This window comes from Streptomyces sp. SDT5-1 (genome assembly GCF_052245995.1).
In the GTDB taxonomy this organism is placed as follows: Bacteria; Actinomycetota; Actinomycetes; order Streptomycetales; family Streptomycetaceae; genus Streptomyces.
Genome location: NZ_CM125963.1, coordinates 6,696,787 through 6,812,129 on the forward strand (window position 1 = coordinate 6,696,787; position 115,343 = coordinate 6,812,129).

Below are 115,343 nucleotides of genomic sequence, written 5' to 3' on the forward strand. Positions count from 1 at the left end.
AACGAGCACAACGCGGCCGTGAACACCTTCAAGACCCGTGCGAGGGCGCTGGACGCGAAGGAAGCCCGAGGGTCCGCGTATCCGGATGAGCCTGTGGGACTCGACGGCAGCAAGCTGGTCTCTGGGCCCTACGAGCTGTCGTTGCTCGACAGCCACAAGCTCGCTGCCTACGCGGTGCTAAACGCCAGCACGGAGATCCGCACGGTGGACGCTTCAGGATTCCTCTGGAAGCTGAGCGGGCCTTACAAGGACGTCAACACCCTGGCGGCCACAGTCAGCGGGACGTGCAACCGGGACGTGCCGAATGCCGAGCAGTTCTACTACCGCACTGCCGAGGGGCACAGCGTCGCGTACAACGAGGAGCCGGGCCTGGTCGAGGTCGAGCGCCTGGGGCTGAAGAAGATCCCACATGACGACGTGTGGGACTGGGGTCGGAGGGTGAAGCGATGAGCGACGTCTACACCGACGATCTCGGCGACGACGAGACCGGCTACAAGGCCCCCGCCATCCCCGACGAGATCACGCAGGAGTGGCTACAGAACGCCTCTCCAACCGAGGTGATGCTCGCCGTACAGGCCGGGAAGGTCACGGGCGGCGGAATGTACGCCCGCCCTGTGGAGCCCACAGAGAAGCCGCTCAGGCCGTTCGCTCCCGCCGACGGCCCGACGATCACGCGAGACGACCTCAAGCGAATGAGTCCCGAGGACGTAGCCCGCGCGTACACGGAAGGTCTTCTGGACGACCTTCTGTGAGAGAACCAGCCTCCGTCTACTTTCCACCCTTTCTTGGGCGGAGGCTCAACTTCATTTAGCAACTCCCGCTGATTCGCGCCTCACACGCAGCTCTGGCCAGCTTCCGCGATCAGCACGCAGGGCGACCGGCATGTGTCGGTCGCCCTTCTTTTTGCTCGAAATCAACTTGCTTGCCACACCTAACAACCCGATGAAATGAAAGGAGTTGAGGTGTATGTCCGAAGTCGCAAGACTCTCGATAACGGTAAATGCCAATACGCGTCGAGCCGTCTCCGAACTCTCTGCGCTCGATTCTGTGGTCCGACGTGCCGGTAACTCCATGGCCCGCCACTCGGCGATCATGGACCGCCAGCGCGACACCATCAACCGGCTCTCGCAGAGCCATGACCGGTTCAACCAGTCAACTCGCCGCACGCAGGGCGAGGTTCGGCGACTGGACCGGAACATCAACAACAGCTCGGGGAGCATGAGCCACTTCACGAAGGTGGTCCTAGCTGCCTCGGTTGCTGCCACAGCGCTGTTCCCCGTGATGCAAGGCGGCCTGGCCGTTGTGGGCGGACTGACGTCGGCCCTCACACTCGCCGGCTCTGCTGCTGGCGTGTTCGGCCTCGCCCTGTGGGGTGCAGCCAGGAGTGCCACAGGCGGATTCCAAGAGGCGGCGTCCGCAGTCAAACAGGCGAAGAACGCCCTCAAGCAAACCAAGAAGGGGACGCTTGAGAACAAGGTCGCGGCCGACCAACTCGCGATAGCTCAGGCGAACTTGAATCAGGCCGCTCGCGAGTACACGCCGACGGCGCGCGGGTTCGTCCGGATTCTCACAGGGATGAAGGACGAGTACAGCAAGTTTGTTGTTGCTACTCAGAAGGACACCCTTGGACCGGCCGGTGTCGCGGTCAAGGCACTGGGCAAGTCATTCGACCATCTGGTGCCGGTAGTTCGTGCCGTGTCGCCTCTGGCGATGCAGGCTGCCAAGGCTTTCGACAGGTTTGTGTCCGGGGGTCGACTGGACGCTTGGGTGGGCATTCTCGTCAAGCGCGGCGTGCCGATCCTTGGCCACTTTGTCTCGATGTTCCGGAGTCTCGGAAGCGTCTTCGGCGACCTTGTGGTTCAGTTCGCCCCGTTCGGTCAGCAGATCGTTGGGACGCTGGACCGTGGCGCGGCGTCTCTAGCCAAGTGGTCGAGTGCGGGCGGGTTTTCCGCGTTCCTTGCGAGGGTCAAGGAAAACGGCCCGATGGTCTCCACGTTCTTCAGGAACCTTGGAGACGCGCTAGGCAACATCGCTCAGACGATGAACATCCTGGGCCCGCTCGGGCTCGGCCTTACGTCGATACTCCTGAAGCTGATCGCGATACTTCCGCCGCCCGTCCTTGCTGCTGTCGCTGTGGGAATGACGGCAATCGCTATCGCCACAAAGCTCTGGAAGATTCAGCAGCAAGGGCTGAACCTGACGATGTACGCATCGCCGTTCTTCTGGGTCGTTGCTGCGATTGCCGCTCTAGTAGCGGCGATTGTGTGGATCGCTACCAAGACCACGTGGTTCCAGACCGCTTGGAAGTACACCTGGAATGCGGTCAAGGCTGTTGCTGGCGCCGTGTGGAACTGGCTGAAGTCGAAGGCTGCGGCCGTCTGGGGCTGGCTGCGAAGCGCGTTCAACGGAACGGTCAACGCCATCCGGAACGCCATGCGTTGGGTTGCCACCACGATCTCAGGCATTTGGCGTGCTACTTGGAACTGGATCAAGGCCAAGGCTTGGGCAGTCTGGAACTGGCTGCGTAACGCCTTCAATGGCACGGTCAACGCGCTGCGGAACGCGGCCCGTTGGGTGAGCAGCACCATTGGCGGTATCTGGCGAGCCCTTTGGAACTGGGTCAGCAACAAGGCCAAGGCGGTCTGGAACTGGCTGAAGGGGGCCTGGTCTCGGACGGTCAACGCCATCCGAAACTCCGGCCGTTGGATCAAGGACACGATCACTGGGCTCTGGCGCAAGCTGTGGGACTGGGTTAAGGACAAGGCATCCGGCGTCTGGAACTGGCTGAAGGACAAGGCGAGGAACTTTGGCGACAAGCTGAAGGGAATCTTCGAGGACGTCAAGGAAAAGATCAAGGGAATCTGGGACAAGCTGAAGGGCATCTTCAAGGCGCCTGTCAAGTTCCTGATTAAGACTGTGATCAACGACGGTCTGGTCAAGGGTGCCAACTGGCTGATTGACAAGCTCGGCGGCGGTAAGGACACCATTAAGCCGATTAAGCTCGGCAAGGGTTGGGCCACTGGTGGTTACACCGGTAACGGCAGCAAGTACACGCCTGCCGGTGTCGTCCACAAGGGTGAGTACGTTCTCCGCAAGGAAGCGACTTCTCGCATCGGTCTGGGCGCCCTGCACGCGATGAACCGGTCTGGTCAGATTCCGGGTCACGCTGACGGTGGTTTCGCCGGATTCGGCGGACCGAAGCATCCCAAGATTTCTTCGCTGAAGGATGCGGTCTCCAATCGGAAGAAGTCGACTGCTGAGAAGTGGTTGGACTTCGGCGCGAGCGTCATGGGTTTCGGCGCGGCTGTTGATATCAAGGACATTCTTGCGGGGGGTTCCGGCTGGATTAGCGGAATCAAGGACAGCCTTGGTGGCATGGGCAAGATGTTCAGCCCGATGTTCCGGGGGATTGTGAGCAAGCTCTGGGATCTCCTGAAGAACATCATCAAGTCGGTCTTCGAATCCAACCAGGGTTCCGGTAATGGCTATGTGGCCGGTCCGGACTGGAAGGGCGGAGACGGCCAGCGCACCACATTCCGTGGCGTGACTGTGGACGTTTACACCGCTCGACTGCTGAAGCACGCCGAGTCTCTGTACGGAGCCATGTTCCGTATGTCTCAGGGTTCGTTCAGTCGTGGTGTGTCGGCTTCTGCCGGAACTCACGACGGCGGTGGTGTGGTCGATATTGCGCAGCACTCGAATAAGGTCGTCGGAGCGCTTCGCGCTTCTGGCTTTGCTGCGTGGGCTCGTACGCAGGCCGAGGGATTCTCTCCCCACACGCACGCTGTGGCGGTAAAGGACAAGTTGCTTTCCCCGCAGGCGCGGAATCAGGTCTCTGCGTTCTTCAAGGGTCGCAACGGTCTGGCGGACAATGGCCCGGACACTTACAGCGCCCCTGGTGGCGGTAAAGGCTCGTCGGCGGGATCGTATGCCTCTGTGGCGGCTCGTGTTCTGCGCGAGCTTGGGGTGTACTCGTCGAGGAACCTGAGCAATGTCATGAAGGCTATTCAGAAGGAGTCCGGGGGTAAGGCGAACGCCATTAACACCTGGGACAGCAACGCCCGACGGGGTACGCCTTCAAAGGGTCTCCTTCAGGTTATTGACCCGACCTTCCGCGCGTACGCTGGCCCGTATCGCAACCGGTCGATCTATGACCCCTACGCCAACATCTACGCGGCAGTCAACTACGCCCGTCACCGTTACGGGTCCGGTTGGTCGGCGCGTATGGCTAGGCCCGGTGGTTACGCGAACGGAATCAAGAATGCCCCGCGTGGTCTGGCTTGGGTCGGAGAGAACGGCCCGGAGCTTATGAACTTCCGGGGTGGCGAGAGTGTGACGCCTAACCGGCAGAGCCTGCTTGCGGCTGCGTCTGGCGGTGGCATCACCGTCAACGTCACGATTGCCGGTGCCAACCTGTCGAACTCGCGTGAGATCGAAGAGGCCGTGGTTGTTGGCATCGAAAGGGCCCGCCGAAAGGGTCGGAGGGTCTAAATAGCGCGAAAACCCGCCTCTCCCTGTGGAGCAATCCACAGTGGGGGCGGGTTTTGCCGTTTCTAGGGCCCTGGGTGGCCGTCTAAGCGCCTTTGGGGCCCTCCTGCGTGTCAGTGGTCGCGCCGGGACGGGAACGGCGCTCAGGCGAGCCCACAGGAAGTGTCTCCGTCTCCCTGTGGGCTCGCTGCTGAGTCCCGGACGCCCGAGGGTCTTCGCCGTCCTGTCTCCTCGGGCGTCCGGAGTCTGTGGGCCGTGGCGGGCAAGGTAGTGGCATCCGGGGATGGATCGGGCCGAGCATCACGCCTCCCTGGGAGGGCATTCGCCGTAATGGCGGTACGGACCTGCGGCCGGGGGACCGCTGGGCCGGTCCACGGCCAGCCGCCACACGCGCTCCAGAGACCCGATCTCCTGCCGACAGGCGGCGCACCTCTCGCCGGGCGGCGCAAAGGTCACGTACTCCACACCGCGTACGTCCGTCTCTGCTGCTGTGGTCGCTGCTGCCATCCCCTGGGCTCCCTCGCGTGCGTTCCGAGCGTCCAGACTGGGGCGGGTACCTGGGACGGGGGTACCTCGTACGTTTCCCACTTGGGGACGTCCCGAGGGTGCTAGAACGTCCCTATGGCTGCGACCGCGAACGCGAACGAGAGACTGCGCGCCACCATGGCGGCCGGGGGATGGACTCATGCCACGCTCGCCGAACGGGTGGGGATCGATCCCAAGAGCGTCGAGCGGTGGGTGAACCTCGGGCGGGTCCCTCGGCGGGCCACGGCCCACAAGGCCGCTGAGACGCTGGGAGAGGACGTTCACGCCCTGTGGCCGTCCCTGAGACAGGCCCGTACTGCTCGGGCCGTCTCGCCCGAGCTGGTGGCCCTGTACGAGCGCCGGGCCGATCTGCCGGTGTCGGCGTTCATCGACCTCATCGCGGCGGCCCGTACCGGGGTGGACATCCTCGTCTACGCCGGGGTGTTCCTGCACGAGGCGTATCCCGGCCTGAACGATCTTCTGCGGCAGGTCGCCGGCTCGGGCGGCCAGGTGCGTATCGCGGTCGGTGACGCCGACTCAGAGAACGTCCGGGCACGGGGACTTGAAGAGAAGTTCGGGCACGGCATCGAGTCCCGTTGCCAACTGGCCCTCATGCACTACATGCCGCTCATCGGGGTACCGGGTATCTCGCTGCGGACGCACTCGACCACCCTCTACAACAGCCTGTACCGGGTCGACGATCAGATGTTGGTCAACGCCCACGTGTGGGGCGTCAACGCCTACGGCGCGCCGGTCTGGCACCTGCGGCGCGCGGAGGGCGGGACGATGTTCGACACGTATGCAGAGTCGTTCGATGCGGTCTGGGCGACCGGAACCCCTGTGGAGGTCAGCTAGCCAATGGCACGCACCGAGTATTACGACGACCCGTCGGCCCCGAAGCCCAACAGCATGGTTGTGGCGGCCTCTGCGGTCGTCACCGATGAGTCGGGCCGGGTGCTGCTCCAAAGGCGCTCAGACAGCGGCCTGTGGGCCCTGCCGGGCGGAGGGATGGAACTGGGGGAGTCCCTGCCGGGGTGCGCCGTCCGGGAGGTCAAGGAAGAGACCGGCCTGGACGTCGAGGTCACGGGGCTTGTCGGCACGTACACCGACCCGCGCCACATCATCGAGTACACCGACGGAGAGGTACGGCGCCAGTTCAACGTGTGCTTCACGGCCCGCGTGGTGGGAGGGTCCCTGGCGATCTCGGACGAGTCCACCGAGCTGCGGTTCATCGATCCAGCCGAGATTCCCTCGCTCGATATGCATCACACGCAGCGTCTACGCCTTGGCCATTACTTCAGCGGGGGAGGCTCGCCCTACTTGGGTTAAGAGAGCGAACCGGGGTAACAGGCGCCCTGTGGGTCCGTGGACCCGTCGGAGTGGCGGGCACCTAGTCGCGTAGTTCAACGGCCCCGGACCATGGTCGCCTTGGTGAACAAGCGGCGGACCCGTCGGGGCACCCTGTGGGCGCTTTCCAGGGCGAATGCCTCGGGGTGCCCCACCCTGTCCGAGGAATAGAAATACCCCGACTTTCCACAGGGAGAGCCCGGCCGAAGGGGACTCCGGGCTGTGGAAAGCCGGGGTATTCGCGAGAAGCGGCGAGGTTCGTCCGCTTCCGCGAGACAGGAACTTTTGTCGCGTCTTAGTGAAGGAGGCAACCTAACCATTCGCGACTAATGAACCTTTGGTTCAATTTTAGCACGGGGAATTCCGCCTTCGAGAGTGTGACGCAGATCACATTCAGGTTTTGTGCTCTGGGTTTAACGCACTACCTCCCGCCGTGAGGTACCTGGGGCCCCATTTAGGACTCATTTATTATTGACATAGGGGTCCCTAACTCCACACGAGCGATTCCGTGACGAACTTGCGACGAATGATCGCGACCTGTTGAACCGCGCGTGACCAGGAATCCTTGTGAGATCAATGGTCTCTTGCGTGACCTTTGGTCTCTGACCTTGTGGTGCGTGTGACTGCTACTCGACTGTGCGACGAGTCGAATCGACGAACTTTGATCTTGTGATTCGTGAATCGTTGAGCAAGTAATGTTCTGTGCTTGCCTTGCGACTGGACGACGCGAACTCATTGATGATGTGAACGAATGAATCAACAACGAAACAATATCAACGAACGAATCAACAACATGAATGATGAACAACGAATGATGAATGAATCGAATGAACTAATCATCGAATCAAACATCGAACGAATCAACAATCAATGAATGAACAAGATCAACAATCAACAACTGAACAACAATGAATCTTTAGAATATCTTGAACAACTAACTGAATGAATAACGAATAACAACAATGAGTAACAACAACTGAGAACAGAACACAGACAACAACAATGCGTGACTGAGTACACACACAGAACCACGTGCCCTGTTGTGTGAGCCTACGCAACATGACGGTCACAAAAGGTCAGGTGCCGTTACACGGGTATGTCCGGGTAATGTGGGGGTTGAAAGCAACCTGCCCGGTGAGCCAGGCCCTGACCGGCACGACGATCACCCTCACCGCGAAGCTCGGCGGCTGAGCGTTCGCACCCTTGACGTAGGCCCGCTCACGCCTTGTGCTGGATCCGGACGTGAGCGGGCCTTCGCTGCAAAGGGGACGCGTCATGGGGCGTGCGGTCGGGATCGATCTCGGTACGACGAACTCGGTGGTGGCCGTCCTGGAGGGCGGCGAACCCACCGTGATCGCCAACGCGGAGGGCGCGCGCACCACCCCCTCCATCGTCGCCTTCGCCAGGACGCCCGCCGCCGAGGTGCTCGTCGGCGAGGTCGCCAAGCGGCAGGCCGTCACGAACGTCGAGCGCACCGCACGGTCCGTCAAACGCCATATGGGAGACGGTAGTTGGCGGTTCCCGGAGAGCGGTGACATCGACGGTCACCGGTACAGCGCGCAGGAGCTGTCGGCCCGCGTGCTCCAGAAACTCAAGCGGGACGCGGAGTCGTACCTCGGCGAGGACGTCACCGACGCCGTCGTCACCGTGCCCGCCTACTTCGACGACGCGCAGCGCCAGGCCACCAAGGAGGCCGGTGAGATCGCGGGCCTGAAGGTGCTGCGCATCGTCAACGAGCCGACCGCCGCCGCGCTCGCGTACGGCCTCGACAAGGGCGACGAACAGACCGTGCTCGTCTTCGACCTGGGCGGCGGCACCTTCGACGTGTCGCTCCTGGAGATGGGCGAGGGCGTCATCGAGGTCAAGGCCACCAACGGCGACACCCAGCTGGGCGGCGACGACTGGGACCAGCGGATCGTCGACCACCTCGTACGGCAGTTCAAGAACGCGCACGGCGTCGATCTCGCCGGCGACAAGATGGCCGTGCAGCGACTGCGCGAGGGCGCCGAGAAGGCCAAGATCGAACTGTCCTCGTCCACCGAGACGAACGTGAACCTGCCGTACATCACCGCCTCCGCCGCCGGACCCCTGCACATGGACGAGAAGCTGACGCGCGCCCGGTTCCAGGAGCTCACCGGCGATCTGCTCGACCGCTGCAAGAAGCCGTTCCACCAGGCCGTCAAGGACGCGGGCGTCGAGCTGAAGGACATCGACCACGTGATCCTGGTCGGCGGCTCCACCCGGATGCCCGCCGTCACCGACCTCGTCAGGGAGCTGACCGGCAAGGACCCGCACAAGGGCGTCAACCCCGACGAGGTGGTGGCCGTCGGCGCCACGTACCAGGCGGGCGTGATCCGCGGCGACGTGAAGGACGTGCTGCTGCTCGACGTCACCCCGCTGTCCCTCGGCATCGAGACCAAGGGCGGCGTGATGACGAAGCTCATCGAGCGCAACACGACGATCCCCACCCGCCGTTCGGAGATCTTCACGACCGCCGCCGACAACCAGCCGTCCGTCGGCATCCAGGTCTTCCAGGGCGAGCGGGACATCGCCGCGTACAACAAGAAGCTCGGCGTGTTCGATCTGACGGGGCTGCCGCCCGCGCCGCGCGGTGTGCCGCAGATCGAGGTCACCTTCGACATCGACGCCAACGGGATCATGCACGTCGGCGCCAAGGACCTCGCCACGGGCCGCGAGCAGAAGATGACGGTGACCGGGGGCTCCGCGCTGCCCAAGGACGAGATCGACCGGATGATGCGGGAGGCCGAGGCGCACGCCGAGGAGGACCGCGAGCGGCGCGAGGCGGCCGAGGCCCGCAACGAGGCGGAGCAACTCGTCTATCAGACCGAGCGCTTCCTGCGGGACAACGAGGAGCGGGTGCCCGCCGACACGAGGTCCGAAGTCGAGGACGCCGTCCGCGAGTTGAGGACCACCCTGGAGTCGAAGGAGGCCGACACGCGGACGCTGCGCGAGGGTGCCCGCAGGCTCGGCGAGGTCAGCCAGCGGATGGGGCAGGCGATGTACCAGGCGGCCGCCGCGTCCGGTCAGCAGGACCAGCCGCCGCCGGCGGACGGCGAGCGGCCGGGGAAGGACGGGGGCGAGGACGTGGTCGACGCCGAGATCGTCGACGACGACACCAAGGAGTAGCGGCTCAGCCGAGCGCGTCGCGCGCCTCGCGCAGGATCTCCATCGTGCGGTTGGCCCCCGCCGCCTGCGCCACCAGGTGGTCGAGCACCTCCAGGTGCACGCCGACCTCGTCGCGCGCGTCCAGGTACAGGGCCCCCGTCACGTACTCGCTGTAGACCATGTCGGGCAGCTCCCTGACCGGGAAGCGGAAGAGCGAGAACGGGCCGAACGTGCCGGGGTGCGGCCCGGTGTCGAACTCGGCTATCTGGAGCGTCACGTTGGGGCGCGCCGCCTCCTCCAGGAGCCGGTCGAGCTGGCCGCGCAGCACGTCCGCGCCGCCGGGCGGGCGCCGCAGCACCGTCTCGTCCATGACGACCCACAGGTGCGGCGGTTCCTCGCGGTCGAGCAGCGACTGGCGGGCCATCCGCAGGTCGATGTGCCGGTCGACGTCGTCGGGCCGCGAGCGGCCCACCGTCCCCGCGTCGAACACGGCCCGCGCGTACTCCTCGGTCTGCAACAGGCCCGGCACGAAGTGCGGCTCGTACGCGCGGATCATCGACGCCGCGCCCTCCAGGCTGACGTACAGGCTGAACCAGTCGGGCAGCACGTCGTGGAAGCGCTGCCACCAGCCCGGCAGGTTCGCCTCCTCGGCGAGCGCCACGAACGCCTCGATCTCCCGCTCGGGCACCTCGTACAGCTCGAGCAGCATCTGCACGTACGGGATCTTGAGCGCGACCTCTGCGGTCTCCATGCGGCGGATCGTCGCGCCCGCCACGTGCAGCGAGCGGGCCGCCTCCTCGCGCTTCAGGCCGCGCGCCTCACGAAGGTCTCGCAGCCTGCGACCGAGGACCACCTGGCCCACGGTGGGGGCGGGCCGACGTTCACTCACCTTCGTACTTCTCCCCGGGAGTTAGGAGCCGGTGCGCTCCCACCCCCGACGCTCCGGGCGTGCGCCGAGGCGCCGCGGGTCGCGGCTGCGGTAGACGACGTACGGGCGGAACAGGTACTGCACCGGCGCGCTGAACATATGCACGAGCCGGGTGAACGGTACCAGCGCAATCAGTAGCATGCCCACTACTGCGTGAATCTGATACAGAGTGGGCACACCGTCCATCAGCGCCACGTCGGGGCTCAGCGTGAACAGGCTGCGCGACCACGGGGCGATGGTCTGCCGGTAGTCGTAGCCGTCGCCGCCGGAGTGCGTGAGCTTGGCGACCATGCCGAGGATGATGGCCCCGAGCAGGAACACGTACATCGCCTTGTCGTTGCGGGTGGTGGCGAGCAGCACCGGCGCCTTGGTGCGCCGCCGGTAGATCAGCATCAGGATGCCCGCCACCGCGAGCACGCCCGCGAGCGTGCCGCCGATCAGCGAGAACATGTGGTACGTGTGCTCGCTGACGCCCACCTTCTCCGTCCACGACTCCGGGATGAACAGGCCGACGAGGTGGCCGACGAGGACGAACAGGATGCCGTAGTGGAACACCGGTGACGCGATGTTGAGCAGCTTCGACTCGTAGACCTGCGAGGAGCGGGTCGTCCAGCCGAACTTGTCGTAGCGGTAGCGCCAGAGGGTGCCCGCGATCAGCAGGACGAACGCCACGTAGGGCAGGACGCCGAAGAGCGCTGTGTTCACCGCGCGTGCTCCTTCTCGAGAAGGGGGAGGGTCCCGAAGGGTTCGAGGCCGACGTCCTCGCGGGGCGGCCCCGACCTGGCGAGCGCCTGCGCCTCCGCCCTGTCCTTGGGGGAGGGGCCCGGCAGCGCGGCGCACACCGCATTGAGGACCGTGGCGTACGGGGTGCCGTGGTCGGTGAGGGCGAACCGCAGCAGTTCGAGCCCGGCGCGGTTCTCCTCCAGGAGGAACGGGCCGACCTGCGCGGAGAACTCCAGGACCGCGGGCAGGAAGTCGGGCAGCTCCTCGCCGGTGAACTCCATGCCGTGCTCCCGGTACGCCTCCTTCATCCGCACCAGGGACATCCCGCGCCGCCGTGTGTCGCCGTCGCGCCACCACGTCAGATACAGGCTGTGCCGGTTCTTGAAGTCGAAGACCTGCACGTAGTGCGCGGCGAGGTCCCGCAGGGGCGTGGCCTCGGCGTGCTCGACGAACGGGGCGAGCTGCGGCGCGGCCGCCCTGATCAGCGGCAGCCGCTGGTACAGCTCCTCGTCCGGGTACGTGAGGCAGAGCGCGGACGCCTGGAGGAGCAGGGAGGTCCGGTCGGTCATCAGCTCTCCTCCTTGTCGGCGGTCTGCCGTTCCTTGCTGAGTTCGAAGTTCTCGACGGAGACGACGGGCAGCAGCTTGCGGCCGTCGGCGACCGTCGCCCCCGAGTCGCCGCCGAAGGGGCCCTCGCCGCCCATGCCGGGCCCGCCGTCGACGTCGAGGGAGCAGGTGTCCGCCGGGAGAGCGGCCTCCTCCAGGCGCTGCGCGTCACCGACCGCCGCGGTCGGGATCACGTACCGGTCCTCGTACTTGGCGATGGCGAGCAGCCGGTACATCTCCTCGATCTCGTGCGGCTCCATGCCGATGGACTCGGCGATCGAGCTGTCCGGCAGCTCGCCGAGGTTGATGGCCCGCATGTGCGAGCGCATCGCCGCCAGCTTCTCCAGGGAGGCGCGCACCGGCTTGGTGTCACCGGCCGTGAAGATCTCCGCCAGGTATTCGAGCGGGATGCGGAGAGTGTCGATGGCGCCGAACAGGTTCCCGTGGTCCTCGCCGTCGTGCCCGGTCTCGGTGAGCGCGTCGACGACGGGGGAGAGCGGCGGGATGTACCAGACCATGGGCATCGTCCGGTACTCCGGGTGCAGCGGGAGCGCCACCTTGTACTTGCTGATGAGCGCGTGCACCGGCGAGCGGCGCGCCGCCTCCATCCAGTCGTACGGGATGCCGGCCTCCTCGGCGGCCCGCTGCACCGCCGGGTCCTCCGGGTCGAGGAAGACGCCCAACTGCTCCTCGTACAGGTCGTGTTCGTTCTTCGAGGAGGCGGCCTGCGTGACCTTGTCGGCGTCGTACAGCATCACGCCGAGGTAGCGCAGGCGGCCCACGCAGGTCTCGGAGCAGACCGTCGGCAGGCCCACCTCGACGCGCGGATAGCAGAGCGTGCACTTCTCGGCCTTGCCGGTGCGGTGGTTGAAGTACACCTTCTTGTACGGGCAGCCGGTCACGCACATCCGCCAGCCGCGGCACGAGTCCTGGTCGACGAGGACGATGCCGTCCTCCACCCGCTTGTACATGGCGCCGGACGGGCACGAGGACACGCACGACGGGTTGAGGCAGTGCTCGCAGATCCGCGGCAGGTAGAACATGAAGGTCTGCTCGAACTGGAACCTGACCTTCTCCGCGGCCTGTTCGCGGGTCTTCTGGACCATCGGGTCGAGGTCGCCGTACTCGGTCGCGCCGCCGAGGTTGTCGTCCCAGTTCGACGACCACTCGATCTTCATGGGCTTGCCGCTGATGAGGGAGCGCGGCTCGGCCACCGGGTAGTCGTCGCCGAGCGGCGCGTTGGTGAGGTTCTTGTAGTCGTAGGTCCAGGGCTCGTAGTAGTCCTTGATCTCCGGCAGCTTCGGGTTGGAGAAGATGCCGAGGAGCTTCTTGAACCGGCCGCCGCCCTTCAGCTTGAGGGCGCCCTTCTTGTTCAGCTCCCAGCCGCCGCGCCACTTCTCCTGGTCCTCGTAGCGGCGCGGATAGCCCTGCCCCGGGCGGGTCTCGACGTTGTTGAACCAGACGTACTCCATGCCGTTGCGGTTGGTCCACGCCTGCTTGCAGGTGACCGAGCAGGTGTGGCAGCCGATGCACTTGTCGAGGTTCATGACCATCGCGATCTGAGCCATGATGCGCATGCGTCAGTACTCCACCTTCTGCGAGCGGCGGCGGATCACCGTCACCTCGTCGCGCTGGTTGCCCGTCGGGCCGAGGTAGTTGAACGCCCAGCTCAACTGGGCGTAGCCGCCGATGAGATGGGACGGCTTGAGGAGCAGCCGGGTCAGCGAGTTGTGGATGCCGCCGCGCCTGCCGCTGGTCTCCGCCTTCGGGACGTTGACGGTGCGCTCCTGCGCGTGGTGCATGTAGACCGTGCCGGCCGGCATCCGGTGCGAGACGATCGCGCGGGCCACGACGACGCCGTTGCGGTTCACGGCCTCGATCCAGTCGTTGTCCCGCACGCCGATCGACTCGGCGTCCTGCGGGGCCATCCAGATGGACTGGCCGCCGCGGGAGAGCGCCAGCATGAACAGGTTGTCCTGGTACTCGGAGTGGATGGACCACTTGTTGTGCGGGGTGAGGTAGCGGACCGTCACCTCCTTCTCCCCGTCGGGCCCGAGCCGTGGCTCGCCGAACAGCCGGTTCATGTCGAGCGGCGGCCGGTAGGTGGGCATCGCCTCGCCCAGCTCGTGCATCCAGTCGTGGTCGATGAAGAAGTGCTGGCGGCCCGTCAGGGTGTGCCAGGGCTTGAGGTGTTCGGTGTTGAGGGTGAACGCCGTGTAGCGCCGCCCGCCGGACTCGCTGCCCGACCACTCCGGAGACGTGATCACCGGGACGGGCGCGGCCTGCGTGTCCGCGTACGTGATCCGCTTGCCCTCGTGCTCGGCGGACAGGTGCGCCATCCCCTGCCCCGTACGGGCCTCCAGGGTGTGGAAGCCCTGGGTGGCGAGGCGGCCGTTGGTGGTGCCGGACAGGGCGAGGATGGTGTTCGCCGCCTTGACCGCCGTGTCCAGGGAGGGACGGCCGTCGGCGGGTCCGCCGCGCACGGTGCCGTTGCGCTCGCGCAGCTCCGTGACCTCCTGGTCGGGCTTGAGGGCGATGCCCTTCGCGGGCAGGCCCAGCTCCTCGACGAGGGGGCCGAGCGCGGTGAACTTGGCGCCGATCGCCGTGTAGTCCCGCTCGACGACCACGAGGTTCGGGAGCGTCTTTCCGGGCACCGGCTCGCACTCGCCCTTGCGCCAGTCGAGGACGACACCGCCGGGCTGCGCGATCTCGCCCGGAGTGTCGTGCTGTAGCGGCACCGCCACCAAGTCCTTGCGCACGCCCAGGTGTTGGGCGGACAGCTCGCTCAGCTTGTGGGCGAGCGCCTTGAACGTGTCGAAGTCGCTGCGGGCCTGCCACGGCGGGTCGACGGCCGGGGTGAAGGAGTGCACGTAGGGGTGCATGTCCGTGGAGGCGATGTCGTGCTTCTCGTACCAGGTGGCCGCGGGCAGCACCACGTCCGAGAGCAGGGTCGACGACGTCTGCCGGAAGTCCAGCGAGGTCAGCAGGTCGAGCTTGCCCTCGGGCGCCTCGTCGTGCCATGTCACCGTCGTGGGGCGCTCGTCGGGGGTGGCCTCCTCGGCGCGCAGCGAGGTGTGCGTGCCCAGCAGGTGCTTGGTGAAGTACTCGGCGCCCTTCGCGGAGGAGCCGAGCAGGTTGGCGCGCCACAGCGTCATCACGCGCGGCCAGTTCTCCGGCGCGTCCGGGTCCTCGCAGGCGAACTTCAGCGTGCCCGCCTTGAGTTCGGCGACGGTGTCCTCGACGGACTGCTCGCCGAGGGCGAGCGAACTGCGGTCGAACGTCGGATACGAGGGCATCCAGCCGGACCGCGCCGACAGGGCCAGGACGTCCGCGCCCGTCATGCCCTCGAAGGCGCCCTTGCCGAGCGGTGACGCGAGCACGTCGGCGCTGAACCGGTCGTAGCGCCACTGGTCGGTGTTGAGGAAGAAGAACCCGGTGCCGATCATCTGCCGCGGCGGCCTCGACCAGTCGTTCGCCGAGGCCAGCGAGGCCCAGCCGGTGACCGGGCGGCACTTCTCCTGGCCCACGTAGTGCGCCCAGCCGCCGCCGTTCCTGCCCTGGCAGCCGGTGAGCTGGAGCAGCGAGAGGAAGCCCCGGTAGGTGGTCTCGGAGTGGAACCAGTGGTTCGTCCCCGCGCCCATCAGGATCATGCAGCGCCCGCGCGACTTCTCCGCGGTGGCCGCGAACTCCCGGGCGATCTTCACGCACTTCGCGGCCGGCACGGAGGTGTGCATCTCCTGCCAGGCCGGGGTACCGGGCGTCTCCGCGTCGTCGTACGAGGCGGGCCACTGCCCCGGCAGGCCCTCGCGGCCGACGCCGTACTGGGCGAGCAGTAGGTCGAACACCGTCGTGACCAGCGGTCCTTGCTGGCCGCCGAGTCGCGTCGCGGGCACCCCGCGCCGCACGACCTCGCCGCGGCCCTGCCCGTGCGTGCCGCCGTCGGTGTCGAAGCGGGGGAGCAGCACCTCGACGGGGGCCGCCACGTCGGAGCCGTGCAGGGACAGCGTCGGCTGGATGTTGCCCAGTTCGAGGTTCCACTTGCCCTTGCCGGACTCGGTCCAGCGAAAGCCCAGCGAGCCGTTCGGGACGACCGGCTGACCGGTGGCCTCGTCGAGCACCGCGGTCTTCCACTCGGCGCCCTCGCCGCCCTGCCCGAGGTCGGCGGCGCGCAGGAACTTCGACGGCACGTACGCGCCGTCCTTCTCCTCCAGCGTCACCAGGAACGGCAGGTCGGTGAACTTCTTGACGTAGTCCGTGAAAAACGGTGTCTGCCGCTCGACGAAGAACTCCCGCAGCACCACGTGCCCCATGGCGAGCGCGAGCGCGCCGTCGGTGCCCGGGTGCGGGTGCAGCCACTCGTCGGCGAACTTCGCGTTGTCCGCGTAGTCGGGCGCGACGACCACGACCTTCTGGCCCCGGTAGCGCGCCTCCGCCATCCAGTGCGCGTCCGGTGTCCTGGTCACCGGCACATTGGAGCCCCACATCATCAGGTACGCGGCGTCCCACCAGTCACCCGACTCCGGTACGTCGGTCTGGTCGCCGAACACCTGCGGCGAGGCCACCGGCAGGTCCGCGTACCAGTCGTAGAACGACAGCATCGGCGCGCCGATCAGCGAGTGGAAGCGGGCGCCCGCCGCGTGCGACACCATCGACATCGCGGGGATGGGGGAGAAGCCGGCGATCCGGTCGGGGCCGTACGTCTTGATGGTGTGCACATGCGCCGCGGCGACGATCTCCACGGCCTCGTCCCACGTGGCCCGCACCAGACCGCCCTTGCCGCGGGCCTGCTGGTACCTGCGGCGCCGCTCGGGGTCGGCCTGGATGTCGGCCCACGCGAGCACCGGATCGTGCAGACGCGCCTTCGCCTCCCGGTACATCTCCACGAGCACGCCGCGGATGTACGGGTAGCGGACGCGGGTCGGCGAGTACGTGTACCAGGAGAACGCGGCGCCGCGCGGGCAGCCCCGCGGCTCGTACTCCGGCCGGTCGGCGCCGACGCTCGGGTAGTCCGTCTGCTGGGTCTCCCAGGTGATGATGCCGTCCTTGACGTACACCTTCCACCGGCAGGATCCGGTGCAGTTCACGCCGTGCGTGGAGTTCACGACCTTGTCGTGGCTCCAGCGGTCCCGATAGAAGACGTCACCGTCCCGACCGCCCTTGATCTGCACGCTGTGCAGGTCGGGTGCCGTCTTCCCTTTCCGGAAGAACCGCCCCGCGCGCAGCAGCGCGGCATCAGGCTCGGTCGGGGTGCGCGTCGTGTCCGTCACCGTCAGCTCCCTCTATGTCCCGTTCTCGGCACGCTAATGGCGTTGTGTCCGATGCACACCTCGGCCGGGACCGTCCGAGTCGGGCCGCGCCCAGGGGAGGACCGGAGCCGGATCGGGTGGCACGCTGGAGGCATGGCTACGGAACCGCTCTCCCAGAAGGACATCGAGGACCGGCTCGCGGAGCTGCCCGGCTGGTCCGTGGAGGACGACGCGCTCACCCGCACGTACCGGCTCGACTCGCACTTCGCGGCGGCGGCGCTGGTCCTGCACATCGCGCGGACCCAGGAGGACCTGAACCACCACTCGAACCTGACCCTCGGCTACAACACGGTCACCCTCGCGGTGAACACCCACGACGCGGGCGGCGCACTCACGGCGAAGGACTTCGCGCTGGCCGAGCGGGTGGAGAAGCTGGCACCGGCGCACGGCGCCGGCTGACCCCTCGGCTTCCGCCCCCGGCTGGGCTAAGGTCCCGGCGTGCTCGACTACGACCAGGAAGCCCGGCGCTACGACGCCACCCGCGGCGGCGAACCCCGTGCCGAGGCGGCCGCCGCGGCCGTCCTCGGCCTCGTCCCGCCGACCGCCCGCACCCTCCTCGACCTCGCCTGCGGCACCGGCCTCGTCACCCGCCGGCTGACCCGCGAAGGGCTGCGCCCCATCGGCGTCGACCGCGCGGCGGGCATGCTGCGCGCCGCCGCGCCCCGCCTCTCCGGCGCCGCGTTCCGGGCGGACGTGCACCGGCTCCCCTTCGCGGACGCCACGTTCGACGCGGTCACGGCGGTGTGGCTGCTGCACCTGCTGCCGGACGCCGCCCCGGTCGTCGCGGAGGCGGCCCGCGTGCTGCGCCCCGGCGGCGTCCTCGTCACCACGGTCGACAAGGCGGCGGCCCACCTCGTCGGCAGCGACCTCTGCGCCCTCGTCGCGCCGTACACGGGACGCCGCCCGGCCACCGACGCCGCCGACACCGTCACCGCGCTCGCGGCACGGCACGGCCTGCGCCCGCACGGCTCCGCGACCTTCGTCGGCCACGGACAGGGCCGCACACCGGCGCTCCTGGCACGGGACGTACGGGCCGGGCGCACGTACGCGAAGGGCGGCGAGGAACTGGCGGCCCGCCTGGAGGCACTTCCGGACCCGCAGAGGCCGCGCTCCGACCCGACGTACCAGGTCCGGGCGTACGTGATGGCGTAGAAGCGGGCGGCAACCCGCGGGCGGGCGGCGGCAACTGAGGGGTCGAAAGGATCTGTCGACCCGCACCCCAGGGAGTACCCATGCCCCGCCCCCACCGCCACCGCAGACGCCGCAGGCTGCTCCTCGCCGCCACCACGGCCGCCGCGCTCGCCGGAGCCGGACTGACGTTCCTGCCGGACGACGACGCGTCCGCCGCCACCGCCCGGCAGGCGGAGAAGCTGGACCGCGGCCTGGTCAGCGTGCACACCGACGCCGGAAACCTGGTCAGCTGGCGGTGGCTCGGCACCGACCCGGACGACGTCGCGTTCAACGTCTACCGCGCCGGTACGAAGGTCAACTCCAGCCCGATCACCGGCTCCACGAACTACTTCCACGAGGGCGCGCCGAACTCGGCCGACTACACGGTCCGCGCGGTCGTCAACGGCACGGAGCAGGCCGACTCGCCGCACGCCATCCAGCTCCGCAACGGCTACAAGGACGTCCCCATCACCCCGCCCGCGGGCGGCACCACGCCCGACGGCGTCGCCTACACGTACGAGGCCAACGACGCGTCCGTCGGCGACCTCGACGGCGACGGCGTCCTGGAGTTCGTCCTCAAGTGGCAGCCCACCAACGCCAAGGACAACTCGCAGTCCGGCTACACCGGCAACACGATCGTCGACGCCGTGAAGCTCGACGGCACCCGCCTGTGGCGCGTCGACCTGGGCAGGAACATCCGCTCGGGCGCCCACTACACCCAGTTCCAGGTGTACGACTACGACGGCGACGGCAGGGCCGAGGTCGCCATGAAGACGTCCGACGGCACGAAGGACGGCAAGGGCACGGTCATCGGCAGCGCGTCGGCCGACCACCGCAACTCCAGCGGCTACGTCCTGTCGGGCCCGGAGTACCTCACGATGTTCAACGGCCAGACGGGCGCGGCGATGGGCTCCGTCGACTACGTCCCCGGACGCGGCACGGTGTCCTCGTGGGGCGACTCGTACGGCAACCGCGTGGACCGCTTCCTGGCCGGTACCGCCTACCTGGACGGCGCACGGCCCTCGCTGATCATGGCGCGCGGCTACTACACGCGCAGCGTCATCGCCGCGTGGGACTGGCGGGACGGGAAGTTCACCCGCCGCTGGACCTTCGACACCAACTCCTCCACCAACTCCGGCAAGGGGTACGACGGCCAGGGCAACCACCAGCTGTCCGTCGCGGACGTCGACGGCGACGGCAAGGACGAGATCGTCTACGGCGCGATGGCCGTCGACGACAACGGCGCCGGCCTGTGGACGACGGGGAACGGGCACGGCGACGCCATGCACGTCGGCGACCTCGACCCCTCGCGGCCGGGCCTGGAGGAGTTCAAGGTCGACGAGGACAGCTCCAAGCCCTCGTCCTGGATGGCCGACGCGAAGACCGGCGGTGTCATCTGGAAGACCGGCGCCAATGGTGACAACGGCCGTGGTGTGTCCGGTGACATCTGGTCCGGCAGCCCGGGCGCCGAGTCCTGGTCGTCGGCGGAGTCCGGCGTCCGGGACACCAAGGGCACGGTGGTGAACTCGCACAAGCCGTCCTCCACCAACTTCCTGGCCTGGTGGGACGGTGACACCACCCGCGAGCTCCTCGACGGCACGCACATCGACAAGTACGGCACGTCCTCCGACACCCGCCTGCTGACCGCGTCCGGCGTCCACTCCAACAATGGCACCAAGTCCACGCCCGCCCTCTCCGGTGACATCCTCGGCGACTGGCGCGAGGAGGTCGTCTGGCCGACCACCAACAACACGGCGCTGCGCATCTACTCGACGCCGGTGGAGACCTCGACCCGCATCACGACGCTCCTCCACGACACCCAGTACCGCACGGCGCTGGCCTGGCAGAACACCGCCTACAACCAGCCGCCGCACCCCAGCTTCTTCATCGGCGACAAGATGCCGAAGGCCCCGCGCCCGACGATCACGACACCGTGAACCACGCCCTCGTGCACCACGGCCGCACGCGGTGACGGGCCGGGCGGCCCCCGGAGAGGTGGGGGTCGCCCGGCCCGTCCGGGACGGAGCCGCCTTCAGCGGGGCGTTACTCGAGCAGCTCCGCGTACGAGCCCATGGCGAGGGCGATGTCCGCCTGGGCCCAGAACCGGTGGTACGTGAAGGTGGGCGCGGCGCCGCCCGCCAGGTAGGCCTCCACCTTCGACCAGTTGGGGTCGTCCTTGTAGAAGGACCGCAGCGAACCGAACGTCGACGACGCGTCGATCCTGTCGCCGTTCGGCATCGTGCCGGTCCAGCCGGACGGCACGTACACCGCGTCGTCGAAGCGGCTGTAGTCGGCGCGGGTCTCGGGCACCGCGATGCCCAGCGCGTCCTGGTCGTTCTTCCACATGCCGTCGAGCAGCGCCTTCGCCGTCGACTTCGCCTCGGTGTCACCGGACTTGTCGGCGTAGTACGTCAGTGTCTTGGCGTACGCCGCCGCCACGCCGACGTCGTTCGTGTAGTCGGCGACCGTGACATGAAGTCCCGAGTTGGCGCCCGGACTTGCTGCGTTCCAGGTGTCCGGCTTGCCCGACCACTGGAGCGTCGAGGGGATCCGGAACGTGCCGTCGGGGTTGACCGTCGTCTTGGACAGGGCCCAGTCGACCCACTTGTCCAGGACGGCCTTGGCGTCGGTGTCACCCGTCTGCTGGTAGTACTCGGCGACGCGCTCCATCGACCACGCCTGGAAGCCGAACCACTGGTTGGACGGCGGGTCGTGGTAGACGGGTGCCTCGTCGTAGTACATGCCGTAGAAGGTGGGTGTGCCGGACGGCGGGGTGCCGTAGCTGCCGCCCCAGCTGTTGGTGGCACCGCCCGCGATGGCGCCCTCGTCGGACTGGAGCCAGCGGTAGAACTCCAGCTGCCGGTCCAGCGACTTTGCCCAGTCCTCCTGGCCCGTCGCCGACTTGGGCTTCAGGTCCGCGTACGAGGAGAGCGCGTACGCGGCGAGGGGGTTCTGGTAGCCGCCGTGCGTGTGGCTCGATCCGATGCGCCAGGACCAGCCGGCCGATGTGTCGGTGGCGCCGCCCCACGCGTAGTACCAGGACATCAGGTAGTGCGAGGAGTCCTTGCCCGATCCGGCCGGACACCCGGTCGACGTGCAGTTGCCGATTTTCTTGAAGTACTTGTCGTACATCGCGTACCGCAGATAGTCGCCCATCTTCGCGGCCTTGCCGACCGTCGCCGACACCTGGGAGCCGTTGCCCTGCTCCTTGGCCCACACGTCGGCCCAGTACGCGGCCTGCACGGCCCGCGCGTCGGCGTCGGGCGCGTTGGTGAACTTCCACTGCTTCGCATAGGACGAGTCACCCGTGAACAGGTCCAAGTACCCGTTCCTGCCGCCGTACTTGAAGGCGTCGCAGGTCGGCTGCGGCACCGTCTCCCACACCGACTCCTGCGCGCCGCGCTGGAAGGTGTTGATGTAGGAGGGGCCGGTCGCCGTCGGTCCGGCCTCGCACTTGCCGGGCTCGTTGCCGTACCCGTAGACGTTGTCGACGTCCTGGAGCCAGTGCATGCCGTAGATGTCGTCCGTGCCGTACGCGGACTTCAGCTCGCCCGCGATCGGGTCCGAGCCGACGGACACCGACGGGTCCAGCTTCGCCGGGTACTGGGACGGCAGATCGTGCTCGGGCGCGTACGTGGCGGGCTTCGACGCGTTGTACGAGGAGTTCGTGGACTGGTCCGCGTGCGTCGGGATCATGTACTTCTCCATGATGTCCCAGGCGCCGTTGAACTTGGACCAGTCGCCGCTCACCTTGCCGTACATGGCCTGGAGCCACAGCAGGTACGAGTATGCCTCCGATGTCGTCTCGTGGCCGTGGTCGGGCGCCTCGACGATGAGTGTCTCGACCGAGTGGTACGGGATGCCCTCCGGCGAGAAGTAGCCGTTCGCCGGGTCGGTGATCCTGCCGTACAGGTCGAGGAAGCGGGCGTCGTGCTCCTTCGACGCGGCCAGCTGGGTCACCGTGACCTCGGCCTTGCTGTGTCCGGCCGCGGTCGCCGTGAACGTGGCGGCGCCGGTGCCGGAGGAGTCGGCGGCCACCGTCACCTTCTGCGCCGTGTTCCAGTTCGACGGGGTGAAGGTGAGGCTGCCGCCGGACGTCACGGACAGGCCGGTGTTGCCGCTCGTGCGGGCCACGGAGACCGTGACGTTCGCGGCCGGCTGCGTCGAAAGGTTCACGTCGAAGGTCCCGTATTTCCCCTGCTGGACGCCGAGTTGGGACGGGCTCGCGACCACGGCGGCGCCCGCGGCGACCGTGATGCCGACCGGCGTCGACTCGCCGGTGGCGCCCTTGCTGTCGGTCGCCACGGCGTACAGCGAGTGCGATCCGGCCTTGAGGTCGTCCGTGTTCAGGGCGTACGGGGCGGTGGTGTCGGTGCCGATCAGTGTCGTGTCGTCGTAGAACTCGACCTTCTCGACGCTCGCCCCGTCGGCCGCGGCCGCGGTTGCCGCGAGCGGGACCTCGTCCCCGGCCGTGTAGACGGCGCCGGCCTCGGGGCTGGTGAGCACCGTGATCGGCGGTTGATGGGCGCCGACACACGCGGTGCCGTTGATCGTGAAATTCGTGGGAGCTGAATTCGAGCCACTGTAGGAGAATTGCGCTCCCGTCGAAGTCGCGGCGCCCGGCGCAATTCTTCCGTTGTATCCGGCGTCCTTCACCGTGATGTTCCGGCCGGACTGCGACCAGACGCCGTTCCAGCCGTTCGACAGTTTCTGGTCACCGCCGTACGCGTAGCCCAGGGTCCAGCCGTCGAGGGCGGCGGAGCCCCGGTTGGTGATCGTCAGCTCGGCCGTGAAGCCCGAGCCCCAGTCGTTGGTCCTGTAGTCGACGCTGCACTCAACTGCCGCTGCCTGTGCGGAAGTTGGAAGCGCCGCGAGAGTGGCGAGCGGTAGTGCCAGGGCGGCCGCAGCAGCGGTCCACAACCGCCGGGCCGGTCTCTTGGGCATGGGGGGTCCTCCTTGAGGCTCGAACAACCTGTGAACCAGTGGGAGCGCTCCCAAGATGAGGCTGGGGGGAGAGGGGGTCAAGAGGGTTGGAGAGTCGAATTCATTCGACAGGGGAAATTCGAAACCGCTCTGTTGCCTGATGCGACTTCTTTGTCTACAGTCCAGCGGCAACCAGTGGGAGCGATTCCGTCAGTCGACGCGCCGGCCCCGAAAACCGGCCCGTCCGAGCTGCAAGGAGTCGCTCATGCGACACCCCCCGCCCCTTTTATCCCTCTGGGTGTGCGCCGCGCTCGCCGCGGCCGCGCTCGTCCCCCTGACCGGCACCGCATCGGCTGCCGCCCCCGCCTGCACGGTCGAGTACTCCGTCACCGGGCAGTGGAGCGGCGGCTTCCAGGGCGCCGTGAAGGTCACCAACAACGGTGCGGCGAAGGACGGTTGGAGCCTGTCCTTCGACTTCGCCGACGGCCAGAAGGTCACCCAGGGCTGGAGCGCCAAGTGGTCCCAGTCCGGCACCACGGTGACCGCGGCCAACGAGGCGTGGAACGGCGCGCTCGCCGCGGGCGCCTCCGTCTCCGCCGGCTTCGTCGGCTCCTGGTCGGGCGCCAACACCGTGCCCACCTCCTTCGAGCTGAACGGCGTCACCTGCAACACCGACACCACGGACCCGACGGACCCGCCCGACCCCGACCCCGGTGGCGGCGCCGCTCCCGTCCTGAAGGTCTCCGGCAACAAGCTCGTCGACGCCTCCGGAGCCACCCGCCGCATCCTCGGCGTGAACCGCTCGGGTGCCGAGTTCATGTGCGTACAGGGCTACGGGATCTTCGACGGCCCGGTCGACGACGCGGCGATCCGGGCGATCGCCGACTGGAAGGCGAACGCCGTCCGCATCCCGCTCAACGAGGAGTGCTGGCTCGGCCTCGACAACATCAAACCCGAGTACGGAGGCGCCAACTACCAAGAGGCCATCAAGAAGTTGGTCGACCGCGTCACCGCCCACGGCATGACACCGATCCTCGAGATGCACTGGTCCCACGGCCAGTACACCGGGAACTCGGCGGGCTGCTCCGACGTGCACGCCACCTGCCAGAAGCCGATGCCCGACGCGCGGTACGCGCCCAGCTTCTGGTCGTCGGTCGCGAGCACCTTCAAGGCGCGGCCCGAGGTCGTCCTCGACCTGTTCAACGAGCCGTACCCGGACCGCGCCACCTCCAGCCTCTCCGAGGCATGGGCCTGCTGGAAGGACGGCGGGACGTGCCCCGGTATCGGCTACGAGGTCGCCGGCATGCAGGACATGGTCGACGCCGTCCGCGCGGCGGGCGCCACGAACCTGATCCTGGCGGGCGGCCTCGCGTACTCCAACGACCTGCGGCAGTGGCTCGCCCACAAGCCGTCCGACCCGGCCGGAAATCTCGCCGCGGCCTGGCACGTCTACAACTTCAACACCTGTTCCAGTGAGGCCTGTTGGGACGATCAGCTCGCGCCCGTCGCCCGGCAGGTGCCGCTGGTGGCGGGGGAGATCGGCGAGAACACCTGCTCCCACGCCTTCATCGACCGGGTCATGAAGTGGTTCGACGACCACGGGCAGTCGTACCTCGGCTGGACCTGGAACACCTGGGACTGCTCCTCCGGTCCCTCGCTCATCAGCGACTACGACGGCACGCCGACCAGCTTCGGGGTCGGCCTGCGCGACCACCTGAAGACACTCACCGGCTGAAAGGGACCCCGTACCCCATGTCTCGTATCCGATCGAGATCACGGGCCGGCACCGCCGCGCTCGCCGCCCTCGCCCTCACCGGCGCCGGCTGCCTCGCGGGCGCCGCCGTCGCCCTCCCCGCCCACGCCGCCGCCCCCGCGTGCAGCGTCGACTACAAGGTGCAGAACGACTGGGGCAGCGGCTTCACCACCGCCGTCACCGTCACCAACAACGGCGCGGCCGTGAACGGCTGGAACCTCACCTGGTCCTACGCGGGCAACCAGAAGGTGAGCTCCGGCTGGAACGCCGACATCTCCCAGTCGGGCGCCGCCGTCACCGCCAAGAACGTCTCGTACAACGGCTCCCTCGCCACCGGCGCCTCCGCCTCCTTCGGCTTCAACGCCACGTACAGCGGCAGCAACGCCCTGCCGACCACCTTCAAGCTCAACGGCGTCACCTGCGGCGAGGACACCACGGGCCCGACCGACCCGCCGGACCCCACGGACCCGCCGGAACCCGGCGACCGCGTCGACAACCCGTACGCGGGCGCCAAGGTGTACGTGAACCCGGAGTGGTCCGCGAAGGCCAAGGCGGAGCCCGGCGGCGACCGCATCGCCAACCAGCCCACCGGTGTGTGGCTCGACCGGATCGCCGCCATCGAGGGCGTCGGCGACGGCATGGGCCTGCGCGACCACCTCGACGCCGCGCTCGCCCAGAAGGGCAGCGGCGAGGAGGTCGTCCAGCTGGTCGTCTACGACCTGCCGGGCCGCGACTGCGCCGCCCTCGCCTCCAACGGCGAACTCGGCCCGACGGAGATCGACAAGTACAGGTCGGACTTCATCGACCCGATCGCGAAGATCCTCTCCGACTCCAAGTACGCGGGCCTGCGCATCGTCACCACCATCGAGATCGACTCGCTGCCCAACCTCGTCACCAACGTCTCGGGCCGCCCGACCGCCACGCCCAACTGCGACACCATGAAGGCCAACGGCAACTACCAGAAGGGCGTCGGCTACGCCCTCGACAAGCTCGGCGCCATCCCGAACGTCTACAACTACATCGACGCGGGCCACCACGGCTGGCTCGGCTGGGACGACAACTTCGGCGCATCGGCCGAACTGTTCAAGACCACCGCGACCAGCAACGGCGCACAGCTCTCCGACGTCCACGGCTTCATCGTGAACACCGCCAACTACAGCGCCCTGAAGGAGGACAACTTCGCCATCGGCGACAGCGTCAACGGCAAGTCCGTGCGCGAGTCGAAGTGGGTCGACTGGAACCGGTACACCGACGAGCTGTCCTACGCGCAGGCCATGCGCGACAAGCTGGTCTCGCTCGGCTTCGACCAGAACCTCGGCATGCTGATCGACACCTCCCGCAACGGCTGGGGCGGCGCGGCGCGGCCCACGGGCCCCGGTGCCAAGACCGACGTCGACACGTACGTGGACGGCGGGCGCTACGACCGCCGCATCCACCTCGGCAACTGGTGCAACCAGGCGGGCGCGGGGCTCGGCGAGCGCCCGCAGGCCAACCCCGCGACCGGGATCGACGCCTACGTGTGGATGAAGCCGCCGGGCGAGTCGGACGGGTCGAGCACCGCCATCGACAACGACGAGGGCAAGGGCTTCGACCGCATGTGCGACCCGACGTACACCGGCAACCCGCGGAACAACAACCACATGTCCGGAGCGCTGCCGAACGCCCCGGTGTCCGGGCACTGGTTCTCCGCCCAGTTCCAGGAGCTCATGAAGAACGCCCACCCGGCGCTGTAGGCCACCCAGTGCCGAAATGTTGCCGAGTCGGCAACGTGGCTTGCCTGCCCGTATGGCGTCCGCGCACCCTGAGGGCGACGGACGACATACGGGCACGAAGGGCGGCGACACCGGACATGGCACACGGCCACCACCAGCACGAACAGCACGGCGGACACGGGAAGGGCCACGGTCACGGCACGCACGGCGGCCACGACCACACGGACATCGACTGGGCCGACATGATCCCGATGCTGGAGCGCAACGCCTCCGTGTACGAGCCGCTCTACACGCAGGCCCTCTCCTGGCTCCGCGACGCACGCCCGGCCGGCACCGGCCTGATCGTCGACGCGGGCGCGGGACCCGGCGCCGTCTCCCTGCACCTCGCCACGGCCTTCCCCGAGGCCCGCGTCATCGCCGCCGACCCCGAGGAGAAGCTGCTCGCCCGCGCCACGGAGCGGTTCGCGCAGCACGGCATCGCCGAGCGGACCGGCACGCTGCGCGTCGAACTCCCGGACAGCATCGACGAGTTGCCGCACGCGGATCTCATCTGGGCGGCCCGCTCCCTGCACCACGTGGGCGACCAGCGGGCCGCTGTCGCCGCGCTCGCCGGACGGCTCGCGCCCGGCGGCACCCTCGCGCTCGTCGAGGGCGGACTGCCGCAGCGCTGCCTGCCCCGCGACTTCGGCATCGGGAAGCCGGGGCTCCAGGCGCGGGCCGACGCCATCGAGGAGGAGTGGTTCGGCGACATGCGCGCCAACCTGCCGGGCGCCAAGGAGGACACCGAGAACTGGGCGGAGCTGCTCACCGACGCGGGTCTCACGGGTGCCACGAGCCGCACCTTCCTGCTCGATCTGCCCGCCCCGCTCTCCGGCGAGGCCCGCGAGACCGTCATCGACCTGTGGAAGCGCCGCCTGGAGGTGTTCGAGGAGGCCCTCTCGCCCGAGGACATGGCCACCATCGGGCGGCTCATGGACGAGGACGACCCGCAGAGCCTGTACCGCCGCGACGACGTCTTCCTGCTGACCGCGCACACCGTGCACACGGCGGTCAAGGCGGCCTGAGCCGCGTACGCGACAGGGCCCCGGAGCGCACTCCGGGGCCCTGTTCCGCCTTCTCGGGCGTCAGGCGTCAGAGGTCAGGCGACGTCGAACGTCGCCGGGTCCGGGCCGAGCCGCCGGTCCTCGTTGAGCGCGGAGATCGCGCCGAGGTCCTCGTTGTCCAGCTCGAAGCCGAACACGTCGATGTTCTCCTTGATCCGCGACGGCGTCACGGACTTCGGGATCACGACGTTGCCCAGCTGGACGTGCCAGCGCAGCACGACCTGCGCGGGCGTACGGCCGTGCTTCTGCGCGATCGCGACGATCGCAGGGACCTCCAGGAGGCCCTTGCCCTGGCCCAGCGGCGACCAGGCCTCGGTCGCGATGCCCAGCTCCGCGTGCTTCTCGCGGGAGACGCGCTGCTGGAGGTGCGGGTGCAGCTCGATCTGGTTGACGGCCGGGATCACGGAGGTCTCGGCGGTCAGCCGGTCGAGGTGCTCCGGCAGGAAGTTGGACACGCCGATGGACTTGGCGCGGCCGTCCGCCTGGATCTTCTCGAAGGCCTTGTACGTGTCCACGGCGAGGCCCTTGGACGGCAGCGGCCAGTGGATCAGGTACAGGTCGACGTAGTCGAGACCCAGCTTCTCCAGCGAGGCGTCGAAGGCGCGGAGCGTGGAGTCGTAGCCCTGGTCGCCGTTCCACAGCTTCGTCGTGACGAACAGCTCCTCGCGGGGCAGGCCGGACGCGGCGATGGCCTTGCCTGTGCCCTCCTCGTTGCCGTAGATCGCGGCGGTGTCGATGCTGCGGTACCCGGCCTCCAGCGCCGTCGCGACCGCCTTCTCGGCCTCGTCGTCCGGCACCTGCCACACGCCGAAGCCGAGCTGCGGCATCTCGACGCCGTTGTTCAGGATGATCGGGGGAACCTTGCTCACGAGGTGTCGATCCTTTGTCGTCCGGTGATGGTGGCTGTGCACACTTCGGTACTCCCATGGTCAACGATCACGGGCGTACGCGCATTCCTGTGGGTGGCACCAGGATGACAGTCACCTTTGTGAACTTTGCGCCGGGGTCTGTGACCCCAGGTACGCCTCGCGTACCCGTGCGTCGGCCCGGATCACCTCCGCGGTCCCCTCCGCGAGCACCGAACCCAGGTCGAGGACGACGACCCGCGAGCACAGCTCCATCACGAACGCCACGTTGTGCTCGACGAGCAGCACCGCGCAGCCGTCGTCCGCCAGGCGCCGCACCGCCGCCGCGAGCAGCTCGCGCTCCCGCGCCGTCATGCCCGACGCGGGCTCGTCGAGCAGCAGCACGCGCGGCCGGTCGGCCGCGGCCCGCGCCAGCTCCAGCATGCGGGCCCGGCCGACCGGGAGCGTGCCCGCGTACGTGTCCGAGAGCTCGGCGAGCCCGCAGGCGCGCAGCAGTTCGTCCGAGCGGGCGGGGTCGGCGCCGCCGCGCCGCCACTCCTGCGCGACCAGCAGGTTGTCCGCGACCGTGAGCTGGCCGAACGGCTGCTGGCGCTGGAACGTGCGACGCATCCCGTGCCGGGCACGCCAGACGGGGGAGCGCCGGGTGACGTCCGCGCCGTCGAGCAGCACCCGGCCCGCGTCGGGCCTGCGAATACCGGACACGACGTCGAAGAAGGTGGTCTTGCCCGCGCCGTTCGGCCCGATGAGCCCGCACACCTCGCCGGGCGCGAGCCGCAGGCCCACCCCGTCGAGGGCCCGCACGCCGCCGAAGCGCACGCCGATGTCCTCGGCTTCGAGTGCGTTCCTCATGAGTGTTCGGCCTCCTTGGTCGCCGCGATCCCGAGGTACGCCTCCGTGAGCCGCTCGGCCTCCACCTTCTCGCGCGGACCGCACCAGGTGACTCGGCCCTGCGCGAGGTACGCCACGGTGTCCGCGACGCCGAGGATCTCCGAGGCCTTCTCCTCGACGAGCAGCAGGCCGGTGCCGGCGTCGCGCAGCTCGGCGAGCAGCCGGTACACCTCGTCGGCGACGCGCGGGGCGAGGCCGAGCGAGGGCTCGTCGGCGACGAGGACGCGCGGCGGGCGGTGCAGCAGCGGGGCGAGCGCGAGGAGCTGCTGCTCGCCGCCGGAGAGCGAGCCCGCGGTGACGCCGCGCCGCGCGGCGAGGCCGGCGAACCGCTCGTAGACCGCCGACCGGTCGCTCTGGTCGGGGAGTTGGAGCGCGAGGTTCTCGTCGACCGTGAGGGCGGGGAAGATGCCGCGGCCCTCCGGGGCGAGCACGACCCCGGCGCGTGCCCGCCGGACCGCTCCCTCGGTGCCGGCCGGGGACCCGGCGACGTACACCTCGCCCTGACGTGGTGTCATGAGCCCCGCCGCGACCTTGCACGTCGTCGACTTGCCCGCGCCGTTGGGGCCGAGGAGCGCCACGATCTCGCCGGGGTGGACGGTGAGGTCGACGCCCTGGAGGACGCGGGCGCCGTCGTATCCGGCCTGGACGCCCGCGAGTTGGAGCGCCGCGCCGGGCTCGGGGGCAGGCACCGGAACGTCCTCGACAGTGTCGGCCGTCGCGGTCCTGCGGCGGTGGCGGCGGGCCGGGATCGCCGCGCAGTAGCCGTCCGGGTCGTTGGCGAGCGCGAGGCCCGCGAGGCCGAAGAGGATCACCGGGAGCTGCACGGACTCGGTCAGGTAGTCGCTGATGAGGTGCGGCACGACGGCGAAGGTGAGGCCCGCGACCACCGCGAACTGCGGCCTGCGCACCCCTGCCGCGACCACCACGGCGAGCCAGATGAGCCCGGTCATCGCCGTGAAGTCGGTCGCGGTGATACGGGTGTTGTACGAGGCGTACATCACGCCGCCGAACCCGGCGAGCCCCGCCGAGACCGTGAACAGCAGCAGCTTCGTGCGGATCACGGAGACACCGGAGGCCATCGCGGCTGCGGGCGCCGAGCGGACGGCGAGCATCGCCCGGCCCGCCCGCGAAGTGCGCAGCGCGCTCAGGCCCGCCACCGCCGCCGTGCACAGGACGACCATGGCCACGCCCATCGCCCGGTCGTCGCCGAGGTCGATCGGTCCGGCGACGGCGCGCGGGATCTCCCAGCCGGTGTCGCCGTTCCTCAACCAGCCCAGCTGGAAAAGGACTTGATCCGCCAGGAAGGCGAGCGCGAGCGTGGCGAGCGCCAGGGAGCGCCCGCCGAGCCGCAGCGCCGGCAGCGCCACGAGCGCGCCGAGCAGCGCGGCGGCGCACGTCCCGGCGAGCGTCGCCCAGAGGAACGGCACGCCGTGACTCATCAGGAGCCCCGCCACGAGCGCCGCGCCCGTCACGAACGCGGCCTGCGCGAGCGACACCATCGCCCCGAGCCCGGTCACGACGGTGAACGACAGGAACACGAGGGAGATCGCGAGGCCCTGGGCGAGGATGCCGCTCCAGAACGGCGTCGTCACCGTGTAGAAGGCCACCGCCATGAGCACCGCTGCCGCCGCCCACGGCCCCCAGCGCCGCGGCCAGGACCGGCCCGCCAGATAGTCCGCGGGCGGCGCGTCGGCCACCGCAGTGCCCGCCGTGCGCTGCCGCCGCGTGAGCAGCAGCAGACCGGCGAACAGGATCAGGAACGGCACCGCCGTGCGGAAGCCGGTGATCTTCTCCGCGAACGTGGCGTACCCCGCGACGAGGTTCTGGAGCACGCCGAGCGCGAGCCCGCCCGCGAAGGCCAGCGGGATCGACAGGAAGCGGCCGAGCACCGCGGCGGTCGCCGACACGAACAGGAACAGCGTGAAGTCGTGCGAGGAGAGCCCCAGCAGGGGAGTGGCGAGCACCCCCGCCAGGCCCGCGAGCACCGACGACAGCATCCATGCCACCGACGAGAGCCGGTCGGCGCTGATCCCGCGCAGCTCGACGAGCGTACGGTTGTCGACGGCCGCCCGCAGCCTGAGCCCAAGTGCCGTGTGGCGCAGCAGAATCCACAGCGCGAGCGCGACGACGGCGGTCGTCACCCATGTGATCAGCTGGTCGGAGTCGATGCCGACGCCGTCCATCAGCTGCCAGTTCCTCGCCGGACTCGGCCCGACGCCGGGGAGCCCGAACTGGTTCTCCGCGGGCTTGACCGGCGCCCCCGCGTCCTCGAGCAGCTCGACGATCCACAGGCCGAGCGCGGGCAGCGCGACGAGCAGCCCGATCGTCGCCACGATCTGCGCGGTCTCGCCGACCCGCGCCAGCTTTCTGAACATCAGCCGGTCGAGCCCCCAGCCGAGCAGGGGAGCCGCGACGAGGACGAGCAGCAGCGCCGTCGGCACGGCCGGCCAGCCGAAGCCGGAGTGCAACTCGTAGAAGGCGAGCGCGCACAGATAGGCGGTCGCGCCGTGCGCGAAGTTGAAGAGCCCGGAGGCCGAGTAGGAGAGTACGAGGCCGGTGGCGAGCAGCGCGTACAGCGCCCCCGACACGAGCCCGCTCAGCACGAAGGCAAGCAGATCCGACACGTCAACACCACGTCCCTCAGGCCTACTTGAAGGGGATCGGCGGATAGCACTTGAACGCGGACGACACCCGGTACGCCCCGTCCTTCAGCTGGGCGAGCGCCCCGCAGCCGAACGACTCGGTGCGCCCGCGCGGCAGCGCCCGGTCGCCGACGAGCGTCCCGGTGTCGGAGAAGCCGTTCGCGGCCTTCTGGAACGACGCGACGGTCAGGTTCTTGCCGGCCTTCTGCGCGATGGCGAGGAACAGGTCGGCGCTCATGTACCCCGTCATCATGTGCATGTTGAGGGGGACGTCCTTGCCGCCCGACGCCTTCTCGATGTCGGCCTTGAACTGCTTCATGCCCGGCGTGTCCGCCTCGAACGGCTCGAAGGACAGCAGCACGTGCACCCCGTCGAGCGCCTGCTTGGTGGCCTTCTTGGCGAGCAGGCCGGGGTCGTAGTCCGTCGGATCGGTGAGCACGCCCTTGTACCCGGTGCGCTTGACCGCCGTGAACAGGTCGATGTTGTACGGCGTCTGCATCACGGAGACGACCACGTCCGGCGCCTTGCCGCCGTCGCTGCGCAGCAGCTCCTTCGTGTACGCCGACCAGTCGCTCGGCACCGCGGTCGCGGGGACGGTCGCCTTGGCGTAACTGACCTTGTACCCGGCCGACTTGAAGGACTGCTTGTACGTGCGGACGGCGAAGGTGCCCGCGTCGTTGTCGTTGGCGAGGATCGCGACCGACTTGCCCTCGGCGCCGCCCGTGACCTTCTTCAGGCCCTCGGGCCAGGTCTGCGAGATGGTGCCGCCGGGCATCGGCACCATGCAGCCGCCGAAGCCGTAGATGTACGTGGGTCCGCAGAACGAGGGGAGCGTGCCCCAGCCGAACGTCGGCACCTTCTGCTTCTGGAGGAAGTCCGCGCCGGAGAACGTCACCGAGCTCATCGGCGAGATCGCGAACACCTTGTCCTGCTGGACGAGTTTGCGGGCCGCCGCGAGGTTCTTCGCCGGGTCCTGGCCGTCGTCCTCCGCGCCCAGGTAGTCGATCGTCCGGCCGTTGACCCCGCCCTCCGCGTTGGCACGGTCGAAGCGGGCCTTCGCGCCGAGGTCGGTGTCCTTCTTGCTGTAGCCGCTCGACGTCGTCATGGAGACGATGCCGCCCACCTTGATGCTGTCGTCGGTCACACCGCGGACCGAGCCCCCGGGCCCGCCGGCGGTGTTGTTCCCGCTGTTGGCGGTGGAGTTGCAGGCGGTGGCGAGCAGGAGTGCCGCCACGGTGGCGGTGATGGCGCGGATCGGTCGCGACACGGTCGGTCCCCCTCCGTCGGAGTGAGGGTGATTCTGTGTGCGACCTGATGAACCGTCAATAACTGACGCATCGACAATTGATGACTCGTCAGTTACCCACGGTTTACCCCGAGTGGGGTCACGTGGTGCCGTACAGGGCGTCGACCTCCGCCGCGTACGCCTGCTCGATGGCCTTGCGCTTGAGCTTGAGGGACGGTGTGAGCAGGCCGTGCTCCTCGGTGAACTGGTGGGCGAGGATCCGGAACGTACGGATCGACTCGGCCTGCGAGACCAGGGTGTTGGCGGCGACGACCGCGCGCCGCACCTCCGTCTCCAGGTCGGAGTCGCGCACCAGTTCAGCCGGGGACATCGACTGCTTGCCGCGCATCCCGAGCCAGTGCTCGACCGCCTCGGTGTCCAGGGTGACCAGGGCCGCGATGTACGGCCTGTCGTTGCCGACGACGAGGCACTGCGCGATCAGCGGATGGTCGCGGACCCGCTCCTCCAGCTGCTGCGGCGAGACGCTCTTGCCGCCGGAGGTCACGAGGATCTCCTTCTTGCGGCCCGTGATCGTGAGGTAGCCGTCCTCGTCGAGCGAGCCCAGGTCGCCGGTGGCGAGCCAGCCGTCGTACAGGGAGGTGTCGGTGGCCTTCGGGTCGTTGAGGTAGCCCTGGAAGATGTTGCCGCCGTAGACCCACACCTCGCCGTCGTCCGCGATGTGCACGGACGAGCCGGGGATGGCCTGGCCGACGGTGCCGAAGCGGGTCTGCTCCGGCGGGTTCGCGGTCGCGGCCGCCGTCGACTCGGTCAGCCCGTAGCCCTCGAAGATCCGCACGCCCGCGCCGTCGAAGAACAGCCCGAGCCGCCGGTCCATGCCCGAGCCGCCGGAGAACGCGTGCCGCACCCGGCCGCCCATGGCCGCGCGCACCTTGGAGTAGACGAGCTTGTCGAAGACGGAGTGCTGCATGCGCAGCGACGCGGACGGTCCAGGGCCCGTGCCGAATGCTTTCGCCTCCTGGGCGTCCGCGTACTTCACGGCGCACTCGATGGCCTTCTCGAACGGCCCCGACTTGCCCTCGCTCTCCGCCTTCCTGCGCGCGGCGCTGAACACCTTCTCGAAGATGTACGGCACGGCGAGGATGAACGTCGGCTTGAACGACTGGAGGTCGGGCAGCAGCGCGGAGGCCCGCAGCTCCGGCTGGTGGGCCAGCTTCACGCCGCCGCGGATCGCCGCGACCTCCACCATCCGCCCGAAGACGTGCGCGAGCGGCAGGAAGAGCAGGGTCGCGGGGGTGCGGTCGCGCTTGGAGGAGAACACCGGCTCCCAGTACGCGACAACGGTGTCGGCCTCGTACATGAAGTTGCCGTGCGAGATCACACAGCCCTTGGGGCGGCCCGTGGTGCCGGACGTGTAGATGATCGTGGCCGTCGACTCGGGGGTGATCGCGCGGCGGTGCCGGTGCACCGTCTCGTCGTCGATGTGGGTGCCCGACGCGGTGATCTCGTCGACGGCGCCGCCGTCGAGCTGCCACAGCCGGTGCAGATGCGGCAGCCGGCCGATGACCGTGGCGACCGTCATCGCGTGGTCCTCGTGCTCCACGATCGCCGCGGAGACCTCGGCGTCGTACAGCATCCAGAAGACCTGCTCGGCGGAGGACGTCGGGTAGATCGGGACGACCTGCGCGCCGATGGTCCACAGCGCGAAGTCGAACAGCGTCCACTCGTACCGGGTGCGCGACATGATCGCGACCCGGTCGCCGAACCGGATGCCCTGGGCGAGCAGGCCCTTGGCGAGACCGAGCACCTCGTCGCGGAACCGCTCGGAGGTGACGTCCCGCCACGCGCCCTGCGCGTCCTTGCGGGCCAGGGCTATATGGCCCGGTGTGTCCAGGGCATGATCGAACACGGCGTCGGCCAGGCCGCCGACCAGCGGCGCCGACGCCACAGGGGGGTTGGTGAACTCACGCAAAGTTGCTCCTTGTGGCGCTCCGCACAGCGTCGGTGACGGTACCCGACCGCAAGCGCCTGTGGGAGTGCCTGCGCGGAGCGGAAGGTGCGCGGAATTTGCACAGGTCAGACGTTTATAACGGGCCACAACGGATGGAGCGGGGCAGAATACTTACGCCCGAGTAAGTTTCGGGAGCGTAATCTCCCGGCCCTCTTCACGGGTCTCCATTGGATCTGTGCAAAGAGGTCACCGCCGCCCGTCGGGAGAGTTTTTAGACGGAGTGGTCGGTTCCGGGGGACGGTACCACTGTCCTCAGCGCGCCCCGCGGTGCAGTCGGTCGCCGCCCGCCAGAATCGCCTGCGCGAGCGCCCGCGCGGGCTCGCTCTCGCCCCGCGTCGCGCTGCGCACCACGAAGTCCACCTCGCCCAGCTCCGGCAGCCCCGCCCGCTCCGGAACCCGTACGAGCCCCGGTGGGATCAGGCCGTGCGAGTGCGCCATCACGCCGAGCCCGGCCCGCGCCGCCGCCACCAGACCGTTCAGCGAACCGCTCGTGCAGGCGATCCGCCACGGCCGCCCGTGCCGCTCCAGCGCCTCCAGGGCCAGGGCGCGGGAGATGCCGGGCGGCGGATAGACGATCAGCGGCACCGGCCGGTCCTGGTCGACGCGGAGCCGCTCCGAGCCGATCCACACCAGCCGGTCGTGCCACACCGACTCGCCGCGCGGATCCTCCGGGCGCCGCTTCGCCAGCACCAGGTCCAGCTTTCCGGCGTCCAGCTGCGCGTGCAGCGTCCCGGACAGCTCGACCGTCAACTCCAGGTCCACCTCCGGGTGCTCGGCCCGGAACGACTCCAGGATCTCCGGCAGCCGGGTCACCACGAAGTCCTCCGACGCCCCGAACCGCAGCCGGCCGCGCAACCGCGTCCCCGTGAAGAACGCCGCCGCCTGCTCGTGCACCTCCAGGATCCGGCGCGCGAACCCGAGCATCGCCTCGCCGTCCTCCGTCAGCTCCACGGAGTGCGTGTCCCGCGTGAACAGCGTGCGCCCCGTCGCGTCCTCCAGGCGCCGCACATGCTGGCTCACCGTCGACTGGCGCAGGCCGAGGCGGCGCGCCGCCTGCGTGAAGCTCAGCGTCTGAGCCACGGCGAGAAGGGTCCTGAGCTGCCCGGGGTCGTACATGGACCGCAGCCTACGCCCGCTCATCACGCAACGCGATCACAGTAAGAACGGTATGCAGGATTCCCGATCACGACATCGAGGAGGACGATGGAGAGGGCACGACACGTACCGAGAGCAAGGAACCAATGAAACGCCTGACCTGGCCGAGCTGGATGCCGATCGACCCGTACATCCTGGCGTTGATCGGAACAGTGGGCCTCGCCGCACTGCTCCCGGCCCGCGGGACCGCCGCCGACGTCGCGTCCGGCGCCTCCACCGCCGCCGTCGCCTTCCTCTTCTTCCTCTACGGGGCGCGCCTGTCGACCCGTGAGGCGATGGACGGACTGCGCCACTGGCGACTCCACGTCACCGTCCTCGTCTGCACGTTCGTCGTCTTCCCGCTGCTCGGCCTCGCGGCCCGCGGCCTTGTGCCGGTCCTGCTGCCGCAGAACCTCTTCGAGGGCCTCCTCTTCCTCACCCTCGTCCCGTCGACGATCCAGTCCTCGATCGCCTTCACCTCGATCGCCCGCGGCAACGTCCCCGCGGCGATCTGCGCGGGCTCCTTCTCCTCGCTCGCCGGCATCGTGCTCACGCCGCTGCTCGCGGCGGCGCTGCTCGGCAACAGCGGCGGCGGCTTCTCCGCCGACTCGCTCGTCAAGATCGTGCTCCAGCTCCTCGTGCCGTTCCTCGCGGGCCAGTTGCTGCGCCGCTGGGTCGGCGGATTCATCACCCGGCACAAGAAGATCCTCGGCTACGTCGACCGCGGCTCGATCCTGCTCGTCGTCTACACCGCGTTCAGCGAGGGCATGGTGCAGGGCATCTGGCACCAGGTCAGCGCGGTCCGGCTCGCCGGGCTGCTCGTCGTGGAGGCGGTGCTGCTCGCGGTCATGCTCCTCCTGACCTGGTACGGCGCCAAGGCGCTCGGCTTCGACCGGGCCGACCGGGTCGCCATCCAGTTCGCCGGCTCGAAGAAGTCCCTCGCGTCCGGACTCCCCATGGCCAGCGTGCTGTTCGGCGCGCACGCCTCGCTCGCCGTGCTGCCGCTGATGCTCTTCCACCAGATGCAGCTGATGGTGTGCGCGGTCATCGCCAAGCGCCGCTCCCGGGACCCCGAGGAGCCGGAGTTCAGCGAGTCGCTGGAGTCCCCAGCCGAAGAGACACGAACCGCGGTCGGTACAGCGACACGTTCCGGCTGAGCTGAGCCTGCGCGGTGGCGGGCGCGGCGTCCAGCCAGTTGACGTCGTAGCTGAGGACCAGCCGCCCGCCGCCGGACAGCGCGGGGTGCGCCTGCGGGTTGTACGCGGCGGCCCCCGAGGGCGTCGCCGCGTCGTGCGGCAGCGGGGGCGTGAACGCCTTCGCGGGCCCGTGCCAGGGGCCGGTCGGCGCGCACGACCAGTACGAGGTCACCTCGGTCAGGCCCTTCGCGCCCGCCGCGGTCGTGAACAGCACATACGTGCCGCCGTCCTTGACGACCGAGAAGGCAGTGCCGACGCCGCGCCGCTCGCCGTCGCCGAGGACCGGCGCGGCGCGCGAGCCCCACCGCTCGCCGTCCCAGTACCGCCACGCCCGCACGTCGCCGAGGCGCCCGACGGGGGCCCGGGCCACGTACGCGCGGTGGGTCGCCCGCTGCCCGTCGTCAGCGCCGAAGACGTATGTCCACCCGCCTGCGTCGACCGCGGTCGTCCCGTACAACACGCGCCGCGCCGGATCCGGCACCTGCCGCTGGTCGAGGACCTGCGTGATGCCCTGGAGGCGCAGGTCGGGCAGCGACAGGGTGGCCACCTCCGTCGCGTTCGGCACCCCGAACACGTACGGGTCCGCGCCCTTGGCCCGCGTCCACAGCAGCACCCGTACGACCTTGCGTCCGTCGCTCTCCTCGACGCGGGCGGCGACGGGCCAGCGCCATTCGCCCGCGGCGGTGTCCGGGAACAGGGGTGCGGCGAGCGTCCGCTCCGGACGTCCGCTCCGGTCGGTCACGACAGCCGAGTTCCGTACGAAGGGTGCCTCGGCGGTGCGCCAGGGATGCGGCTGGCCCGCCGGGTTCGGGGGCGGGTGCACGGCGCCGAGGTAGCTGTCGGAGAACAACCACAACACCCGCCCGTCCGGCAGCCGCACGGAATGCGTCCCGTCGCCGCCGGTCCAGTCGTCGGTGCGCGTGGTGTCGTCCCCGTACCGCGCGAACGCGCCCGTGAGCCGCTCGTCCGCGGTCCAGGAGGCGACGGCGCGCGGCGCGCAACGCCCGTCGCCCTCCCGCTCGGGGAGGGCGACGAACACCACCACCATCAGCGCGCCCACACCCACGAGCGCGCCCCACCACTTCCACCGCGTCCGCACGCCGGCGACGCTAGCGCGCGCGGTTCCCACGGTCCACGTGTCTGCGGCCTCCCAAATCAAGCCCCTGCGGCGATTGAGCAGCGGGGTCCGGGGCAGAGCCCCGAGGCGTGGGGACGGACCGGGCAGGAGCGGGCGTGAGGCCCAGACGGGAATGGTGCCGCCCATACCGGAGGTACAGCACGGCCGCCCCACCGACCCACACCCCGAACAACGCCCACGTCGACCAGTGCAACCCGTACAACAGATACGCACACGCCCCGAGACTCAGCACCGGCGTCACCGGATACCCCGGCACCCGGAACCCCCGCTCGAGCCCCGGCTGCGTGCGCCGCAGCACCATCACCCCCACCGACACCACGGCGAACGCCACCAGCGTCCCCATGCTGGTCAGATCGGCGAGCACATCGAGCGGCACGAACGCCGCAAGCACCGTGATGCCCACGCACACCACGACCGTGTTCCGCACCGGCGTCCGCGTCCGCGCCGACACCTTCGCGAACAGCGGCGGCAGCAACCCGTCACGCCCCATCGCGTAGAGGATGCGCGTCTGCCCGTAGATCGACACGAGCGTCACACTGAAGATGGAGACGACCGCGCCGCCCGCGAACACGAGCGCAGGCCAGTGCGCCCCGGTGACCCGCTCCAGGATCTGCGCGAGCCCGGCCTCCTGCCCGCTGAACGCCCGCCACGGCTGCGCCCCGAGCGCGGTCAGCGCCACCGCCAGGTACAGCGCGGTGACCACGCCGAGCGACAGCAGCAGGGCCAGCGGCACCGTGCGCCGCGGATTGCGCACCTCCTCGCCCGCCGTGGAGATCGCGTCGAGCCCGATGAACGAGAAGAAGATCCCGGACGCCGCCGTGCCGACCCCGGCGATCCCCAGCGGCAGGAACGGTTCGAGCCGCCCCGCCTCGAACCCGGTCGCCGCCACCCCGACGAACAGCAGCAGCACGAGCACCTTCACGGCCACCATCACCGCGTTCACGGCCGCCGACTCGCGCGCCCCGCGCACCAGGAGCAGACAGCACAGGCCGACGAGCACCACGGCCGGCAGATTGACCAGGCCGCCGCTGCCGGGCGCAGCCGACAGCGCGTGCGGCAGCCGCACCCCGAACAGCAGATCGGTGAAGAGGTTCAGATACTCGCCCCAGCTGACGGCCGTCGCCGACGCCGCCACCCCGTACTCCAGGAGCAGACACGCCCCGACGGCGAAGGCGACGCCCTCGCCGAGCGTCGCGTACGCGTAGGAGTACGAGGACCCGGAGACGGGGATCGCGGAGGCCAACTCGCAGTAGCACAGGGCGGTGAGCCCCGCGGCGATCGCGACGACCACGAACGACAGCAGCACGGCGGGTCCCGCCTGCGGCACCGATGTGGTCAGCACGAAGAAGATGCCGGTGCCGACGGTGCAGCTGATGCCGATCGCGGCCAACTGCCAAAGACCGATGGAGCGATCGAGGGTGGCGCCACCGGCGCCGCCCCCCGAGCCTCCTGGACTTCCGGCGCTCTCGGCGCCGCTCTCGGCGAGCAGTTCCGCCACCGGCTTCTTGCGCAGGGCGACGGAGAGCAGGGGTGGTCGAGCTGGGGCCACGGGCACATCCTTGGGCTCGGTGGTACGGGGAGAAAGGGGTGAAGCGGTCGGTCGCGGTCGGTTCCGGTCGGCTCAGTCCGTGACGCGCAAGGCCGTCACGGCGGGGTCGGGCGCCCCGCGCACATGTCCGCCCGGTGCCCGCGCGGTCTCCTGGAAGAAGGCGACGTGCTCGGCGGTGATCACCTCACCGGGCAGCACGTTCGGGATGCCCGGCGGGTACGCGGCCAGGGTGTCGGCGGAGACCCGCCCCACGGCCTCGGCGGCGGGCACGAGGCGGCTCGGCCCGAGGAACGCCTCGCGCACGGTGGCGCGGACGGGACCGGGCGCCGGGAGTCGTAGGGCAGTCAACTCGCGTGCGGGGCCGTCGAGTTGCGGGAGCGCGTGCAGCGCGTCCACGAAGCGGTCCGCGTCCGGTGCGCTGCCCGCGCCGACGACCGCGACGATCGCGGACGCGGTGGCGACCTCGACGTGCACACGGTGCTCGCGCAGCAGCCGGCGGCGCGCCTCGTGCCCGGGGACGCCGCCCGCGCGGGTGCCGATGGCGACGCGCAGCGGGTCGACGCCGACGACGTCGGGGAAGGCCCCGGCGAACGCGTCGCCGACGACGGGGAAGCGGCCCTCCGCCCGGATCCGGTCACGGATCTTGTCGGCGCACTCCACGGACTCCAGGACCCGCCCCGGTTCGGCCGCGAGGGACTGCCGGGCCAGGTCGAGCGAGGCGAGCAGCAGCGCGGACGCGCTGGTGGACTGCGTCAGGTGGAACACCCGCTGCACCAGCGGTTCGAGCACGGCCCGGAACGGCCCGTCGGCGAGGTGCAGCATCGCCGCCTGCGTGAGGCTGCCCGCCAGCTTGTGCGTGCTGGACACCACGAGGTCGGCGCCGAGCGCCAGCGCGTTCGCCGGTACGGCGGGGTGGAAGCCGAAGTGGCTGCCCCACGCCTCGTCGACGATCAGCGGCACCCCGGCGGCGTGTGCCACGTCGGCGAGCGCCCTGACGTCGGCGACGGCGCCGAAGTAGCTGGGCGTCACCACGTACGCGGCGGCCGCTCCCGGTGCGTCGGCGAGCGCCCGCTCCAGGTCGGCGGCCGTGACGCCGTGCGCGATGCCGAGGCCGTGGTCGACCGACGGCTGCACGAAGCGCGCCCGCATCCCGGACAGGACGAGGGAGTCGACGACGCTGGAGTGGACGCTGCGCTGCACCACGAGCGTGTCGCCGAGGGAGCGGGCCACGAGCCCCGCGATCCGGTTGCCCTGCGAGGCCCCGTTGGTGAGGAACCAGGTGCGGGCGGCGCCCCAGGCGTCGGCGGCGAGGGCGAGCGCCTCGTCCATCGGCGTGGGCGCCGCGCCGAGGTCGAGCCCTTCGAGCAGCGGCGGGAAGTCCATCCGCAGCACGTCGGCGCCGAAGGTCTCCGCGAGGTGCGGGAAGCGCTCGGGCTGCGCGGCGTGGCCCGGCACGTTCAGGCGCAGCCAGTCGTCGGCCGCGCTCGCGCGGACGGCTTCGGCGTAGGGCGCCCTGCCGTGGTCGTCGGGGTCGTAGGCGAGTTCTCGTGTCACGCCGCCGACCCTGGCAGCCGGGAACGATCAAGAGAACAGAAGAATTTCTTGTAAGGGTCCAGATTTCATCAATAACCTGTCGTCGTGTTGGATCTTCGTCACCTTTATGTCCTGCGTGCGATCGCCCGGGAAGGATCGCTCGCGGGCGCCGCGCGCTCGCTGTACTGCAGCCAGCCCACCGTCACCCACCATCTCGCCACGCTCGAGGGGCACTTCGGGGCCCGGCTCGTCGAGCGCGGGCCGCGCGGTGCCACGCTCACCGACGCGGGGCGCACCCTGCTGCCGCACGCGGACGCGGTCGTGCGCAGACTCGGCCGCGCGGAGGACGAGATACGCATGCTGCTCGGCGGGGCGGGGTCGGTGCTGCGGGTCGGCGCGTTCCCCACGGCGAGCGCGCTGCTGCTGCCGCGCGCGGTGCGGCAGGTCGCCGAGCAGGGCGTGACCTTCGACCTCACGGAGGGCGAACTCCCGGCGCTCCTCGACCTGCTGCGCCGCGACGAACTTCACGTCGCCCTCGTCTTCACCCAGCCCGACGACCCGCTCACCCTCGACGACGGCATCACCCTGCACCCCGTGCTCGACGACCCGCTCGACCTCGTGCTGCCGCCCGACCACCCGTGCGCGGACCTCGACCGGGTGCCGCTGAAGGCGCTGCGCGAGGAGTCGTGGATCGTCGGCACCACCGCCTGGGACCCCTGCGACCGCCAGCTCGACCGCGCCTGCGAGGAGGCCGGCTACCGGCCGCTGACCGCGCTGCGCTCCGACGACTACGGCGTCATCCAGGGCCACGTCGCGGCGGGCGCGGGTGTCGCGCTCGTCCCCCGGCTCGCGCTCAGCTCGCCGCGCCCCGACATCGTCGTACGCCCCGTCGATGGCGCCCGCCTCGCCCGCCGCATCTCCGCCGCCACGGTCGGCCCGCCCCGCGGCCGCGGCGCACGCGACCTCGTGGCCGCGGTCCGCACCCAGGCCGACCGCATCGCGGCGGACTGGCGCAGGGCGGCGTGAGTCCGGCCGTCAGGGGACCAGTACGACCTTCCCGGTGTTGGCGCGCTCCTCGATCACGGTGTGCGCCTCCGCGGCCCGGTCGAGCGAGAACTCGCGGTGGACGACCGGCTTCAGGCGCCCCGTCAGGTAAAACTCCCACACCTCCGCGCGCCACCGCTCGTACGTCTCGGGCCGTTCGCGCGCGACGAGGCCCATCTGGAAGCCGATCACCGACTTCGCTCCCACCAGCAGGTCGTACGCCTCGACCGTGCCGCCGCCCGAGCTGTACGCCACGAGCCTGCCGTGCGGCGCGAGCGCGGCCACGGCGGGCTTCAGGAGCGCGCCGCCGACCGCGTCGAGCACGTAGTCGACGGGCTCGCCCCACGACCCGGCGTCGTACGTCACGACCTCGTCGGCCCCGAGTTCCCGCACGAATTCCGCCTTCCGCGCGCCGGATACGGCGGCCACGACCCGCCGGGCCCCCTTCAACCGGGCCAGTTGCAGGGCGAGATGACCCACGCCGCTCGCCGCGGCGGTCACCAGTGCGGCCTCGTCCGGCTCGGGGCGTGCCGCCTGGAGCGCCCCGTACGCCACGAGCCCGCTGCGGACGAGTGCCACCGCGGCGACGGCGCTCGCGCCCGCCGGCACGGGGGACGCCATCGCGGCGTGCAGCAGGACGAAGTCGGCGTAGCCGTGGCCGAAGACGAGCCCGGTGACCCGGTCGCCGACCGCGTATCCCGTCACGCCGGCGCCGAGGGCCACCACCTCGCCGGCGACCTCCCCGCCGAGCGGGATCGGCTCGGCCGCCTCGCGGATCTTGCGGACCACGGGCAGGGTGACGCCGATCGCCTCGGCGCGCACGAGGAGTTCGCCGGGTCCGGGCTCGGGGGCGGGCACCTCCTCCAGGAACAGCGCCTCGGGCCCGCCGCTGTGTTCGTACCGGACACGACGCATGGACGTGACCACCTCCGCCTGCCGTCGATTTCATTGGGAACTCCAACGGAATCGACGATAGGGCATTTCATTGGGAAGCCCAATGTGTTTTCGGTACGGTGACGCCATGAGTGCACCGAATCCGCCGCCCACCGCCCCCGCGAGCATCCGCGATCTGCCCAGCTGGCTGCTCGGGCGGGCCGCCGCGCGCGGCCGGGAACTGGTCGCCGACGCACTCGCCGGGCACGGCCTGAAGATGTGGCACCACGTGGTGCTCAGCGCGGTGGCCGATGAAGGCCCCGTGGCGCAGGCGGATCTGGTGCGGGCCGTCCGGCTCGACCCCAAGGACATGGTCGGTGTCCTCAACGACCTCCAGGCCGCGGGCCTCGTCGAGCGCGCGCCCGACCCCAGAGACGGCCGCAAGAATTCCGTCACGATCACGCCGGAGGGCACCCGGCTCGTCGCCATGTGCGCGGCGGCGGCGCGCGAGGCCAACCTCGAACTCCTCGCGCCCCTGTCGGCGGTCGAGCAGGAGCGGTTCCTGGAGATGCTGCGACGCGTCGCGGGCGTCCCGCCCGCCACGGACTGAAGGACGCCGCGCGGGCCGGGCCTTCAGCTCCGGGCCGGCGTCGGCTCCAGGGCGATGCGGTCCTCGCCCGCGTAGATGTTCATGGAGCTGCCGCGCAGGAAGCCGACCAGGGTCAGGCCCGTCTCCGCCGCGAGGTCCACCGCGAGCGACGAGGGCGCCGACACCGCCGCGAGCACCGGGATGCCCGCCATCACGGCCTTCTGCGCCAGCTCGAACGAGGCGCGGCCCGACACCATCAGGATCGAGCGGGACAGCGGCAGGTCGCCGTTCTGCAGGGCGCGGCCGACGAGCTTGTCCACCGCGTTGTGCCGCCCGACGTCCTCCCGGATGTCGACGAGCGTGCCCTCCTCGTCGAAGAGCGCCGCCGCGTGCAGGCCCCCGGTCCGGTCGAAGACGCGCTGGGCCTCACGCAGCCGGTCGGGAAGCGAGGCGAGCAGCTCGGGTGCGAGCCGGACCGGGGGAGTGTCGGCGATCGGGAACCGGGCCGTGGTGCGCACCGCGTCGAGGCTCGCCTTGCCGCACAGGCCGCACGACGAGGTCGTGTAGACGTTGCGCTCCAGGGTGATGTCCGGCATCTCGACGCCCGGCGCGGTCCGCACGTCCACCACGTTGTACGTGTTGCTGCCGTCCTCCGTGGCGCCCGCGCAGTACACGATGTTCTGCAGCTCGGCGGCGGAGCCGAGGACGCCCTCGCTGACCAGGAAGCCGGCCGCGAGCGGGAAGTCGTCCCCGGGGGTGCGCATGGTGATGGCGAGCGGCTTGCCGTTCAGCCGGATCTCCAGCGGTTCCTCTGCGACCAGTGTGTCCGGCCGCGTGGAGACGTGGCCGTCCCGTATCCGGATCACCTTGCGTCGTTCCGTGACTCGTCCCATGTCCCGATACGTCCTCATCGCCGGTCGTGGCCGCTGCTCTGCGTCGCTCCCCATTCTCCTGCACCGCGGGCGAAGCCCGTGCGCGGCGTCCGACGGTATACTGACTACAGTATGGAAGTGCGGGTGGTGGTCGACAAGAGGCCGCGCCCAGGGGGTTTTCAACTCCCCTGCGACTGCTTACGGTTCGGGATCATGAGGCCCCCCGTCGCACCGGCCGGCTGGAGCCGCTGGCTCGTGCCCCCCGCCGCGCTCTCCGTACATCTCTCCATCGGCCAGGCCTACGCCTGGAGCGTTTTCAAACCTCCCCTGGAGTCGGCCCTCGGCCTGAACGGCACGCAGAGCGCCCTGCCCTTCCAGCTCGGCATCGTCATGCTCGGCCTGTCCGCCGCGTTCGGCGGCACGCTCGTCGAGCGCAACGGGCCGCGCTGGGCGATGACCGTCGCGCTCGTCTGCTTCTCCTCGGGCTTCCTGCTCTCCTCGCTGGGCGCGGCCACCGAGCAGTACTGGCTGATCGTGTTCGGCTACGGCTTCATCGGCGGCATCGGCCTCGGCATCGGCTACATCTCGCCCGTCTCCACACTGATCAAGTGGTTCCCCGACCGGCCCGGCATGGCCACCGGCATCGCCATCATGGGCTTCGGCGGCGGCGCGCTCATCGCATCGCCGTGGAGCGCCCAGATGCTGGAGTCCTTCGGCTCCGACAGCGGCGGCATCGCCCTCGCGTTCCTGGTGCACGGGCTCGCGTACGCGGTGTTCATGACGCTCGGCGTGCTGCTCGTGCGCGTACCGAGGCCCACGGCGGAGGAGGCCGGAGGCGCCGCGCGGGCGGCCGTCACCGGTCCGCAGGTCTCCGCGAAGCAGGCGATCCGCACGCCCCAGTTCTGGTGCCTGTGGATCGTCCTGACCATGAACGTCACCGCGGGCATCGGCATCCTGGAGAAGGCCGCGCCGATGATCACGGACTTCTTCGCCGACAGCAGCACCCCGGTCTCCGCCTCCGCCGCCGCGGGCTTCGTCGCGCTGCTCTCCGCCGCGAACATGGCGGGCCGCATCGGCTGGTCCTCCACGTCCGACCTCATCGGCCGCAAGAACGTCTACCGCCTGTACCTCGGCGTCGGCGCCCTCATGTACCTGCTCATCGCGCTGTGGGGCGACGCCTCGAAGCCGCTCTTCGTGCTCTGCGCCCTCGTGATCCTCTCCTTCTACGGAGGCGGCTTCGCGACCATCCCCGCGTACCTGAAGGACCTCTTCGGGACGTACGAGGTCGGCGCCATCCACGGCCGGCTGCTCACCGCCTGGTCCACCGCGGGCGTCCTCGGCCCGCTCATCGTCAACTGGGTCGCCGACAGCCAGGAGAGCGCGGGCAAGCACGGCGCGAACCTGTACGGCGTCTCCTTCATCATCATGATCGGCCTGCTGGTCGTCGGCTTCGTCGCCAACGAGCTGGTACGCCCCGTCCACGCCCGCCACCACGTAGTCCCCGCCCCCAGGGAGCCCGCAGATGACATCGACGCCGCAGCAGCAGACCGGACGGAACGCGCCTGACCGGCGCGGCCTGATCGCCCTGGCCTGGGTGTGGGTGGGACTGCCGCTCGCGTACGGGCTGTACGAACTGGTGCAAAAGGCCACACAACTGTTCACCGGGTGAACGGGCGTGACCGGCCCGGCCGCTCCGGCGGAAGTCTCCAAGCGAAGCGGGTTTTTCCTGTCGCTGGTCGCCACCCGTTACTCATGAGTCGCTGACCAGACTGGAGGATCCGCAGCTCACGAGGGGGCCTCCATGGTCGGTTCGCGCATTGTCGGCATCGGGCACCACCAGCCCGCCAGAATCCTCACCAACGAGGACCTGGCGGGCATGGTCGACACCAACGACGAGTGGATCCGCAGCCGCGTCGGCATCCGTACGCGGCACATCGCGGGCCCCGACGAGCCCGTCGACGAGCTCGCCGCGCACGCCGCGGCCAAGGCGCTGGCCGCCGCCGGTCTGACCGCAGACGCCGTCGACCTGGTCGTCGTCGCGACCTCCACGGCCGTGGACCGCTCCCCGAACATGGCGGCCCGCGTCGCCCACCGGCTCGGCGTCCCGTCCCCGGCCGCGCTCGACCTGAACGTCGTGTGCGCCGGCTTCACGCACGCCCTCGCCACCGCCGACCACACGCTGCGCGCCGGGGCGGCGACCCGCGCCCTGGTGATCGGCGCCGACAAGATGTCCGCCGTCACCGACTGGACCGACCGCTCCACGTGCGTGCTGGTCGGCGACGGGGCGGGCGCCGTCGTCGTCGAGCCGTGCGCCGAGGGCGAGGAGCCGGGGATCGGCCCCGTCCTGTGGGGCTCGGTGCCCGAGATGGGCGACGCCGTACGCATCGAGGGCGAGCCCGCCCGCTTCGCGCAGGAGGGCCAGTCCGTCTACCGCTGGGCCACCCGCTCGCTGCCGCCGCTCGCCCGGCAGGCCTGCGAGAAGGCGGGCCTCGACCCGGCCGACCTCGCCGCGGTGGTCCTGCACCAGGCCAACCTGCGCATCATCGAACCGCTCGCCGAGAAGATCGGCGCGGTGAACGCCGTGATCGCGCGGGACGTCGTCGACTCCGGCAACACGTCCGCCGCGAGCGTCCCGATCGCCCTGTCGAAGCTGGTGGAGCGCGGCGAACTTGTCAGCGGCGCCCCGGCGCTACTCTTCGGCTTCGGCGGCAACCTCTCGTACGCGGGCCAGGTGGTGCGCTGCCCCTGAACGGCCTCGTCCTCGCACCGGCATACGGAATGTGACGAGTTCGACTCGCTCTAGCCGTGGCGATTGCGCTCGGTAAACTGTATTCCAAAGCCAATCCGGCAATCCGCCGGAGCCGGCCTGCCGGATGCTCGAAGCCCAGGAGGGGGACCGCGATGTTGTCCACAGGACTGCCGCAGGGGGCGGTGCCCAAGCTGGAGCGCCCCGGACCGCTGCGCGAGCGGGTCTACGAGGCGCTGCTCGAACTCATCACGACGCGCGCCCTCCAGCCCGGCCAGCACTTGGTCGAGAGCGAACTCGCCGGCCACCTCGGCGTCTCCCGGCAGCCCGTGCGCGAGGCCCTCCAGCGGCTCAACACCGAGGGCTGGGTGGACCTGCGCCCGGCCCAGGGCGCGTTCGTGCACGAGCCGACCGAGGAGGAGGCCGACCAACTCCTCAGCGTCCGTACGCTGTTGGAGGCCGAGGCCGCCCGGCTCGCGGCGGCCAACGCGGGCAAGGCCGGCATCGCCGAGCTGGAGGCGCTGTGCGCCAAGGGCGAGCAGGCCGTCGCCGACGGGGACGTGGACCTGGTCGTCGCCACGAACGCCGAGTTCCACGCCAAGGTCATGGAACTCGCCGGCAATGTCGTCCTCGGCGAGCTCGCGGGCCAGGTCGACCGCCGCGTGCGCTGGTACTACCAGCCCGTCGCCCGGCAGCGCGGAAAGCAGTCGTGGATCGAGCACCGGCAGCTCATCGCGGCGATCTCCGCGCGCGACGAGGCCGAGGCCACGGCCGTGATGCGGACCCACACCGAGCACACCCGCGAGACCTACCACCACCGCGAGCGCGACTGACCTGCCCCTTTCCGGAGCGCATCAACTCGGCGTAGGCGGGCGGCAGTTCGTCCGACGGTCACAGCAGCAGCCAACGGCGCACGACCAGGGTTCAGTGTCGCCATCAGGCGGTCGAGGTCCGGCACCGCCCCCGCCTTCATGGGCTCGATTTCCCTCGGGGTGTCGTGCCCCGATTGTGCGGACCGCGCCCAACGGGTGCGCCCCGCCCAGCCGTTCGAGCCACACGTTACGGTCGCCCGGCGGCCGCGGCCCCTTCGGGCCGTGCCGGACGACCGCGCCGGAGGGCAGCCGGGCGCCACGAGCGCGTCGAACGACGCGACGATCCGCAGCACCGACGCGGCTCCCGCTCCGAGCCCGTCCGCAGGCGGCTCCTGCTGCTCCGTCCCCGCAGCGCAATCTCCCAGCTCTTGATCCGCGCCGGCCCTTGATCCTCCCCGGCCCTTGGCCCCCGCCGGCCTTTGCCTCCTCCTGTCTTTGTCCTGCGGCGGGAGAAAGTCGTGAGCAATTTCTGCGCAACTTCTTCCCGCGCCGGGTGGGCGCTGCTACGTTCCCTGGCGAAAGCAGCACCACAAGGCGACACGGCACCACCACCCGAAGAGGCCCGAAGCGGCGGGGAGGGGCACGTGAGACGCATGACGGCTCGACCGGCCAACGCGCACCAGGCGCGGCTGCTGCGGCTGCTGCGCGACGAAGGGCCCAACTCCCGTGCCCAGCTGGGCGATCAGGTGGAACTGTCCAGGTCGCGACTGGCCGTCGAGGTGGACCGGCTCCTGGAGACGGGACTCGTCGTCGCCGACGGACTCGCCGCCTCGCGCGGCGGACGCCGCTCCCACAACGTGCGGCTCGCCCCCTCGCTCCGCTTCCTCGGCGTGGACATCGGCGCGACCTCCGTCGACGTCGCCGTCACCAACGCCGAGCTGGAGATCCTCGGCCACATCGCCCAGCCCATGGACGTACGCGAAGGGCCCGTCGCGGTCTTCGAGCAGGTCCTCACGATGGCCGCCAAGCTGAAGGACTCCGGGCTCGCCGAGGGCTTCGACGGCGCGGGCATCGGCGTGCCGGGCCCCGTCCGCTTCCCCGAGGGCGTGCCCGTCGCCCCGCCGATCATGCCCGGCTGGGACGGCTTCCCGGTCCGCGAGGCGCTCAGCCAGGAACTGGGCTGCCCCGTCATGGTCGACAACGATGTGAACCTGATGGCGATGGGGGAGCAGCACGCCGGGGTCGCCCGGCAGGCCGCCGACTTCCTCTGCGTCAAGATCGGCACCGGCATCGGCTGCGGCATCGTCGCCGGCGGCGAGGTGCACCGCGGTACCACCGGCTCCGCGGGCGACATCGGACACATCCGCGTCGAGCGGGACGGCCGGCCGTGCGCCTGCGGCAACAAGGGCTGCCTCGAAGCCCACTTCAGCGGCGCCGCGCTCGCCCGCGACGCCGAGGCCGCCGCCCGCGAGGGCCGCTCGGCGGAGCTCGCCACGCGCCTGGAGGCCGCCGGCCGGCTCACCGCCGCCGACGTCGCGGCGGCCGCCGCCGCGGGAGACACCACCTGCCTCGACCTGATCCGTGAGGGCGGCAACCGCACCGGGCAGGTCATCGCGTCCCTCGTCAGCTTCTTCAACCCGGGGCTCGTCGTCATCGGCGGCGGCGTCACCGGCCTCGGCCACACCCTGCTCGCCGCCGTCCGCACCCAGGTCTACCGCCAGTCGCTGCCCCTGGCGACCGGCAACCTCCCCATCGTGCTCGGGGAGTTGGGGCCCACCGCCGGAGTCATCGGCGGCGCCCGACTGATCAGCGATCACCTGTTCTCACCCGCGTAACGCCCCACCGCACCACGCGCACCCCCCACGCTGTACGGCGCTCAGCTCAGCCCTGCCCTGACACCGGCCGCACCCGCCCGAGGGGAACCGCCATGGGACCCGATACCGCACCCGCACCACCCCTGCTCACCATGTCCGGCATCACCAAGTCGTTCCCCGGCGTGCGCGCCCTGGACGGCGTCGACCTGGAGGTCCAGGCCGGGGAGGTGCACTGCCTGCTCGGCCAGAACGGCGCGGGCAAGTCCACCCTGATCAAGGTCCTCGCCGGGGCGCACCAGCCCGACGACGGCGTCATCACCTGGCGCGGCGAACAGGTCGCGCTGCGCTCGCCGATCGCCGCGATGCGCCTCGGAATCGCCACCATCTACCAGGAACTCGACCTGGTGGAGGCCCTGTCCGTCGCCGAGAACGTGTTCCTCGGCCACGAGCCGACCTCCGGGGGTTTCGTCGTGCGTGGCCGGGCCGCCCGCGCCGAGACCGCGCGCCTGCTGCGCAGGCTCGGCCACCCGGAGATCGACCCCGAGCGGCTCGTCGGCGACCTGTCCGCCGCCCACCAGCAGATCGTCTCGATGGCCCGCGCGCTCTCCCACGACGTACGGCTCATGGTGATGGACGAGCCGTCCGCCGCGCTCGACCCCGACGAGGTGGAGAACCTCTTCCGCATCGTCGGCGACCTCACCGCGGAGGGCGTCGCCGTCGTCTACATCTCGCACCGCCTGGAGGAGATCCGCCGCATCGGCGACCGCGTCACCGTCCTCAAGGACGGCCGAGCGGTGGCGGTCGGACTGCCCGCCGAACGGACCCCGACCCGCGACATCGTCTCCCTGATGACCGGGCGCACCGTCGAGTACGCGTTCCCCGACCGGCCCAACGCCGGGCCCCGCACCGAGCCCGTCCTCACCGTCCAAGGGCTCACCCGCACCGGCGAGTTCGCGCCGCTCGACCTGGAGCTGCGGCCCGGCGAGATCGTCGGCCTCGCCGGGCTCGTCGGCTCGGGCCGCTCCGAGATCCTGGAGACGATCTACGGCGCCCGCAGGCCGACCGCGGGGCGCGTCCTGATCGACGGGCGGCCGCTGCGCCCCGGCAGCGTGCGCGCCGCCGTCCGCGCGGGCCTCGGTCTCGCCCCCGAGGAACGCAAGGCGCAGGCCCTGCTGATGCTCGAATCGGTCACCCGCAACGTCTCCGTCTCCTCCATGTCCCGCTTCTCGTACGGCGGTTGGCTGGACCGCGGCCGGGAGCGCGAGGCAGCGCGCGGCGCCACCCGCGAGCTGTCGCTGCGCCCCGACGACCCCGCCGTACCGGTGCGCACCCTCTCCGGCGGCAACCAGCAGAAGGCCGTGCTCGCCCGCTGGCTGCTGCGCGGCTGCCGGGTGCTGCTGCTCGACGAGCCGACCCGCGGCGTCGACGTCGGCGCCCGCGCCGAGCTGTACGCCGTGATCCGCCGGCTCGCCGACGAGGGCCTCGCCGTCCTCCTGGTCTCCAGTGAGGTCCCCGAGGTCCTCGGCCTCGCCGACCGCGTCCTCGTACTGCGCGAGGGCCAGGTGATCCACGAGGCGCCCGCCACCGACCTCGACGAACACGCCGTCCTCGACCTGGTCCTCGAGGGCGCGCGATGACCGGGCCGCACGGTGCGGGGGACCGCACCGCACCGCCCCCGGCGGCCACGCCGTGCCGCACCACTCCACCCGCCCCCGGAAGGGACCTGGCGCCATGACCCAGCCCGCCCCCGCCGCGAGCCCGGCGGCCCCCGAGAAGTCCAGGGCCGCACACCGGCCCCGCCTCGTCCGGCTCGACCTGCGCACGCTGTCGCTGCTCGGCGTCCTCGTCGCCCTCACCGTGATCGGCGGCATCACCCAGCCCGACTCCTTCCTGGACACGGACAACCTGCAACTCGTCCTCACCCAGGCCTCCGTCATCGGCGTCGTCACCGTCGGCATGACCTTCGTGATCATCTCGGGCGGCATCGACCTGTCGGTCGGCGCGATCGTCGCCCTCGCCAGCGTGTGGGCCACCACCGTCGCCACCCAGGAGTACGGCTTCGTCGGCGTCCTGTTCACCGCGATCGCCGTCGGCGTCGGCTGCGGCCTCGTCAACGGCGTGCTCATCGCGTACGGCGGCATGGTCCCCTTCATCGCCACCCTCGCGATGCTCGCCTCCGGGCGCGGCCTCGCCCTCCAGATCACCGACGGCAAGACGCAGATGGTCACCGTCGACAGCGTGCTCAAGCTCGGCGAGCGCGACTCCTACGTCCTCGGCATCCCGCCGCTCGTCCTCGTCTTCGCCGTCGTCACCGTGATCGGCTGGCTGGTCCTCAACCGCACCACCTTCGGCCGCCGCACCGTCGCCGTCGGCGGCAACGCGGAGGCGGCCCGCCTCGCCGGCATCGACGTACGCCGCCAGCGGCTCTACCTCTATCTGCTCTCCGGACTGTGCTGCGGCATCGCGGCCTTCCTCCTGATCGTGCTCTCCGGCTCCGGCCAGAACACCAACGGCAACCTGTACGAACTCGACGCCATCGCCGCCGCCATCATCGGCGGCACCCTGCTCACGGGCGGCCGCGGCACCATCGTCGGCTCCGTCCTCGGCGTCCTGATCTTCATCACGATCCAGAACCTCTTCGCGCTGAACAACCTGCAGAGCGACGTTCAGCAGATCGCCAAGGGCGCCATCATCGTGGTGGCGGTCCTGGTGCAGCGGCGCACGGCACACACCACCACCTGACGCCCGGGAAAGGGACACGTCATGCCAGAGACAACGAGCCGCCGGGGACTGCTCTTCGGCGCGGCCGCGGCCGTCACCGCGGGCGGCCTCCTGACCGCCTGCACCAGCAACGAGCCGAGCGACAAGAGCGAGGGCGAGAAGGCCGCGGACCAGCCCGTCGCCGACGACAAGCCCGGCAAGAAGGTCACCATCGGCTTCGCGGGGCCCCAGGCCGACCACGGCTGGCTCAACGCCATCAACGACAACGCCAAGGAACGCGCCAAGAAGTACTCGGACGTCACCCTGGTGTCGACCGAGGGCGCCAACGACACGGCCGCGCAGATCGGTCAGGTCGAGACGCTCATCAACAAGAAGGTCGACGTCCTGGTCGTGCTGCCCGCCGACGGCAAGGCGCTCACCCAGGTCGGCCTCAAGGCGATGCGCGCCGGCATCCCCGTCGTGAACCTCGACCGCATCTTCAACACGCCGCAGGCCTACCGCTGCTGGATCGGCGGCGACAACTACGGCATGGGCCTCAACGCAGGGAACTACATCGGCGAGAAGCTCAAGGACAAGAAGAACGCGAAGGTCGTCGAGCTCGCCGGACTCGACAACCTCGAACTCACCAAGGAGCGCACCCAGGGCTTCGACGACGCCCTGAAGAACTACCCGAACATCAAGAAGGTGGCCCGGCAGGCCGCCGAGTTCACCGTCGAGTCCGGAAACTCCAAGATGGCCCAACTGCTGCAGGCGCAGAAGGACTTCGACGCGCTGTGGAACCACGACGACGACCAGGGCGTCGGCGCCCTGCGCGCCATCGAGCAGGCGGGCCGCGACGACTTCCTGATGGTCGGCGGCGCGGGCGCGCTCTCCGCGTTCGAGGAGATCAAGCAGGACCGCGGCGTCCTCAAGGCCACCGTCCTCTACCCGCCGACCATGGCCGCCTCCGCCATCGACCTGGCCCGCGCGCTCGGCCAGGGCAAGGGCATCGGCGGCATGGCCGAGTTCGAGATCCCCGCCCACGTCACCCTGTACTCCGCCGTCGTCGACAAGGACAACATCGACCAGTACATGTCGACCGGCTTCAAGTGATCCCCGCCCGTACGACCGGGTCAGCGAACACCCCGCGCACGAGGAGGACTTCTGCATGGCAAGCACGGGCAGCACGGACGCGAACGGGGGGCCCGGGAGCGACGCCGGGGGAGCCGCCCGGGGGAGCGGCAGGCCGGTCCTGGGCGTCGGCATGGTCGGATACGCGTTCATGGGCGCCGCCCACTCACAGGGCTGGCGCACGGTGGACCGCGTCTTCGACCTGCCGCTCGCGCCCCGGCTCGCCGCGATCTGCGGCCGGGACCCGGCGGGCGTGCGGGCGGCGGCCGAGCGGCTCGGCTGGGCCGCCGCCGAGACCGACTGGCGGGCCCTGATCGAGCGGGACGACGTCGGCCTCGTCGACATCTGCACGCCTGGCGACAGCCACGCCGAGATCGCCGTCGCCGCGCTGGAGGCCGGCAAGCACGTGCTGTGCGAGAAGCCGCTCGCCAACTCGGTGGAGGAGGCGGAGGCGATGGCCGACGCCGCCGCGCGCGCGGCGGCGAACGGCCAGGTGGCGATGGTCGGCTTCAATTACCGCCGCGTCCCCGCCCTCGCGCTCGCCCGCCGGATGGTCGCGGAGGGCCGCATCGGCACCCTGCGGCACGTGCGCGCCCGCTACCTCCAGGACTGGCTCGTCGACCCGCACTTCCCGCTCACCTGGCGGCTCCAGCGCGCGCACGCCGGGTCCGGTGCCCTCGGCGACCTCGGCGCGCACGCGGTGGACCTCGCCCAGTACCTCGCGGGCGAACCGGTCGCCGGTGTCTCCGCGCTCACCGAGACGTTCGTCCGCGAACGCCCGCTGCTCGACGGGGCGTCCGCCGGGCTCTCGGCGGCCGGCGGCGGCTCCGCGGGCAGCGGCCCCGTCACCGTCGACGACGCCGCCGTGTTCACCGGCCGGTTCGCCTCCGGCGCGCTCGCCTCCTTCGAGGCGACCCGCTTCGCGACCGGCCGCAAGAACGCGCTGACCGTCGAACTCAACGGCTCCGACGGATCGCTGAGCTTCGACCTCGAACGCCTCAACGAGCTGTCCTTCCACGACCACACCGACCCCGCCGAACGCGCGGGATTCCGCCGGATCCTCGCCACCGAGCCCGGCCACCCCTACCTGTCGGCCTGGTGGCCGCCGGGGCACGGACTCGGCTACGAGCACACCTTCACGCACCAGGCCCGCGACCTGGTGACCGCCATCGCCGAGGGAACGCAGCCCCTCCCGTCGTTCGCCGACGGGCTCCAGGTGCAGCGCGTCCTCGCAGCGGTCGAGGAGAGCGCCGCCAAGAACTCCGTCTACACGCCCGTCCAGGCCTGACCCGAGAGGAGCACTTCCATGCCCCGCCCGTTCACCCTCTTCACCGGTCAGTGGGCCGACCTGCCGCTGGAGGAGGTCTGCCGCATCGCCAGTGACGCGGGCTACGACGGCCTCGAACTCGCCTGCTGGGGCGACCACTTCGAGGTCGACAAGGCCCTCGCCGACCCCGACTACGTCAAGGGCCGCCACGCCCTCCTCGACCGCCACGGCCTCAAGTGCTGGGCCATCTCCAACCACCTCGTCGGGCAGGCCGTCTGCGACGCCATCATCGACGAACGCCACGAGGCGATCCTGCCGCCCCGCCTGTGGGGCGACGGCGACCCCGAGGGCGTACGGCAGCGGGCCGCGGCCGAGATCAAGGACACCGCCCGCGCGGCAGCCGCCTTCGGCGTCGACACCGTCATCGGCTTCACCGGCTCGGCGATCTGGCACCTCGTCGCCATGTTCCCGCCCGCGCCCGAGTCCATGATCGAGCGTGGCTACCAGGACTTCGCCGAGCGCTGGAACCCGATCCTCGACGTCTTCGACGCCGAGGGCGTCCGCTTCGCCCACGAGGTCCACCCCAGCGAGATCGCCTACGACTACTGGACCACGCACAAGGCGCTCGCCGCCGTCGACCACCGGGCGGCCTTCGGCCTCAACTTCGACCCCTCGCACTTCGTGTGGCAGGACCTCGACCCCGTCGGCTTCCTCTACGACTTCCGCGAGCGCATCTACCACGTCGACTGCAAGGAGGCCCGCAAGCGCCTCGACGGCCGCAACGGCCGCCTCGGCTCCCACCTGCCCTGGGGCGACCCGCGGCGCGGCTGGGACTTCGTCTCCGCCGGACACGGCGACGTCCCCTGGGAGGACGTCTTCCGCATGCTCCGCTCCATCGACTACGCGGGCCCGATCTCCGTGGAGTGGGAGGACGCGGGCATGGACCGTCTCCAGGGCGCCCCCGAGGCCCTGACCCGCCTGAAGACCTTCGACTACGAGCCGCCCACCGCGTCCTTCGACGCGGCGTTCAACAGCTGAACCGCACGCCGCAGCCGCGCGACCCGGACGGCCGGTCGCGCGGCCGCCCCGCCGTGCCCGCACACGGCTTTGTCCTGCGGTGGGAGAAAGCCCAACTACCTTGCGCACAAGGTCTGTTCGGCCGGGACAAACGGAGCTAGCGTCGTCCCCCGAACCACCGCACAGCACCCACATGGCACTCACGGCACAGATCCTTCCGGGATGACGGCGCATCCCGGCGCTCCGCACGACTCGCCCCTCTGTCCGGAGGAACCCGTGCACAGGAAACGCCTGAGAACCCGCAACGCGCTCGCCCTGCTCACCGGCACCCTGCTCGCCGCCGCCTCGCTGACCTTCTCGGCCGCGGCGGCGCCCGCCCCCGACTCGGCCACGGCCGCGGCGGCCGAGGACTTCCAGCAGGTCACCCTGGCCAAGGGGGCCGAGGAGGTCGGCGAGCCGATGTCGCTCGCCGTGCTGCCGGACCGCAAGGTCCTGCACACCTCGCGCGACGGCGTGCTCCGCCTCACCGACGAGAACGGCACCACCAAGGTGGCCGGCAAGCTCGACGTCTACACGCACGACGAGGAAGGCCTCCAGGGCGTCGGCGTCGACCCGAACTTCAGCGAGAACCGCGCCATCTACCTGTACTACGCGCCCCCGCTGAACACCCCGGCGGGTGACGCCCCCAACGAGGGCAGCGCCGCGGACTTCGCGCCCTTCGACGGCTACAACCAGCTGTCCCGCTTCACGCTGAACGAGGACGGCACCCTCGACAAGGCGTCCGAGAAGAAGGTCCTGGAGGTCCCCACCTCGCGCGGCATCTGCTGCCACGTCGGCGGTGACATCGACTTCGACAAGGACGGCAACCTGTACCTGTCGACCGGCGACGACTCCAACCCCTTCGCCTCGGACGGCTACACGCCCATCGACGAGCGCGCCGACCGCAACCCGGCCTACGACGCCCAGCGCTCCTCCGGCAACACCAACGACCTGCGCGGCAAGGTCCTGCGCATCAAGGTCGCCGCCGACGGCACGTACACCGTCCCCGACGGCAATCTCTTCGCGCCGGGCACCGACAAGACCCGCCCCGAGATCTACGCGATGGGCTTCCGCAACCCGTTCCGGATGAGCGTCGACAAGCCCACCGGCATCGTCTACGTCGGCGACTACGGCCCCGACGCCGGCACCGCGAGCCCGAGCCGCGGTCCCGCGGGACAGGTCGAGTTCGCCCGCGTCACCAAGGCAGGGAACTTCGGCTGGCCGTACTGCACCGGCGACAACGACGCCTACGTCGACTACGACTTCGCGACCGGCGCCTCCGGCTCCGCCTTTGACTGCGCGGCGCCCAAGAACACCTCGCCGCACAACACGGGCCTCACCGACCTGCCGCCCGCGCAGGCCGCCTGGATCCCCTACGACGGCGGCTCCCTGCCCGAGTTCGGCTCCGGCTCCGAGTCCCCGATGGCGGGACCGGTCTACCGCTACGACGCCGCCAACACCTCCCCGGTGAAGTTCCCCGAGGCGTACGACGGCGACTTCTTCGCCGGAGAGTTCGGCCGACAGTGGATCAAGCGGATCGAGCAGGACGCCGACGGCAAGGTCGCCTCGATCAACCCGTTCCCGTGGACCGGCACCCAGGTGATGGACATGGCGTTCGGCCCCGACGGCGCGCTGTACGTCCTCGACTACGGCCTCTCCTGGTTCGGCGGCGACGAGAACTCCGCCCTGTACCGCATCGAGAACGCCACCGACGGACACTCGCCGACCGTCGACGCCAAGGCAGACAAGACCTCCGGCCAGGCGCCCCTGAAGGTGAAGTTCACCTCCACGGCCTCCGACGCCGACGGTGACGCGCTCACGTACTCCTGGAAGTTCGGCGACGGCACCACAGGAACCGGCGCCGCGCCCAGCCACACGTACAAGAAGAACGGCACCTACACCGCGACCGTGACCGTCAAGGACGCCACCGGACGTACCGGCAGCGCCGACGTGCACCTCGTCGTCGGCAACACCGCGCCCAAGGTCACCCTGGAACTGCCCGCCGACGGCCAGCTGTTCACCTTCGGCGACAAGGTCCCCTTCAAGGTGAAGGTCACCGACCCCGAGGACGGGGCCATCGACTGCTCCAAGGTCAAGGTCACCCACATCCTCGGCCACGACAGCCACGGCCACCCGATCACCTCGGCCACCGGCTGCTCCGGCACCATCCAGACCAGCGCCGACAGCGAGCACGACCCGAACGCCAACGTCTTCGGAGTCTTCGACGCCGAGTACACCGACAAGGGCGCCAATGGCCAGCCCGCGCTGACCACGCACGACCAGCACGTCACCCAGCAGAAGCACCGCCAGGCCGAGCACTACGGCGACTCCAAGGGCGTCTCGGTCGTCAGCCACGACGCGGCCAACGGCGGCAAGGCCGTCGGCAGCATCGAGAACGGCGACTGGATCTCCTTCAAGCCGTACGCCATCGGCAACGCGAAGTCCCTGAAGGCGCGCGTCGCCTCCGCGGGCGCCGGCGGCACCCTGGAGATCCGCACCGGCTCCGCCACCGGCAGGCTCGTCGGCAGCGCCAAGGTCGCGCCCACCGGCGCGGCGGACACCTACACCGACGTCACCACCGCCATCAGCAAGGCGCCCACCCAGAGCACCACGCTCTACCTCGTCTTCAAGGGCGGCAGCGGCAGCAACCTGTTCGAGATCGACGACTTCACCTTCACCACGGACTGAGAGGAGCAGGACAGCATGCGCACCTCCGTACGCATCGGCCTCGCCACGGCCGCCGCCGCCCTGCTCGCCGGCGGGCTCACGGCCCCGGCCACCTCGGCGCCCCAGGGCGCCGGGGCCCGGGACCGGGTCCTGGTGTTCTCCAAGACCGCCGGGTTCCGGCACGACTCCATCCCCGAAGGCATCGCGGCCCTGAAGGAACTCGGCGCCGCGAACCGCCTCACCGTCGACACCACCGAGGACGCGACCGTCTTCACCCCGGCCAACCTCGCCCGGTACAAGGCCGTCGTCTTCCTCTCCACCACCGGCGACGTCCTCGACGACACCCAGCAGAAGGCCTTCGAGGCCTACGTCGCCAAGGGCGGCGGCTACCTGGGCGTGCACGCCGCCGCCGACACCGAGTACGACTGGAACTACTACGGCGGCCTCGTCGGCGCCTGGTTCCAGGGCCACCCGGCGATCCAGCCGGCCACCGTCCGCGTCGAGGAGCACCGGCACCCCGCCACGCGCGGGCTGCCGGACGCCTGGCAGCGCACCGACGAGTGGTACAACTACCGCTCCAACCCGCGCGAGAACGTGCACGTCCTCGCCTCGCTCGACGAGACGACGTACACCGGCGGCACCATGAAGGGCGACCATCCGATCGCCTGGTGCCAGGACTACGGCGGCGGCCGCTCCTTCTACACCGGGGGCGGGCACACCAAGGAGTCCTACGCCGACCCCGCGTTCCGCGGCCATCTGCTCGGCGGCCTGAAGTACGTCACCGGGCAGGAGGCGGCCAACTGCCGCCCGAACACCGGCTACCGGGACCTCTTCAACGGCGAGACCCTCGACGGCTGGAAACAGGCGGGACCGGGCGGCTTCACCGTGAACGCCTCGGACGGGACGCTCACCTCCCGGGGCGGCATGGGCCTGCTCTGGTACCAGGCCAAGGAACTGGGCTCGTACTCCCTCAAGCTCGACTGGAAGATGGCGAGCGAGGACGGCGACGACAACTCCGGTGTCTTCGTGGGCTTCCCGGCCTCCGACGACCCCTGGTCGGCCGTCGACAAGGGCTACGAGATCCAGATCGACGCCACCGACGCACCCGACCGCACCACCGGCGCCGTCTACTCCTTCCAGTCCGCCGACCTCGAGGCCCGCGACAAGGCCCTGAAGCCGCCGGGGGAGTGGAACGCGTACGAGATCAGGGTGCGCGGTGAGCGCCTCCAGGTGTTCCTCAACGGAGTCGAGATCAACGACTTCACCAACAAGGACCCCGAGCGGAGTCTGACCGACGGCTACATCGGTCTGCAGAACCACGGCGACTCCGACCAGGTGTCCTTCCGCAAGATCCGGCTCAAGGAACTGTCCACCGCACCCGCCGCGGGCGCGCTGCCCGGCGCGGGCGACTGAACCGGCGGCGGGCGGGCGACGCCGGACTCCCGCCCGCCGCCTCGCCCCGCCGCACCCGGCGGGGCGCCCCTCACGCACGACCGCGCACATGGCTTCACGACCGGCTCCCCGCTCGCCTAGGAGGCTGCCCATGTCCGCCGGACCTTCCCGCCGCTTCGGCGTGTGGCTCATCGGGGCCCGCGGCTCCGTCGCCACCACGGCGATCGCGGGCTGCGCCGCCGTCGCCGCCGGGCTCCACCCGCCCTCCGGCATGGTCACCGAGACCGAACCCTTCGCCACGGCAGGGCTACCGCCCCTGACCTCCCTCGTCTTCGGCGGCCACGACACCCTCGACTGCCCGCTGCCCAAACGCGCCGAACACCTCGCCGCGGGCGGCGTACTGCCGCACGGGCTCCCCGGCGCCGTGCGGGGCGAACTCGCCGCCGCCGACCGGGAGATCCGCCCCGGCGGACCGCAGCCCGGCGACGGGCGCGCCCAGGACGAGCTGATCGCCGCCTTCACCGCCGACATCCAGGACTTCGTCCGCCGCCACGTCCTCGCGGGAGCCGTCGTCGTCAACGTCGCCTCCACCGAGGCCGCGCCCCGCGACGACCGCCTCCCCGCCAGCTCCCTGTACGCGGCCGCGGCCCTGCGCGCCGGCTGCCCGTACATCAACTTCACCCCCTCCACCGGACTCCACCACCCCTCTCTCCAGCACGCGGCCCACACCGCGGGCGTGCCCTTCGCGGGCCGCGACGGCAAGACCGGGCAGACCCTGCTCCGGTCCGTGCTCGGCCCGATGTTCCGCAGACGCGCCCTCGACGTGCGCGCCTGGTCCGGCACCAACCTGCTCGGCGGCGGCGACGGCGCCGCCCTCGCCGACCCGGCCGCTGCCGCCGCCAAGAACGCCGGCAAGGAGCGCGTCCTCGCCGACACGCTCGGCGCCGTGCCCGAGGGCGAGGTCCACATCGACGACGTCCCGGCGCTCGGCGACTGGAAGACGGCGTGGGACCACATCGCCTTCGACGGCTTCCTCGGCGCCCGGATGACCCTCCAGACCACGTGGCAGGGGTGCGACTCGGCGCTCGCCGCGCCCCTCGTCCTCGACCTCTCCCGGCTCCTGCTGCGGGCCGCGCAGGCCGGACTGACCGGGCCGCGTCCCGAGCTCGCGTTCTACTTCAAGGACCCCGACCCCGGCGCCTGCGCCGACCTCGACCGCCAGTACGAGGCCCTGCTCGGCTTCGCGGACCGGCTCCGGGACGGTGCGGCATGACGGCGCCGACCACGGGCGGCCGGGGGAGCAGCGGGAGGGCGTGGGTCGAACTCCTGCGCCTGCCCGCCCTGTTCACCGTCCCCGGCGACGCCCTCGCGGGAGCCGCAGCCGTCGCCGCACGACCGAACCGCGGCACCCTCCTGGCCACCGGCGCCTCCCTCAGCCTGTACGCGGCGGGCATGGCCCTCAACGACTGGGCCGACCGCGCGGAGGACGCCCGCGACCGCCCGCACCGCCCCCTGCCCTCGGGCCGCGTCCGCCCGGCCCACGCCCTCGCCGCGGCGGGCGCCCTCACGGCGGCGGGCCTCGCCCTCGCCCACCGCGCCAACCGCACCACCGGCGCCTTGGCCACCGCTCTCGCCGCGACCGTCTGGGCGTACGACCTCCGCCTCAAGGCCACCCCGGCGGGCGCCGCCACGATGGGTGCGGCCCGCGGCCTGGACCTCCTGATGGGCGCGACGGCCACGCGCCCGACCGGCCTGAGACCGGCGCTGACCGCTGCCACCACCCTCGCGACCCACACCACCGCCGTCACGACGGTGTCCCGCACCGAGACCCGGGGCGGCTCCACGACCGCACCCCTGACGGCGCTCGCGACGGGGGCCGCCATCACGGCGAGGCTTCTCGCGACGCCGCGAGAGGCCCGCCGGCGGGCCGACGGCCCCGACCCGGCCGCGCCCCCGCTTCGGGCCGACCACCCCGCGGGGGCCACGGCCGCCGCGGGCTCGGCCCCGCGCACGGTGCGCAGGGGCCCGGCACTCGCCGTCGCCCTTCCCACCGCCGCGTACGCCGCCACCGCCCTCCGCCCCCTCCTGCACGCCGCCCTCAACCCCTCGCCGCCGCTCACCCAGCGCGCCGTGGGCGCCGGGATCCGGGCGATGGTGCCGCTGCAGGCCGCCCTCGCCGGCCGGGCGGGTGCGCCCGTGACCGCGCTCGTCACGCTCGGCCTCGGGCCGCTCGCCCGGCGCTTCGCGAAGCGGGTGAGCATCACATGAGGGAAGCGGCTGAGCAGCACATGAACGGGACACCGACCGCCCGACCCCGCTGGGGCTACGGCACCAACGGGCTCACCGACCTGCGCCTGCCCGACGCCCTCGCCCTCCTCGCCGACCTCGGCTACGACGGCGTCGGGCTCACGCTCGACCACATGCACCTCGACCCCCTCGCCCCGGACCTCGCGGCCCGCACCCGCGAGGTGGGCAGGGCCCTCGACCGGCACCGGCTCTCCGTCACCGTCGAGACCGGCGCCCGGTACGTCCTCGATCCACGCCGCAAACACGGCCCCTCCCTCCTCGACCCGGACCCCGAGGCCCGCGCCGCCCGTACCGACCTGCTCGTCCGTTCCGTGCGCGTCGCCTCCGACCTCGGCGCCCACGCCCTGCACTGCTTCAGCGGCGCCGCCCCCGACGACACCGACCCCGACACCGCGTGGAAGCGGCTCGCCGAGTCCCTCACCCCCGTCCTGGAAGCGGCCGACGCCGCCCGCGTACCGCTCGCCGTCGAGCCGGAGCCCGGCCATCTCCTGGGCACGCTCGCCGACTTCCACCGGCTGCGCCGCACCCTGGGCGACCCCGAAGGGCTCGGCCTGACCCTCGACATCGGGCACTGCCAGTGCCTGGAGCCGCTGCCGCCCGCCGACTGCGTCCGCGCGGCGGCGCCCTGGCTGCGCCACGTGCAGATCGAGGACATGCGGCGCGGCGTCCACGAACACCTGCCGTTCGGCGCCGGGGAGATCGACTTCCCTCCGGTGCTCGCCGCCCTCGCCGCCACCGGCTACCAGGGCCTGACCGTCGTCGAACTGCCCCGGCACTCCCACGCGGGACCCCGCCTGGCCGCCGAGTCCCTCGACTTCCTGCGGACAGCGGCCGACCGCGCCGCCACGTGCGGAGGTACCCCATGACGTACGACACCGTCCGTGACCGGCTCGGCGCCGCCCTGGACCCGGACGCCCGCGCCTGGCTGCACGACGCGCTCGCCGACGCCGCCGACCATCCCGTCGCCCCGAACCCCGAACACGGCTTCACCACCTGGGAGTTGCGGTTCGCCGAGGCCGGCCGCCGCGCGGGCGACGAGCACGCAGACGCCGTCCGCGTCCTGCTGCTGCGCGCCGTCCGCGCCGACCCCGCCACCCTCACCACGCTGTACGACCACGGCACCGCCGCCGAACGCCGCGCCGTCCTGCTCGCCCTGCCCCACCTCGTCACAGGACCCGAGGCCCGCCCCCTCGTCGAGGACGCCCTGCGCGCCAACGACACCCGCCTGCTGGCCGCCGCCGTCGGCCCGTACGCCGCCGCGCACCTGCCCGCCCCCGCCTGGCGGCACGCCGTCCTCAAGTGCCTGTTCACCGGCGTGCCCGTGAAAGCCGTCGCCGGACTCGCGGAGCGCGCCAGGGGCGACGGCGAACTTGCCCGGATGCTGGCCGACTTCGCCGCCGAGCGCACCGCCGCGGGCCGCCCCGTGCCCGACGACCTGCACCGCGTGCTGGCCCTCACGAAGGAGTCCTGATGCGCCTCTTCGACCCCCACATCCACATGACCTCGCGCACCACCGACGACTACAGGGCGATGCGCGCCGCCGGTGTCCTGGCCGTCGTCGAGCCCGCCTTCTGGCTCGGCCAGCCCCGCACCTCGCCCGCCTCCTTCTACGACTACTTCGACGCCCTGCTGGGCTGGGAACCCTTCCGCGCCGCCCAGTACGGCATCACCCACCACTGCACCATCGCGCTCAACCCCAAGGAGGCGAACGACCCGCGCTGCGTCCCCGTCCTCGACGCGCTGCCCCGGTACCTCGTGAAGGACAACGTCGTCGCCGTCGGTGAGATCGGCTACGACTCGATGACACCCGCCGAGGACGCCGCGCTCGCAGCCCAGCTGCAACTGGCCGCCGACCACGCGCTGCCCGCCCTCGTGCACACCCCGCACCGCGACAAGCTCGCGGGCCTGCGCCGCACCCTCGACGTCGTGCGCGAGTCCGCGCTGCCCGTGGAGCGCGTCCTGCTCGACCACCTCAACGAGACCACCGTCAAGGAGGCCAAGGACTCCGGGGCCTGGCTGGGCTTCTCCGTCTACCCCGACACCAAGATGGACGAGGCGCGGATGGTGGACGTGCTGCGCACCCACGGCCCCGACAAGGTCCTCGTCAACTCGGCGGCCGACTGGGGCAACAGCGACCCCCTCAAGACCCGCAAGGTCGCCGACGCCATGCTCGCCTCCGGCTTCACCGAGGACGACGTCGACCTGGTGCTGTGGCGCAACCCCGTCGCGTTCTACGGACTCAGCGGCCGGCTGCGCCTCGACACACCACCGCCGAGCGCCGCCACCCACGGGGGCAACTCGATCCTGCGCGGAGGTGAGTGACCCATGCGCTTCCGGCACCCCGACGGCTCCACCGTCCATCTCGCGTACTGCACGAACGTGCACCCCGCCGAGACCCTCGACGGCGTCATCGCCCAGCTGCGCGACCACTGCGAACCCGTCCGCAGGCGCCTCGGCCGCGACCGCCTCGGCATCGGCCTGTGGCTGGCCAAGGACGCCGCCCGCGCCCTGGTCGCCGACCCCGCGGCCCTGCGCGGACTGCGCACCGAACTCGACCGGCGCGGCCTCGAGGTCGTCACCCTGAACGGCTTCCCCTACGAAGGGTTCGGCGCCGCGGAGGTCAAGTACCGCGTCTACAAGCCCGACTGGGCCGACGAGGAACGCCTCACCCACACCGTCGACCTCGCCCGGCTGCTCGGCGCGCTGCTGCCCGCCGACGCCACCGAGGGCACCGTCTCCACCCTGCCGCTCGCCTGGCGCACCGCCCAGCAGCCGGACCGCGCCGAGCGGGCCCGCCGGCACCTGCGCACCCTCGCCGAACGCCTCGACACCCTCGAGACCGTCACCGGCCGCTCCATCCGTGTCGGCCTGGAACCCGAACCCGGCTGCGTCGTCGAGACCACCGGCGACGCCGTCGGACCGCTCACCGACATCGCCCGCACCGACCGCGTCGGCCTGTGCCTTGACACCTGCCACCTCGCCACCTCCTTCGAACAACCCGACGCCGCGCTCGACGCCCTCGCCGCCGCCGACGTCCCCGTGGTGAAGGCGCAGCTCTCCGCCGCCCTCCACGCCGAACACCCCGGCCTCCCCGAAGTCCGCGCGGCGCTCGGCGCGTTCGACGAACCCCGCTTCCTGCACCAGACCCGCGCCCGCGCCGACGGCACCCTGCACGCCGTCGACGACCTGGGCGCCGCCCTCGCCGCGGACGGACACGCCCTGCCGCGGGACGTGCCCTGGCGCGCCCACTTCCACGTACCGCTGCACGCGGCCCCCGCCGCGCCCCTCACCTCCACCCTCGACGTCCTCAAGGACACGCTGACCCGTCTCGTCGGCGGCGCCTGCCCGCTCACCCGCCACCTCGAGGTCGAGACGTATACCTGGCAGGCCCTGCCGCCCGAGCTGCGCCCGCGGGGCAGCCGGCAGCTCGCCGAGGGCATCGCCGCCGAACTCGCCCTGGCCCGCGACCTGCTGACCGACCTCGGACTCAAGGAGCTGCCATGACCAGCGCGCCCAGCGACGGGCCCACCCCGCTCCTCGTCCTCGACGTCGTCGGCCTCACCCCCCGTCTGCTCGACCACATGCCGCACCTCAAACGCCTCGGCGCCACCGGCTCCCGCGCCCCGCTCGGCACCGTGCTGCCCGCCGTCACCTGCGCCGCCCAGTCCACGTTCCTGACCGGCACGCTCCCCGCCGAGCACGGCATCGTCGGCAACGGCTGGTACTTCCGCGAACTCGGCGACGTCCTGCTGTGGCGCCAGCACAACGGACTCGTCGGCGGCGACAAGCTGTGGGACGCCGCCCGCCGTGCCCACCCCGGCTACACGGTCGCCAACATCTGCTGGTGGTACGCCATGGGCGCCGACACCGACCTCACCGTCACCCCCCGTCCCGTCTACTACGCCGACGGCCGCAAGGAACCCGACTGCTACACCCGGCCTCCCGCACTGCACGACGAACTCACCGACAAGCTCGGCACGTTCCCCCTCTTCCACTTCTGGGGCCCCGGCGCCGACCTGGTGTCCAGCCGATGGATCATCGACGCCACCCGGCACGTCCTGGCCACCCGCCATCCCGACCTGATCCTCAGCTACCTCCCGCATCTGGACTACGACCTGCAGCGCTACGGCCCCGACGACCCGCGCTCCCGCCAAGCGGCCGCCGACCTCGACGCCGCCCTCGCCCCGCTCCTGGACGACGCGCGCGCCGAGGGCCGCACCGTCGTCGCCCTCTCCGAGTACGGCATCACCCGCGCCGACCGCCCCGTCCACATCAACCGGGCGCTGCGCCGCGCCGGACTCCTCGACGTGCACACCCAGGACGGCATGGAGTACCTCGACCCGATGGCCTCCCGCGCCTTCGCCGTCGCCGACCACCAGATCGCGCACGTCTACGTACGCCGCCCCGAGGACCTCGACGCCACCCGCGCCGCGCTCGCCGACGTGCCCGGCATCGAGCGGCTCCTCGACGACGAGGGCAAGAAGGCGCACGGCCTCGACCACCCGCGCTCCGGCGAACTCGTCGCCGTCGCCGAACCCGACGCCTGGTTCACGTACTACTACTGGCTCGACGACGACCGCGCGCCCGACTTCGCGCCGCTCGTCGAGATCCACCGCAAACCCGGCTACGACCCGGTCGAGCTCTTCATGGACCCCCTCGACCCCTACGTGAAGGTCAAGGCGGCCACCGCCCTCGCCCGCAAGAAGCTCGGCATGCGCTACCGCATGGCCGTCGTCCCGCTGGACGCCTCACCTGTTCGGGGAAGCCACGGCCGGCTCCCGGCGAGCGACGACGAAGGTCCGCTCATCCTGTGCTCCACCCCCCACGTCCTTTCCGGCCGCGTCGCGGCCACCGAAGTGAAATCCCTGCTGCTCCACCTGGCAGGAGCGGCAGTTACAGAGAGTGAAGCACACGCCACTGACAACGGCCCGACCGAGAGAAGGCACCCGTGACCGAACTCCACCGCACCACCGCCGCTGCCGCGGCATCAGCCGCCGCCGACGCGGAGCCCGCCGTCGACGACGCGCTCAGATCCCGCCTCGGCATCAGCCGCCGCCGCTTCCTCAGCACCTGCACCGCGGCCACGGGCGCCGCCATCGCCGCGCCCGTGTTCGGCGCGGGCCCCGCCCTCGCCCAGCCGGCCGCCGCGTCGAACGGCGGCGGGTCCGGCACCCGGCTGATCCCCGCCGACAAGCGCGGCATCATCCTCTACACCGTGCGCGACGCCATCGGCCGCGACCCGCTGAGCAGCACCCTGCCCTCCGGTTTCCGCGAGGTGTTCAAGGAGCTGGCCCGGTTCGGGTACAAGCAGGTCGAGTTCGCCGGGTACGGCCAGCACGCCAACGCGCCCGGAGGCGCCAGCCTGGAGTCCGTCGAGGGCGCCAAGCTGCTGCGCTCGTGGCTCGACGAGTACGGGCTGCGCGCCCAGGGCAACCACGGGTTCATCCCGTCGTCCTGGCCGCTCACCCAGGCCGACACCGACCAGTTCAAGAAGCACCTGGAGATCGCGAACATCCTCGGCATGGACCACATGGGCACCGGAGGCGACCCCACCGGCAGCTCGTACAAGGCGGACTGGGACGTGGCCGCCGACAAGTGGAACGCGCTGGGCCGGATCGCGCACCGCGCGGGCCTCAAGCTCTACACGCACAACCACGACGCGGCGTACGGCTTCCTGCTCGACGGCGGCCCGCTCGACGACCAGGGCCGACCCACCCGCAGCTCCGGCATTCGCAAGCTGGAGTACTTCCTGCGGATCAGCGACCCGAAGACGGTGTGGCTGGAGATGGACATCTTCTGGGCGCACGTGGCCCAGTACAAGTTCCACACGTACACCGCGCACGACGGCTCCACGCGCGAGAAGGTCTTCGACCCGGCCGCCCTCGTCGTCGCCAACAACGCGCGGTACCCGCTCTTCCACGCCAAGGACGGCACCCGCAACGACACGAACGGCATGGGCTACGACATGGTGCCCTTCGGCGAAGGTGTCATCGACTACCGGACGTTCTTCAAGCGGGTCGGCGCCCGCAACTACCACAACCCCATGGTCGAGCAGGACAACGCGCCCAGCTCCACCGACCCCGCCCAGTCCCTGACCCACGCGCGGATCGGCTACGACAACCTGGCGGCCCTGCGGAAGTAGCCGCCTTCCGGCACATGAGTGGGGCCCGGCCGTCCAAGGCCGGGCCCCACTCAACTCGTGCGTCGCGCTTTACGTGATCATGTCAACGACACCGCCTTCTCGTTCCGCCCCGGCTGCCGCAGCAGCAGCGCGACCAGCGCGGCCAGCATGGAGATCCCGCCGGCCAGGGCGTACGCCCCGTTGTAGCCCCAGGCGCCGACCACCATGGAGCCGAGGCCGCCGCCGAAGAGGCCGCTGATGAGCTTGCCGCTGTACACCAGGCCGTAGTTGGTGGCGTTGTAGTTCTCGCCGAAGTAGTCCGGGGTGAGCGCCGCGAACATCGGGTAGAACGCTCCGCCGCCGAAGCCGGACAGGAACGCGAAGACCAGGAACAGGGCCTCGCTGTGGATGTCGCCCGCCCAGATGATGCCGAACTGGGCGAGGCCCAGGACGACGATCACGAGGATCAGGCTGGCCTTGCGGCCCCACACGTCCGACATCCAGCCGACCACCGCGCGGCCGACGCCGTTGATGACCGCCATGACACCCATCGAGGACGCGGCGACCAGCGGACCGAAACCGACCTCCTTCGCGAAGTCGACCTGGAACGAGATGCCGAAGATCGACACACCGGCCGTCAGGACCAGGCTCAGCCACATCAGCGGCAGCTGCCCCGTCTTGATGGCCTCCATCGGCGTGAACTGCCGTACGGCGGGCGGGTTCTTGGCGAGCGCCGCCGCGCTCTTGCCCTTGCCGGATGTCGCGATCGGGTCGACCTCCGCGGGCCACCAGTTCTTCGGCGGGTCCCGGAAGAAGAACGCGCACACCAGCACCACGACCAGCACATACACACCGATCATGTCGAGCACCCGGTGGTAGTTCGAGGTGTCGAAGGCGTAGTTGAAGATGAAGATGAACGGAAGCGAGCCGTAGGCGAAGCCTCCGTTGACGAAACCTGTCCTGCCGCCTTTGCGTTCGGGGTACCACTTGCCGACCATGTTGATGCAGGTCGCGTACACGAACCCGGAGCCGAGTCCGCCGATCACACCGAATCCGATGATGGCCAGCCACACGTTGTGCAGATGCGACAGGGCCAGGAATCCGATCAGGCACATGAAGGCGCCGACGTACATGGCGCGGCGGGCCGGCATGATGCCCTTCTCCCGCAGCCACCCCGCCGGAAACGCCACGCCTGCCTGGAAGAACACCCAGACACTGAGGATCCAGAACGTGTTGGACTGCGTCCAGCCGTGCGCGTGGGACAGCGTGTCCTCGGCCGACCCGTAGGCGTACTCGAAGACGCTGATGGCCATCATGGCCACCCACGGCAGGTACACCATGAACTTTCGGGAGTGGCCGAGGATGTCGCGGTCGGACTCGCCCACGCGATAGATCCGGCCGTGCTCGTCGGTGATCTCTCGGTACCGGCTCCCCGTGGCCGGTGCCGTGTTGCCAGCGGAGACAGGTTCCGCCGTCATATCAAGCCATCTCCTCACCCAGGGGTTGTGGGTTGGGGTGGATCCCACGCTTCTTGGGCCTACCGGGAGGGGACAGGAACAGCGCCACGAAGCCGGCGAAGAACGAGATGCAGCCGGCCAGGATGAAGGCACCGGAGTGTCCCCAGGCACCGACGACGACGGACCCCATGCCCGCGCCGAGCCCCGAGACGAGCTTGGAGCTGTAGACCATGCCGTAGTTGGTGGCGTTGTTGTTCTCACCGAAGTAGTCGGCGGTCAGGGCGGCGAACATCGGGAAGATGGCGCCACCGCCGAACCCGGAGATCGCGGAGAAGATCAGGAACATCGGGAGGATCTTCTCCGAGGCCGACCAGATGATGCCGAACTGGGCGAGGCCCAGGATCACGCAGACCGCGAGCAGACACTGCTTGCGGCCGTACCGGTCGGACAGCCAGCCGATGACACCGCGCCCGGTGCCGTTGACAACTGCCTTGAGGGACATGGCGGTTGCCACGATGCCGCCCGCGAAGCCGGCCTCCTTGCCGATGTCGACCTGGAAGGCGATGCCGAAGATGTTCACACCCGACGTACACGCCAGGCAGAACCACATCAGCGCCACCCGGCCCGTCTTCCATGCCTCCATGGGGGTGTACTGCTTGACGGCCGGTGGGTTCTTCTCGAGGGACCTGCGGGCACGCGGGTCCTCGGGCGGGTTCAGCGGGTCGATGTGCGCGGGCCACCAGTTCTTCGGGGGGTCCTTGAAGAAGAAGCCCGCGACGGCCACCATCGCCGCGAGCAGCAGACCCACCGAGACCAGCACCCAGCGGAAGTTGGTCAGGTCCATGAACCCGGTGAACAGGAACACGAACGGCACGGATCCGTAGGCGAAGCCGCCGTTGACGAACCCGGTCTTGCCGCCCCTGCGCTCCGGGTACCACTTGCCGACCATGTTGACGCAGGTCGCGTACACCATGCCGGCGCCCATGCCGCTGAAGACACTGAAGCCGATGTAGGCGAACACGACGTGCGGCGCGTAGGCCAGCGACAGATAGCCGAGGAGGGTGCCGAGCGCGCCGAGCATCATGGCCCAGCGGGCCGGCAGCCTGCCGCTCTCCCTGAGCCGGCCCGCGGGCATCGCCACGGCGGCCTGGAAGAACACCCAGACGGTCATCATCCAGAAGATGTGTCCGCTGTTCCAATGATGTGCGGTGTGCAGGGTGTCCTCGGCGGACGCGAACGCGTACTCCGCCGACGAGATGCCCATCATGCCCACCCAGGGCAGGATGACCATCCACTTGCGGCCCCGGCCCATGATGTCGATGTCACTCTCGCCAACGCGGTACACCCGGCCGTTGGCGTCCGTCACCTCCCTGTAGGGGACGGAACTTGGCAGATCGGTTGTGGTCATGTCGATTTCCCTTGCGTCGAAAGATCTGGGCAGCGCCCCCTGTCCACATGTCTTTCGTGTGCGCACGGGTCCTGGGCCCGGCCGGCGCACACCGCCGACCGGACCCGTCCTCGGTCACCTCATCGACCGCCCCCCCAACTTCCCCGCCGCGCGGGCCCACTTGTACTTCGCGCCGAGCACCGCGACGGGCTTCTCGGTCGTGTACGGGTACGCGACCACGCCCCGGTCGAAGAGGTACTGGCACGCCTCCTCGACCTCGACGTCACCGGCCAGCGATGCCACCACCGGCTTCTCGATGCCGCGCTCCCTGAACTCCTGGACGACGCGCGCCGTCACCTCCGCGAACACCATGGGCGGGGTGACGATGGTGTGCCAGTAGCCGAGCACGAGGGAGTGGATCCGCGGGTCCTCGAGCCCGAGCCTGATCGTCGCCTCGTACGTCGACGGGGGCTCGCCGCCCGTGATGTCGACGGGGTTGCCGGCGGCGCCGAACGGCGGGATGAACTTCCGGAAGGCCGCGTCCAGGTCGGCCGGGATCTCCATCAGCTCCAGGCCGTTGTCCATGACCGCGTCGGACAGCAGCACACCCGAGCCACCGGCCCCCGTGATGATCACGACGTTGTCGCCCTGGGGTGTCGGAAGCACCGGCAGCGCCCGCGCGTACTCCAGCATGTCGTTCAGGCCCGGCGCCCTGATGACACCGGCCTGCTTGAGGATGTCGTCGTACACGGCGTCGTCGCCCGCGAGCGCGCCCGTGTGCGAACCGGCCGCCTTGGCGCCGGCCGCCGTACGGCCCGCCTTGAGGACCACGACCGGCTTCTTCGGCACGGTCGCGCGCGCGGCCTCCACGAAGGCCCGCCCGTCCTTGAGGTCCTCCAGGTGCATCGCGATGCACTCGGTGTTGGGGTCCTCACCGAACCATGTGAGCAGGTCGTCCTCGTCGAGGTCCGACTTGTTGCCGAGGCCGACGATGGCCGAGACACCCGTCTTGGTGGTGCGGGCGAAGCCCAGGATGGCCATGCCGATGCCACCGGACTGCGAGGTGAGCGCGACGCCGCCCTTCACGTCGTACGGCGTGCAGAACGTGGCGCACAGGTCCTGCCACGTCGAGTAGTAGCCGTAGATGTTCGGGCCGAGCAGCCGGGTGCCGTGGCGCTCGGCGATCGCGACGATCTCCTCCTGGAGCTCGTGCTCGCCGGTCTCGGCGAAGCCGGAGGGGATGAGGACCGCGTTCGGGATGCCCTTGCGGCCCACCTCCTCCAGGGCCGACGCCACGAACTTGGCGGGGATCGCGAAGACGGCCACGTCCACGTCGCCGGGCACGTCGGTGACGCTCTTGTACGCCTTGCGGCCCAGGATGTCGTCGGCCTTCGGGTTCACCGGGTGGATCTCGCCGGAGAAGCCGCCGTCGATGAGGTTGCGCATCACCGAGTTGCCGATCTTGCCCTGCTCGTTCGAGGCGCCGATCACGGTGATGGACTGCGGCTGCATCAGGCGCCGCATCGAGGTGAGGATCTCGTCACGGGTGTACGTGCGCCGCTGCTTCGGCTCGCCGTCGGCGAGGATGATCCGGATGTCGGCGGCGAGCGCGCCCCGCGGGGTGGCGATCACCGGGTTGAGGTCGACCTCGGCTATCTCGGGGAACTCCGTGACCAGTTGGGAGACCCGGCGGATCTGCTCCGCGAGCGCGTCCCGGTCGACGCCCTGGGCGCCGCGCACACCGCGCAGCACCTCGGCGGCCTTGATGGAGTCGAGCATGTCGAGGGACTCGGCCTCCGTCACCGGCGCGAGCCGGAAGGTGACGTCCTTCAGCACCTCGACGAGCACGCCGCCGAGCCCGAAGGCGACGACCTTGCCGAAGGTCGGGTCGGTGACGGACCCGACGATGACCTCCTGCGCGTCGGGCCCCGAGGGCAGCAGTTCCTGGACCTGGATGCCGGTGATGCGGGCATCGGCGTCGTAGGCGCGCGCGTTGTCGACGATGCGCTGGTACGCGTCCCGTACGGCGGCCTCGCCCTCGACGCCCACGACGACGCCGCCGGCGTCGGTCTTGTGCAGGATGTCGGGCGAGACGATCTTGAGCACCACGGGGCCGCCGAAGCGGGCCGCGGCGGCCACCGCCTGGTCGGCATCGGTCGCGAGCTCCTCGCCGGGGACGGCGATGCCGTACGCGTCGGCGATCACCTTTCCCTCGGGCGCGGTGAGCGCCGTACGTCCCTCGGCCCGTACGGCATCGAGCAGCGCTCGTACCTTGAGCTCACGTTCCTCGGCCATCAATCAGATCACTCCGTTCGACTTGAGCAGGCTCAACTCCTCGCCCCCGAGGCCGAGTTCACCGATGAAGACCTCTTCGTTGTGCTCGCCGAGCAGCGGAGAGGCGGTGACGTCGACGGGGGAGTCGGAGAGCTTGAGAGGGGAACCGACGGTCTTGAAGGAGCCGCGGCCCGGGTGCGGCACCTCGACGACCATGTCGTTGGCGGCGAGCGACTCGTCCTCGATGATCTCCTTGGTGGAGAGGATCGGCCCGCACGGGATGTTGTGGGCGTTCAGCTTGTCGAGGACCTCCCACTTGGGGAGCGTCGAGGACCACTCCTCGATGAGCTGGAACATCTTGTTGAGCTTCGGCAGCCGGGCCTCGGGCGTGGCCCAGTCGGCGTCCTCGGCGAGTTCGGGCCGCCCGATCAGCTCGGTGATGGGCTTCCAGCCGACGGGCTGCACGATGACGTAGACGTAGTCGTTGGGTCCGCCGGGCGCGCACTTGACGGCCCAGCCGGGCTGTCCGCCGCCGGAGGCGTTGCCGGAGCGGGGCACCTCGTCGCCGAAGTCCTCGTTCGGGTACTCGGCCAACGGGCCGTGCGCCAGGCGCTGTTGGTCGCGGAGCTTGACGCGGCAGAGGTTGAGGACGGCGTGCTGCATGGCCACGTTCACGCGCTGGCCGCGTCCGGTGTTCTCGCGCTGGAACAGGGCGGCGAGGATGCCGGCGACGGTGTGGATGCCGGTGCCGGAGTCGCCGATCTGCGCGCCGGTCGCGAGGGGCGGACCGTCCTCGAAGCCGGTGGTCGACATCGAGCCGCCCATGGCCTGGGCCACTACCTCGTAGGCCTTGAAGTTGGTGTAGGGGCCCTCGCCGAAGCCCTTGATGGAGGCGTAGATGATGCGGGGGTTGATCTCCTGGATGCGGTCCCAGGTGAAGCCCATCCGGTCGACGGCCCCGGGGCCGAAGTTCTCCACCAGTACGTCGCTGCGGCGGATCAGCTCGGTGAGCAGTTCCTTGCCGCGCTCCGTCTTGGTGTTCAGGGTGATGCTCCGCTTGTTGCAGTTGAGCATCGTGAAGTAGAGGGAGTCGACGTCCGGGATGTCACGCAGCTGCTTGCGCGTGATGTCTCCGGTCGGCGCCTCCAGTTTGACGACGTCCGCACCCAGCCACGCAAGGAGCTGCGTGGCGGATGGGCCTGACTGGACATGGGTCATGTCCAGGACGCGCACACCCTCGAGTGCCTTGGTCACGAACGACTCACCTCGCTACTGGTCCACGGTCGGTCCACCGTCGGCTCGTACATTGCATACAGTCGCCGAATACTGTATGAAAACTGGTATCCCGCATTGCGTGGATCGTGTCCAGGGGGCGTGCAGCACTTTCTTCCGCATCCGAGCCACATCGGCAGCTCAGGCAGGAGCCGCAAATGGACCTGTACGAACACCAAGCGAGGGACCTGTTCGCCGAGCACGGGATCCCCGTCCCGCGCGCCGAGGTCACCGAATCCGCCAAGGAGGCCAGGGAGTTCGCGCGCCGCCTCGGCGGCCGCGTCGTCGTCAAGGCGCAGGTGAAGACCGGTGGCCGCGGCAAGGCGGGCGGGGTGAAGCTCGCCGCCGACCCGGCCGCCGCCGAACTGACGGCACGCCAGATCCTCGGCATGGACATCAAGGGCCACACCGTCCGCAAGGTGATGCTGGCCCAACCCGTCGACATCGACCGCGAGTTCTACGTCTCCTACGTCCTCGACCGCGCGGCCGGCACCTTCCTCGCCATCGCCTCCGCCGAGGGCGGCATGGAGATCGAGGAGGTCGCCGCCACCCGGCCCGAGGCCGTCGCCCGCGTCCCCGTCGACCCGGCCGTCGGTGTCACCTCCGCCGTCGCGGCCCCCATCGCCGACGCGGCCGGCCTTCCGCCGCAGACCGTCGACGTCCTCGTCCGGCTGTGGGACGTCCTCACCCGCGAGGACGCGCTGCTCGTCGAGGTGAACCCGCTCGTGCGCACCGCGCAGGGCCAGATCCTCGCGCTCGACGGCAAGGTGACCCTCGACGACAACTCCCGCTTCCGCAACGCGCGTTGGGGAGAGCAGGAGGCAGCCCACGACGAACCGCTGGAGGCGCGGGCCGCCGCCAAGGGCCTCAACTACGTGAAGCTCGACGGCGAGGTCGGCATCATCGGCAACGGTGCCGGGCTCGTCATGTCCACCCTCGACGTCGTCGCCGGCTGCGGTGCGAAGCCCGCCAACTTCCTCGACATCGGCGGCGGCGCCTCCGCCCAGATCATGGCGGACGGCCTCGACGTCATCCTCTCCGACCCCGCCGTGAAGTCCGTCTTCGTCAACGTCTTCGGCGGCATCACCGCCTGCGACGCGGTCGCCGACGGCATCGTGCAGGCCCTCGACCACGTCCGGCTCACCAAGCCGCTCGTCGTCCGCCTCGACGGCAACAACGCCGCGCGCGGTCGCGCCATCCTCGACGAACGCGCGCACCCGCTGGTCGAACAGGCCACCACCATGGACGGCGCCGCCCTCAAGGCCGCCGAACTCGCCCTCGTCGGAAACCCCCTTTAAGGAGCCGGGACATGGCCATCTACCTGACCCAGGAGAGCAAGGTCCTCGTCCAGGGCATGACCGGCGCCGAGGGCATGAAGCACACCCGCCGCATGCTCCAGGCCGGCACGAACGTCGTCGGCGGCGTCAACCCCCGCAAGGCCGGCAGCACCGTCGACCTCGAAGGGCGCGACGTCCCCGTCTTCGGCTCCGTCGCCGAGGGTATGGCCGCCACCGGGGCCGATGTCACCGTCGTGTTCGTGCCGCCCGCCTTCGCCAAGGGCGCCGTCGTCGAGGCGGCCGACGCGGGCATCCCGCTCGCCGTCGTCATCACGGAGGGCATCCCCGTGCACGACGCCGTCGCCTTCCAGGCACACGCCAAGCGGCAGGGCACCCGGGTCATCGGCCCCAACTGCCCAGGACTCATCTCGCCCGGCGCCTCCAACGCGGGCATCATCCCCGCCGACATCACCAAGCCGGGCCGCGTCGGACTCGTCTCCAAGTCCGGCACCCTCACGTACCAACTCATGTACGAGCTGCGCGACATCGGCTTCTCGACGTGTGTCGGCATCGGCGGCGACCCCGTCATCGGCACCACCCACATCGACTGCCTCGACGCCTTCGAGGCCGACCCCGAGACCGAGCTGATCGTGCTCATCGGGGAGATCGGCGGCGACGCCGAGGAACGCGCCGCGGCCCACATCCGCGAGCACATCACCAAGCCCGTCGTCGGCTACATCGCCGGATTCACCGCGCCAGAGGGCAAAACGATGGGCCACGCGGGCGCCATCGTCTCCGGTTCATCGGGCACCGCGGCGGCCAAGAAGGAGGCCCTGGAAGCGGTCGGCGTCCGCGTCGGCGCCACACCCACCGAGACCGCCCGGCTCGTCCTGGACCGTCTCGCCGACGGGCAGTGACCCTTCTCTTAGGCGTCAACACGCCATCACTGTACGGACGTTGGCATACGTGAGGTGCCCGCGGGGCACCTCACGTCCACAGCACCACCAGCCATGAGCAGTACCCGCCCCGACTGTGCACCGTGAGCGGAGACCAAGAAATGGCAACCACCCTCAACACCTCCACCCTCGTCACACCCACCCTCAAGGCCGGCACCTCCTGGGCCGACGCCTGGCAGCGCTGCCTCGCCGTCGCCCCGGAGGCCTTCCGCGACGACCGCGTCCTGAACCTGTGGGGCGCCGCCTGGCAGGCGGACGGCCGCGCCCTGCCCGCCACCAGCCCCGTCGACGGCAGCCCCATCGCGGGCCCGCCGCGCCTCGACGCCGACACCGCGCACCGGGCCGTGCGCGCATCCCTCGACCAGCACCGCGCCTGGCGCCACGTCCCGCTGCCCGAGCGGCGCGCCCGCGTCGCCGCCACCCTCGACGCCCTCACCCAGCACCGCGAACTCCTCGCCCTGCTGCTCGTCTGGGAGATCGGCAAGCCGTGGCGGCTCGCGCAGGCCGACGTCGACCGCGCCATCGACGGCGTGCGGTGGTACGTCGACGGCATCGACGACATGCTCGGCGAGCGCACCCCGCTGGCGGGGCCGGTCTCGAACATCGCGAGCTGGAACTACCCGATGAGCGTGCTCGTCCACGCGATGCTCGTGCAGGCCCTCGCCGGCAACGCCGTCATCGCCAAGACACCCACCGACGGCGGTGTCTCCTGCCTCACCCTCGCCTGCGCGCTCGCCGCCCGCGAGGGCATCCCCGTCACCCTCGTCAGCGGCAGCGGCGGCCAGCTCTCCGAGGCGCTGGTGCGGGCGCCCGAGATCGGCTGCGTGTCCTTCGTCGGCGGCCGGGACACCGGCGCCGCCGTCGCCACCGACGTCGCCGACCTCGGCAAGCGGCACATCCTGGAGCAGGAGGGCCTCAATACCTGGGGCATCTGGAACTTCACCGACTGGGACACGCTGACCGCCGCGATTCCCAAGCTCTTCGACTACGGCAAGCAGCGCTGCACCGCCTACCCCCGCTTCGTCGTGCAGCGCGAGGCCTTCGACGACTTCCTCGCCGCCTACCTGCCCGCCGTGCGCACCCTGCGCGTCGGCCACCCGCTGGCCGTCGCGCACCCCGACGACCCGTACCCGGCCCTCGACTTCGGGCCGCTCATCAACGCGGCGAAGGCCAAGGAGCTGCACGACCAGGTCGCCGAGGCCATCGACCGCGGGGCCGTCCCGCTGCACCGCTCCACGCCCGACCCGGCGCTGTTCCTGCCGGGGCAGGACACCAGCGCGTACGTGCACCCGGTGACTCTGCTCGGGCCGCCTCCGTCCTCGCCGCTGCACCACGCCGAACCCTTCGGCCCGGTCGACACCATCGTGCTCGTCGACACCGAGGCGGAGCTGCTCGCCGCGATGAACGCCTCCAACGGCGCCCTCGTCGCGACGCTCTCCACCGACGACGAGGCGACGTACGAGCGGCTCGCCCCGCAGATCCGGGCGTTCAAGGTCGGCCGGGGCAAGCCGCGTTCGCGCGGCGACCGCGACGAGCTGTTCGGCGGCTTCGGGGCGTCGTGGCGCGGCGCCTTCGTGGGCGGCGAACTCCTGGTCCGCGCGGTCACCGAGGGGCCCGCGGGCGAGCGGCTGCCCGGGAACTTCCCCGAGTATCAGCTGATGCCCTGACGCAGCTGCGGCGGGGCCCCGCACGACGCAGGGGGCGCTCCCCGCCGTACGTGGACCCCGCCGCCGTGCCGCGGGGCGAGTTCTCGCCCGCCCCGCGCACACGATGTGTCGACGGGATATTGTGTACAGGCTGGGAAAGCCCTCGGCAAGAACTACGACAATCCCCATGCGGGAAGCGTGGGTTGGGACGCCGTGGACGCTGGACGGAAGGGGCCTCGATGTTGCCGACCGCAGGACTGCCGCGAGGTGCGGTGCCCAAGCTGGACCGGCCGGGACCGCTGCGCGAGCGGGTCTACGGCGCGCTCCTCGAACTCATCATCACCCGCGTCCTGCCGCCGGGCGCCCACCTCGTGGAGACCGAACTCGCGGCGCAGCTCGGGGTGTCGCGCCAGCCCGTGCGGGAGGCGCTCCAGCGGCTCAGCACGGAGGGGTGGGTGGATCTGCGGCCGGCGCAGGGTGCGTTCGTGCACGAGCCGACGGAGCACGAGGCGGACCAGCTCCTGACGGTGCGCCAGCTCCTGGAGACCGAGGCGGTCCGGCTGGCGGCGGGGAACGCGGACGCCGCCGCCGTCGCCGCGCTGGAGGAGCTGTGCGCGGCGGGGGAGCGGGCGGTGGCGGCGGACGACGTGGAGGCGGCGGTCGCCCTCAACGCGCAACTGCACGGCTCCATCATGGAGTTGGCGGCGAACACGGTCCTGGCCGAACTGGCCGCCCAGGTCGACCGCAGGGTCCGCTGGTACTACACGCCGGTGGCCCGGCAGCGCGGCCACCAGTCCTGGGCCGAGCACCGCGAGCTGATCGCCGCGCTCGCCGACCGCGACGCGGCACGGGCGGCCGACGTGATGCGCGCCCACACCGAGCACACCCGCAGGTCGTACCACCAGCGGGCGAGGCAGTGACCCGCTCCGGGCCACCGCCTCGCCGGGCGAGGGTGTCTCAGGTCGCGGCCTGCGGCTGCGGCACCGCGGCCTTGCTGCCCCTGCGCGGCCTGCCCGGCTGGTGCAGCGTCATCGCGATCAGGGCGGCGATCAGCGAGGTGCCGCCGGCCAGCGCGTAGGCGCCGTTGTAGCCCCACGCGGAGACCACCATGGAGCCCATGCCGCCGCCGAACAGGCCGCTGATCAGCTTTCCGCTGTAGACCAGGCCGTAGTTGGACGCGTTGTAGTTCTCACCGAAGTAGTCCGGGGTGAGCGCGGCGAACAGCGGATAGAACGCGCCGCCGCCGAATCCCGACAGGAACGCGAAGACCAGGAACAGCGCCTCGCTGTGCAGATTGCCGGCCCAGATGACACCGAACTGGGCGAGCCCGAGCACCAGGATCACCATCACCAGCGTCGACTTGCGGCCCCACTGGTCGGACGCCCAGCCGACGACGCCGCGCCCGATGCCGTTGATGACCGCCATGACCCCCATCGAGGACGCGGCGACGAGCGGTCCGAAGCCGACCTCCTTGGCGTAGTCGACCTGGAAGGAGATGCCGAAGATGGAGACACCCGCGCTGATGACGAGGGCGACCCACATCAGCGGCAGCATGCCCGTCCTGATGGCCTCCATCGGCGTGAACTGCCGGACGGCGGGTGGATTCTTGGCGAGGCTCGCCGCGCTCTTGCCGGTGCCGCCCTGGGCGAGCGGGTCGATGTGCGCGGGCCACCAGTTCTTCGGCGGGTCCTTGAAGAAGAAGGCGCACGCGAAGACGACGACCATGACGTAGAGGCCGACGAGGTCGAGCACGGTCTGGTAGTTCCCGGTGTCGAAGGCGTAGTTGAAGATGAAGATGAACGGCAGTGAGCCGTACGCGAATCCGCCGTTGACGAACCCGGTCTTGCCGCCCTTGCGCTCGGGGAACCACTTGCCGACCATGTTGACGCAGGTCGAGTAGATGAGGCCAGAGCCGATGCCGCCGACGACCCCGAAGCCCAGGATCGCGACGAGCACGTCGTGGATGTGGGACAGGGCGAGGAAGCCGATCAGGCAGAGCCCCGAGCCGACGAACATGGCTCGACGGGCCGTCAGAATGCCCTTCTCGCGCAGCCATCCGGCGGGGAAGGAGACCCCGGCCTGGAAGAAGATCCAGACGCTGAGAATCCAGAAGGTGTTGGACTGCGTCCAGTGGTGGGCGTGCGACAGGGTGTCCTCGGCTGAGCCGTAGGCGTACTCGAAGACACTGATCGCCATCATGGCGATCCACGGCAGGTACACCATCAACTGCCGTGAGTGGCCGAGGATGTCGCGGTCCGACTCCCCGATGCGGTAGACGCGGCCCCGGGCATCGGTGACCTCGCGATACCCGTGCGGCTCGGTCGTGTCGTGATTCAAGGTCATGTCAGGCGTTCCCTCACAGAGCGTCGTTGCTGCGTGTGCGGTGGTCCGTGCCTGTGCGCCGACGGCGGGCGCTGACGAATGCCGTCGCCGGTTATTGCATACAGTCGACGAATACTGTATGAAGAGGGTTATCCCTCACTGGGTGGCTGAGTGTCCAGGGTCGTGCGGATCTCTGTACCGACCTTTTAACTCCGAACGGACTAGCGAGAGGTGAGGTGTCGATCATGACCAGGGCTCTGGAGGGCGTGCGCGTCCTCGACATGACGCACGTTCAGTCGGGTCCGTCCGCGACGCAGCTCCTTGCGTGGCTGGGTGCGGACGTCGTCAAACTGGAGGCGCCGAGCGGTGACATCACGCGCAAGCAGCTGCGTGACATCCCGGACGTCGACTCCCTCTACTTCACGATGCTCAACTGCAACAAGCGGAGCATCACCCTCAACACGAAGAGCGAGCGCGGCAAGGAGATCCTCACCGAGCTGATCCGCCGCTCGGACGTCATGGTGGAGAACTTCGGTCCGGGAGCCGTGGACCGGATGGGCTTCACCTGGGACCGCATCCAGGAGATCAACCCCCGCATCATCTACGCCTCCATCAAGGGCTTCGGCGAGGGTCCCTACACGAACTTCAAGGCGTACGAGGTGGTGGCCCAGGCCATGGGTGGCTCGATGTCGACCACCGGCTTCGAGGACGGCCCGCCGACGGCCACGGGCGCGCAGATCGGCGACTCGGGCACGGGCATCCACACCGTCGCCGGCATCCTGGCCGCCCTGTTCCAGCGCGAGCACACCGGACGCGGCCAGCGGGTCAACGTCGCGATGCAGCACTCGGTGCTGAACCTGTGCCGTGTGAAGCTGCGCGACCAACAGCGCCTGGCGCACGGCCCGTTGGCCGAGTACCCGAACGAGGACTTCGGCGACGAGGTGCCCCGCTCCGGCAACGCCTCCGGCGGCGGACAGCCCGGCTGGGCCGTCAAGTGCGCGCCCGGCGGACCCAACGACTACGTCTACGTCATCGTGCAGCCCGTCGGCTGGAAGCCGATAGCGGAGCTGATAGGCAGGCCGGAGATGGCGGACGACCCGGAGTGGTCGACCCCGGAGGCCCGGCTGCCGAAGCTGAACAAGATGTTCCAGCTGATCGAGGAGTGGTCCTCGACGCTCCCCAAGTGGGAGGTCCTCGACAAGCTGAACGCCCACAACATCCCGTGCGGGCCGATCCTCTCCACCAAGGAGATCATCGAGGACGAGTCGCTCGCCGCCAACGACATGGTCGTCGAGGTGTCCCACCCGGGCCGCGGCTCGTACGTCACGGTGGGCAACCCGCTCAAGCTCTCCGACTCGCCCACCACGATCTCCGGCTCCCCGCTGCTCGGCGAGCACAACAAGGACATCTACTCCACCGAACTCGGGCTCGACGAAGCCGAATTGGCTCAGCTCGCCGAACAGGGCGTCATCTGAATGGGTACCGTCGTCGACCGCCTCGTCGAGGCCAACGAACGGTACGCCGCGGCCTTCACCGACCCCGGCATGGACGCGCGCCCGGTCATGGAGGTGGCCGTCGTCGCCTGCATGGACGCCCGGCTCGACCTGCACGCCGCGCTCGGCCTGCAGCTCGGCGACTGCCACACGGTCCGCAACGCGGGCGGGGTCGTCACCGATGACACCATCCGCTCCCTCGCGATCAGCCAGCGGGCCCTCGGTACCCGGAGCGTGGTGCTGATCCACCACACCGACTGCGGCCTCGAGTCACTGACCGAGGAGTTCCGGCAGGAGCTGGAGCGCGAGGTCGGGCAGCGGCCGACGTGGGCGGTGGAGGGGTTCACCGATGTCGACCAGGACGTGCGCCAGTCGCTGCGGAAGGTGCGTACGTCGCCGTTCCTGCCGCACACCGACGACGTCCGCGGATTCGTCTTCGACGTACGGACGGGGCTGCTGCGGGAAGTCACCGCCTAGCAGCCCCGCCCGGTCGTCGTCCCGGTCCGCCGCGACCGGTCCGGAGCCTCAGTCGCCCGGACCGGCCGCGGCCTCGATCTGGGCGCAGTAGAAGTCGGTCGTGTTCTGGGTGTGCCGGCGCATCAGCGCCTCCGCGTGGTCCGGGTCGCCCGCGGCGATCGCCTTGATGATCAGCGCGTGCTCGTTCCAGGCGTCGTTGCCGCGGGGCTTGGCGATGGGCGTGTAGTACCAGCGCACCCGCTGGTCGACCTGGGGGATCAGCTCGGCGAGCACCGCGTTGCGGGACAGCGTGGTGATGTGGGAGTGCAGTGTGGCGTTCGCCTCGACGATGGCGCGCGCGTCCTGCGCCGCGAGCGCGTCGAGCCCCACTCGCTGGAGCTCCCACAGGCGTGCCACATCGTCCGGCGTCGCGTGCTCGGCCGCGCCGCGCGCCGAGTACGTCTCCAACACGGCCCGGACGCCGAGCAGTTGGGCGCACTCCTCGACGGTGGGGGAGTGCACGAACGCCCCCTGGGCTGGGCGCAGATCGACCCAGCCGGCCGTCTGGAGTCGTTGCAGCGCCTCGCGGACCGGCTGCCTGCTGACGCCCAGGTGCTCGGCGAGCTCGGCCTCGACGAGGTGCTGCCCGGGACGCAGCGTGCCGTTGATGATCATCTCGATGAGGGCGTCGTGGACGGCCTGGCGCAGCGGTACGGGTCGGGTGATCGGACCGCGGACGGCCACGGCTGGAATCTCGGGCATGGCGGAGCCCTCCCTTGTTCGTCCGCTGACGCGACGTCAGAGGCGCTGGGATACTGACTTTAGTATGCAATAGACAGTTTGTAACTGCGCTTGTTCGCAAGGGAGTTGAAACTCGGCCGTCCGCAACCCTGGCGTCATCCCGTCGATCCGCATACTGTATGCAATTACTGAGTCGTTCTGCTGACGAGGGGGTCGCCCCGTGTCGTACCGCACCGCACTCGCTCACGTCCTCACCGGTGCCGTCGCAACTGGCGGCGAACCGGCCCGCATGCAAGGCAAGTTCCCCCGCTCCGGAGTCACCGCGCTCGGCCGCGCCGGACTCCTCGGCCTCACCGTCGCCCGTGAACTCGGCGGCGGCGGGCGCGGGTTGGCGGAGGCCGCCGACGTCGTGGACCGCGTCGCGCGCGTCTGCCCGGCCGCCGCGACCGTGCTCCGCTCGCACTACGCGGCGGTCGCCGTCCTGGAGGCGCACGGCGGGCCCTGGGTGCGCGCCGAGATCGCCGCGGGACGTCATCTGTGCTCGCTCGCCCTCGACGATGCGGGGCCCGGATCGACGGCCCACCGCGCCGGAGACGTCGTCACCCTGCGCGGCCGCAAGCGGCAGGTGGTCGCCGCCGGCGAGGCCGACAGCTATCTCTGGTCGAGCGGTCCGAGCGCGCCGGGCGTCGGTGGGCGCAGCCTGTGGCTGGTCCCCGCCCATGCCCCCGACCTGTACGTGCCGGCCCGCGCGACGGGCCCCGGCCCGAGCGGCAGCGCGACCTCCACGGTCTGCGCCGACCCCGTGCTCGTACCGTCGTCGGCGCTGCTCGGCGAGGACGGCGGCGGCGAGCGGCTCGTGCGGGACGTCGTGGGGCCGTGGCTGGCCGCGCTGCGGGTGGCGGCGGACCAGGAGCCCGTGCTCGTGGCCTTGTGAACACCGGCCCGGTGTACGGAAGTCGGGAGATCGACCGGGTTCGATTCCGTCCCGCTTCTTTACACCGGGCTTCTGTATACAGAAGTCTGTATGGGGTAGTGCCGGGGTCTCCTGCACCCGCGCGGAGGCCCGCATGACGGAAGGCGGAGCGATCATGACGACCAGCGGGACGGACGTGTCGGTCGAGGGCGTGGTCAGGAGGGCGGCCGCGGCACACCGCGGCGAACGCGGCGCGCTGCTGCCCGTACTCCACGCCGTGCAGGCCGAGTTGGGGTGCGTACCGCAGGAGGCGATCCCCGTCCTCGCCGACGAGTTCAACCTCTCGCGGGCCGATGTGCACGGCGTCGTGACCTTCTACCACGACTTCCGCCGCGAACCCGCGGGCCGCTCCACCGTTCGCGTCTGCCGCGCCGAGGCCTGCCAGGCACTCGGCGCCGACCGACTCGTCGACCACGTGCGGGCCTCGGGCCTGACGCTCGGCGAGACCAGCGCCGACGGTCGCGTCACCGTCGAGCAGGTCTTCTGCCTCGGCAACTGCGCGCTCGGCCCCTCGGTGGAGGTGGACGGCCGGCTGCACGGGCGCGTGACCCCGGCCCGGCTCGGCGCGATGCTCGACGGGACGGTGTGAGAGGTGGCTTCCGACGACATGACGACCGTGTACGTACCGCGCGACGCGGCGGCCCGCTCCGTGGGCGCCGACGAAGTCGCGCAGCAGCTCCAGCTCGCCGCGATCGAGGGTGGGTTCGGCCTCGACGTCGTCCGCAACGGTTCGCGCGGACTGCTCTGGCTCGAGCCCCTCGTCGAGGTCGTCACCCCCGAGGGCCGCATCGGCTACGGGCCCGTCACCCCCGACGACGTACCCGGCCTGCTCGCCTCCGGAATGCTGGACGGCGCGGACCACCCGCTGCGGCTCGGCCCCGTCGACGAACTCCCGTGGCTCGCACGGCAGCAGCGCGTCACCTTCGCCCGCGTCGGCGTCACCGACCCGCTCTCGCCCGAGGACTACGAGGCCCACGGCGGCCTGCGCGGACTGCGCACGGCCCTGGGGATGACCCCCGCCGACGTCGTCACCGAGGTCACGGACTCCGGACTGCGGGGCCGCGGCGGCGCCGGATTCCCCGCGGGCATCAAATGGAAGACGGTCCTGGAATGCGCCGATGACACCAAGTTCATCTGCTGCAACGCCGACGAGGGCGACAGCGGCACGTTCGCCGACCGCATGGTCATGGAGGGCGACCCGTTCCTGCTCATCGAGGGCATGACGATCGCCGCCCACGCCGTCGGCGCGCGCGAGGGCTACCTCTACATCCGCTCCGAGTACCCCGATGCCATCGCCACCATGGGCGCCGCCATCGACATCGCCCGCGAACGCGGCTGGCTCGGCACCGGCGTCCTCGGCTCGGCGCTCGACTTCGACCTGCACATCCGCGTCGGCGCCGGCGCGTACATCTGCGGCGAGGAGACCTCCATGCTGGAGAGCCTGGAGGGCAAGCGCGGCATGGTCCGCGCCAAACCCCCTATCCCCGCGATCGAGGGCCTCTTCGGCAGGCCGACCGTCGTCAACAACGTCCTCACGCTGACCACCGTGCCCGTCGTCCTCGCCGACGGCGCCAAGGCCTACCAGGACCTCGGCGTCGGCCGCTCCCGCGGCACCCAGGTCTTCCAGCTCGGCGGCAACATCAAGCGCGGCGGCATCGTCGAGACCGCCTTCGGCATCACCCTGCGCGAGCTGATCGAGGAGTACGGCGGCGGCACCCTCAGCGGCCGCCCCGCACGCGCCGTGCAGGTCGGCGGGCCGCTCGGCGCGTATCTGCCCGAGGCACAGTTCGACCTGCCGATGGACTACGAGGCGCTCGCCGAGGCCGGGGCGATGCTCGGCCACGGCGGCGTCGTCGTCTTCGACGACACCGTCGACATGGCGGCGCAGGCCCGCTTCGCGATGGAGTTCTGCGCCGAGGAGTCCTGCGGCAAGTGCACGCCCTGCCGCGTCGGTTCGGTGCGCGGCGTCGAGGTCATCGACCGGATCGTCGCCGGTGAGCACCGCGACGAGAATCTCGCGCTGCTCGAGGACCTGTGCGAGCTGATGACCGATGGTTCACTGTGTGCCATGGGCGGGCTCACGCCGATGCCCGTACGCAGCGCGCTCGCGCACTTCGCCGACGACTTCGTCGACCGCGGCGACCGTCGGCTCCTGAAGATCCATTCCGTACAGCCGGGAAGCACTCGGACGGAGGGCCAGGCATGACACTCATGAAGGAACCCGACTTCGGCACTCCACAGCGCCCCGGAGCCGCCACGGTCTCGGTGGAGATCGACGGCCAGCGGGTGACGGTCCCCGAGGGCACGTCCGTCATGCGGGCCGCCGCCGAGGCCGGCATCGACGTACCGAAGCTGTGCGCCACCGACAGCCTGGAGGCCTTCGGCTCCTGCCGGCTGTGCGTCGTCGAGATCGACGGCCGCCGCGGCACTCCCGCCTCCTGTACGACACCGTGCTCGGACGGCATGTCGGTGCGGACGCAGACACCGAAGGTCGAGAAGCTCCGCCAAGGTGTCATGGAGCTGTACATCTCCGACCATCCGCTCGACTGCCTCACCTGCCCCGCCAACGGCGACTGCGAACTCCAGGACATGGCAGGCGTGGTGGGCCTGCGCCAGGTGCGCTACGGGTACGAGGGCGCGAACCACCTCGACGCCGAGAAGGACACCTCCAACCCGTACTTCGACTTCGACCCCTCCAAGTGCATCGCCTGCTCGCGCTGCGTGCGCGCCTGCGACGAGGTGCAGGGCACCTTCGCCCTCACCATCGAGGGGCGCGGCTTCGAGTCCAAGGTGTCGGCGGGCGCGGGGGAGTCGTTCCTGGACTCCGAGTGCGTGTCCTGCGGCGCCTGCGTCCAGGCCTGCCCCACCTCGACCCTGCAAGAGAAGTCGGTCGTCGACCTCGGCATGCCGACCCGCTCCGTCCTCACCACCTGCGCCTACTGCGGCGTCGGCTGCTCTTTCAAGGCCGAGCTGCGCGGCGACGAACTCGTCCGCATGGTCCCGTACAAGGACGGCGGCGCCAACGAAGGCCACTCCTGCGTGAAGGGCCGCTTCGCCTTCGGGTACGCCACCCACCCCGACCGCCAACTCAAGCCCATGGTGCGTGAGTCCATCACCGACCCGTGGCGCGAGGTCGAGTGGGACGAGGCGATCGGCACGGTCGCCCGCCGCTTCCGCGAGATCCAGGACCGGCACGGCGCGGGCGCGATCGGCGCCATCTCCTCGTCCCGGTGCACCAACGAAGAGGTGTACGTCGTCCAGAAGATGGTCCGCGCCGCCTTCGGCAACAACAACGTCGACACCTGCGCCCGCGTCTGCCACTCGCCGACCGGCTACGGGCTCAAGCAGACCTTCGGCGAATCGGCCGGCACCCAGGACTTCCGCTCCGTCGCCGAGGCCGACGTCATCATGGTCATCGGCGCCAACCCCACCGACGCCCACCCGGTGTTCGGGTCCCGCATGAAGCAGCGCCTGCGCGAGGGCGCCAAGCTCATCGTCGTCGACCCCCGCCGCATCGACCTCGTGCGCTCCCCGCACATCGAGGCCCAGCATCACCTCAGCCTGCGGCCCAGCACGAACGTCGCCGTCGTCAACGCCATGGCGCACGTCGTCGTCACCGAGGACCTCGTCGACAAGGACTTCGTCGACCGGCGCTGCGAGGGCTTCGACGAATGGGCCGAGTTCGTGGCCCGTCCCGAGAACAGCCCCGAGGCCACCGAGGAGATCACGGGCGTACCGGCCTCCGAACTGCGCGCGGCGGCCCGCCTGTACGCCACCGCCGGCAACGGCGCGATCTACTACGGCCTCGGCGTCACCGAGCACAGCCAGGGCTCGACGATGGTGATGGGCATGGCCAACCTCGCGATGGCCTGCGGAAACATAGGCCGCGACGGCGTAGGTGTGAACCCGCTGCGCGGGCAGAACAACGTACAGGGCTCCTGCGACATGGGCTCCTTCCCGCACGAGCTGCCGGGCTACCGGCACATCTCGGACGACGCCGTGCGGGGCGTCTTCGAGAACCTGTGGGGCGGCACCCTGCTCGCCGAACCGGGACTGCGCATCCCCAACATGTTCGACGCCGCGATCGAAGGAGACTTCCGCGGCCTGTTCGTGCACGGCGAGGACATCGCCCAGTCCGACCCGAACCTCCAGCACGTCACCGCGGCCCTCGAGGCCATGGACCTGGTCGTGGTCCAGGACCTGTTCCTCAACGAGACCGCCAAGTTCGCCCATGTCTTCCTGCCGGGCGCCTCCTTCCTGGAGAAGGACGGCACGTTCACCAACGCCGAGCGGCGCGTCAACCGGGTGCGGTCGGTGATGCCCCCGAAGTCCGGCAAGCACGAGTGGCAGATCGTGTGCGAGATCGCCACCGCCATGGGCTACGCCATGGAGTACGAGCACCCCTCGCAGATCATGGACGAGATCGCCTCGGTCACCCCGACGTTCTCCGGTGTCTCCTTCGACCTCATCGACAAGCTCGGCTCCATCCAGTGGCCGTGCAACGAGGAGGCCCCCGAGGGCACCCCCACCATGCACGTCGACGAGTTCGTGCGCGGCAAGGGCCGCTTCGTCGTCACCTCGTACGTGCCCACCAACGAACGCAGCACCCGCCGCTTCCCGCTGGTCCTCACCACGGGCCGGATCCTCAGCCAGTACAACGTCGGCGCGCAGACCCGGCGCACCGGCAACGTCGCCTGGCACGCCGAGGACATCCTCGAGGTCCACCCGCACGACGCCGAGGAGCGCGGCATCACCGACGGCGACCTCGTCACGCTCTCCAGCCGCGTCGGTGCGACGACGCTGCACGCGCAGATCTCCGACCGGATGCCACCGGGTGTCGTCTACACCACGTTCCACCACCCGGTGACGGGCGCGAACGTGGTCACCACGGAGAACTCCGACTGGGCGACCAACTGCCCGGAGTACAAGGTCACGGCCGTCCAGGTCGGACTCGCGCCCAAGGCGACCGCCGAGCGCGAGAACGCCGAGGAACTCGTCACGGTGGTGGACTGACATGGCGCACACGGTCCCGGCCGAGTGCCGGATGGCGAACGACATCGCGGCGAACCAGGCCCATCTGCCGGCCGCCGAGGCCGCACAGGCGATCGCGGGACACGTCACCAGGTTCTGGGACCCGAGGATGCGCAAGCGGCTCCACGCCCTCGTGGACGACGGAGCCGAAGGGCTCGACCCGCTCGTCGTCGAGGCCGTGAAACTCCTGCGCTGACACCGGCCCACCCCGGCCACCTTCCCAGCGGCCGCCGCGCGACAGGGCACGCGCGGCGGCCGCACCTCCTTACCGTCTTCCGTTCCGCGCGCTGTGCGGCGCGCGGGGGACGACGGCTGCGTACCTCCACACCCTCGAATCCAGGAGGCACCACGATGAAGATCGCAGTTCTCGGCGCCGGAGCCATCGGCGCGTACGTCGGCGCGGCCCTGCACCGCGGCGGCGCCGACGTGCACCTCGTCGCCCGCAGGGACCACCTGCGCGCCATCCAGGCCGACGGCGTCCGCGTCCTCAGCCCGCGCGGCGACTTCACCGCCCACCCGCACGCCACCGACGACCCGAACGAGATCGGGCCCGTCGACTACGTGTTCCTCGGCCTCAAGGCCCACTCGTACCCCTCGTGCGGATCGCTCGTCGCCCCGCTGATCGGCGAGCACACCGCGCTCGTCGCCGGGCAGAACGGCATCCCCTGGTGGTACTTCCACCAGCTCAAGGGACCGTACGAGGGTCGCCGCATCGAGGCCGTCGACCCCGGCGGCGCCACCAGCAAGGTGCTGCCGCCCGAGCGCGCCATCGGCTGCGTCGTCTACCCGGCCACCGTCATCGAGTCCCCCGGCGTCATCCGCCACATCGAAGGCACCCGCTTCTCCATCGGCGAACCCGACGGCAGTGTCTCGCGACGCTGCACCGACCTCAGCGAGGCCATGGTCGCGGGCGGCCTCAAGTGCCCCGTCGAGCAGAACCTGCGCGACGACATCTGGATCAAGCTGATGGGCAACGCGGCCTTCAACCCGATCAGCGCCCTCACCCGGGCCACCATGGTCGACATGTGCCGGCACCCCCTGACCCGCTCGATGGTGGCCCGCGTCATGGAGGAGATCCTCGACATCGCGGCCCGCGTCGGCTCCACCCCCGAGATCAGCATCGAGAAGCGGCTGCGCGGCGCCGAGGGCGTCGGAGCGCACAAGACCTCGATGCTCCAGGACTTGGAGGCCGGCAAACAACTGGAACTGGACGCCATCGTCACCGCCGTCGTCGAGATGGCCGACATCACCGGCGCCGAAGCACCCACGCTGCGCGCCATTCACGCGGCGACCGACCTATTGGCACGCACCGTGCAGCCGTAGCACGCTACGGATGAAGATCACGTGGCAGAGGAGTCGTTCATGCTGTTCCGGCAGTTGGAGTACTTTGTGGCGGTGGCGCGCGAGCGGCACTTCGCGCGGGCGGCCGAGTCCTGCTACGTCTCCCAGCCCGCGCTCTCGGCGGCCATCGCCAAGCTGGAGCGCGAGCTGAACGTCACGCTGATCAACCGCGGCCACAACTACCAGGGCCTCACCCCCGAGGGCGAGCGCCTGGTGGTGTGGGCGAAACGGATCCTCGCCGAGCAGGACGCGTTCAAGGCCGAGGTCGCCGCCGTGCAGTCCGGCATCACCGGCACGCTGCGCCTCGGCACCGACCCCACGGCGTCCACCACGATGGCGCTCCCGGTCGGCGCGTTCTGCTCCGCGCACCCGCTGGCGAAGGTCCAGGTCCGCTCCCGCCTCTCCACGAAGGAGCTCCACCGCCAGCTCCGTGACTTCGAACTCGACGTCGCCATCGCCCACTTCGACCCGGACGACCAGGAGGGCCTGCAAGTGGTCCCCCTCTACCAGGAGCGCTACATGCTCCTGGTCTCCGACGACCGCTTCACCTCCCGCACCGGCAGCCTCACCTGGTCGGACGCGGCGCAGCTCCCGCTGGCCCTGCTCACCCCCGACATGCGCATCCGCCAGATCATCGACAAGGTCTTCGCCAACAAGGGCCTGGAGGTCACCCCCCAGGTCGAGACCGACTCCATCGCCTCCCTGTACGCGCATGTGGGCGGCGGCGAATGGGCGAGCATCGTCCCCCACACCTGGCTCCGCGCGATGCCGGTGGTCGGCCGCACACGCGCGCTGCCGCTGATCGACCCTGAGGCCGGCGCCCAGATCTCGGTGGCGATCCACGCGGGCACCCCCGGCTCGGTGGCGGCCCGCGCCTTCGTGAGCGCGGCGACAGCCCTGAACCTGGACGAGGCGTTCGCGCAACGGGTGCCGACACCATCGGCACATGCCTGAGCACATCAGTCCTCCGCGACGCCTGACGTCGGGAGCACGCATCCCAAACTCTCTGCGACGCCCTGCGTGCGGGCCACGCCTCTCGAGCCGGTCCGGCGTCTGCGTGCGGGGCATGCCTTTCGAGCCGGTCCGGTGTCTGCGTGCGGGGCGTGCCTTTCGAGCCGGTCCGGTGTCTGCGGGCTGGGTGCGGGTTTCAAGTGGGGTTCGGCGTCTGCTGGTGGGGGGCGTTTCGAGCCGGTCCGGCGTCTGCCTGCGGGGCACGCCTGTCAAGCCGGTCCGGTGTCTGAGGGCTGGATGCACCTCCAAGCCGGTCCGGCGTCTGCGCGTGGGGGTACGCATTTCACGCGCTGCGGCGCGTGCGGGCGGGGGTACGTATTTTGAGCCCCTGCGGCGATTGAGCAGCGGGGTCCGGGGCGGAGCCCCGATCTTTTGACGCGCTCGGAGCGGATGCCGACCATTCGAGCCCCGCCGGCGATTGAGGCGCGGGGTCCGGGGCAGCGCCCCGAGGCCGTAACGACGGTGCGGCACCACGGGGCCCGGGGCGGAGCCCCGTGACTCACCCGTACCGCTCCCGCACCGCCAACCGATCCAAGCCCCCCTGCGCCGTCCGCGGCAACGCGGGCACGAACACGACCCGGTCCGGCACCGCCACCGCGGCCAACCGCTCCCGGCAGTACCGCAGAATCTCCGAAGGCTCCCCGCACTCCTCACCCCGCACCGCCACCACCGCCGCCCCGATCCGCTCCCCGCCCACGGCGAACACCGCCGCCTCCGCGACGGCCGGACACCCGGCGAGCACGTCCTCCACGTACTCCGGCGAGATCGAAAGCCCCCGCCGCACGATGAGGCTCTCGATCCGCCCGGCGAGCGACAGATACCCGTCCTCGTCCAGCGACCCCAGGTCCCCCGTCCGCAACCACCCCTCACCCGCCACCGTCGGCCCCGCCACCCACACCTCGCCCCGCACCCCGGCCGCACACTCCCGCCCGTCCCGGCCGACGACCCGCAGCCGCACCCCCGTCGCCCGCCCCACCGTCCCGTGCTTGAGCGGCCCGTCCTGCGGCAACGGCTCGCTGGCGATCTGGTGCGCCGCCTCCGTCATCCCGTACGCGGACAGCAACGGCGCCCCGAACATCCGCTCAAGAGCCCGCTGCGTCGCGGCATTGAGCGGCGCGCCACAGCTCCGTACGAACCGCAGCGGCGGCGGCACCGGCATGTCCGCGTCCGCCGACCGCTCGAGCAACTCCTCGTGGATCGTCGGCACCGCCGTGAACCAACTCGCCCCCGCCGCCCGCAGATCCGCCCAGAACGTCCCCGCCGAGAACCGGCCCCCCGCCGGCAGCAGCACCCGCCCCCCGCTCGCGAGCGTGGACAGCAGCGAGGCGAACAGACCGTGCCCGTGGAAGAACGGCATGACCGCCACGGTCGCGTCCTCGGGCCCCAACGCGTAGGTGGCACAGACGTTGTGGACGGCCGCCGCCACGTTCGCGTGCGTGAGCGACACCGTCCGGGCCCGCCCCGTGGCCCCCGCGGTGAACAGCACGAGCGCGTCGCCCCGCCGCCCACCCCCTTCGGCCTCCACGAACCCGTCACCGCTGAACACGGCCCGCGCCCCCGACGCCTTGACCCGCGCCCGCAGTTCGACGTCGCTCAGCGCCGGGTCGAGCGGCGCGACGACCACCCCCGCGCGCGCCGCACCGAGCAACACCCCTACGAATTCGACCGAGTTCCCCGCGACGAGCCCGAGCACATCACCGGCTCGCAGCCCCGCCGCCACACACCTCTCCGCCGCCCGCTCCGCGAGCGCGTCCACCTCCCCGTACGACAGGGGCACCCGCTCGTCGCCGACGAGCAGCGCGGGGGCATGGGGCCGCGCACGCACCTGCCGATCCAGGAGATCGACGAGGCCCGTGACGGTCGGCGCCGACGTGGCCATGCCTTCCACCTCCCCTCCCCAGCGAGCGTGCGGTGAGCCGCCGCGCACGTCCAATACGCACTCCCGAACAGCCGATAGCAGCCGCTTATGAAGCCCGAAACCCCAGTACACGCACGGGATTTGAGACGCGCTTGACTCTCGATAGACGCCGTTTATCGCCTGGAAGCCGATGGGTCTTGGACGGGGCGCCGGCGCCCTGTCGAAGGTGAGAACAGGAGCCGCACCGGCAGGACCGTCCAAGGAGGAACTCGGATCATGACCGCTGACTCGACCGCTGACCACACCGCCGAGGCCGCGGCAGGAGCCGACGCGCCGGCCGAGCTCACCGACGGCTACCACCTGGTCGTCGACGCCCTGAAGAAGAACGACGTCGACACGATCTACGGCCTCGTGGGCATCCCGGTGACGGACCTCGCCCGCCTCGCACAGGCCGAGGGCATCAAGTACATCGGCTTCCGCCACGAGTCGAACGCGGGCCACGCCGCCGCCATCGCCGGCTACCTCACCAAGAAGCCCGGCATCTGTCTGACGGTCTCGGCCCCCGGCTTCCTCAACGGCCTGGTCGCCCTCGCCAACGCCACCACCAACTGCTTCCCGATGGTGCAGATATCCGGCTCCAGCGAGCGCCACCTCGTCGACCTCAAGCAGGGCGACTACGAGGAGATGGACCAGCTCGCCGCCGCCCAGCCCTTCGTGAAGGCCGCCTACCGCGTCAGCCGCGTCGAGGACATCGGCCGCGGCATCGCCCGCGCCCTGCGCACCGCGATCTCAGGACGCCCCGGCGGCGTCTACCTCGACATCCCGGCGGCCGTGCTCGGCGCGGTCATGGACAAGGAGGAGGGCGACCGCACCCTCTCCCGCCTCGTCGACCCGGCCCCGCGCCAGCTCCCCGCGCCCGAGGCGGTGGACCGCGCGATCGACCTCCTGGAGAACGCCGAGCGCCCGCTGATCGTCCTCGGCAAGGGCGCCGCGTACGCGCAGGCCGACGAGAAGATCCGCGACCTCATCGAGTCGACGGGCATCCCGTACGTACCGATGTCGATGGCGAAGGGCCTGCTCCGCGACGACCACCCGCAGTCCGCGGCCACCGCCCGCTCCCTCGCCCTCAAGAAGGCCGACGTCGTGATGCTCGTCGGCGCCCGCCTGAACTGGCTGCTCAACCACGGCGAGCGCGGCTGGAATCCGGACGCCAAGTTCATCCAGGTCGATATCGAGGCCAAGGAGATGGACTCCAACCAGCCGATCGCGGCCCCGCTCGTCGGCGACATCGAGTCCGTCCTCGACCAGCTCGCCGACCGTACGAAGCCCGGCCGGATCGCCGCGCCCACCGCCTGGCGCGACGAGCTGGCGGCCCGCTCGGAGCAGAACGTCGCCAAGATGGCCAAGCGCCTGGAGGCGAACCCGCACCCCATGCAGTTCATGGGCGCGCTGAAGGCTGTCCGTGACGTCGTCCACCAGCACCCGGAGACGTACATCGTGAACGAGGGCGCCAACACCCTCGACATCGCCCGCAACGTCATCGACATGCACCACCCGCGCCGCCGCCTGGACTCCGGCACGTGGGGCGTCATGGGCATCGGCATGGGGTACGCGATCGCGGCGGCGGTCGAGAGCGGGGGAGCGCCCGTCGTCGCCATCGAGGGCGACAGCGCCTTCGGCTTCAGCGGCATGGAGCTGGAGACGATCTGCCGCTACAACCTGCCGGTGGTCACCGTCGTCATGAACAACGGCGGCGTCTACCGAGGCGACGAGACCATCGACGGCGCCCCCGCCCCCACGACGCTGATGAGCGCGGCCCGCCACGACCGGATGATCGAGTCCTTCGGCGGCAAGGGGTACCGCGCGACGACCCCCGCCGAGGTCACGGCGGCCCTGACCGAGGCCATCGCCGCCGGCGTCCCGGCCTTGATCGACTGCGTGATCGACCCGTCTGCCGGCACGGAGAGCGGCCACATCGCCCACCTGAACCCGAAGGGCATCGGCATCAAGAAGTAGTCACCCTCCGTGTCCGGGAGTGCACCGATACGCAGGTGAAAGCCACTCCGAAACCTTGGTATTGTTGAGGTGTCGCCGCGGGGAACGTCCCGCGCCAAGCGATGCTCACCTTGTCCGGGTGGCGGAATGGCAGACGCGCTAGCTTGAGGTGCTAGTGCCCTTTATCGGGCGTGGGGGTTCAAGTCCCCCCTCGGACACTTCACGGAGTGCCGGTCGAGATCTTTCTCGACCGGCACTTTTCGTTGTTCGCCCCCGTTTGCGCCGGTCAGGGCGGGGCAGACGCGATCTTGGGCCATAGCTATGGCTTTCAACCTTTCATAGGTCAAAAGAATAGAGGTCGTGTGTCCCCGAGACTGGTGGCCGAACACCTGTTCAAGGTGTTCGGCGGGAAGCAACAGGAGGCTGTGGAGAAGCTCCGCGGCGGAGCGGACCGTGAGGAGCTGCGCGCCGAGGGAACCACCGCCGCTGTGATCGACGCGTCGTTCACGGTGGAGTCCGGCCAGATCTTCGTCGTCATGGGTCTGTCTGGTTCGGGGAAGTCCACTCTGTTGCGCATGCTGAACGGACTCCTGGAGCCGACCGCGGGGCGCGTCCGTTTCGACGGGCAGGATCTGACGGAGCTGGCTCCCAAGGAGCTGCGTGCGGTGCGTTCGCACAAGATCAGCATGGTGTTCCAGCACTTCGCGTTGTTCCCGCACCGTTCGGTGATGGAGAACGCCGCGTACGGGCTCGAGGTGCAGGGTGTGGCCCGTGCCGAGCGTGAGAAGCGGGCGGTCGAGGCGCTGGAGCTGGCGGGGCTGAAGGGCTGGGAGAAGTCCTTCCCCGACGAGCTGTCCGGCGGTATGCAGCAGCGTGTGGGCCTGGCCCGGGCGCTGGCCACGGACGCGGATCTGCTGCTGATGGACGAGTCCTTCAGCGCGCTGGACCCGTTGATCCGCCGCGACATGCAGGATCAGCTGCTTGAGCTGCAGAAGACGCTGAAGAAGACGATCGTCTTCATTACGCACGACCTCAATGAGGCGATGCGGTTGGGCGACAACATCGCGGTGATGCGCGACGGTCGGATCGTGCAGATCGGTTCGGCCGAGGACATCCTGGTCACGCCGGCCAACGACTATGTGGCCTCCTTCACGCAGGACGTGGACCGTTCCCGGGTGCTGAGTGCTCGGGCGATCATGGCGGAGCCGGAGGCGGGTTACACGCTCGCCAAGGCTCCGGCGAAGGTGCATCAGGATGCGCCGATCATCGATCTGTTCACGCCGTGCTCGACGAGTGAGATACCCGTGGCCGTGGTGGACGACGAGGGCGAGCTGCAGGGCGTCGTGCCCCGCGAGCGCCTCCTCGCCGTGCTCGGCGAGCAGCAGGAGAAGGTGACCGCCGATGCCTAGGATCCCCTTCGGCGGCTGGGTCAACGACGCGGTCCAGTGGATGCTCACGCACATGGCGTGGCTGTTCGACTTCTTCCAGTCGATCTTCAACGGCGTCTACGACGCGCTGAGCGACGTGCTCCAGGCCCCTGAGCCCCTCCTCATGGCGGGCATCTTCGCCGTGATCGCGTTCTGGCTGCGCGGCACGCTCGGCGGTGTATTGACGTTCGTCGGGTTCTGGTTCATCCAGAACCTGGAGCTGTGGGACGACGCGATGCTGACGCTGTCGCTCGTCCTCGTGTCGACGCTGATCGCGTTGATCATCGGTGTGCCGCTGGGTATCTGGGCGGCGCGTTCGAACCGGATCAGCAATCTGTTCCGTCCGGTCCTGGACCTGATGCAGACGCTGCCGGCGATGGTCTACCTGATCCCGGCGATCCTGTTCTTCGGTTCGGGTGCGCCCGCGGGCATCGTGGCGACGTTGATCTTCGCGGTGCCGCCGGGTGTGCGCATGACCGAGCTGGGCATCCGGCAGGTCGACAAGGAGCTGGTGGAGGCGGCCGACGCGTTCGGTACCAAGCCCAGCAACACGTTGTGGCGGGTGCAGCTGCCGCTGGCGCTGCCGACGATCATGGCGGGTGTCAACCAGGTCATCATGCTGGGTCTGTCGATGGCCGCGATCGCGGGCATGGTCGGTACCGGTGGTCTGGGCGGCGCGGTCAACGAGGCCATCGGCCAGCTGAATGTCGGTCTGGGTGCCGAGGCCGGTATCTCGATCGTGATCCTGGCGGTCTACCTGGACCGTATGACGAGCTCGCTGGGTCAGCAGGTGTCCCCGCTGGGGCGTCGTGCGCTGGCGAAGCTGCGGGCCACGCACGGCCTGAAGATCTGGTCGTACCGTCCCCGTCCGGCGGTGGCCGTGATCGGTGTCGTCGTCCTCGCGCTCGTCGCGGGCGGCATGGGCATGTTCGGCCAGGACAAGACGTCGACGTCGCAGGCCGGCGCGTCCACGAACGTCGGCCAGGGCAAGAAGGTCACCCTCGGCTACGTCCCGTGGGACGACGCGGTCGCGTCCGGGTTCCTCTGGAAGGAGATCCTCGAACGACGCGGCTTCAAGGTGGAGATGAAGCAGCTCGACGCGGGCCCGCTGTACACCTCGCTCGCGGAGGGCTCGGTCGACTTCCAGACGGACTCCTGGCTCCCGGTGACGCACGCCGACTACTGGAAGAAGTACGGCAAGAAGCTGGAGGACCTGGGTTCCTGGTACGGCCCGACGTCGCTTGAGCTGGCGGTGCCTTCGTACATGAAGGACATCAAGTCCATGAAGGACTTGAAGGGCCAAGCAGCGAAGTTCGACGGCAAGATCACCGGCATCGAGGCGAGCGCCGGCGAGATGCAGCTCCTCAAGAGCAAGGTGCTCAAGGAGTACGGCCTCGACAAGGAGTACAAGGTCGTCGACAGCTCGACGCCGGCGATGCTGGCGCAGCTGAAGCGCGCGTATGCCGCCAAGAAGCCCATCGTCACGACCCTCTGGTCGCCGCACTGGGCGTACAACGACTACAAGCTGACCAAGCTCAAGGACCCGAAGGGTGCCTGGGGCAAGGGCGACGGCATCCACTCCATCGGCCGCGAGGGCTTCAGCGGGGACTTCCCCGAGATCGCCGCGTGGCTCAAGGACTTCAAGCTGAACGAGAAGCAGCTGACGAGCCTCGAGGCCGAGATCAACAAGACGGGCAAGGGCAAGCAGCAGAGTGCCGTACGCACCTGGCTGAAGCAGCAGTCCCCGGGCCTCGTCGACGAACTCGCCCCCGTCGAGAAGCAGTCGACCCCCGCGGAGGCCAAGCGCCCGGTCAACGTCGCCTGGTTCCCGTGGGACGAGGACATCGCGGTCACGTTCCTCTGGAAGCACGTCCTGGAGAAGCGCGGCTACAAGCTCAACCTGAAGCAGATGGACGTCGGCCCGGTCTACACCGGGCTGTCCACGGGCGACCTGGACGTGAACTTCGACGCCTGGCTGCCGTACACGCAGAAGAGCTACTGGGACAAGTACAAGAACAAGGTCAGAACCCTCGGCTCCTGGTACGGCCCGACGTCCCTCGAGATCGCCGTCCCGTCCTACGTGAAGGGCATCAAGTCGCTCGACGACCTCAAGGGCAGAGCCGACGAGTTCGACGGCCGCATCGTCGGCATCGAGGGCGGCACCGGCACGATGGACATCCTCCGCGACGACGTCGTGCCCGGGTACGGCCTCGACAAGGAGTACAAGGTCGTCAACGGCTCCACGCCCGCGATGCTGGCCGAACTGAAGCGCGCGTACACCAAGAAGAAGCCGATCGCGGTGCTCCTGTGGACCCCGCACTGGGCCTACAGCAAGTACGACCTGACCAAGCTGAAGGATCCCAAGGGCCTCTTCGGCAAGGGCGACACGATCCGCACGGTCACCAGCGAGGCGTTCACCGAGCAGTACCCGCGGCTCACGAAGTGGTTCAAGCGGTTCCGGATGACCGAGGACGAACTCGGCACCCTGGAGATCGAGATCAACAAGCACGGCCAGGGCCACCAGGAGGAGGCCGTCGCAGCGTGGGTGAAGCGGCACCCGGAGGTGGAGCGCAGGATGACGGCGCCGTAGCCCGAGGGCACGGCATAGCCGCTGGTGAAAGCCACTCCAAACCCTTGATAAGGTTCTGTCCGTCGCCACGGGGCCCCGCCCCCGCGGACGGCGCACACCTTGTCCGGGTGGCGGAATGGCAGACGCGCTAGCTTGAGGTGCTAGTGCCCTTTATCGGGCGTGGGGGTTCAAGTCCCCCCTCGGACACGTCACGAAGTGCCGGTCGAGATCCTTCTCGACCGGCACTTCGCTGTTCCGGGCCGGTCGGCCCGGCGCCGAAGCCCACCCCATCGGAAGGACCCACCGTGCCGAGCACCCCCAGCACACGCCCCGCCACCGGCGCCCTCATCGGTTCCGCGATCGGGGACGCGCTGGGGCAGCCCACCGAGTTTCTCTCGTCCGTCACGCGGATCGAGGCCGAGTTCGGGGAGTGGCGGGGGATGCGGTTGCCCGTGCGGTACGACGGGGTCGCGGTCGTCACGGATGACACCGAGATGACGTTGGCGGTGGCGCGGGCGTTGCGGCAGGTGCAGGAGGCCGGTGGGCTGGGGCGGTCCGAGGTGGTGACGGGGGCGCTCGTCGAGAGGTTCGGGGTCTGGCTCGACCATCCGGGGATCGCTCCGGGCAACACCTGTATGCAGGCGTGCCGGGCCCTGCGCAAGGGCACCCCGTGGGCGCAGGCGACGCTCCCGAACTCCAAGGGGTGCGGCGCGAACATGCGGGTCGCGCCCGTCGCGCTGGTGCCCGGCTTGGCGCCCCACCAGCGCGCCCTCATCGCCCAGCTCCAGAGTGCCTTGACGCACGGTCACCCCACCGCCCTCGCCGCCAGTGACCTGACCGCGTACGCGATCCGGCTCCTCGCCCACGGCACCGCGCCCGCGCTCCTGCCCGAGCTGCTGATCAGCTACGCCCGCGCCTCCGTGCTCTCGCCGCCGCCCGGCTGGGGGCAGTGGCTCGGGGAGCTCGCGCCGCAGGGGCCCGGGTATCTCGACGGCGGCTGGCAGGAGTGCATCGCCGTCCTCGAGCGTCTGGCCGCGGCCGCAGCGCCCGGCGGTGTCGATCCGGAGGCCGACCCGTGCCTGGCCACGGGGGAGGGGTGGATCGCCGAAGAGGCCCTGGCCACCGGCCTGCTGTGCTTCCTGCTCTTCCCCGACGACCCGGTCACGGCCGTCCGCCGCGCCGCGTGCACGTCCGGCGACTCCGACTCGATCGCCGCCCTCGCCGGCGCCTTCGCGGGCGCCCACCATGGCATCGCCGGCTGGCACCCGGAGTGGATCGCCCAGGTGGAACACAGCGCGGAACTGCTCACGCTGGGCGGGGCGTGGGACGAGGTGGCCTGAGGCCGGGCCCTACGCCCCCGCGTCCAGATCCACGTCCACCGTCAGGGACTCCGCCTCGTCCCAGAATTCCGGGTCGGCCTTACGGAGGCGGATCGCGGCCTGTTTCATGTGGCGGCGGGCCGCCGTGCGGGCGGCCTTGGGGTCGGCGGATTCGATGGCGGTCAGGATCGCCTGGTGTTCCTGGCGGACCGCCTCGAAGAAGTCGTCGCGGCGGGCCTCGTTGGCGCGGGTGACGCGGATGCCGCCGCGGGAGACCTCGCCGAGGTAGTGGACGGTGGAGACGAGGACCGGGTTGCCCGTGGACTCGGCGATCGAGCGGTGGAAGGCGAGGTCCTCGTCGGTGCCGTCGCCGCCCGCAGCGACGGCCGTGTCGATCGCGGCGAGCGCGGCCCGCATCCGTACGATGTCCGCCGGCTTGGCGCGGTCGGCCGCCAGGTGCGCCGCCTCGGCCTCCATCGCGCGGCGCACCTCGACGATCTGGAGGACCTTCGCCAGCGTGCCGGGCGACTCGGCGTCGCCCTCCAGGTCCAGGGGACGGGTGCGGCGGGGCAGCACGAAGACGCCGCGGCCCTGGCGGGGCTCCACCAGCCCGGCGTTGCGCAGCCGTGAGACCGCCTCGCGGATCACCGTGCGGCTGACGCCGAGCTGCTTGACGAGTTCGACCTCGGTCGGCAGCTTGTCGCCCGCCGTGAGGCGCCCCGACTCGATCTCCTCGGTGAGCATCGCGGCGACCCGATCGGCGAGCCGCACGGGCCCGTCCACCTTGTTGAACATGGTGTCAGTCTATCGAGGGGGCAGCGGGGACCTCGGCGGTCACCGCGTCCGGGTGATCGGCGACGTACTGGCGGATCACCGAGGCGAAGTCCGGGTCGGCGGAGAGTCCGAGCGCCGCCGCGCGGGTGTTGTCGAAGGCCGCGGGCCACGAGCCGACGATCGCCTCCACGGACGCGTCAGGGGCCACCGTCACGAGGTCGGCCACCGCGTCCCCTGCCAGCGCCCGCAGCGTCGACAGCATCTCGGCGACCGTGACCGTGAGGGCGGGAAGGTTCACCGGGATGTTGCCGCTCAACCGGCCCTCGCCCGTGCCGCGTTCGGCCTGGGCGACGCGCAGGATGCCCTCGACCGTGCGGCGCGGGGACGCCAGCGCCACCCGCGTGTCCGGGCTCACCGGGCAGGTCGAGGGCAGACCCGCGAGCGGCTCGCGGACCACGCCGGAGAGGAAGCCGGACGCCGCCGCGTTCGGCTTGCCGGGGCGGACCGAGACCGTCATCAGGCGGGTCACGCGGCCGTCGACATACCCGCGCCGCGTGTACTCCGCCACCAGCTGCTCGCAGATGCGCTTCTGCACGCCGTAGCTGGACTGCGGCGTGGGCAGCGTCGCCTCGTCGACCACGGGCGGCAGCGGCAGCGCCGCGTCCGAGCCGTACACGGCGACGCTGCTCGCCAGGAGCAGACGCACGGAGGGGCCACCCGCCTCCGCCTGGGAGCGTGCCGCCTCCAGGAGGGCGCGGGTGGTGTCCAGGTTCGCGGTCATGCCGAGGTCGAAGTCCGCCTCGCACTCCGCCGACACCGCCGCCGCGAGGTGGATCACCACGTCGACCGGCCGCGCGAAAAGGTCGCCGAGGCGTTCCGTGAGGTCGCCCTGGACGACGTCGACCAGCGGATCCTCCGCCAGCGGCGACGCCTCGGGCACGAACCGGTCGGCGAGCACGAGCCGGTCGACGGGCCGACCGTCGAACGTGCGCCGCTCCAGCAGCTCCTCCGCGACCTGGCGGCCCAGGAAGCCGAAGCCACCCGTGATGACGATCCTCATGCGTGCAGTTCTCCTTGCAGGTTCTTCAGCCAGCCGAGACCCTCGCTCGTGCCGGCCTTGGGGTGGTACTCGCAGCCGACCCAGCCGTCGAAGCCCAACTCGTCCACCACGGACATCAGATGACGGAGGTTCAGCTCGCCCGCGTCGGGCTCGTGACGGTCGGGGACACCCGCGATCTGGAGGTGCCCCACGCGACCCGTCGGCAGGTCACGGCGGAGCGTGGCGGTCAGGTCGCCCTCGACGATCTGGCAGTGGTACAGGTCGAGCTGGACCTTCAGATTCCCCGCGCCCACCTCTCGTGCGATCGCGTGCGCGTCCGCCTGGTGGTTGAGGAAGTAGCCCGGCATGTCACGGGTGTTGATCGGCTCGATGAGGATGTCGACACCGGCGGACTCCGCCTGCCGCGCCGCGTACGACACGTTCGACAGGTACGTGTCCCTGCACGCCGCGCGCGAGACACCTTCGGGCACCAGGCCCGCCATCATGTGCACCCGCGGGCTGCCCAGCGCCGCCGCGTACTCGAGCGCCCGGTCGACGCCCTCGCGGACCTCCGACTCGCGGCCGGGCAGCGCCGCGATGCCGCGCTCGCCGCCGTCCCAGTCGCCGGGCGGGGCGTTGAACAGGACCTGGCGCAGGCCGTGTTCGTCGAGGCGGGCGCGGAGCTCCCCGGCCCCGTACGCGTACGGGAAGAGGTACTCGACGGCCTCGAAGCCGTCCGCCGAGGCCGCGGCGAAGCGGTCCAGGAAGTCGTGCTCGGGATACAGCATGGAAAGGTTCGCCGCGAACCTCGGCATGGTGACTCCAATCGAAAGTGGTCGGGACAGGTGGTGCGTCAGCGGTTCACGACGTCTTTCTTCGTCGTCAGGACCGCCGCCGCGCCGATGACGAGCGCCAGCGCCAGAACGTACATGGGAATCGCCGTCGAGCCGGTGGCGTCCTTCAGCGCGCCGATCATGTACGGGCTGACGAAACCGGCGAGGTTGCCGACCGAGTTGATGGCGGCGAGTCCTGCCGCAGCCGCGGTGCCACCGAGGAACGCGGTGGGCAGCGACCAGAACAGCGGGGCGCAGGTCAGCACGCCCGCCGCCGCGATGGACAGGGCGACGAGGGCGAGCGCGGTCGAGCCGGTGAAGCTCGCCGCCATCGAGAAGCCGACGGCGCCCATCAGGGACGGGATCACGAGGTGCCAGCGGCGCTCGCGGCGCTTGTCGGCGGAGAACCCGAAGAGGTTCATGGCGACGAGCGCGGCGAGGTACGGCACGGCGCTCAGGGCGCCGATCGCGAGGCCGCCCTTCACGCCGGTCGACTCGACGAAGGTCGGCATCCAGAACGTCAGCGCGTACTGGCCCATCACGAAGCAGAAGTAGATGAGGCACATCAGCCACACCTTGCCGTTGCGGAACGCGTCGAGGGCGCGGCCGTGCACGGTCCGGTGCGCGGAGTCCGCCTCCAGGGCCCGCTCCACGACGGTCTTCTCCTCGTCGGTCAGCCACTTGGCGTCGCGCACGCCGTTGTCGAGCCAGAACAGGCAGATGACACCGATCGCGACGGCGGGGATCGCCTCGACGACGAACAGCCACTGCCAGCCGTTCCAGCCCGCGGTGTTGTCGAAGACGTCCATGATCCAGCCGGACAGCGGGTTGCCGAAGATGCCGGCGACGGGGATCGCCGACATGAACATCGCGATGACACGGGCGCGGCGCTGGGAGGGGAACCAGTACGTGCAGTAGAGGATCACGCCCGGGTAGAACCCGGCCTCCGCGGCGCCGAGCAGGAAGCGGAGCGCGTAGAACGTGGCCTCGTTGGTGACGAAGGCGAACGCGGCGGACACCAGACCCCAGCTGATCATGATGCGGGCGATCCAGGTGCGGGCGCCCACCTTCTGCATCAGGAGGTTGGAGGGGACCTCGAAGAAGAAGTAGCCGATGAAGAACAGGCCGGCGCCGAGGCCGTACGCCGCCTCGCTGAAGCCGAGGTCGGAGGACATCTGGAGCTTGGCGAAGCCGACGTTCACGCGGTCCAGGTACGAGACCACGTAGCAGAGGATCAGGAAGGGGACGATGCGGCGGATCACCTTGCGGAACACCGCGTTCTCACGCGCGAGTTCGGGAGTGTCGGCCGTGGGGACGGTCGTGGACATGAGGGGCACTTCCTTGTGCGGCTCAGTGGCTCGGTGGTGCCGGAGCGGAGGGGACGGGGGAGGGTGTCACCACGCCGCGCCGAACGTGTCTCTCAGTTCGGCGATGGCGTCTTCGGGCAGGGGGGTGGGTTTGCGGTCGGTCGCCAGCCACAGCCGGGCCGTCTCCTCGAGTTCTTCGAGGACGGCGAGCGCCGAGGCGGCGTCCGGGCCCCAGACGACGGGGCCGAGGCGGTCGAGCAGAACCGCCCTGATCGGAGTCCCTTGAGCGGTACGGGAGTTGATCCGATCGGTCACCAGATCGGCGACACGCGGGTCGCCGGGCCGGTGGTACGGGATGTGCGGGACGTGCCCCACCTTCATCACGTAGTACGGCGTGATGGGAGGCAGCACGTCGTCCTGGTGCCACACACCCGCGAGGGTGAGCGCCACGAGGTGGGTGGAGTGGGTGTGGATGACGAAGCGGGCCGTGGGGTCGGCCGCGTAGATCCGGCGGTGCAGGGTGAGGGTCTTGCTGGCGCGGTCGCCCGCCACCTGCTCGCCGTCGGCGTCGACGAGGGCGAGGCGGTCGGCGGAGAGGAAGCCGAGGGCCGCGTCGGTCGGGGTGATGAGGTGACCGAGGCCGTCGTCGAGCCGGGCGCTGATGTTTCCGGCGCTGGCGTGCACGTAGCCGCGGTCGAAGAGGCTGGTGCCGACGCGCACGATCTCCGAACGGGCCGACTGCGCCGCCGCGCTGATGTCGAGGGTCATCGGGCGTCCTCCTTTGCGGAGCCGACCTCGTCGAGCTTGTCCAGCTTGTCGAAGGATGCGGTGAAGAAGTCAGGGCCGCCGAAGTTCCCCGACTTGAGGGTGATGTGCAGGGTGTCTCCGCCGGGCAGCGGCGCCGCGCACCACGGCACACCGGGGTCGATCTGCGGGCCGATGCGCAGACCGGTCAGGCCGAGCGCCTGCACGACGGCGCCCGATGTCTCGCCGCCCGCGACGACGAGCCGTCGCACACCACGCGCGACGAGCCCCTGGGCGACACGCGCGAGGGTGCGCTCCACCAGCTCGCCGGCCTCCGCGGCGCCGAGCTTCCCCTGCACGTCGCGGACGGCGTCCGGGGACTCGGTCGAGTAGACGAGGACCGGTCCCTCGGACGAGAGGTGGGCCTCGGCGAAGGCGAGTGCCTCGGCGGCCACGTCCTCGCCTGCCGCGATCCGCATCGGGTCGACGCTGAAGGCGGGCCGCCCGGCGTCGAGGAAGGCACGCACCTGGCCGTTCGTGGCGGTGGACACCGACCCGGCGACGACCGCGGAGAGCCCGGAGGCGGCGGGGAGTTCGGCGGCCTCGGGAGACGGCTCGATGCCCCAGTTCGCGGGAAGCCCGATGGCGAGGCCCGAACCGGCGGTGACCAGCGGGAGGCCCGCGACCGCCGCGCCGAGGCGCTCGAGGTCGTCGTTGGAGACGGCGTCGACGATCGCGGCGCCGACCCCTTCCGCGCGCAGCTCGTCGATCCGCGCCCGGATGGCCTCGGGGCCCGCGGCGACGGCCTTGTGGTCGATGAGGCCGACCGGCCGCGCGGTCTGCGCGCCGAGCACCGACACCAGGTTCGAGTCGGTCATCGGGGTCAGCGGGTGGTGCCGCATGCCGCTCTCGCCGAGCAGTACGTCACCGACGAAGAGGTGTCCCTTGAACACCGTGCGCCCGTTGTCGGGGAACGCGGGCGTGGCGACCGTGAAGTCGGTGCCGAGCGCGTCCATCAGGGCCTCGGTGACCGGGCCGATGTTGCCCTCGGGCGTCGAGTCGAAGGTCGAGCAGTACTTGAAGTAGATCTGCTCGGCGCCCGCCGCGCGCAGCCACTCCAGGGCGCGCAGCGAGGCGTCGACGGCCTCGTGCGCGGGCACGGTCCGCGACTTGAGCGCGACGACGACGGCGTCGGCGTCCGACGGTGTCTCGGTGTCGGGTGACGGTACGTCGATGAGCTGGACGACGCGCATGCCCGCGCGCACCAGGTTGTTGGCGAGGTCGGTGGCGCCGGTGAAGTCGTCGGCGATGCAGCCGAGGCGGATGGGCATGTCAGGCCTCCTGGTCCTGGGCGTGGCCCGGGGTGTCGCCCTGGGCGTGGGGCAGCTCGATGCCCGGGAAGATCTTGATGACCGCGCTGTCGTCCTCGCCGCCGAGCCCGGAGGCGGAAGCCTGGAGGAACATCTGGTGGGCGGTGGCGGACAGCGGCAGCGGGAACTTCTCGGGCCGCGCCGAGTCCAGGACGAGACCGAGGTCCTTGACGAAGATGTCGACGGCGGACAGTGGTGTGTAGTCCCCGGCCAGGACGTGTGCCATGCGGTTCTCGAACATCCACGAGTTGCCCGCGCTGTGCGTGATGACCTCGTACAGGGACTCGGCGGGGACGCCCGCCTTGATGCCGAGGGCCATGGCCTCCGCGGCGGCGGCGATGTGCACGCCCGCGAGCAGCTGGTTCACGATCTTGACCTTGGAGCCGAGCCCGGCGGTGTCACCGAGCCGGTAGACCGTGGCGCTCATGGCGTCGAGGACCGGTTCGGCGAGGGCGTACGCGGCGGGGGAGCCCGAAGTCATCATCGTCAGCTCGCCGGTGGCGGCGCGGGCGGCGCCGCCGGAGATCGGGGCGTCGAGGAAGAGGACGCCGGACTCCGCGAGCCTGCCCTCGAGCCCGGCGGAGAAGGCCGGGTCGACCGTGGAGCACATGACGTAGACGGATCCGGGGCGCAGCCGCCCGGCCGCGCCGCCCTCGCCGAAGAGGACCGACTCGACCTGCGCGGAGTTGACCACGACGCCGACGAGGACGTCGACGTCGGCCGCCAGGTCACCGGCCGACGCGTACGCGGTGCCGCCCTCGCGGGCGAAGTCGGCGGCCACGTCGGCGCGCAGGTCGTGCACCGCGACATGGAACCCGGCGGCGCGCAGGCTGCGCGCCATGCCGAGCCCCATGGCGCCGAGCCCGACGACACCCACACGCGTCGTCGGGCTCGGGGCCGGGTGTTGCTGGTCGTGCATGGGTGTCTGTCCCTGTCTCTAGCCGGGCGGAGGCCGCGGGGGCCGTCGAACGCAGGTCATATGATGACCTGCGCGCTCAGGCTGAGTACAGGGTGATGCCGGTCACAGCGGAGCGGCGGGGATCGCGGCCGGGATCAGGCGCCGGGCGTGAGGCTCAGCGCGTCCAGGACGCCGTAGATCCCGAGGCAGACGATGGCGGCGCTGTCGATCGGCGAGGGCGGCGGGGCGGCGCGGGGTGGTGCGGAAGGGGTGCCGGGGGCCGGTGCGGAGCGGCCGTCACGCCGCGGCCGCCACGGTCACAAGCGCTGCGCGGAGCCTTGCCACCCGCTCCGGCGGCGCTCTATTCTCCCGCGTCAGAAAGCGCTTTCCACGTTCTCTCGCCGGTCACCCCACCGGTTGCACCGGCATGCCCAGAGCACCCCCGTCAGTGCCACGCACCGCACCGGAAGGAACCACGACCATGAAGTTAGGCAGACCCGTCGCGCTCCGGCTCACCGCCGGGATCGGCGCGCTCGCCCTCGCGGGCGCCGCCGCCATGACGCTGTCGACGTCCGAGGCGTCGGCCGCCGTCACCGGCACCGCCACCGGCTACGCCACCCAGAACGGCGGCACCACCGGAGGCGCGGGCGGAGCGACCGTACGGGCCACCACGGGAACCCAGATCCACCAGGCCCTGTGCGACCGGGCCAGCGACAGCACCCCGATCACCATCGAGGTCGAGGGCACCATCAACCACGCCAACACCAGCAAGGTGTCCGGCGACAGCTGCAACACGGCCGACGGTGTCATCGAGCTCAAGCAGATCAGCAACGTCACGCTCGTCGGCGTCGGGAGCGGCGCCACCTTCGACCAACTCGGCATCCACATACGGGAGTCGAGCAACATCATCATCCAGAACGTGACGGTCCAGAACGTCAAGAAGTCCGGCTCGCCCACCTCCAACGGCGGCGACGCCATCGGCATGGAGAGCGACGTCCGCAACGTCTGGGTCGACCATGTGAACCTCCTCGCCTCCGGCGGCGAGTCGGAGGGCTACGACGGCCTCTTCGACATGAAGGACAACACCCAGTACGTCACCCTCTCGTACAGCACCTTGCGCAACTCGGGGCGCGGCGGCCTGATCGGCTCCAGCGAGACCGAGCTGTCCAACGGCTACATCACGTTCCACCACAACCTGTACGAGAACCTCGACTCCCGCACACCGCTGCTGCGCGGCGGCACGGCGCACATGTACAACAACTACTACGTGCACCTCAACGAGTCGGGCATCAACTCCCGCGCGGGGGCGAAGGCCAGGGTCGACAACAACTACTTCAAGGACTCGAAGGACGTCCTCGGCACCTTCTACACGACCGCCGCCGGATACTGGCAGGTCGCAGGCAACACCTTCGACAACGTGACATGGTCGGCGAGCGCGAGCGACTACAAGCCCGCGGGGCCGAACCCGGTGTCGAACACCTCGGTCTCCATCCCGTACGCGTACAAGCTCGACGACGCGTCGTGCGTGCCGGGGATCGTCGGGCAGACGGCGGGCGCGAACAAGGGCATGAAGGTGTCGGACGGCAGCTGCTCGACGCAGACGCCCGACCCCACGCCCACCCCGACCCCGACGCCCACGGACCCCACGCCGACGCAGCCCACCGGCACGAACCTGAGCCTGGGCGCGGGCGCCGACGGCTCCAGCAAGGCGGACGGCACCAGCTACGGCAATGTGCGCGACGGCAGCATGACCACCTACTGGTCGCCGAGCGGCACGACCGGCTCGGTCTCCGTCAAATGGGGCACGGCCACCACGATCTCCAAGGTCAGCATCCGGGAGACGGCGGCCGGCGCCGGCCGGATCACGACCTGGCGGATCCTCAACGGTGACACCGGGGCCGTGCTGGCCTCCGGGAGCGGGGCCGGTGTCATCACCGTGCCCAAGACGTCCCTGAAGAAGGTCACGTTCGAGATCACCGGGGCGGGCGCGACGCCCCAGGTGGCCGAGTTCGAGACGTACGCCCAGTAGGGCACGATGTCCCGCCCGCCGGTTTTCCGACCGGTGGGCGGGTTACCCGTGGCACATGAAGTGGCAACAGGTGCAGCACAGCCCGACCTCGGTCTACGTCCTCGTCCTCGAGGAGGGCGAGGAGGCACTGGCCGCGATCACCGACTTCGCGCGCGACCGTGACCTCGGCGCCTCGCAGGTGACGGCCGTGGGCGCGTTCTCGCAGGCCGTCGTGGGGTGGTTCGACCGGGACGCCAAGGACTACCGGCCCACCACGGTGGGCCAGCAGTGCGAGGTGCTGTCGCTGCTCGGAGACATCGCCGTGGGCGAGGACGGGCCGACCGCGCATCTGCACACCGTGGTGGGACTCGCGGACGGCACGACGCGCGGCGGACACCTCCTGGAGGGCCATGTCTGGCCGACCCTCGAGGTGATCGTCAGGGACAGCCCGGCGGAGCTCGCGAAGGTGTACCGGCCGGAACTCGGACTGGCGCTGATCAGCCCGTCCTAGCCCCGGCCGGCGCTCGGGTCAGCCGTGGTACTTGATGTACCCGTCGCCGTCCCGGTCGTTGGACCGCTTGGTGTACGCGTGGACGTCCGAGCGGGAGCCGGACGGCTTGTACAGGTAGATGGTGTCCTTGTCGTTGTTCCACATGAAGTTGCAGTTGTCGCGGTAGACGACGTTCTTCGCGTCGGAGTCCGTGCCGTTGCCGCCCCGCAGCTTGACGTAGTCGCCGGGCTGGAGGGAGTGGCTGGCGGTGAACTTGAAGCGGTTGCCCGCGGCGTCCTTCACGACGTACCCCTTGAGGTTGACCGTCGCGGTCCGCGAGTAGTTCTTGATGGTCAGGTACTCGTCCTTGGTGTTGCCGCCCGAGCAGCGGTTGGAGTCCCGGCCCGGGGCGTCGTACTGAACGCCCCGGACCTTCAGGGCCGATGAGTACTCGGCGGCCTGTGCGGGAGACACGGTCGCGGCGAGCGCGGCGACGGCGGCGGCTGCGGGCAGGGCGTAGCGGTAACGCATGAGGTTCCCCCCTCGAACTGTTCCAGTGGAGCCCTGCGAGCATATGACATGTGAATGGGTGATGACGCAGACGTGAAGAAAATGTGTGCGGGCGTCAGCGTGTGCTGATATCGGCCCCCGGCCCCAGCGGGATGTCGAAGCCGTAGAAGATGCCGAGCACCGCGAGCCACGCGACGAGGAACGGCGCCACGAACACCGACAACCGCGAGAGCAGCGAGCCGAGTTGGGCCTCCGGTTCGTATCGCTTGAGGACCGTCAGGAGCAGGAACACGTACGGGTTCAGGGGCGTGATCATCTGGGTCGCCGAGTCGCCGAGTCGCCGATGCGGAACGCGGCCTGGGTGACCGCTGGTTCCATGTGAAGGAGCATGAACGCCGGGACGAAGACCGGCGCCACCAGTGACCACAGCGCCGAGCCCGACGTGATGAACAGGTTCAGGACGCACACCAGGAGCACGAAGGCCACCAGGCCCAAGTAGCCGGTCAGGCCCACCGATTCGAGGAGCGCCGCGCCCTTCACCGCGAGCAGCGTCCCCAGGTTCGTCCAGTCGAAGACGCCGATGACCTGCGCGATGACCAGGATCAGCACGATGTACGCGGACATGCCCGTGATGGCGTCGGCCATCATCCGCGGCACGTCCTCGAACCGCGTGACCGCCTTGACCGTGCGCCCGTACACCGCCCCGGCCAGCAGGAACGCCACGAACAGCAGCGGCACGATGCCGTCGAGCACGGGCGAGGGGACCAGCGCCCCGCCCTCGCCGCGCAGCGGGGAGTCGGGCAGCAGCCAGCAGGTGATGACCACGGCGGCGTACGCGAGGACCACGAGGCCCGCCCGGCGCATGCCGCGCCGCTGGAGCTCGGTGACCTCGGTGGTGACCTCGCCCGCCGTCTGCTCCTCGTCGGCCGTGCTCGGCCACGGCAGGCGTGGTTCGAGGACGCGGGCGATGAGGAAGCCGCCGATGAGGGCGAGGACGACGCTCGCGGACGCCGTGTAGAAGTAGTTGATCAGGATGTGCGTCGGGGCGTCCGCGCCCTGCGGCAGGACCTGCGCCGCCTGGTGGGTGATGCCCGTGTAGAGCGCGTCGAGGGCGCCGATCGAGAAGCCCGCCGCGTAGCCCGCGCACACGCAGGCGAAGCCGCCGATCAGGCCCGCGACCGGGTTGCGGCCCGCGTTCTTGAACACCAGCGCGGCCAGCGGCGGGATCACCAGGATCGCCACGTCGCTCATCAGGTGCGCCTGTGCCGCCACGAACGCGACCAGGTAGGGGAGCAGCCACTTCGGGGCGCGCGAGATGGAGGCACGCACCATCGTCTCAAGGAGGCCCGTGCGCTCGGCGACACCCACCGCCGCCATCATCAGCAGCACCGTGCCGAGCGAGGGGAAGCCCGTGAAGTTCGGGATGAAGTTCTCCAGGAGCCACACCACGCCGTCCCCGGTGAACACCCCCTGCACGGCGCCGGTCTTGTCCTCGCCCGGGATCCGCACCGTCGCGCCGGTCGCCGCGAGCACGGTGGACGCGGCGCCGACCAGGGCGAACAGGCCGAGGAAGAGGAGGACCGGGTGGGGGAGCCTGTTGCCCACCCGCTCGATCCCGGACATGGCCTTGTCGATGAACCCCGCTCTGGTGTGCTCCCGCTCGGGGGCCGGTGTCTGTGTCGTCATGTCCCGAGTCCGTTCTTGCGGAGTGTGCCGCCCTGCGCGACGAGGACGACGTTCGTCGGGTCCGCGAGGAGTGCGATGTCGGCCAGCGGATCGCCCTCGCACACCACGAGGTCGGCGCGCTTGCCCGCCTCCAGGGTGCCGATCTCGGCGTCGAGGCCCAGGAGTTCGGCGGCGCTGCGGGTGCCCGTGGTGATGGCCTGCATCGGGGTCATGCCGAGGGCCACGAGGTGGGTCAGCTCGCGCAGGTTGCGGCCGTGCGGCACCATCGCCGCGTCCGTGCCCATGGCGATCCTCACGCCCTCGGCGATGGCCGCGGAGATGTTCTCCTTGGTGATCGACGACCAGCGGACCTTCTTCTCGTAGTGGTACGGCTCCATGGTGGCCTTGTCGATGCCGTCGAAGACCGTGGAGAGCGTCGGGACGACGAACGTGCCCTTCTCGCCCGCGAGTTCACGCGCCTGCGCGCTCATGCCGTAGCCGTGCTCGACGCTGGTGACACCGCCGCGGATCGCGTTGAGGATGCCGGCCGTGCCCTGCGCGTGCGCGGCGACCGGGCGGCCGCCGTGCCGGGCCAGCTCCTCGACGACCGTACGGATCTCCTCCTCGGTCAGGCCCTCGTCGTCGGGGTGGTCGTACGGCGACGACATGCCGCCGGTGGCGCACACCTTGATGACATCGGCGCCCGCCCGCAGCAGCCTGCGCACCGCGAGCCGCACCTCGTCGGGGGTGTCGGCGATCTCGCCCATCCCGGCGCTCGGGTCGAAGCCGCACTCGGTGGCGAAGTCGGCGTGCCCGCCCGTGTGGCTCAGGATGCGCACGGCGGTGTGGATCCGGGGGCCGGTGGTCAGGCCCCGCGCGACGGCCGTGCGGTAGCCCGCGGGGAGCCCGCCCAGGTCGCGCACGGTGGTGACACCCGCGTCGAGGGTGGCCCGCAGCCGCTCGGCCGTGCGGAAGGTCTCCACCGTGGTGTCCTGCTCGAAGCGGCGCACCATCTGCCGCGCCGACTCGACGCCGAGGTGGACATGGGTGTCGATGAAGCCGGGCAGCAGCGTGCGGCCCCCGGCGTCGACGGTGCGCACACCGGGCTCCGCGGCAGGGGCCTGCGCCGTCGGACCCGCGTACGCGATCAGGCCCTCGGCGTCGACGACGAGCGTGGCGTCCGCGACGGGCGCGGCCCCGGTGCCGTCGATGAGGCGGGCGTTGGTGAGGCGGAGCGAGGAAGACTGTTCGGAACTCATGAGCGAACACTGTCGGATTCGGCGATGACGAAGACGTAAAATCGCAGGAACCTGACCGTGCCCGCCGATCTGTGCAGGATTTCTGTCACCGTGAACACGCAGCATTCGGAACCCGCCGTGGCGGAGCGCACCAGGATCGACGAGCTCGATCTCGCCCTCGTGCACGCCCTCCAGATCAACACCCGCGCCCCCTGGACGCTCATCGGCGAGGCCCTCGGCATCGACCCCGTCACCGCCGCCCGGCGCTGGGAGCGGCTCGCGCGCAGCGGCGCCGCGTGGGTCGACGGGTACCTCGCGCTCGACCGCGACGAGGGCTCGGTGTACGCGCAGGTCGAGATCGA

Annotated in this window: 89 protein-coding genes, 2 tRNA genes and 1 pseudogene (2 of these 92 only partly in view); 58 read left to right on the forward strand and 34 right to left on the reverse strand. The window is 70.3% G+C overall.

What is annotated here, in order from left to right; translation table 11 throughout:
- The 7 genes from ACTWJ8_RS30745 to dnaK all read left to right on the forward strand — a co-directional run.
- Positions 1–450 carry the 3' portion of a hypothetical protein gene (locus ACTWJ8_RS30745; RefSeq protein ID WP_443260871.1) on the forward strand. 468 nt of this gene lie to the left of the window's left edge, so 450 of the gene's 918 nt are visible here — the last part of the coding sequence; its start codon lies off the left edge, out of view; it ends in the stop codon at positions 448–450.
- Positions 447–752, forward strand: a complete 306-nt coding sequence (locus ACTWJ8_RS30750; protein WP_443260872.1) for a hypothetical protein — start codon at positions 447–449, stop codon at positions 750–752. The genes ACTWJ8_RS30745 and ACTWJ8_RS30750 overlap by 4 nt, the downstream gene beginning before the upstream one ends.
- 214 nt (positions 753–966) lie before the next feature.
- Positions 967–4,491: a transglycosylase SLT domain-containing protein gene (locus ACTWJ8_RS30755; protein WP_443260873.1), complete on the forward strand. Its 3,525-nt coding sequence runs from the start codon at positions 967–969 to the stop codon at positions 4,489–4,491.
- A 660-nt stretch (positions 4,492–5,151) separates the two neighbouring features.
- On the forward strand, positions 5,152–5,868 hold the full coding sequence (locus ACTWJ8_RS30760; protein WP_443265037.1) for an XRE family transcriptional regulator: 717 nt from the start codon (positions 5,152–5,154) through the stop codon (positions 5,866–5,868).
- Between the two features lie 3 nt (positions 5,869–5,871).
- Complete coding sequence (locus ACTWJ8_RS30765; protein WP_443260874.1) at positions 5,872–6,342, forward strand: NUDIX domain-containing protein; 471 nt, start codon at positions 5,872–5,874, stop codon at positions 6,340–6,342.
- A 1,077-nt stretch (positions 6,343–7,419) separates the two neighbouring features.
- Positions 7,420–7,551, forward strand: coding sequence for a hypothetical protein (locus ACTWJ8_RS30770; RefSeq protein WP_443260875.1), 132 nt, complete (start codon positions 7,420–7,422; stop codon positions 7,549–7,551).
- 84 nt (positions 7,552–7,635) lie between these two features.
- Positions 7,636–9,507: a molecular chaperone DnaK gene (gene dnaK / locus ACTWJ8_RS30775; protein ID WP_443260876.1), complete on the forward strand. Its 1,872-nt coding sequence runs from the start codon at positions 7,636–7,638 to the stop codon at positions 9,505–9,507.
- Between the two features lie 4 nt (positions 9,508–9,511).
- Here dnaK and ACTWJ8_RS30780 read toward each other — a convergent pair whose 3' ends face one another.
- Genes ACTWJ8_RS30780 through ACTWJ8_RS30800 form a run of 5 tightly spaced genes read right to left on the reverse strand, consistent with a single transcriptional unit; the run spans position 9,512 to position 17,009 of the window.
- A complete protein-coding gene (locus tag ACTWJ8_RS30780) occupies positions 9,512–10,375 on the reverse strand; it encodes a helix-turn-helix domain-containing protein (protein WP_356379459.1) in 864 nt (287 codons plus the stop codon).
- A gap of 21 nt (positions 10,376–10,396) precedes the next feature.
- Positions 10,397–11,119 carry a respiratory nitrate reductase subunit gamma gene (narI, locus tag ACTWJ8_RS30785; RefSeq protein ID WP_443260877.1) on the reverse strand — a complete coding sequence of 241 codons (723 nt, stop codon included), beginning with the start codon at positions 11,117–11,119 and terminating at the stop codon, positions 10,397–10,399.
- A complete protein-coding gene (gene narJ, locus ACTWJ8_RS30790; protein ID WP_356379465.1) occupies positions 11,116–11,706 on the reverse strand; it encodes a nitrate reductase molybdenum cofactor assembly chaperone in 591 nt (196 codons plus the stop codon). Before narJ ends, narI begins: the two co-directional genes overlap by 4 nt.
- Positions 11,706–13,319: a nitrate reductase subunit beta gene (gene narH, locus ACTWJ8_RS30795; protein ID WP_443260878.1), complete on the reverse strand. Its 1,614-nt coding sequence runs from the start codon at positions 13,317–13,319 to the stop codon at positions 11,706–11,708. Before narH ends, narJ begins: the two co-directional genes overlap by 1 nt.
- A 3-nt stretch (positions 13,320–13,322) precedes the next feature.
- Positions 13,323–17,009 carry a nitrate reductase subunit alpha gene (locus ACTWJ8_RS30800; protein ID WP_443260879.1) on the reverse strand — a complete coding sequence of 1,229 codons (3,687 nt, stop codon included), beginning with the start codon at positions 17,007–17,009 and terminating at the stop codon, positions 13,323–13,325.
- A 132-nt stretch (positions 17,010–17,141) separates the two neighbouring features.
- Between ACTWJ8_RS30800 and ACTWJ8_RS30805 the strand changes: the two genes are divergently transcribed.
- The 3 genes from ACTWJ8_RS30805 to ACTWJ8_RS30815 all read left to right on the forward strand — a co-directional run bounded on the left by ACTWJ8_RS30805 (position 17,142) and on the right by ACTWJ8_RS30815 (position 20,155).
- Complete coding sequence (locus ACTWJ8_RS30805) at positions 17,142–17,447, forward strand: 4a-hydroxytetrahydrobiopterin dehydratase (protein ID WP_356379474.1); 306 nt, start codon at positions 17,142–17,144, stop codon at positions 17,445–17,447.
- A 39-nt stretch (positions 17,448–17,486) separates the two neighbouring features.
- On the forward strand, positions 17,487–18,200 hold the full coding sequence (locus ACTWJ8_RS30810) for a class I SAM-dependent methyltransferase (protein ID WP_443260880.1): 714 nt from the start codon (positions 17,487–17,489) through the stop codon (positions 18,198–18,200).
- 80 nt (positions 18,201–18,280) lie between these two features.
- Positions 18,281–20,155, forward strand: a complete 1,875-nt coding sequence (locus ACTWJ8_RS30815; protein WP_443260881.1) for a rhamnogalacturonan lyase — start codon at positions 18,281–18,283, stop codon at positions 20,153–20,155.
- A gap of 106 nt (positions 20,156–20,261) precedes the next feature.
- Here ACTWJ8_RS30815 and ACTWJ8_RS30820 read toward each other — a convergent pair whose 3' ends face one another.
- A complete protein-coding gene (locus ACTWJ8_RS30820; protein ID WP_443260882.1) occupies positions 20,262–23,162 on the reverse strand; it encodes a glycoside hydrolase family 48 protein in 2,901 nt (966 codons plus the stop codon).
- 244 nt (positions 23,163–23,406) lie between these two features.
- Here ACTWJ8_RS30820 and ACTWJ8_RS30825 point away from each other — a divergent pair, with 244 nt between their 5' ends.
- The 3 genes from ACTWJ8_RS30825 (at position 23,407) to ACTWJ8_RS30835 (ending at position 27,670) form a co-directional block, all read left to right on the forward strand.
- Positions 23,407–24,876: a cellulose binding domain-containing protein gene (locus tag ACTWJ8_RS30825; RefSeq protein ID WP_443260883.1), complete on the forward strand. Its 1,470-nt coding sequence runs from the start codon at positions 23,407–23,409 to the stop codon at positions 24,874–24,876.
- A 17-nt stretch (positions 24,877–24,893) separates the two neighbouring features.
- Complete coding sequence (locus tag ACTWJ8_RS30830) at positions 24,894–26,627, forward strand: glycoside hydrolase family 6 protein (protein WP_443260884.1); 1,734 nt, start codon at positions 24,894–24,896, stop codon at positions 26,625–26,627.
- A 116-nt stretch (positions 26,628–26,743) separates the two neighbouring features.
- On the forward strand, positions 26,744–27,670 hold the full coding sequence (locus ACTWJ8_RS30835) for a class I SAM-dependent methyltransferase (protein WP_356379482.1): 927 nt from the start codon (positions 26,744–26,746) through the stop codon (positions 27,668–27,670).
- Between the two features lie 74 nt (positions 27,671–27,744).
- Here ACTWJ8_RS30835 and ACTWJ8_RS30840 read toward each other — a convergent pair whose 3' ends face one another.
- The 6 genes from ACTWJ8_RS30840 to ACTWJ8_RS30865 form a co-directional block, all read right to left on the reverse strand.
- A complete protein-coding gene (locus ACTWJ8_RS30840) occupies positions 27,745–28,536 on the reverse strand; it encodes an aldo/keto reductase (protein WP_443265039.1) in 792 nt (263 codons plus the stop codon).
- 153 nt (positions 28,537–28,689) lie between these two features.
- Positions 28,690–29,424 carry an ABC transporter ATP-binding protein gene (locus tag ACTWJ8_RS30845; protein WP_443260885.1) on the reverse strand — a complete coding sequence of 245 codons (735 nt, stop codon included), beginning with the start codon at positions 29,422–29,424 and terminating at the stop codon, positions 28,690–28,692.
- A complete protein-coding gene (locus ACTWJ8_RS30850; protein WP_443260886.1) occupies positions 29,421–32,087 on the reverse strand; it encodes an ABC transporter permease subunit in 2,667 nt (888 codons plus the stop codon). The genes ACTWJ8_RS30845 and ACTWJ8_RS30850 overlap by 4 nt, the downstream gene beginning before the upstream one ends.
- A 22-nt stretch (positions 32,088–32,109) precedes the next feature.
- Complete coding sequence (locus ACTWJ8_RS30855; RefSeq protein WP_443260887.1) at positions 32,110–33,372, reverse strand: ABC transporter substrate-binding protein; 1,263 nt, start codon at positions 33,370–33,372, stop codon at positions 32,110–32,112.
- Positions 33,373–33,490: 118 nt separating this feature from the next.
- A complete protein-coding gene (locus tag ACTWJ8_RS30860) occupies positions 33,491–35,320 on the reverse strand; it encodes an AMP-dependent synthetase/ligase (protein WP_356379494.1) in 1,830 nt (609 codons plus the stop codon).
- A gap of 291 nt (positions 35,321–35,611) precedes the next feature.
- Complete coding sequence (locus ACTWJ8_RS30865; protein WP_443260888.1) at positions 35,612–36,475, reverse strand: LysR substrate-binding domain-containing protein; 864 nt, start codon at positions 36,473–36,475, stop codon at positions 35,612–35,614.
- A 125-nt stretch (positions 36,476–36,600) separates the two neighbouring features.
- On the opposite strand from ACTWJ8_RS30865, the gene ACTWJ8_RS30870 reads away from it, so the two are divergent.
- The gene (locus ACTWJ8_RS30870) at positions 36,601–37,650 is read left to right on the forward strand and encodes a bile acid:sodium symporter family protein (protein WP_356379500.1); all 1,050 of its coding nucleotides are present in this window, start codon (positions 36,601–36,603) and stop codon (positions 37,648–37,650) included.
- On the opposite strand, the gene ACTWJ8_RS30875 is transcribed toward ACTWJ8_RS30870, so the two are convergent.
- From ACTWJ8_RS30875 to ACTWJ8_RS30885, 3 genes are all read right to left on the reverse strand, one after another.
- Positions 37,580–38,737 carry a DUF4185 domain-containing protein gene (locus ACTWJ8_RS30875; RefSeq protein WP_443265041.1) on the reverse strand — a complete coding sequence of 386 codons (1,158 nt, stop codon included), beginning with the start codon at positions 38,735–38,737 and terminating at the stop codon, positions 37,580–37,582. The two genes, ACTWJ8_RS30870 and ACTWJ8_RS30875, sit on opposite strands and share 71 nt — an antisense overlap.
- 61 nt (positions 38,738–38,798) lie before the next feature.
- A complete protein-coding gene (locus tag ACTWJ8_RS30880) occupies positions 38,799–40,376 on the reverse strand; it encodes an APC family permease (RefSeq protein WP_443260889.1) in 1,578 nt (525 codons plus the stop codon).
- A gap of 72 nt (positions 40,377–40,448) precedes the next feature.
- Positions 40,449–41,930 (reverse strand): aminotransferase class I/II-fold pyridoxal phosphate-dependent enzyme, encoded by a 1,482-nt coding sequence (locus ACTWJ8_RS30885; protein ID WP_356379505.1) that lies wholly within the window; start codon positions 41,928–41,930, stop codon positions 40,449–40,451.
- 84 nt (positions 41,931–42,014) lie between these two features.
- Here ACTWJ8_RS30885 and ACTWJ8_RS30890 point away from each other — a divergent pair, with 84 nt between their 5' ends.
- A complete protein-coding gene (locus ACTWJ8_RS30890) occupies positions 42,015–42,935 on the forward strand; it encodes a LysR family transcriptional regulator (protein ID WP_443260890.1) in 921 nt (306 codons plus the stop codon).
- A gap of 9 nt (positions 42,936–42,944) precedes the next feature.
- Here ACTWJ8_RS30890 and ACTWJ8_RS30895 read toward each other — a convergent pair whose 3' ends face one another.
- Positions 42,945–43,868 carry a quinone oxidoreductase family protein gene (locus tag ACTWJ8_RS30895; RefSeq protein WP_443260891.1) on the reverse strand — a complete coding sequence of 308 codons (924 nt, stop codon included), beginning with the start codon at positions 43,866–43,868 and terminating at the stop codon, positions 42,945–42,947.
- Between the two features lie 106 nt (positions 43,869–43,974).
- Here ACTWJ8_RS30895 and ACTWJ8_RS30900 point away from each other — a divergent pair, with 106 nt between their 5' ends.
- On the forward strand, positions 43,975–44,436 hold the full coding sequence (locus ACTWJ8_RS30900) for a MarR family winged helix-turn-helix transcriptional regulator (RefSeq protein WP_443260892.1): 462 nt from the start codon (positions 43,975–43,977) through the stop codon (positions 44,434–44,436).
- Positions 44,437–44,459: 23 nt separating this feature from the next.
- Here ACTWJ8_RS30900 and fdhD read toward each other — a convergent pair whose 3' ends face one another.
- Positions 44,460–45,308 carry a formate dehydrogenase accessory sulfurtransferase FdhD gene (fdhD, locus tag ACTWJ8_RS30905; RefSeq protein WP_443260893.1) on the reverse strand — a complete coding sequence of 283 codons (849 nt, stop codon included), beginning with the start codon at positions 45,306–45,308 and terminating at the stop codon, positions 44,460–44,462.
- Positions 45,309–45,500: 192 nt separating this feature from the next.
- Here fdhD and ACTWJ8_RS30910 point away from each other — a divergent pair, with 192 nt between their 5' ends.
- The 20 genes from ACTWJ8_RS30910 (at position 45,501) to ACTWJ8_RS31005 (ending at position 69,321) form a co-directional block, all read left to right on the forward strand.
- Positions 45,501–46,853, forward strand: a complete 1,353-nt coding sequence (locus ACTWJ8_RS30910; RefSeq protein ID WP_443260894.1) for an OFA family MFS transporter — start codon at positions 45,501–45,503, stop codon at positions 46,851–46,853.
- Positions 46,810–46,956: an MFS transporter small subunit gene (locus tag ACTWJ8_RS30915; protein WP_443260895.1), complete on the forward strand. Its 147-nt coding sequence runs from the start codon at positions 46,810–46,812 to the stop codon at positions 46,954–46,956. Before ACTWJ8_RS30910 ends, ACTWJ8_RS30915 begins: the two co-directional genes overlap by 44 nt.
- A gap of 132 nt (positions 46,957–47,088) precedes the next feature.
- Positions 47,089–48,036: a beta-ketoacyl-ACP synthase III gene (locus tag ACTWJ8_RS30920; RefSeq protein ID WP_356379528.1), complete on the forward strand. Its 948-nt coding sequence runs from the start codon at positions 47,089–47,091 to the stop codon at positions 48,034–48,036.
- A gap of 152 nt (positions 48,037–48,188) precedes the next feature.
- On the forward strand, positions 48,189–48,866 hold the full coding sequence (locus ACTWJ8_RS30925) for a GntR family transcriptional regulator (protein WP_356379531.1): 678 nt from the start codon (positions 48,189–48,191) through the stop codon (positions 48,864–48,866).
- Positions 48,867–49,498: 632 nt separating this feature from the next.
- Complete coding sequence (locus ACTWJ8_RS30930; protein ID WP_356379537.1) at positions 49,499–50,680, forward strand: ROK family transcriptional regulator; 1,182 nt, start codon at positions 49,499–49,501, stop codon at positions 50,678–50,680.
- 131 nt (positions 50,681–50,811) lie between these two features.
- The gene (locus ACTWJ8_RS30935) at positions 50,812–52,296 is read left to right on the forward strand and encodes a sugar ABC transporter ATP-binding protein (protein ID WP_443265043.1); all 1,485 of its coding nucleotides are present in this window, start codon (positions 50,812–50,814) and stop codon (positions 52,294–52,296) included.
- A 94-nt stretch (positions 52,297–52,390) separates the two neighbouring features.
- The gene (locus ACTWJ8_RS30940) at positions 52,391–53,401 is read left to right on the forward strand and encodes an ABC transporter permease (RefSeq protein WP_356379540.1); all 1,011 of its coding nucleotides are present in this window, start codon (positions 52,391–52,393) and stop codon (positions 53,399–53,401) included.
- A gap of 21 nt (positions 53,402–53,422) precedes the next feature.
- Entirely contained in the window at positions 53,423–54,472 is a 1,050-nt protein-coding gene (locus ACTWJ8_RS30945; protein WP_443260896.1) for a substrate-binding domain-containing protein, read from the forward strand.
- Positions 54,473–54,623: 151 nt separating this feature from the next.
- A complete protein-coding gene (locus tag ACTWJ8_RS30950) occupies positions 54,624–55,778 on the forward strand; it encodes a Gfo/Idh/MocA family protein (protein WP_356379744.1) in 1,155 nt (384 codons plus the stop codon).
- Between the two features lie 18 nt (positions 55,779–55,796).
- A complete protein-coding gene (locus ACTWJ8_RS30955; protein WP_443260897.1) occupies positions 55,797–56,795 on the forward strand; it encodes a sugar phosphate isomerase/epimerase family protein in 999 nt (332 codons plus the stop codon).
- Between the two features lie 255 nt (positions 56,796–57,050).
- Positions 57,051–59,501 (forward strand): PQQ-dependent sugar dehydrogenase, encoded by a 2,451-nt coding sequence (locus ACTWJ8_RS30960; protein WP_443260898.1) that lies wholly within the window; start codon positions 57,051–57,053, stop codon positions 59,499–59,501.
- A gap of 15 nt (positions 59,502–59,516) precedes the next feature.
- Entirely contained in the window at positions 59,517–60,893 is a 1,377-nt protein-coding gene (locus ACTWJ8_RS30965; protein ID WP_443260899.1) for a ThuA domain-containing protein, read from the forward strand.
- Between the two features lie 130 nt (positions 60,894–61,023).
- A complete protein-coding gene (locus tag ACTWJ8_RS30970; protein ID WP_443260900.1) occupies positions 61,024–62,145 on the forward strand; it encodes an inositol-3-phosphate synthase in 1,122 nt (373 codons plus the stop codon).
- The gene (locus ACTWJ8_RS30975; RefSeq protein ID WP_356379558.1) at positions 62,142–63,140 is read left to right on the forward strand and encodes an SCO3242 family prenyltransferase; all 999 of its coding nucleotides are present in this window, start codon (positions 62,142–62,144) and stop codon (positions 63,138–63,140) included. Before ACTWJ8_RS30970 ends, ACTWJ8_RS30975 begins: the two co-directional genes overlap by 4 nt.
- Positions 63,137–64,045, forward strand: a complete 909-nt coding sequence (locus tag ACTWJ8_RS30980) for a sugar phosphate isomerase/epimerase family protein (protein WP_356379561.1) — start codon at positions 63,137–63,139, stop codon at positions 64,043–64,045. The genes ACTWJ8_RS30975 and ACTWJ8_RS30980 overlap by 4 nt, the downstream gene beginning before the upstream one ends.
- A complete protein-coding gene (locus tag ACTWJ8_RS30985) occupies positions 64,042–64,650 on the forward strand; it encodes an EboA domain-containing protein (RefSeq protein WP_443260901.1) in 609 nt (202 codons plus the stop codon). The genes ACTWJ8_RS30980 and ACTWJ8_RS30985 overlap by 4 nt, the downstream gene beginning before the upstream one ends.
- The gene (locus ACTWJ8_RS30990) at positions 64,650–65,501 is read left to right on the forward strand and encodes a TatD family hydrolase (protein ID WP_443260902.1); all 852 of its coding nucleotides are present in this window, start codon (positions 64,650–64,652) and stop codon (positions 65,499–65,501) included. Before ACTWJ8_RS30985 ends, ACTWJ8_RS30990 begins: the two co-directional genes overlap by 1 nt.
- Positions 65,502–65,504: 3 nt before the next feature.
- Positions 65,505–66,683, forward strand: a complete 1,179-nt coding sequence (eboE, locus tag ACTWJ8_RS30995) for a metabolite traffic protein EboE (RefSeq protein ID WP_443260903.1) — start codon at positions 65,505–65,507, stop codon at positions 66,681–66,683.
- Complete coding sequence (locus tag ACTWJ8_RS31000) at positions 66,680–68,131, forward strand: nucleotide pyrophosphatase/phosphodiesterase family protein (protein WP_443260904.1); 1,452 nt, start codon at positions 66,680–66,682, stop codon at positions 68,129–68,131. The genes eboE and ACTWJ8_RS31000 overlap by 4 nt, the downstream gene beginning before the upstream one ends.
- Before the next feature lie 92 nt (positions 68,132–68,223).
- Positions 68,224–69,321: a sugar phosphate isomerase/epimerase family protein gene (locus ACTWJ8_RS31005; protein ID WP_443265045.1), complete on the forward strand. Its 1,098-nt coding sequence runs from the start codon at positions 68,224–68,226 to the stop codon at positions 69,319–69,321.
- A gap of 77 nt (positions 69,322–69,398) precedes the next feature.
- Here ACTWJ8_RS31005 and ACTWJ8_RS31010 read toward each other — a convergent pair whose 3' ends face one another.
- The 4 genes from ACTWJ8_RS31010 to frc (ACTWJ8_RS31025) form a co-directional block, all read right to left on the reverse strand.
- Positions 69,399–70,778, reverse strand: coding sequence for an OFA family MFS transporter (locus ACTWJ8_RS31010; RefSeq protein ID WP_356379576.1), 1,380 nt, complete (start codon positions 70,776–70,778; stop codon positions 69,399–69,401).
- Position 70,779: 1 nt separating this feature from the next.
- Positions 70,780–72,165 (reverse strand): OFA family MFS transporter, encoded by a 1,386-nt coding sequence (locus tag ACTWJ8_RS31015; RefSeq protein ID WP_356379579.1) that lies wholly within the window; start codon positions 72,163–72,165, stop codon positions 70,780–70,782.
- Between the two features lie 114 nt (positions 72,166–72,279).
- A complete protein-coding gene (locus tag ACTWJ8_RS31020) occupies positions 72,280–74,439 on the reverse strand; it encodes an acetate--CoA ligase family protein (RefSeq protein WP_443260905.1) in 2,160 nt (719 codons plus the stop codon).
- Between the two features lie 3 nt (positions 74,440–74,442).
- Positions 74,443–75,672: a formyl-CoA transferase gene (gene frc / locus ACTWJ8_RS31025; RefSeq protein ID WP_443260906.1), complete on the reverse strand. Its 1,230-nt coding sequence runs from the start codon at positions 75,670–75,672 to the stop codon at positions 74,443–74,445.
- 107 nt (positions 75,673–75,779) lie between these two features.
- Between frc (ACTWJ8_RS31025) and sucC the strand changes: the two genes are divergently transcribed.
- The 4 genes from sucC to ACTWJ8_RS31045 all read left to right on the forward strand — a co-directional run bounded on the left by sucC (position 75,780) and on the right by ACTWJ8_RS31045 (position 80,489).
- Positions 75,780–76,988: an ADP-forming succinate--CoA ligase subunit beta gene (sucC, locus tag ACTWJ8_RS31030; protein ID WP_443260907.1), complete on the forward strand. Its 1,209-nt coding sequence runs from the start codon at positions 75,780–75,782 to the stop codon at positions 76,986–76,988.
- An 11-nt stretch (positions 76,989–76,999) separates the two neighbouring features.
- Positions 77,000–77,884, forward strand: a complete 885-nt coding sequence (gene sucD, locus ACTWJ8_RS31035) for a succinate--CoA ligase subunit alpha (RefSeq protein ID WP_356379591.1) — start codon at positions 77,000–77,002, stop codon at positions 77,882–77,884.
- A gap of 140 nt (positions 77,885–78,024) precedes the next feature.
- Positions 78,025–79,590, forward strand: coding sequence for an aldehyde dehydrogenase family protein (locus tag ACTWJ8_RS31040; protein WP_443260908.1), 1,566 nt, complete (start codon positions 78,025–78,027; stop codon positions 79,588–79,590).
- 218 nt (positions 79,591–79,808) lie between these two features.
- Complete coding sequence (locus tag ACTWJ8_RS31045) at positions 79,809–80,489, forward strand: GntR family transcriptional regulator (RefSeq protein WP_356379597.1); 681 nt, start codon at positions 79,809–79,811, stop codon at positions 80,487–80,489.
- Positions 80,490–80,526: 37 nt separating this feature from the next.
- Here ACTWJ8_RS31045 and ACTWJ8_RS31050 read toward each other — a convergent pair whose 3' ends face one another.
- Complete coding sequence (locus ACTWJ8_RS31050; protein WP_356379600.1) at positions 80,527–81,912, reverse strand: OFA family MFS transporter; 1,386 nt, start codon at positions 81,910–81,912, stop codon at positions 80,527–80,529.
- 221 nt (positions 81,913–82,133) lie between these two features.
- Between ACTWJ8_RS31050 and frc (ACTWJ8_RS31055) the strand changes: the two genes are divergently transcribed.
- Together frc (ACTWJ8_RS31055) and ACTWJ8_RS31060 are read left to right on the forward strand one after the other, a co-directional pair.
- On the forward strand, positions 82,134–83,366 hold the full coding sequence (gene frc / locus ACTWJ8_RS31055; protein WP_356379749.1) for a formyl-CoA transferase: 1,233 nt from the start codon (positions 82,134–82,136) through the stop codon (positions 83,364–83,366).
- Positions 83,367–83,861 (forward strand): beta-class carbonic anhydrase, encoded by a 495-nt coding sequence (locus ACTWJ8_RS31060; protein ID WP_356379603.1) that lies wholly within the window; start codon positions 83,367–83,369, stop codon positions 83,859–83,861. It abuts the gene before it with no gap.
- 48 nt (positions 83,862–83,909) lie between these two features.
- Here ACTWJ8_RS31060 and ACTWJ8_RS31065 read toward each other — a convergent pair whose 3' ends face one another.
- On the reverse strand, positions 83,910–84,602 hold the full coding sequence (locus ACTWJ8_RS31065; protein ID WP_443260909.1) for a GntR family transcriptional regulator: 693 nt from the start codon (positions 84,600–84,602) through the stop codon (positions 83,910–83,912).
- Positions 84,603–84,801: 199 nt separating this feature from the next.
- Between ACTWJ8_RS31065 and ACTWJ8_RS31070 the strand changes: the two genes are divergently transcribed.
- The 7 genes from ACTWJ8_RS31070 (at position 84,802) to ACTWJ8_RS31100 (ending at position 92,880) form a co-directional block, all read left to right on the forward strand.
- A complete protein-coding gene (locus tag ACTWJ8_RS31070) occupies positions 84,802–85,515 on the forward strand; it encodes an acyl-CoA dehydrogenase family protein (RefSeq protein WP_443260910.1) in 714 nt (237 codons plus the stop codon).
- 133 nt (positions 85,516–85,648) lie between these two features.
- The gene (locus ACTWJ8_RS31075; RefSeq protein ID WP_356379612.1) at positions 85,649–86,143 is read left to right on the forward strand and encodes a formate dehydrogenase subunit gamma; all 495 of its coding nucleotides are present in this window, start codon (positions 85,649–85,651) and stop codon (positions 86,141–86,143) included.
- 18 nt (positions 86,144–86,161) lie between these two features.
- Positions 86,162–87,760, forward strand: a complete 1,599-nt coding sequence (locus ACTWJ8_RS31080; protein ID WP_443265047.1) for a formate dehydrogenase beta subunit — start codon at positions 86,162–86,164, stop codon at positions 87,758–87,760.
- Positions 87,757–90,567: a formate dehydrogenase subunit alpha gene (gene fdhF, locus ACTWJ8_RS31085; RefSeq protein ID WP_356379618.1), complete on the forward strand. Its 2,811-nt coding sequence runs from the start codon at positions 87,757–87,759 to the stop codon at positions 90,565–90,567. Before ACTWJ8_RS31080 ends, fdhF begins: the two co-directional genes overlap by 4 nt.
- A 1-nt stretch (position 90,568) precedes the next feature.
- On the forward strand, positions 90,569–90,781 hold the full coding sequence (locus ACTWJ8_RS31090; RefSeq protein WP_356379621.1) for a formate dehydrogenase subunit delta: 213 nt from the start codon (positions 90,569–90,571) through the stop codon (positions 90,779–90,781).
- A gap of 155 nt (positions 90,782–90,936) precedes the next feature.
- Positions 90,937–91,908, forward strand: coding sequence for a 2-dehydropantoate 2-reductase (locus ACTWJ8_RS31095; RefSeq protein ID WP_443260911.1), 972 nt, complete (start codon positions 90,937–90,939; stop codon positions 91,906–91,908).
- Between the two features lie 39 nt (positions 91,909–91,947).
- Entirely contained in the window at positions 91,948–92,880 is a 933-nt protein-coding gene (locus ACTWJ8_RS31100) for a LysR family transcriptional regulator (RefSeq protein WP_443265048.1), read from the forward strand.
- A 556-nt stretch (positions 92,881–93,436) separates the two neighbouring features.
- Here the strand turns inward: ACTWJ8_RS31100 and ACTWJ8_RS31105 are convergent.
- On the reverse strand, positions 93,437–94,816 hold the full coding sequence (locus ACTWJ8_RS31105; protein ID WP_443260912.1) for an AMP-binding protein: 1,380 nt from the start codon (positions 94,814–94,816) through the stop codon (positions 93,437–93,439).
- A 255-nt stretch (positions 94,817–95,071) separates the two neighbouring features.
- On the opposite strand from ACTWJ8_RS31105, the gene oxc reads away from it, so the two are divergent.
- The 6 genes from oxc (at position 95,072) to ACTWJ8_RS31135 (ending at position 102,126) form a co-directional block, all read left to right on the forward strand.
- Positions 95,072–96,811 carry an oxalyl-CoA decarboxylase gene (gene oxc, locus ACTWJ8_RS31110; RefSeq protein WP_443260913.1) on the forward strand — a complete coding sequence of 580 codons (1,740 nt, stop codon included), beginning with the start codon at positions 95,072–95,074 and terminating at the stop codon, positions 96,809–96,811.
- 112 nt (positions 96,812–96,923) lie between these two features.
- Positions 96,924–97,008 (forward strand) — tRNA-Leu (locus ACTWJ8_RS31115).
- 159 nt (positions 97,009–97,167) lie between these two features.
- A complete protein-coding gene (locus tag ACTWJ8_RS31120; RefSeq protein ID WP_443260914.1) occupies positions 97,168–98,199 on the forward strand; it encodes a quaternary amine ABC transporter ATP-binding protein in 1,032 nt (343 codons plus the stop codon).
- Complete coding sequence (locus ACTWJ8_RS31125; protein WP_443260915.1) at positions 98,192–100,807, forward strand: ABC transporter permease/substrate binding protein; 2,616 nt, start codon at positions 98,192–98,194, stop codon at positions 100,805–100,807. The genes ACTWJ8_RS31120 and ACTWJ8_RS31125 overlap by 8 nt, the downstream gene beginning before the upstream one ends.
- Positions 100,808–100,908: 101 nt before the next feature.
- Positions 100,909–100,993: transfer RNA gene (locus ACTWJ8_RS31130), tRNA-Leu, on the forward strand.
- A gap of 98 nt (positions 100,994–101,091) precedes the next feature.
- A complete protein-coding gene (locus tag ACTWJ8_RS31135) occupies positions 101,092–102,126 on the forward strand; it encodes an ADP-ribosylglycohydrolase family protein (protein WP_443260916.1) in 1,035 nt (344 codons plus the stop codon).
- 9 nt (positions 102,127–102,135) lie between these two features.
- On the opposite strand, the gene ACTWJ8_RS31140 is transcribed toward ACTWJ8_RS31135, so the two are convergent.
- From ACTWJ8_RS31140 to ltnD, 7 genes are all read right to left on the reverse strand, one after another.
- The gene (locus ACTWJ8_RS31140) at positions 102,136–102,900 is read right to left on the reverse strand and encodes a FadR/GntR family transcriptional regulator (protein WP_356373821.1); all 765 of its coding nucleotides are present in this window, start codon (positions 102,898–102,900) and stop codon (positions 102,136–102,138) included.
- Between the two features lie 4 nt (positions 102,901–102,904).
- Positions 102,905–103,939, reverse strand: coding sequence for a D-erythronate dehydrogenase (gene denD / locus ACTWJ8_RS31145; protein WP_356373820.1), 1,035 nt, complete (start codon positions 103,937–103,939; stop codon positions 102,905–102,907).
- Entirely contained in the window at positions 103,936–104,733 is a 798-nt protein-coding gene (otnI, locus tag ACTWJ8_RS31150; RefSeq protein WP_356373819.1) for a 2-oxo-tetronate isomerase, read from the reverse strand. The genes denD and otnI overlap by 4 nt, the downstream gene beginning before the upstream one ends.
- Positions 104,734–104,771: 38 nt before the next feature.
- Complete coding sequence (locus tag ACTWJ8_RS31155) at positions 104,772–106,079, reverse strand: MFS transporter (RefSeq protein WP_356373818.1); 1,308 nt, start codon at positions 106,077–106,079, stop codon at positions 104,772–104,774.
- 66 nt (positions 106,080–106,145) lie between these two features.
- Complete coding sequence (locus ACTWJ8_RS31160; RefSeq protein WP_443260917.1) at positions 106,146–106,826, reverse strand: class II aldolase/adducin family protein; 681 nt, start codon at positions 106,824–106,826, stop codon at positions 106,146–106,148.
- Positions 106,823–108,133: a 3-oxo-tetronate kinase gene (gene otnK / locus ACTWJ8_RS31165; protein ID WP_443260918.1), complete on the reverse strand. Its 1,311-nt coding sequence runs from the start codon at positions 108,131–108,133 to the stop codon at positions 106,823–106,825. Before otnK ends, ACTWJ8_RS31160 begins: the two co-directional genes overlap by 4 nt.
- A gap of 1 nt (position 108,134) precedes the next feature.
- Complete coding sequence (gene ltnD, locus ACTWJ8_RS31170; RefSeq protein WP_443260919.1) at positions 108,135–109,091, reverse strand: L-threonate dehydrogenase; 957 nt, start codon at positions 109,089–109,091, stop codon at positions 108,135–108,137.
- A gap of 460 nt (positions 109,092–109,551) precedes the next feature.
- Here ltnD and ACTWJ8_RS31175 point away from each other — a divergent pair, with 460 nt between their 5' ends.
- The gene (locus ACTWJ8_RS31175) at positions 109,552–111,099 is read left to right on the forward strand and encodes a pectate lyase family protein (protein ID WP_443260920.1); all 1,548 of its coding nucleotides are present in this window, start codon (positions 109,552–109,554) and stop codon (positions 111,097–111,099) included.
- A gap of 55 nt (positions 111,100–111,154) precedes the next feature.
- Positions 111,155–111,589: a PPC domain-containing DNA-binding protein gene (locus ACTWJ8_RS31180; RefSeq protein WP_443260921.1), complete on the forward strand. Its 435-nt coding sequence runs from the start codon at positions 111,155–111,157 to the stop codon at positions 111,587–111,589.
- Positions 111,590–111,607: 18 nt separating this feature from the next.
- Here the strand turns inward: ACTWJ8_RS31180 and ACTWJ8_RS31185 are convergent, their stop codons facing one another.
- The 3 genes and pseudogenes from ACTWJ8_RS31185 to ACTWJ8_RS31195 all read right to left on the reverse strand — a co-directional run bounded on the left by ACTWJ8_RS31185 (position 111,608) and on the right by ACTWJ8_RS31195 (position 115,002).
- A complete protein-coding gene (locus tag ACTWJ8_RS31185; RefSeq protein WP_443260922.1) occupies positions 111,608–112,099 on the reverse strand; it encodes a lamin tail domain-containing protein in 492 nt (163 codons plus the stop codon).
- Between the two features lie 94 nt (positions 112,100–112,193).
- Positions 112,194–113,764, reverse strand: a pseudogene (locus ACTWJ8_RS31190) (AbgT family transporter).
- Positions 113,761–115,002, reverse strand: coding sequence for an amidohydrolase family protein (locus tag ACTWJ8_RS31195; RefSeq protein ID WP_443260923.1), 1,242 nt, complete (start codon positions 115,000–115,002; stop codon positions 113,761–113,763). The pseudogene ACTWJ8_RS31190 and the gene ACTWJ8_RS31195 overlap by 4 nt, the downstream one beginning before the upstream one ends.
- 90 nt (positions 115,003–115,092) lie before the next feature.
- On the opposite strand from ACTWJ8_RS31195, the gene ACTWJ8_RS31200 reads away from it, so the two are divergent.
- Positions 115,093–115,343, forward strand: partial view of an Lrp/AsnC family transcriptional regulator gene (locus ACTWJ8_RS31200; RefSeq protein WP_356373809.1) — the start only. It continues 805 nt past the right edge of the window; 251 of the gene's 1,056 nt are visible here — the first part of the coding sequence; its start codon is at positions 115,093–115,095; its stop codon lies off the right edge, out of view.

What these genes read in the sequence shown, in the direction of transcription:
- ACTWJ8_RS30750 (WP_443260872.1), top strand. Translation starts at nt 447, where the DNA reads ATGAGCGACGTCTACACCGACGATCTCGGCGACGACGAGACCGGCTAC.
- ACTWJ8_RS30755 (WP_443260873.1), top strand. Translation starts at nt 967, where the DNA reads ATGTCCGAAGTCGCAAGACTCTCGATAACGGTAAATGCCAATACGCGT.
- ACTWJ8_RS30760 (WP_443265037.1), top strand. Translation starts at nt 5,152, where the DNA reads ATGGCGGCCGGGGGATGGACTCATGCCACGCTCGCCGAACGGGTGGGG.
- ACTWJ8_RS30765 (WP_443260874.1), top strand. Translation starts at nt 5,872, where the DNA reads ATGGCACGCACCGAGTATTACGACGACCCGTCGGCCCCGAAGCCCAAC.
- ACTWJ8_RS30770 (WP_443260875.1), top strand. Translation starts at nt 7,420, where the DNA reads ATGACGGTCACAAAAGGTCAGGTGCCGTTACACGGGTATGTCCGGGTA.
- dnaK (WP_443260876.1), top strand. Translation starts at nt 7,636, where the DNA reads ATGGGGCGTGCGGTCGGGATCGATCTCGGTACGACGAACTCGGTGGTG.
- narJ (WP_356379465.1), bottom strand. Translation starts at nt 11,706, where the DNA reads ATGACCGACCGGACCTCCCTGCTCCTCCAGGCGTCCGCGCTCTGCCTC.
- narH (WP_443260878.1), bottom strand. Translation starts at nt 13,319, where the DNA reads ATGCGCATCATGGCTCAGATCGCGATGGTCATGAACCTCGACAAGTGC.
- ACTWJ8_RS30805 (WP_356379474.1), top strand. Translation starts at nt 17,142, where the DNA reads ATGGCTACGGAACCGCTCTCCCAGAAGGACATCGAGGACCGGCTCGCG.
- ACTWJ8_RS30815 (WP_443260881.1), top strand. Translation starts at nt 18,281, where the DNA reads ATGCCCCGCCCCCACCGCCACCGCAGACGCCGCAGGCTGCTCCTCGCC.
- ACTWJ8_RS30820 (WP_443260882.1), bottom strand. Translation starts at nt 23,162, where the DNA reads ATGCCCAAGAGACCGGCCCGGCGGTTGTGGACCGCTGCTGCGGCCGCC.
- ACTWJ8_RS30825 (WP_443260883.1), top strand. Translation starts at nt 23,407, where the DNA reads ATGCGACACCCCCCGCCCCTTTTATCCCTCTGGGTGTGCGCCGCGCTC.
- ACTWJ8_RS30830 (WP_443260884.1), top strand. Translation starts at nt 24,894, where the DNA reads ATGTCTCGTATCCGATCGAGATCACGGGCCGGCACCGCCGCGCTCGCC.
- ACTWJ8_RS30835 (WP_356379482.1), top strand. Translation starts at nt 26,744, where the DNA reads ATGGCACACGGCCACCACCAGCACGAACAGCACGGCGGACACGGGAAG.
- ACTWJ8_RS30840 (WP_443265039.1), bottom strand. Translation starts at nt 28,536, where the DNA reads ATGCCGCAGCTCGGCTTCGGCGTGTGGCAGGTGCCGGACGACGAGGCC.
- ACTWJ8_RS30845 (WP_443260885.1), bottom strand. Translation starts at nt 29,424, where the DNA reads ATGAGGAACGCACTCGAAGCCGAGGACATCGGCGTGCGCTTCGGCGGC.
- ACTWJ8_RS30865 (WP_443260888.1), bottom strand. Translation starts at nt 36,475, where the DNA reads ATGTACGACCCCGGGCAGCTCAGGACCCTTCTCGCCGTGGCTCAGACG.
- ACTWJ8_RS30870 (WP_356379500.1), top strand. Translation starts at nt 36,601, where the DNA reads ATGAAACGCCTGACCTGGCCGAGCTGGATGCCGATCGACCCGTACATC.
- ACTWJ8_RS30875 (WP_443265041.1), bottom strand. Translation starts at nt 38,737, where the DNA reads ATGGTGGTGGTGTTCGTCGCCCTCCCCGAGCGGGAGGGCGACGGGCGT.
- ACTWJ8_RS30895 (WP_443260891.1), bottom strand. Translation starts at nt 43,868, where the DNA reads ATGCGTCGTGTCCGGTACGAACACAGCGGCGGGCCCGAGGCGCTGTTC.
- ACTWJ8_RS30900 (WP_443260892.1), top strand. Translation starts at nt 43,975, where the DNA reads ATGAGTGCACCGAATCCGCCGCCCACCGCCCCCGCGAGCATCCGCGAT.
- fdhD (WP_443260893.1), bottom strand. Translation starts at nt 45,308, where the DNA reads ATGGGACGAGTCACGGAACGACGCAAGGTGATCCGGATACGGGACGGC.
- ACTWJ8_RS30910 (WP_443260894.1), top strand. Translation starts at nt 45,501, where the DNA reads ATGAGGCCCCCCGTCGCACCGGCCGGCTGGAGCCGCTGGCTCGTGCCC.
- ACTWJ8_RS30915 (WP_443260895.1), top strand. Translation starts at nt 46,810, where the DNA reads ATGACATCGACGCCGCAGCAGCAGACCGGACGGAACGCGCCTGACCGG.
- ACTWJ8_RS30920 (WP_356379528.1), top strand. Translation starts at nt 47,089, where the DNA reads ATGGTCGGTTCGCGCATTGTCGGCATCGGGCACCACCAGCCCGCCAGA.
- ACTWJ8_RS30925 (WP_356379531.1), top strand. Translation starts at nt 48,189, where the DNA reads ATGTTGTCCACAGGACTGCCGCAGGGGGCGGTGCCCAAGCTGGAGCGC.
- ACTWJ8_RS30930 (WP_356379537.1), top strand. Translation starts at nt 49,499, where the DNA reads ATGACGGCTCGACCGGCCAACGCGCACCAGGCGCGGCTGCTGCGGCTG.
- ACTWJ8_RS30935 (WP_443265043.1), top strand. Translation starts at nt 50,812, where the DNA reads ATGTCCGGCATCACCAAGTCGTTCCCCGGCGTGCGCGCCCTGGACGGC.
- ACTWJ8_RS30940 (WP_356379540.1), top strand. Translation starts at nt 52,391, where the DNA reads ATGACCCAGCCCGCCCCCGCCGCGAGCCCGGCGGCCCCCGAGAAGTCC.
- ACTWJ8_RS30945 (WP_443260896.1), top strand. Translation starts at nt 53,423, where the DNA reads ATGCCAGAGACAACGAGCCGCCGGGGACTGCTCTTCGGCGCGGCCGCG.
- ACTWJ8_RS30950 (WP_356379744.1), top strand. Translation starts at nt 54,624, where the DNA reads ATGGTCGGATACGCGTTCATGGGCGCCGCCCACTCACAGGGCTGGCGC.
- ACTWJ8_RS30955 (WP_443260897.1), top strand. Translation starts at nt 55,797, where the DNA reads ATGCCCCGCCCGTTCACCCTCTTCACCGGTCAGTGGGCCGACCTGCCG.
- ACTWJ8_RS30965 (WP_443260899.1), top strand. Translation starts at nt 59,517, where the DNA reads ATGCGCACCTCCGTACGCATCGGCCTCGCCACGGCCGCCGCCGCCCTG.
- ACTWJ8_RS30970 (WP_443260900.1), top strand. Translation starts at nt 61,024, where the DNA reads ATGTCCGCCGGACCTTCCCGCCGCTTCGGCGTGTGGCTCATCGGGGCC.
- ACTWJ8_RS30975 (WP_356379558.1), top strand. Translation starts at nt 62,142, where the DNA reads ATGACGGCGCCGACCACGGGCGGCCGGGGGAGCAGCGGGAGGGCGTGG.
- ACTWJ8_RS30980 (WP_356379561.1), top strand. Translation starts at nt 63,137, where the DNA reads ATGAGGGAAGCGGCTGAGCAGCACATGAACGGGACACCGACCGCCCGA.
- ACTWJ8_RS30985 (WP_443260901.1), top strand. Translation starts at nt 64,042, where the DNA reads ATGACGTACGACACCGTCCGTGACCGGCTCGGCGCCGCCCTGGACCCG.
- ACTWJ8_RS30990 (WP_443260902.1), top strand. Translation starts at nt 64,650, where the DNA reads ATGCGCCTCTTCGACCCCCACATCCACATGACCTCGCGCACCACCGAC.
- eboE (WP_443260903.1), top strand. Translation starts at nt 65,505, where the DNA reads ATGCGCTTCCGGCACCCCGACGGCTCCACCGTCCATCTCGCGTACTGC.
- ACTWJ8_RS31000 (WP_443260904.1), top strand. Translation starts at nt 66,680, where the DNA reads ATGACCAGCGCGCCCAGCGACGGGCCCACCCCGCTCCTCGTCCTCGAC.
- ACTWJ8_RS31010 (WP_356379576.1), bottom strand. Translation starts at nt 70,778, where the DNA reads ATGACGGCGGAACCTGTCTCCGCTGGCAACACGGCACCGGCCACGGGG.
- ACTWJ8_RS31015 (WP_356379579.1), bottom strand. Translation starts at nt 72,165, where the DNA reads ATGACCACAACCGATCTGCCAAGTTCCGTCCCCTACAGGGAGGTGACG.
- ACTWJ8_RS31020 (WP_443260905.1), bottom strand. Translation starts at nt 74,439, where the DNA reads ATGGCCGAGGAACGTGAGCTCAAGGTACGAGCGCTGCTCGATGCCGTA.
- sucD (WP_356379591.1), top strand. Translation starts at nt 77,000, where the DNA reads ATGGCCATCTACCTGACCCAGGAGAGCAAGGTCCTCGTCCAGGGCATG.
- ACTWJ8_RS31040 (WP_443260908.1), top strand. Translation starts at nt 78,025, where the DNA reads ATGGCAACCACCCTCAACACCTCCACCCTCGTCACACCCACCCTCAAG.
- ACTWJ8_RS31045 (WP_356379597.1), top strand. Translation starts at nt 79,809, where the DNA reads ATGTTGCCGACCGCAGGACTGCCGCGAGGTGCGGTGCCCAAGCTGGAC.
- ACTWJ8_RS31050 (WP_356379600.1), bottom strand. Translation starts at nt 81,912, where the DNA reads ATGACCTTGAATCACGACACGACCGAGCCGCACGGGTATCGCGAGGTC.
- ACTWJ8_RS31060 (WP_356379603.1), top strand. Translation starts at nt 83,367, where the DNA reads ATGGGTACCGTCGTCGACCGCCTCGTCGAGGCCAACGAACGGTACGCC.
- ACTWJ8_RS31065 (WP_443260909.1), bottom strand. Translation starts at nt 84,602, where the DNA reads ATGCCCGAGATTCCAGCCGTGGCCGTCCGCGGTCCGATCACCCGACCC.
- ACTWJ8_RS31075 (WP_356379612.1), top strand. Translation starts at nt 85,649, where the DNA reads ATGACGGAAGGCGGAGCGATCATGACGACCAGCGGGACGGACGTGTCG.
- ACTWJ8_RS31080 (WP_443265047.1), top strand. Translation starts at nt 86,162, where the DNA reads ATGACGACCGTGTACGTACCGCGCGACGCGGCGGCCCGCTCCGTGGGC.
- fdhF (WP_356379618.1), top strand. Translation starts at nt 87,757, where the DNA reads ATGACACTCATGAAGGAACCCGACTTCGGCACTCCACAGCGCCCCGGA.
- ACTWJ8_RS31090 (WP_356379621.1), top strand. Translation starts at nt 90,569, where the DNA reads ATGGCGCACACGGTCCCGGCCGAGTGCCGGATGGCGAACGACATCGCG.
- ACTWJ8_RS31095 (WP_443260911.1), top strand. Translation starts at nt 90,937, where the DNA reads ATGAAGATCGCAGTTCTCGGCGCCGGAGCCATCGGCGCGTACGTCGGC.
- ACTWJ8_RS31100 (WP_443265048.1), top strand. Translation starts at nt 91,948, where the DNA reads ATGCTGTTCCGGCAGTTGGAGTACTTTGTGGCGGTGGCGCGCGAGCGG.
- ACTWJ8_RS31105 (WP_443260912.1), bottom strand. Translation starts at nt 94,816, where the DNA reads ATGGCCACGTCGGCGCCGACCGTCACGGGCCTCGTCGATCTCCTGGAT.
- oxc (WP_443260913.1), top strand. Translation starts at nt 95,072, where the DNA reads ATGACCGCTGACTCGACCGCTGACCACACCGCCGAGGCCGCGGCAGGA.
- ACTWJ8_RS31125 (WP_443260915.1), top strand. Translation starts at nt 98,192, where the DNA reads ATGCCTAGGATCCCCTTCGGCGGCTGGGTCAACGACGCGGTCCAGTGG.
- ACTWJ8_RS31140 (WP_356373821.1), bottom strand. Translation starts at nt 102,900, where the DNA reads ATGTTCAACAAGGTGGACGGGCCCGTGCGGCTCGCCGATCGGGTCGCC.
- denD (WP_356373820.1), bottom strand. Translation starts at nt 103,939, where the DNA reads ATGAGGATCGTCATCACGGGTGGCTTCGGCTTCCTGGGCCGCCAGGTC.
- otnI (WP_356373819.1), bottom strand. Translation starts at nt 104,733, where the DNA reads ATGCCGAGGTTCGCGGCGAACCTTTCCATGCTGTATCCCGAGCACGAC.
- ACTWJ8_RS31155 (WP_356373818.1), bottom strand. Translation starts at nt 106,079, where the DNA reads ATGTCCACGACCGTCCCCACGGCCGACACTCCCGAACTCGCGCGTGAG.
- ACTWJ8_RS31160 (WP_443260917.1), bottom strand. Translation starts at nt 106,826, where the DNA reads ATGACCCTCGACATCAGCGCGGCGGCGCAGTCGGCCCGTTCGGAGATC.
- otnK (WP_443260918.1), bottom strand. Translation starts at nt 108,133, where the DNA reads ATGCCCATCCGCCTCGGCTGCATCGCCGACGACTTCACCGGCGCCACC.
- ltnD (WP_443260919.1), bottom strand. Translation starts at nt 109,091, where the DNA reads ATGCACGACCAGCAACACCCGGCCCCGAGCCCGACGACGCGTGTGGGT.
- ACTWJ8_RS31175 (WP_443260920.1), top strand. Translation starts at nt 109,552, where the DNA reads ATGAAGTTAGGCAGACCCGTCGCGCTCCGGCTCACCGCCGGGATCGGC.
- ACTWJ8_RS31180 (WP_443260921.1), top strand. Translation starts at nt 111,155, where the DNA reads ATGAAGTGGCAACAGGTGCAGCACAGCCCGACCTCGGTCTACGTCCTC.
- ACTWJ8_RS31185 (WP_443260922.1), bottom strand. Translation starts at nt 112,099, where the DNA reads ATGCGTTACCGCTACGCCCTGCCCGCAGCCGCCGCCGTCGCCGCGCTC.
- ACTWJ8_RS31195 (WP_443260923.1), bottom strand. Translation starts at nt 115,002, where the DNA reads ATGAGTTCCGAACAGTCTTCCTCGCTCCGCCTCACCAACGCCCGCCTC.